We start from the raw sequence: 112,830 nt of genomic DNA, 5'->3' as shown, positions 1-112,830 counted from the left end.
CCTCCTCCTCGGTCATCTTGAGGTAGGAGGCCAGCTCGGCGACCGTCGGGGCGCGGCCCTCGCGCTGCGACAGATCGCTTATGGCCTTCGTCAGCGAGAGCTTCAGCTCCTGCAGGCGGCGCGGCACGCGGACCGCCCAGCCCTTGTCGCGGAAGTGCCGCTTGATCTCGCCGACGATGGTGGGCGTGGCGTAGGTGGAGAACTCCACGCCGCGGTTGAGATCGAAACGGTCGATGGACTTGATCAGACCGATGGTGGCGACCTGGGTCAGGTCGTCCAGCCACTCGCCCCTGTTGCGGAAACGGCGAGCCAGGTATTCGACCAGGGGAAGGTGAAGCTCGACCAGCTCGTCCCTGATGCGCTGACGGCGCGGCTCCTCGGGGCCCAGCTCGGCCAGCTCGGCGAAGAGCTGGCGGGCGCGCACCCTGTCGGGCACGGCGTGTTCGCTGGTGGCCATGGCTCCAGTCCTTTCCGTCACGCCGGCCCCGCCGTGCTCTGGGCCGCCCCTCGGCGCTTACGGAGGACGATGGCCATGTGGTCGGCGGTGTCGGTCACGGCGTCGACGTCGTCGGCCAGTGCGGTGAGCACCATCCAGGCGAAGTCGTCACGCTTGGGCGCGGAGCTGCCGACCGTCGCGACCTCGACCCTGACCTGCATCTCCTGCCCGGTCAGCTCGAACTCGGCGGTCAGGTCGGTGCCGGGCACCGCCTCGCTCAGCAGCATGGCGCACGCCTCGTCGACCGCGATCCGCAGGTCCTCGATCTCGTCCAGCGTGAAGTCGAGCCGCGCCGCCAGCCCAGCGGTGGCCGTACGCAGCACGGACAGGTAGGCGCTCGCGGCGGGGAGCCGGATGCTCACCACGTCGCGGATGCCGGCCACGCCCTGCGCGCGGGTCTCGGTTTCCTCGGTCACGTTCCTCCTCGCATATCCGACGCCAACTGCAACTTACCGCTCCGGAGAGGTGCTTGGACGAATCAGACTCGCCATCTACGGAAAAGGCTCTGCGCGGCCGTGGACCGCGCAGAGCCTTTGTGCCGGTTTAGGCGGCCTTGGTCTCCCAGAAGATCTTGGAGATCTCGTCGATCTTGCCCAGCAGCTCCTCCGCCTTGGCGACGTCGACCGTGCCCTTGGCGCCCGCGGCGCCGGCGAGCTTGGTCGCGTCCCAGAAGAGCTGGTGGAGCTGGGGGTACTGCTCGAGGTGCGGCGGCTTGAAGTAGTCGGTCCAGAGCACCCAAAGGTGGTGCTTGACCAGCTCGGCGCGCTCCTCCTTGATGTGCAGCGCGCGACCGCGGAACACCGGGTCCTCGTTGGCCGCGTACTTCTCCATGATTGCCTTGACCGACTCGGCCTCGATGCGGGCCTGGGCGGGGTCGTAGACCCCGCAGGGCAGGTCGCAGTGCGCAGAGGCGACATGCTTGGGTCGTAGCAGTCGTGCGAGCATCGGAAAGTCCTTCCTGGATGCTGAATCAGCTTGGTCCACAACCGACCTTACTCGGGTCCAGAAGCCCGCGGAGTGGGGGGTAGAGCCCATGAGAGTGCGTGTCGAGGGCGATTCCATGCGGCCCGGCCTGGCCCCCGGCGACTGGCTCCTCGTCCGCAGGAACGCCCCCGTGCGCCCAGGGGACCTCGTCGTCGCCCGGCTGCCCGGCGACCCCGAACGGCTCATCGTGAAACGGGCGCAGTGGCACGGAGCCGACGGATGGTGGCTGGAGAGCGACAACCAGCGGGCGAGCGGGCGGCGCGACAGCTGGGACTTCGGGCCGGTCCGCGACATCGTGGGCCGCGTCGTGCTGCGCTACTGGCCCCCGGTCCGCCGCCGGCGGCGGGCGGGTCAGGGCGCCTCCTGGCGGCGGCGGGCCCGGTAGGCGGCCACGTTGGCGCGGCTGGCGCAGCGAGCCGAGCAGTAGCGGCGTGAGCGGTTGGACGAGGTGTCGAGGAAGGCCCGGCCGCAGCGCGGCTCGTGGCAGCGGCCCAGCCGGTCCGCGCCCAGCTCCGCCACGACCGCGGCGAGGCCCATCACCGCGGTGGCCGCCGGGTCCTCGGCCAGGTGCAGGTGCCAGGGAGCGCCGTCATGGGCCGAGAGCTGGGGCCGTACGGGATAGCGGACGAGCAGGGCGTTGAGCCGTCCGGCCACGGCCTCCTCGTCGCCGGCCACGTCGAAGACCTCGGCCAGCTCCTGGCGCAGCCGGATCAGCTCGGGCGGCGGCACGAGATCGTTGACGAGCCGGACCGCCCACGCGGCGTAAGAGGTCAGGTCCATGTCGGAGTATTACACACGCCGGGCGGAGGGCTCCGGCGCGCGCCGGAGCCCTCCGCGATCAGCCCTCGGGGTGCAGCACGCGCCGCAGGAACGTCTTCGTCCGCTCCTGGGCGGGGTCGCCGATCACCTGGGACGCCGGGCCGTCCTCGACGACGACGCCGCCGTCCATGAACACCACCCGGTCGGCCACCTCGCGGGCAAAGCCCATCTCGTGGGTGACCACGAGCATGGTCATGCCCTCCTCGGCCAGCTTGCGCATGACGGCGAGCACGTCGCCGACCAGCTCGGGGTCGAGCGCCGAGGTGGGCTCGTCGAAGAGCATGAGGTCGGGGTTCATGGCGAGGGCGCGGGCGATCGCGACCCGCTGCTGCTGCCCGCCCGACAGCTGCCCTGGATGGGTGTCGCACTTGTCGCCGACGCCCACCTTCTCCAGGTTCTCCCTGGCGACGATCTCGGCTTCCTTCTTGCTCCGCTTCAGCACCCGCTGCTGGGCGATCATCACGTTCTGCAGCGCGGTCATGTGCGGGAACAGGTTGAACTGCTGGAAGACCATGCCGATGCGGCGGCGCACCGCATCGAGGTCCACGTCGGGGTCGGTGACCTCGACGCCCTCCACGAAGACCTTGCCCCTGGTGGGCGTCTCCAGCAGGTTCACGCAGCGGAGCAGCGTGGACTTGCCCGACCCCGACGGGCCGATGACGCACACCACCTGGCCGGGCTCGACGGTCAGGTCGATGCCCTGGAGCACCTGGTTGTCGCCGAAGGACTTGTGCAGGTCCGCGATCTCGATGGCGTGCGTCATCGCTTCCTCCCCTTGCGCCCCTCGAGCCGGGAGGCGAGGTATCCCAGCGGGATGGTGACGATCAGGTACGTCACGCCCGCCACCATGATCGGCGTGGCGTTGGCGTACTGGGAGGCCAGGTCGTTGCCGAACTTGGCCAGCTCGACGTACTCGCCGGACACGCCCAGGAACAGCACCAGGGAGGAGTCCTTGAGCAGCGCCACGAACTGGTTGGTGGTCGGCGGGATGACCATCCTGATGGCCTGCGGGATGATCACCGTGACCTGGGCCCGGGTGGCGGACATGCCGAGCGACCTGGCCGCCTCCGTCTGGCCCTTGGGCACGGCCTGCAGGCCCGCGCGGAAGACCTCCGCCTGGTAGGCGGCGCCCACCAGGCCGAGGCCGAGGATGCCCTGCCCGTACGTGCCGAAGGGCACCTGGAAGCCGGGCAGCGCCAGCGGCAGGAAAGTGATCATCAGGAAGATCAGCAGGGCCGGCAGGCCCCGGAAGATCTCGATGTAGACGACCGCGATCCACCGGTAGGGCCGCACCTGCGACAGCCGCATCAGGGCCAGCAGCAGCCCCAGCACGAACGCGAAGACGAACCCGCCGACCGCGTAGATGATCGTGTTGCGCAGCGCGACGGTGAACAGCTCGGGCAGCGCGTGCTCGGCCACGTCGGGCTTGGCGAAGTTCTGCGCCAGGCTGCCCCAGTCGGCGTACAGGACGACGGCGACCAGCGCGACGACCAGCAGGGCGTACTGGACGCCGCGGCTGATCTGCTGCTTCTTCCGCGGGCTGAGCCTGGCGCGGGCAGGCTCAGCCGTCTTGGGCAGGTCGGCCATGGATCAGCTCAGCTCGCCGGGCTTCTTGTCGAACCACTTCACGTAGATCTTCTCGTAGGTGCCGTCCTGCTTCGCCTTGGCGAGCTCCTCGTTGATGGTCTTGACGAGGACCGGGTCGGCGTCCTTCTTCATGCCGATGCCGTACTGCTCGCCGGTGTCGAGGCTGGCGATCAGCTCGAACTTCTCGGCGACCTCCGGCTTCTTCAGCCAGGTGAGCACGACCGGCAGGTCCTGGATGATGACGTCGGCCTGGCCGGCCTGGAGCGCCAGCAGCTCCTTGGGGGAGTCGGCGTACTCGGTGGGGTCGAAGCCCTGCTTCTTGGCGTAGTCGAGGCCGGTGGTGCTGGCCTGGGCGCCGAGCTTGAGGCCCTTCGCCTTGACGTCCTCCAGGGACTTCGCGCCCGTGCCCTTCTTGGCCAGCAGGGCCTGCGTGGCGTCGAAGTACGGGTCGGAGAAGGTGATGTTCTGGGCCCGCTCGGGGGTGATGGTCATGCCCGCGGCGGCGACGTCGCACTTGCCGGCGGCCATCGCGGCGCCGCTCTTGATCACCGCGAAGTCGATGTCGACGATGTTCTGGGTGACGCCGAGCTTCTTGGCGGCGAGGTCGACGATGTCGACGTCGAAGCCGACGACGTTGCCGCTCGCGTCCTTGAACTGGAACGGCTCGTAGGGGATGTTGGTGCAGACCGTGAGCTTGCCGGGCTGCACCAGCTTCACCGCGGCGGCCGAGCCGGAGCCGGCGTCGGCGCTGGTGTCGGCGCCGCCCGAGCCGGAGTCACTGCCGCAGGCGGACAGGGCGAGAGCGGCGGTCAGGGCGAGCGCGCCGGCGGCGTAGCCACGGCGGCCCTTGGGGCTGAGGGCCATGTACGGCCTCCTAGGAAGTCAAAAGCCATAGAACTTGCGTTTTGTGCAGTTTAGATGCGGTTTTGCGCCGTTCCGTCATCGGTGGTTTAACGATGCGTCAACGGAACGGCCTCAGACCGCCCATCCATGGGCTCCAGGGGGGATGCCGGCTCAGCCACCGTCTCACGATGTGGCACTATGGGGTGACGGGTGACCCCCGAACCCCCATCACGAGATGACGCCGAGGGGACCCTGGCAGCTACAGAAGCCATCCCACTCGCGATCATCCGCCGAAGATTCTTCCGCTTCCGATGACTCCAGGGGTCGCTGTGGCTGTCACGCCCGCTTCTACGCCAGGTTCCTCATCCGTCGAGAACCTCGATCTCGATCCCGCCTTCGCGCTGCACCGCGGCGGCAAGATCGAGATCCGCTCCACCATTCCGGTCCGCGACGCCGACGACCTGTCGCTCGCCTACACGCCCGGCGTGGCCCGGGTCTGCACCGCCATCGCCGAGACGCCGTCGCTCGTCCACGACTACACCTGGGCCTCCAGGGTCGTCGCCGTGGTCTCCGACGGCACCGCCGTGCTCGGACTCGGGGACATCGGCCCGGCCGCCGCCATGCCCGTCATGGAGGGCAAGGCGCTGCTGTTCAAGGAGTTCGGCGGGGTCGACGCGGTGCCCATCTGCCTCGACTGCACCGACGTCGACGCGCTCGTCGAGACCGTGGCGCGGCTCGCGCCGTCGTTCGGCGGCATCAACCTCGAGGACATCAGCGCGCCGCGCTGCTTCGAGGTCGAGGCCCGCCTGCGCGACCTGCTCGACATCCCCGTCTTCCACGACGACCAGCACGGCACCGCCATCGTGGTGCTCGCCGCGCTCCAGAACGCCGCCAGGCTGACCGGCCGGACCCTCGGCGACCTGCGGGCGGTCGTCGCGGGCGCCGGAGCCTCGGGCGTCGCGGTGACCCGGATCCTGCTGGAGGCCGGCATCGGCGACATCGCCGTCTCCGACTCCAAGGGCCTGATCTACCAGGGCAGGGAAGGGCTCAACCCGGTCAAGGAGTCGCTGGCCCGCGACACCAACAAGGCCAGGCTCACCGGCTCCACCGAGGAGGCGCTGGCCGGCGCCGACGTGTTCGTCGGACTGTCCGGCTCGACGGTCACCGAGCAGGCCATCGCCTCCATGGCCGAAGGCTCGATCGTCTTCGCCCTGTCCAACCCCACTCCCGAGGTCCACCCCGAGGCCGCCGCCCGGCACGCCGCGGTCGTCGCCACCGGCCGGTCCGACTTCCCCAACCAGATCAACAACGTGCTGGCCTTCCCCGGCGTGTTCCGGGGCGCGCTCGACGTGCGGGCCTCCACGATCACCGAGAACATGAAGGTGGCCGCGGCCGACGCGCTCGCCGCCGTCGTGGGCGACGACCTCACCGCGACGTACGTCATCCCGAGCCCCTTCGACGAGCGCGTCGCGCCCGCCGTCACCGCCGCGGTGGCCGCCCAGGCGCGGGCCGACGGGGTCGCCCGTCTCTGATCGGCGGACTTCCTGGCGGGCGGGGCTCTTCGGGGCCCCGCCCGCCGGCGCGTGGAGCGGGAGGGCGGCGAGACTGCAGAAAGCTGCCGGGGGAAGTTGTTGCAGAGACTTGGGGCAGGCTTTGAGAATCGCCCTCATCCTTTACCCAAGGTGCTATAACTGTAGCTCTCTGTAATGACCGTGGGCGCCGACTCCTGTGCCGAGGAGAGCGATGGAACGCGAGCCGAACCGACTGCTGCAGCAGCTCATCGCGGAGGCGGGCTTTTCCCACAAGGGACTGGCCAGGCGCCTCAACGACCTGGGTGCCGCCCGTGGCACTCCGGGCCTCAAGTACGACCATAGTTCGGTGCTGCGCTGGATCGGTGGCCAGCGCCCGAGGGACCCGGTCCCCGGACTGCTCACGGAGATCTTCGCGATGCGCCTGGGCAGGTCGGTCACCACGGAAGACCTGGGCATGCCCGCCGTCATCACACCCCTCGATCTCGGACAGGAGTTCACCCACACCTGGCAGGAGGGGGTCGCTACTGTGACCGCGCTGTGGCGGGCCGACGTGGAGAGAAGGAGGTTCCTCGTCGACTCGACGTTCGCAATCGGAGCTGGCTCGGTCGGAGCCATCCGCTGGCTGACGTCCCCATCCGAGGGACGTCCGAGCGGCGGCGGGGCGCGGCGCGTGGGACGCGCCGACATCGCCGCCATTCACGAGGTGACCCGGTCCTTCGGGGAGCTCGACAATCGATTCGGCAGCGGCCGGGTCCGCTCGTCCGTCATCAAATATCTCGACACCGCCGTCTCGCCGCTGCTCAAGGACGGCTCCTACGGCGACTCCACCGGCCGGCAGCTCGCGGCGGCAGCCGCCGAGCTGACCCGCCTGGCCGGCTGGATGGCCTACGACATGGAGCAGCACGGGCTCGCGCAGCGCTACCTCATCCAGGCGCTCCGCCTGGCGAGGGGCGCCGGCGACCAGACCCTCGGCGGTGAGATCCTGGCCGGCATGGCCCACCAGGCCATCTACCTGGGCCAGCCGGACCACGCGCTCGACCTCGCGCGGGCGGCCCAGCTCGCGGCGCGCGGGGCGGGCGTCTCCACGCTGCTGGCCTCCGCGCACGTCCTGGAGGCGCACGCGCACGCGGTGCGGGGCGACGCCCGCTCCTGCGGCGCCTCGCTCAACCAGGCCGAGCATTCCTTCGAGATCCGCAAGCCCGCCGAGGAGCCGTCATGGCTCGGCTACTTCGACGAGGCCTATCTGTCCGCCAAGTTCGCCCACTGCTTCCGTGACCTCGGCGACGGCTACCGGGCCGTCCACCACGCGCGGCGCTCGCTCGACATGGACTCCCGCTACGTGCGGGGGCGCATGTTCAACCTCTCCCTGCTGTCGGCCGGGCTGCTGCAGTGCGGGGAGCTGGAGCAGTCCTGCGTGGTCGCCTCCAGGGCACTGTCGCTGGCCGGCGAGCTCCAGTCCGCCCGGTCCCGGTCCTACGCCGCGGACCTGCGGCGGCGGCTGGAGCCGTACAAACACGAGGGGGCCGTGGTGGAGCTGCACGAGGCCACCCGGCAGCTCGCCGCGGTGGTCTGACAACGGCGACGGCCTGGAGCGTCCACGTGGACGCTCCAGGCCGCTCTCGCCGGCTTACTGCAGCAGTTCGCCCTTCGGGCTCACGCTACTGAAGCAGTTCGCCCTTCGGGCTCACGCTACTGAAGCAGTTCGCCCTTCGGGCTCACGCTACTGAAGCAGTTCGCCCTTCGGGCTCACGATGGCCTTCGTCTCGGCCAGGCTCGCCTGCTTGTAGACGTCGGCGACCTCGCCGTCGAAGTACGCCGAGCTGATGAAGTCGATCCGGTCGTTGCCGTCCTGGTCGGCGAAGGTGCTCGTCACGCCGTTGACGTAACCGGTGCGCTTGTTGTTGTTGTACTTGATCAGCCAGGGGCCGCCGTCGGCGCCCGGCGTCATCGAGCACTTGAGCACCTGGTGGGTCTCCGCCTTGAAGGTGTTGATCTGGTACATCTTCGTGGCGGTCTTGCCCATGCAGTACTTCGGCGTCAGGCCGGTGTAGGGCTTGTCGCCGTCGGGGTGCGGGGCGCTCGGGTAGCCGAAGACGGTGACGTGCTGGCCCATGGGCTGGTTCCAGGCGAAGCCCTGGCCGCCGACGACGTCACCGAGCCGGCCGAGATCCTTGGCGATGCCGACCGTGAAGACCGTCTTGTAGTACAGGGTCTTCGTGGTCTCCTTCACCCAGTAACCCAGGTAGTAGTGGGTGATGGTGTAGTTGCCGAGCGCGTCGATCTTGCGGTAGCCCAGGCCCTTGTACGCCTCGTACTCCGACTTGGTCACCTGGTCGACGACGGTCTTGGCCGGCTCCTTGGCGCCGTTGCCCGTCCCGGTGGGAGCCTTGTCGTACTCCTCCTTGGCGACTTCCTTGAAGGCGCGCTTCTTGGTCGGGTAGTCCGGGCCCACGACGTCACTGGTGGTGGCGAGCTTGGCCCAGCAGTCGGCCGACTCCCCGCCGTTCAGGTCGACGCACTTGGTGTACTCGGCCTGGGTGATCTCGACGTCGTTGGCCCACTTGTCGCCGTACCACTTGTCGTACTCCTCCTTGCTCACCTGCTTGGAGCCGGCCAGGGAGTAGCCGTTGTGGACGGCGACGAAGGCGTAGTCGCCGTCGTAGTCGTCATAGACGTCGAGGTCGTAGGCGGTGAAGGCGTAGGCGCCCGCGTAGACGCCCCACGGAGCCTTGCCCTGGTAGTAGCCGGGGATGAAGACCCACTTGCGGAAGACGTCCTTGCCGCGCTCGTAGACGCAGTGGCCGGCGGTGACGACCAGGTTGCGGTGGCGCGACTGGATGGAGGTGGCCGAGCACCAGCGGTACTTGCCGGAGCGGTCGATGAAGAAGACCTTGCCGATGGTCTTCGGCAGGTTGACGTTCTTCACCTTGGTGGCGGCGGCGACGGACCCGGTGGGTGCGGTCAGGCCGGGCTTGCCGTCGTCGGGGGTCTTGCTCTGCGTGCCCACGAGCTTGGGCACGTTCTTGAAGTCCCAGTAGTACTGGGTGGCCTTGCGCAGGGCGGCTCCGTTGGCGTCGAGCCAGAAGTTCGCGCTGCTGTAGGCGTCAGCGGGCTTCGGCGCGAGCGGGTCGGTGGCCCAATGGGGCTCGGCGCTGGCGGGAAAGGCGAAGGTGGCGGCGGTCAGGCCGGCGGCGGCGAGGGGGATGAGCAGGCGCTTCAACGGGAGGCTCCACGGCGGTTGTCAAGAAACAGCGTAAAGACCCTATCGACACATTTGTCACTCTGGTAAGGGTCTTTCTCGGTTTTCTCGCTAAAAGGCCGAAGGGCCCGGCAGAAGCCGAGCCCTTCGGGTAAAGCGATTGGTCTGAGGTTTGGACCCCCAGCTCCAGTGACGGACAGACTAAGGTCAGCCGACCTTGCCGGACCACAGGGCCGCAGCGGCCTTGTAGACGGCAGCGGTCTCGCCGTCGAAGTACGACGAGTAGATCGTGTCGTACCGGTTGTTGCTGTCCAGGTCGCCGAACACGGCGCTGGTGACGCCGTTGACGTAGCCGAGACGCTTGGCGTTGCTGTACTTGAGCAGCCACGGGGAGCCGTTGTAGCCCGGGGTGACGGCGCACTTCAGCGACACGAGCTCCTCAGCCTTGATGGCGGAGACGACCGTACGCTTGGTGTTGGTCTTGCCGTAGCACCACTTCGGCGTGACACCCGTGTAGGGCTTGTTGCCGTCGGGGTGCTCGCCACCCGGGTACCCGAAGGTACGGACGTACTTACCAGTCGGCTGGTTCCACGCGAAGCCCTGGCCACCGACGTTGTCGCCGAGGCGACCGACGTCCTTGCTGAAGCCGGAGAAGACGTAGAACACCGTCTTGTAGTACTTGATCGACGACGTCCGCTTCACGAAGTACGTGAGGGAGTAGTGGGTAATGGTGAAGTTACCCTTGGCGTCGATCTTGCGGTAGCCCGGACCGGTGTAGTTCTTGTACTCGGTCTCGGTGACGTTCTCCACACGCGGGAAGCCCAGAGTCTTGTGACCCTGAACGTTCAGCGCGGAGGGAGCCGCGTCGAACTGCTCCTTGGTGACTTCCTTGAACGCCCGCACCGCATCGGGGTGGTCCGGGCCGACGAGGTCCTCGAAGGAGCTGGGCTTGGCCCAGGCGTCCGTGGTCTCCTTGCCGTTGAGGTCAACGGTCTTCTGGTACTCGGCCTGGGAGATCTCGACGTCGTAGGCGTCCTTGATCCCCTCGTACTTGTCCCAGTCAGCCTTGGACACGACCTTCTTGTCGCCGTTGCCCAGCGTGATGCCGTTGTAAACGGTGACGAACGCGTAGTCGCGGTCGTAGTCCTCGTAGTTGGCGAAGTCGTAGTGGGTGAAGGCCTGCTTACCCACGTAGATGCCCCAAGGAGCCTTGCCCTGGTAGTAACCCGGGACGAAGACCCACTTGTCGAGGACGTGCCCGTTCGCACCGGTCTGGTACACGCAGTGACCAGCGGTGGCGACCAGGTTGTGGTAGGTCGACTGGATCGAGGTGGCGGAGCACCAGTACAGCTTGCCGTCACGGCCCTCGAAGAAGACCTTGCCGATGGTCTTGGGCAGGTTCACGTTCTGAACCTTGACCGTGGCCTTCTTCTCCTCGCCGATCGGGGCGGTGGAGCCCGGCTTGGTGTCCGGGGTGTAGCCGCCCTTCATGACGACCTTGTTGACTTCCTTGTAGTCATAGCGGTAGACCGACGCCGCCCGCAGGGCAGCGCCGTTCGCCTTGAGCCAGAAGTCGACAGTCTCGGCGACCTTGTTGTTCGGGGTCAGCGGCGCGTCGTCGACGACACCCGAGGCGGAAGCCGTGCCGGCCAGACCAGCAGCCAGCAGACCGGTGGCCAGAATGGCGCCACCGGCGGGGAGGAGGATGCGCTTCAAGGTAACTCCTTGCGCTGTCGTGGAACGCCTCTTGCGTCCCATGCGTCAGTAAAGGGATAGCCAGGAACATACAGTGTTGATCTTGAGCTCGGGTAGTCGCTTTGGAAGGAAAAGAGGCGACAAGTCGGGCGTGATCGTTCTGTGATGTTTAGGCGGCTGATGCGCAGGAGCGGGAGAAGGCTCGGCTTGGTAGCGTTTGCCCTGATCAACATAAGGGAGCCGTAAGCGAGGCTTCCGGGGTGATCGCGAGAGCTTGAGTGGATCGCTCTCGCCAATGTGACGCAGATCACATTGGATTCATGGCACCGGATCGGCGCCCCGTGCGTCAAAAGGTCTTCACTTTCCGGCCGGCAACGCAAAAGGGCCCGGCGGATGCCGGGCCCTTTGCTACGAACGGTTCAGAACCGAACGCGATGCGTCATCAGACGATCTTGCCGGACCAGTTGGAGGCCGCGGCCTTGTAGACCGTGTTGGTCTCGCCGTCGAAGTACGGCGACGAGATGTAGTCCACGCGGCCGTTGCCGTCCTGGTCGTTGAAGGTGCTGGTGACACCGTTGACGTAGCCGAGACGCTTGGCGTTGCTGTACTTGTACAGCCAGGGGCCGCCGTCGGCGCCCTCGGTCATGGCGCACTTGAGCGCCACGTGCTCCTCGATCTTCTTGGCGGCGGAACCGACCAGCTTCTTGGTGGTCTTGCCGTAGCACCACTTCGGCGTGACGCCGGTGTAGTTCTTGTTGCCGTCAGGGTGAGGAGCGGCCGGGTAGCCGAACACGCGGACGTACTTGCCGGTCGGCTGGTTCCAGGCGAAGCCCTGGCCGCCCACGTTGTCGCCGAGGCGACCGGCGTCCTTGACGTGGCCCTCCACGATGAAGAACGTGGTCCGGTAGTACTTCACCGAGGACGTCTTCTTCACCCAGTACTTGACGAAGTAGTGGGTGATGGTGAAGTTGCCCTTGGCGTCGATTTTCCGGTAGCCGGGACCGTTGTAGCTCTTGTACTGCGACTCGGTCACGTGCTCGGTGACCGTGGCCCGGTTGGCCTTGGCGCCGTTCTTCTGGCCGACGGGGGCGGCGTCGAACTGCTCCTTGGAGACTTCCTTGAGCACCTTGACGGCGCCCTTGTAGTCCGGACCGACCAGGTCCTCGGTCGTGTTGGCCTTGGCCCAGCAGTCAGGGGTCTCGCCGCCGTTGAGGTCCTTGCACTTCTGGTACTCGGCAGCGGTGATTTCCTCGTCCTTGGCGTCCTTGACGCCCTGGAACTTGTCCCACTCGGCCTTGGTGACCTTCTTGGTGGTCCCGTTGCCGATGCTCACGCCGTTGTACACGGTCACGAACGCGTAGTCGCGGTCGTAGTCCTCGTACACGTCGAAGTCGTAGTGGGTGTAGGCGGTCTTGCCCACGTAGATGCCCCAGGGCGCCTTGCCCTGGTAGTAACCCGGGACGAAGACCCACTTGGACATGACGTCCGCGTTCGAGCCGGTGTCGTACACACAGTGGCCGGCCGTGGCGACCAGGTTGCGGTACTTGGACTGGATGGAAGTGGCCGAGCACCACTTCTTCTCGCCCTTGCCGTTGACGAAGAAGACCTTGCCGATGGTCTTCGGCAGGTTCACGTTCTGAACCTTGGCCGTGGTCTTCTTCTCCTCGCCGATCGGCGCGGTCGAGCCCGGCTTGGTGTCCGAGCTGTAGCCGCCCTTGGTCTGGAGCTTCGCCACGTCGGACTTGTCCCAGACGTTGGACTCCTTGGCGGCCTTGAGGGCAGCACCGTTGTTCTCCGCCCAGAAGTCCGCGATGGCCTTCGCGTTGGCCGAGGTGGTGGCCATCGGGTCGGAGGCGGTGGTCGTGTCGGCCTGAGCCGAACCGGCCAGGCCGGCGGCCAGAAGGCCGGTAGCCAGGATGGCGCCACCGGCGGGAATGAGGATGCGCTTCAAGGGAACTGCTCCTTGGTCTGTCGTGGGTCGCAACACGCGGCCCATGCGTCAGTAAAGGGATTGCAAGGAACATAGCGCGGTGATCTCCGCAGGTGAAACCCGGTCCGGACGATTCGGAAGGCCCCGTTACCTCTGTTACCTCGTCGTTATCTGTCAGAGGCCGTTCCGTGTTGGGGCTGTTTTTGCAGGGTAAAAGCGGTTTGTGGCTTGCGGGAGGAAAGTTCCATTAGTGATCACTTCGCCGGAGGATGTGACATAGATCACAGGAACCAGATTTGGGCGTACTCCGTCTAATCTCGCCCGATCTTCACAGGTGATCTTCAGGAAACAGCGCGAGGGCCCCCGCCCTGACGGCGGAGGCCCTCGCGTTCCCCTGGCAGGGCTCTCGGTCATGCCTATCTGTAGAGCTCGCCCCTCGGGCCGACGATCTTGCCGGACCAGACGTTCTTGGCCGCGTTGTAGACCGCGGCCGTCTCACCGTCGAAGTACGGCGAGGTGATGTAGTCGATGCGGTCGTTGCCGTCCTGGTCGGCGAAGGTGCTGGTGACGCCGTTGACGTAGCCGACGCGCTTGGCGTTGCTGTAGTTCAGCAGCCAGGGGCCGCCGTCGTAGCCGGGGGTCACGGCGCACTTGAGCCCGATGTGCTCCTCGATCTTCAGCCAGGAGGCGCCCACGGCCTTCCCGGTCGTCCGCCCGTAGCAGTGCTTGGGCGTCACGCCGCTGTACGGCTTGTTGCCGTCCGGGTGCGGCGCGGCCGGGTAGCCGAAGGTGCGGACGTACTTGCCGCTCGCCTGGTTCCAGGCGAAGCCCTGGCCGCCGACGACGTCGCCGAGCCGGCCCGCGTCCTTCGACAGCAGGAGGTAGTAGTGGCCGCCCCAGCGGCGCTTGGGGCCGGTGAAGCTCTCGTAGTCGCGCCGGTCCACCTGCTTCACGCGGTCGAAGAGGATGCCGTTGTAGACGGTGACGAAGGCGTAGTCCTTGTCGTAGTCCTCGTAGACCTCGAAGTCGTAGTGGGTGAAGGCCTGCTTGCCGACGTAGATGCCCCACGGGGCCTTGCCCTGGTAGTAACCGGGCACGAAGACCCAGTTGTCCATGACGGCCCTGTTGGCGTCGGTGTCGTAGACGCAGTGGCCTGCGGTGGCGACCAGGTTGCGCTGGTTCGACTGGATGGAGGTGGCCGAGCACCAGCGGAACTTGCCGTGGCCGTCGACGAAGAAGACCTTGCCGACCGTACGGGGCAGGTTGATGTTCTGGGCGCTGCCGGCGGACTTCGCCGAGCCGGTCGGCGCCGTGGTGCCGGGGCTGCCGTCGGGGGTGTAGCCGCCCTTGGAGACGACCTTCCTCACCTCCTTGGCGTCCCAGGTGTACTGCCTGGCGGCGCGCAGGGCGGCGCCGTTGGAGGCGAGCCAGAAGGAGGCGACCGAGACGGCCTGGGCGTTGTTGCGGGCCATGGGGTCGTGGGAGACGCCCCCGTCGGCCTGTGCGGCGCCGGACAGGCCGGCCGCGAGCAGGCCGGTGGCGAGGAACGCGCCGCCGGCGGGCAGAAGGATTCGGGTCACGGTAACTCCAGGTTGCGCTGACTTGAGGCGCCTCGTGCACCTGACAGATTCAGCAAAAACGGACGACCCGGAACCTACAACGCTGAGCAGCGGTGGGGATGGGGTGAGGAGGGCGCGTTCAACGTTCCAATGGAGAGCGTGACCTTACCGAGATCCAGGGATCGGCTGATCGCGGGCAGTGACCGACCGGTTGCGTATGACTTAGGTCACATTTGTCGGAAAGGTGTGTCGTCAGGCGATTTTCGCGGGCGTGCGTTGCGCCGCCGCGCGCTGGTAGACCGTGCCCGCGACCGTGTCGAAGTAGGGCGAGGAGACCGCGTCGTAACGCTTGTCGCCGTCGCGGTCCCAGGTCAGGCTGTTGACGCCGGCGAGACTGCCGATCTTGCGCGTCCGGTCGAAGTCGATCACCCACGGCCCGCCGCTGGTGCCCGCGCTGAAGTCGCACGCCTGGAGCTGCACGCCCTTCTGCAGGTCGAGCGGCGGGGCGGCGTTCCAGATCGTCCGGCCCTCGCGGCACATCCGCAGCGTCTTGCCGTCGTACGGGCGGCTGCCGTCGGGCTGCGCGCCCGCCGGGTAGCCGAAGGTCGCGACCGTGTAGGTGCCCGGCTTCTTGTTGATCTCCAGGCCGAGGCCGCCCACGTTGTCCTGGAGGCGGCCGACGTCCTGCATGGTGTACTGGCCGTTCTTGTTCACCCAGGCGAAGCCGCGGTGGACGGTGACGAAGGCGTAGTCGTAGTCGTAGTCGCCCCTGCCGATCCAGTCCTCGTGCAGGCTGATGGACGAGGCCACGTAGATGCCCGTGGGCTGCTCGCCGTTGGGTCCCGGGTTGGGGACGAAGATCCAGTAGTCGGCGGCCTTGGCCTGCCGCGGGTCGTAGGCGCAGTGGCCGGCCGTGGCGACCACGCTGCGGTTCCTGGCCGCGACCGCGCTGGCCGAGCACCAGTACTCCTTGTCGCCGAAGCGGAAGAAGACCTTGCCCATCGTGCTGCCGACCTGGGCGCCCTTGGCCGGCAGCGCGGGCGCGGCGAGGCGGCCGGCGCTGAGCTTGGCGGTGCTCGCCTTGCTCGCCGTGTTCGCGGCGGCGCGGGTGGCCGGACCGGCGGCGGCGCCCGCGGAGGTCGATCGCGGCGCGGCGGCGGTGCCGGGCGTGGCCGGGCTGTAGCTGTCGGTGTGCTTGAACTTCTCGGGCTTCCAGTAGTCGGCGACCCGCTTGACGTCCGCGGCGGTCCTGGCGAGGGCGATGCTCTGCACCTTGCCGGCGGTGGTGGCGTGCGCGCTCTGCGCGGCGGCGATCCCCGTGTGGGCAGGCAGCATCAGCAGCGCGCCGCTCAGCGCGGCGGCCAGCAGCTGCCGGGCCCGGGAGATCATGAAAAAGCCTTTCTTGGGGTCGTAAGGGGCGATTTTTCCAGATGAGTGGAGGGTATTGCAGCCCGGATAGGGATTCGTTACCGGATCCAGGTTCCAACGTGAACTATAAGGACGCCGTCAGCCTGCCACTCCTGATACGCCGTAACGATCAAAAGTCTTTCGACGTTCGCGCAGGTCAGAGCCATGATCGCGATGACGGGCGACGGGGCGTAACTCACCGGCATTTCGCCGTGATCAGGTGATCGGAGTCACGCGGAAAGAGATCGAGGAGGCCCCTGAGCCGGGGCCTCCGAGACACAGGACGGTCACGGCATGACGCCGGTCCACCGGTTCGCCGCCGCCTTGTAGATCTTGTACGTCTCACCGTTGAAGTACGGCGACGAGATGCGCTCGTAACGGCCGTCGCCGTCGGTGTCCCACGCCACGCTGTTGACGCCGACGAGATGGCCGGTGCGCGAGGCGCTCCTGTAGTCGGCGAGCAGGGGCCCGCCGTCGGCGCCGGCGGTGAAGGCGCACGCGAGGCCGACGTGCTGCTGCGCGTTGTACCTCTTGGCCTCCGGCATCGGCCGGGTCGTCCCGGTGCAGCGCTTCATGGTGCGGCCGCCCGCCGGGTAGCCGAAGGAGAGCACGTTCAGCCTGGCGCTCCGGTTCCAGGTGATGCCCTGGCCGCCGACTTTGTCGCCGAGGCGGCCGGCGTTCTTCCAGGAGGCCGTGATGCCGTTGTGGACGTTGACGAACGCGTAGTCGTAGTCGTAGTCCTCGTTCACCACGAAGTCGGCGTGCGCGTTGAAGGTCTTCGCGGCGTAGATGCCGTACGGGGCCTTCCCGTCCCGGTACGAGGGGATGAACACCCAGTTGTCGTAGAAGGCGTTGCGCCGGGTGTCGTACACGCAGTGGGCGGCGGTCGCCACGAGGTTGCGGTGCTTGCTCCGCACCGAGGTGGCCGAGCAGGAACGCCAGTTGCGCGGGTCGCGCGGGTCGGTGCGGGGCAGCGTGAAGAACACCCTGCCGACCGTGTCGGGCAGGCCGGCCTGCTTGCTCTTCTTCGTGCCGGTGGCCGGCCCGGCGCGGTCCGGCGTCCAGAACCGGATCGCCTGCTCGGCGGAGGTGGTGACGTCGACGGCGACGACGTCCGAGGGTGCCGTGGCGCCGGCGGCGGCGCCGTCGAGGCTTCCCGCGGCCAGCCCGGCGGCCGTCAGGCCGGCGAGGGTGGTCGCGATGCGCCTTGCTCGGGGGTTCATGGGGCTCCTTCCGGTTCTCGGCGGCCCAGAGCGGGGTGCTGCGCCCCGGTGGGCCAGGAAAACGCTGGAAACGCTAATGAAGGGCCCGAGCGGGTCGCGAGAAAGCGACGGAAAAAGCATGATCCGGTTATCCGGGCAGCCGGGTCGGATGCCTGAAGAGAAAGCGTCTCCGCAGGTGGGGGCCCTGTTGAATTCCCACTGGTAACAGCGGCAACCTGATCAACAAAAGTCACCGCTTACCAACCGAATTTTGTTCTGGTTGGATGGAGGGCATGGATTCCCGCACCCCCTGCCTCATCGGCCTCGCGCAACGCACCGTGCGCGCGCAGCCCGGCCCCGAACCGCTCGATCTCTGGGAGGAGGTCGCGCGCGCCGCGGCAGACGACGCCCGGCTGCCGGTCGAGCGGCTGGAGTCGATCCAGATCGTCTACACCGACTCCTGGCAGTACGACTCGCCCGTGGGACGGCTGGCCGAGCGGCTGGGGGCGGCGCCGCGGCACCGGGCGTACTCGAAGGTGAGCGGCACGGCACCGCAGACGCTGATCGGCGCGGCGGCGGCCGGGATCGCGGCGGGGGAGTTCACCTGCGCGCTGGTGACCGGGGCCGAGGCGCTGGCCACGCGGCGGGCCTACCGGCGGGCGGGCGAGCGGGCGCCGTGGAGCCATCCGGCCGACCCCAAGCCCCCGTACGGCTGGGAGCGGCCCCCGCATCCGGCCGAGCTGGCGCACGGGCTGGTGCTGCCGGTGCACACGTACCCGATCATGGAGACGGCCAGGCGGGCGGCGCTCGGGATGTCCGTCGAGGAGGAGATGCGCGAGCGCGGGCGGCTGATGGCGCCGATGACCGAGGTGGCCGCCGCCAACCCGTACGCCTGGCGGCGCACCCCGCGCGGCGCCGGCGAGCTGGTGACCGGCAGCCGCTTCGTCGGCTGGCCGTACACCAGGGACACCGTGGCCGTGCTGGAGGTGGACCAGGCCGCGGCCGTCGTGCTGGCCAGCACCGGGCTGGCCGACCGGCTGGGCGTGCCGCAGGACCGGCGGGTGTACCTGCGCGGGTGGGCGTACGGCGAGGACACCTGGGAGGTGGCGGCGCGGCCCGCGCTCGGCGCCTCGGAGGCGATCCCGCGCGTGGCCGCCGCCGCCTTCGCGCGGGCCGGGCTCGGCCTCGCCGACATGGACGCGCTCGACGTCTACAGCTGCTTCGCGATCGCGCTGCGGCAGGCGTGCGACGCGATCGGGCTCGACCCGTACGACCGGCGTGGGCTGACCGTCACCGGCGGGCTGCCGTACGCGGGCGGCCCGGCCAGCGACTACGTCCTCCACTCGACCGCCACCATGGCGGGGCTGCTGCGCGCCCAGGCGGGGCACGGGCTGGTGACGGGGGTGGGGATGCATCTGACCAAGCACACGTACGCGGTGTGGTCCAGCGAGCCCGGCGGCCGGCTGGGCGGCGCCGCGCCGGTGTTCGCGGCCACGGGCGTGCCCCTCGTGGACGTCCACGAGGGCGAGGCGGTGGTCGCCGGCTACACCGTCGCGCACGGCAGGGACGGCGCGGCCGAACGCGGCATCCTCGTGGTGGACCTGCCCGGCGGCGGGCGGGCGCACGCCCTGGTGGAGGAGCCGGCGCTGCTGGCCGAGGCCGAGTCGCGGGAGCTGGTGGGGCAGCGGGTCCGGCTCGTCTCGCCGGACGGCAAGGTCAACCTCGCCTCCTGGTGATCGGTTGTGAATTCGTGACATGTCCGCCCGCTCCGAGGGCTTGCGCGGGCGGTCGCCGCTCCTTTGAACTGAGAACGAGGGCGCAAGCCGCACTACTGAACGAGGAACGCCGGTGGCTGACCGGTTCGACGTCATCGAAGCGGGCCGGAGCGGGCGCCGCCGCCGGCTCGGCCTGGTGGTGCTGCTCGTGGCCGTGCTGGTGCCGGTGATCGGCCTGGTCGTGAGCCGGCGGCCCCCGCCCGCCGCGCCGCCGCCGGCCCCCGATCCGATCAGGTCGCTCACCAGGATCGAGAGCCCGCCCAACGTGCTGCGGGTCACGCCGGTGACCAAGGGCGGCGACGCGGTCATCGACGTGGTGTTCCCCGACGGGCGGCGGGCGAGCGTGCGCTATCCCGCCGGGCTGGACCTGGCCGGCATGGGCGTGCGGCCGTTCCAGGGGATGTGGGTCGACGGCGTCTACCGGCAGGTGACGGCGCCGTACAACGGGGAGATCGAGATCACCCGGGGCGGCGAGCCCATCCGCTCGTACGCCCCCAACGTCACCCTGTGGCCCCAGCAGGCGGGCAGTTCGGGGCGGGGGCAGGTGCTGCTGTTCGCCTTCGGCAAGTGGCGCCTCGCCCTGTACGACGTGGGGGCCGGGCTGACGTTCGAGCAGCGGCTCGCCGTGGCCCGCCGGCTGCGGGGCGAGGAGACCGGGGACGGCTACCTGGTGCTGTCGGGCGGCGGCCCGGTGCGGCTGGCCAGGCCGGGCGAGAGCGTCCGGGGCAATCCCGTCGGGCCGCAGCTCTGGTTCGGCGGCGGGGGGCGGGCGATGGTCGCGCTCGTGCCCACGCCCCACTGCGGGAAGAAGGACCCGGTGCCGTACGTGATCAGCGGGCGCGGCCGGCCCGCGCGGACGGTGTGCCGCGGCGGCGTGCAGATCGCTGTGACCGGCCCGGCGGACTATCGTGAGCAGGCGCTGCGCGGCATCAGGGTGACCCTCAAGGACTAGCGGCGGCCGGTTCTGTAGGGTGCGGCCATGTTCGCCGTAACCGCCACACAGACCGACCCCGACAACCCGCTCGCCGGCCTGACACTGGGGGAGCACCCTGAGCCGAAGACGCCGGACGGCTGGACGACCGTCTCGGTACGGGCGGCCGCGCTCAACCACCACGACCTCTGGACGCTGAAGGGCGTCGGCATCCGCCAGGACCGGCTGCCGATCGTGCTCGGCTGCGACGCCGCCGGCGTGGACGAGGACGGCAACGACGTCATCGTGCACGCCGTGATCGGCTCCGGCCCGGACGAGACGCTGGACCCCAGGCGCTCGCTGCTGTCGGAGGTGCACGACGGCACGTTCGCCGAGCGGGTGGCCGTGCCGCGCCGCAACCTCGTGCCCAAGCCGGCCGCGCTCAGCTTCGAGGAGGCCGCGTGCCTGCCGACGGCCTGGCTGACCGCCTACCGGATGCTGTTCGACAAGGCCGGGCTGCAGCCGGGTTCGACGGTCCTGGTGCAGGGCGCGGGCGGCGGCGTGGCTACCGCGCTCATCGCGCTCGGCCGGGCGGGCGGCTTCCGGGTGTGGGCGACCAGCCGCTCGGCGGACAAGCGCGAGCGGGCCCTGCGGCTGGGCGCCGACCAGGTCTTCGAGAGCGGCGCGCGGTTGCCCGAGCGGGTGGACGCGGTCATGGAGACGGTCGGCCAGGCCACCTGGGACCATTCGCTCAAGTCGCTCAAGCCGGGCGGGCGCATCGTGGTCAGCGGCGCCACCAGCGGGGCCGTGCCGTCCGCGGACCTCAACCGGGTGTTCTTCCTGCAGCTCTCGGTGGTCGGCTCGACGATGGGGACGCGCGAGCAGCTCCAGCGGCTGGCGGTGTTCCTGGAGCAGACGGGCGTGCGGCCGGAGATCGACCGGACGCTGCCGCTGGCCGAGGCGCGTGACGGCTTCGCCGCCATGGCGGAGGGGGAGCTGTTCGGGAAGATCGTCTTCACCGCCTGATAAGTGGCAGGTTACTTCGGGGCCGCCCCGGTGATACAAAGAAAGTAGAGTTGTATCACCGGGAGGCCCGATCATGGATGTGGAGCCCTTCGGCCCGGGTTCGATGCACTGGGACACCGCGGGCGAATACCGCAACCTGCTGGTGGCCGGCAGCGCCCTGGTCCTGCAGACCATGCATCCGGCGGTGGGGGCGGCGGTCGCCGAGCACTCCACGTACAAGTCGGATCCGTGGGGGCGGCTCAACCGCACGCTCGCGTCCGTACAGACCTGGGTGTACGGCGGCGCGGCCGGCCCCGCCGAGGGACGGCGGCTCAGGGAGATCCACCGCACGATCAGCGGCGTGGACGAGCGCGGCCGGCCCTACCACGCGCTGAACGCCGAGGCGTGGGCCTGGGTGCACCTGACGCTGTTCGAGCGGTTCGTCGCGCTCAACCGCCACTTCGGCACCCCGCTCACCAGCGCGGAGCAGCGCCGGCTCTACGTGGAGTCGCGGCAGCTCGGCCGCATCCTGCGGGTGCCGGAACGGGAGCTGCCCGCGGACCTGGAGGACTTCTGGCGCTACTTCGACCGCATGGTGGCCGAGCGGCTGGAGCCGCATCCGACCGCGCTCGACGTGCTGGCGGCCATGCGGGGCGCGCCCGCGCCTCCGGGGCTGCCCGCCCCGCTGCGCCGGCTGTGGACGCCGGTGGGGGCGGGCGCGGGCGAGTTCACCCACTTCCTCACGGTCGGCACCCTGCCGCCCGCCGTGCGGGACAAGCTCGGCCTGCGCTGGACGGCCCGGGACGAACGGCGGCTGCGGCACGTCGGGCAGGCGGTCGCGGCGCTGACGCCGCGGTTGCCGGAACGGCTGAGGTACATGCCGATCGCCTACCGCGCCCGCAGGGCCGCCCGCGCCGCCGCGTGACGGGGCTCAGCGTTCGAGGATGTCGCGGATCCGGCGGGAGGCGTCGTCCAGCGCCGTACGCAGGTCCTGCAGCTTCTCCCCGGTCAGCCGGGCCCCGGACGCCTCCCTGCGCGCCTGCGCGACGAAGTCGGCCAGCAGCTCGCCCAGCTCGGCGTCGAGATCGGCGCGGGACGGCGGCGCGCCGCCGAGCGTGGCCCAGATCTCGGTCCACATCCGGCGCCACTCCCTGGTCAGCCGCTCGCTCTCGCCCTGCCACTGATGGGCGTGCTCCTGCCACTGCCGCCACTGCTCGTCCCGCAGCCGCTGGAACTCCTCCTTCTGCCGCCGGCCGAACCCGACCGGGTCCTCCCGGCCGCCGGTGCGCACGTCCTTGGCCATCCGGGTCAGCTCGTCGCGCAGCGACTTGACCGTCTCGCGCACGTCCTCCTTGACCTCGCGGGCGATGTCGCGGACGGAGGCGGAGATCTCCTCCTCCAGGTCGTCGAGCTCGTCGAGGCGGGCGTTGAGCTCCTCGCGGCCCTTGTCGGTGATCGAGAAGACCTTCTTGCCGTCGGCCACCTCGTGGGTGACCAGGCCCTCCTCCTCCAGCCGGGCGAGGCGCGGGTAGATCGTGCCGGGGGAGGGCGAGTAGACGCCGAGGAAGCGGTCCTGGAGCAGCCGGATCACCTCGTAGCCGTGACGCGGGCTCTCCTCCAGCAGCTTGAGCAGGTACAGCCGGAGCCGGCCGTGACCGAAGACAGGGCTCATTCCTTCTCCCCCTTGAGCAGCGCGACCTCGCCGGAGACCGTGGTCGCCGACACCGAGGCCATGCCGCCGCCGAGCCGCCCGGACATGGTCCTCATGCCGGGACTGCTCGAGTCGGACAGTTCGTCGAACGTGCTGATCAGCCGGCCGGAGGTGGAGCGGACGGTGACGTCCGCGTCCGCGTTGTCCGGCAGCCTGACCAGGATGTCACCGGAGACGCTGGTGAACGTCACATGCCCCGTGGGCCGCAGCGCCAGGTCGGCGGTGATGCGGCCGGAGACCGTGTTGGCCCTGAGCCGGCGCGGCGTGCCGTCGGCCACCGTGAGGTCGCCCGAGACGCTGTTGAACGACAGGTCGCCCTCCATCGCCCGGCTCTCCACGGCCCCGGAGACGGTGTTGGCGTGCACCTCGCCGCTCACCCCGTCGAGCACGATCTCCGCCGACACGCCCTTGACGCGGGTGGACCGCTCGAAGCCGGCCACGACGGCGGGCGCCGACACCACGCCCGCGCTCACCCGGCACGACTTGGGGACGGCGATGGACAGCACGGTCCTGCGCGGGTCGCGGCGCAGCCAGCCGAGCAGGCCGTCCCAGGTGAGGTCCTTGTAGGCCACGGTGAGCGAGCGGGCGTCCTCGTCGTAGGTCACGATGAGCGGGGAGGCCGAGTCGATCTCGGCCACCTCCAGCGTCGGCGGGCCCTCGCTGGCGAGCACCGCGAGCCGGCCCGCGACGATGCGCACGTCGAGCGATTCCACGGCGCCGAAGGTCAGCTGCTCCGGCGTTTCGACGGTCCACTGCTGCATGCTTCCGCCCTTCTGGCGACACGTCTTATGAGAACACGATATGTCGCGTTCGGCGGAAACTCAAGATGTATCGCGTTTTACGGCTATTCGTCGTCCTCGTCGTCCAGCCGGGCCAGCCACGTGGCCAGCCGCTCGACCGGGGTCTCGAACTCGGGGTTGAGGTCCACGAACTCCCGCAGCCGCTCACCCAGCCACAGCAGGCTGACCTCCTCCTCGCCCCGGCGCTCGACCAGCTCCTCGATCCCCCGATCGGTGAAGTACATCGCTCTTCCGTCCCGTCATCCTGTGGTCCGCTTGCGTCTTCGCCCGAACTCTAGCCCCTGACCGGCACGGATCCGGAAACGGCGGATGCCGGCGGCCCAGAAGGACCACCGGCATCCGGCGAAACAACCTGGATCAGGCGAAGACCTGGTGCAGGATCTCCTCCAGCTCCGTGTCGTGCGCGTTGTGCGAGCCCGAGGCCGGCGAGCTGTTGGGCGTGCGCGAGACCCGCCGCACCGACCGGCCGCCCAGCGCCTGCGGGTCCTCGGCCAGCTTGAGCGTCAGGTAGGGCCACGGACCCATGTTGACCGGCTCGTCCTGCGCCCAGATCAGCTCGACCTGGCCGCCGTAGCGGCCCAGCTCGGCCGCCAGCTCCTCACCCGGGAACGGGTAGAGGCGCTCCAGCCGGACCAGCGCCACGTCGTCACGGCCCAGCTTGCCGCGCTCGGCCAGCAGCTCGTAGTAGAGCTTGCCCGAGCACATCACCACGCGGGTGACCTTCGCCGGGTCCACCCCCGTGTCGGCGAGCACCGGCTGGAAGGTGCCCGAGGTGAAGTCGGCCGCCTTGGACGTCGCCGCCTTGTGGCGCAGCAGCCACTTCGGCGTGAAGACCACCAGCGGCTTGCGCCGCTGCGACTCCACCTGCCAGCGCAGCAGGTGGAAGTAGTTGGCCGGGGTGGTGGGCTGCGCGACGGTCATGTTGTCCAGCGCGCAGACCTGGAGGAACCGCTCGATGCGGGCCGAGGAGTGGTCGGGACCCTGGCCCTCGTAGCCGTGCGGCAGCAGCAGCGTGACCGAGGACTTCTGGCCCCACTTCTGCTCACCGGACGAGATGAACTCGTCGATGATCGTCTGGGCGCCGTTGACGAAGTCGCCGAACTGCGCCTCCCAGCACACCAGGGCGTCGGGCCGCACGACGCTGTAGCCGTACTCGAAGCCGAGCGCCGCGAACTCGCTGAGCAGCGAGTCGTAGACGTAGAACTTCGTGGTGCCCTGGTTGAAGGTCTTGAGCGGCGTGTGGTCGGCGCCGGTCATCCGGTCGACCAGCACCGCGTGCCGCTGGGTGAACGTGCCACGCCGGGAGTCCTGGCCGACCAGGCGGACCGGGTGGCCGTCGAGCAGCAGCGAGCCGAAGGCCAGCGTCTCGCCCATCGCCCAGTCGATCGCGTCCTGCTCGACCATCTGGCCGCGGCGCTGCAGCACCGGCGCCAGGCGCGGGTGCGGCGTGAAGCCGTCGGGGAGGTTGAGCTGGGTGTCGACGATGCGCTTGAGCGTCTCGTGGGTGATCGCCGTCGGGGTGTCGTCGTGCGACCACTTGACGACCTCGGTCGGCGGCACCCGCATCGCGGCCGCCTCCTGCGGCTTCTTCGCCGCCTCGCGGACCTCGGTGAACGCCTGCTCCAGCTTGGCCTGGTAGTCGCGCAGCGCCGACTCGGCCTCCTCGACCGTGATGTCGCCGCGGCCGATCAGGGCCTCGGTGTAGAGCTTGCGGGTCGAGCGCTTGGCGTCGATGAGGTCGTACATCAGCGGCTGGGTGAAGGCCGGGTTGTCGCCCTCGTTGTGACCGCGGCGGCGGTAGCAGATGAGGTCGATGACGACGTCCTTGCGGAACGCCCGCCGGTATTCGTAGGCGAGCTGGCCCACCCGGACCACGGCCTCGGGGTCGTCGCCGTTGACGTGGAAGATCGGGGCCTGGATCATCCGCGCCACGTCGGTCGCGTAGACCGACGAACGGGACGAGGCCGGCGAGGTCGTGAAGCCGACCTGGTTGTTGACCACCACGTGCACGGTGCCGCCGGTGCGGTAGCCGCGCAGCTGCGACAGGTTGAGCGTCTCGGCCACGACGCCCTGGCCGGCGAAGGCCGCGTCGCCGTGGACCAGCACCGGCAGGACGGTGAAGCCCTCCTCGCCGCGCTCGATGAGGTCCTGCTTGGCGCGTACGACGCCTTCCAGGACCGGGTCGACGGCCTCCAGGTGGGAGGGGTTGGCGACCACGGACGCGGTGATGGTCTTGCCGCTCGGCGCGGTGAACGTGCCGGTCGCGCCCAGGTGGTACTTCACGTCGCCCGACCCGTGCGCGGTGCGCGGGTCGATGTTGCCCTCGAACTCGCCGAAGATCTGCGCGTAGGACTTGCCCACGATGTTGGCCAGCACGTTGAGCCGGCCGCGGTGGGCCATGCCGATGACGACCTCGTCGAGGTCCTCGTCGGCGGCGTCGCTGATCACCGAGTCGAGCAGCGGGATCAGGGACTCGCCGCCCTCCAGCGAGAAGCGCTTCTGGCCGACGAACTTCGTCTGCAGGAACGTCTCGAACGCCTCGGCGGTGTTGAGCCGCGACAGGATGTTGAGCTGCTCGTCGCGCTCGGGCGACTTGTGCGGCTTCTCCACCCGCGCCTGGATCCAGGCCCGCTCCTCGGGGTTCTGGATGTGCATGTACTCGATGCCGACGGTGCGGCAGTAGGAGTCGCGCAGCACGCCGAGGATGTCGCGCAGCTTCATCAGCGGCTTGCCGCCGAAGCCGCCGGTGGCGAACTCCCGCTCCAGGTCCCACAGCGTCAGGCCGTGCGACTGGATGTCGAGGTCGGGGTGCTTGCGCTGCTTGTACTCGAGCGGATCGGTCTCGGCCATGAGGTGGCCGCGCACGCGGTAGGCGTGGATCAGCTCGATCACCCGGGCGGACTTGGCCACGTCGTCGTCGTGGGTGGCCGAGATGTCCTGGACCCAGCGCACCGGCTCGTACGGGATGCGCAGCGCCTCGAAGATCTCGTCGTAGAAGCCGTCCTCGCCGAGCAGCAGCCGGTGGATCTGGCGCAGGAAGTCGCCCGACTGGGCGCCCTGGATGATCCGGTGGTCGTAGGTGCTGGTCAGCGTCATGACCTTGGAGACGGCCAGGCGCGACAGGGTCTCGGGGGAGGCGCCCTGGTATTCGGCCGGGTATTCCATCGCGCCCACGCCGATGATGGTGCCCTGGCCGGGCATCAGGCGCGGGACCGAGTGGACGGTGCCGATCGTGCCGGGGTTGGTCAGCGAGATCGTGGTGCCGGCGAAGTCGTCGACCCCGAGCTTGCCGGCGCGCGCCTTGCGCACGACGTCCTCGTAGGCCATCCAGAACTGGCGGAAGTCCATCTCCTCGGCGCCCTTGATGGAGGGCACGAGGAGCTGACGGTCGCCGTTGCTCTTCTGGACGTCGATCGCCAGGCCGAAGCCGACGCGCTCCGGCTTGACCAGCGTCGGCTTGCCGTCGACCTCCGTGTAGGAGTAGTTCATCTCCGGCATGGCCCGCAGCGCCTTGACGATCGCGAAACCGATCAGGTGCGTGAAGGAGACCTTGCCGCCACGGCCCCGCTTGAGGTGATTGTTGATCACGATGCGGTTGTCGATGAGCAGCTTCGCCGGGATCGCGCGCACGCTGGTCGCCGTCGGGACCGACAGCGACAGGTCCATGTTGGCCGCGGTGCGGGCCGCGGCGCCGCGCAGCCTGACCTCCTCGGCGTCCTTGGGCACGGGGGTGGCGGGCTGCTTCGGCTTCTCGGCCGCGGCGGGAGCCTTGGCCGCTGCCGGAGCCGTCACCGCCGTCTTGGCAGGTGCGGAGGCGGGCGCGGTCGTGCTGCCGTTCGCCGCCTCCCTGACCGGGGTTCGGCCCGGCCCGTAATCAGGGTTGTAGTCAGCGAAAAAGTTCCACCAGGCCTTGTCGACCGACTCGGGGTCCTGGAGGTACTTCTGGTACAGCTCGTCGACAAGCCACTCGTTCTGACCGAAGCTTGCCAGCGGGTTTGTCCGCGACGACTCAGACGACACGGCGGAAATCGCCCTCTTCCGCAGATCGGCGTTGATGTTAGAGAACCTGTCCAAGGCTACTCGCCCGGACTGGCAGTACGTGCCGAAGAGCGCGCGCCGCCTCGCACGATCCTCTCAGGAGCGTGCGAAGAGGTCACGCCCCCCCTTGCCAATCCGGGTGGCACTGGGGATTGTTACTGTTTGATATCAACACCGGGGCGGCAGGTTTAGTTCCGCGGGGACAACAGTCTGGTGGCGATCCGGACACCCGGCGACAGCTCCGCCAGCAGGTCGGCCAGCTCCTCGCCGGCCTCCTTCAGCTCTTCCAGCGTCATCGGCTCCAGCCGCTCCAGCAGGAAGATCGCGTTGACCGTCTCCTCGGTGAGCCGGGTGCGGGCCACCTGGCGCCAGTTCCATCTGCGGCAGGTGACGCCGAGGTCGTCGCGCCAGATCACCTCGCCGGGCTCCGGCGTGCCGAGCGCCTCCTCCGAGGGCTCGTCGCCGGCCGCCCGCACGAGCCGCGCCGGGCCGGAGTAGCGGTCGAGGTCCTCGCCGCCGATCGGCAGCGCGTGCTTGACGCTGATCGCGTTGTAGGCGTCGACCGCCCGGTTGATCTCCGGCAGCGGCATGCGCCGGGTGAGGGCGTCGACCGAGGGCCGGGTGCGCTGCGGCTTGGCGCCGAACGCGCGGTAAGCGTCCTTCCAGGCGTCGATCTTGGCGGGCTGCGGCTCCGCCTCGGCCGCCGCCGCCAGCCAGGCGCGGGTGCGGTCGTCCGTCGGGCCGTTGCTCAGCCCGTGCGCGGTCATGACCAGCACGGCGAAGTCGGGCCGGAGCGCGTGGACGGATTCGTCCACCCAGATGTCGTCGAGCACGCTCCCAGTTTAGGAGAGGCGGCAACTCGCAAAATTCACTTTGCAAAATTGTCTTTGCGGTTTACCGTGGACGGTGTGGAGGAGCAGTACAAGATCAGTGACCCGCGGGTGCTCAAGGCCGTCACCCACCCGCTGCGCGTGCGCCTGCTCGGCCTGCTGCGCCGCGACGGCCCCGCCACCGCCAGCGAGCTGGCCCGCAAGGTGGGCGAGAGCTCCGGCTCGACCAGCTACCACCTGCGCGAGCTGTTCAAGTTCGGCTTCGTGGAGGAGGACGACGAGCGGCGCGACGGCCGCGAGCGGCGCTGGCGCTCCCGCCACCGCTACACCTCGTGGGACGCGGCCGAGATGACCGCGACGCCCGAGGGCCGCGAGGCGGTCCGGATCATGCACCTGCGCCAGGCCGAGATGGTCGGCCGGGCGCTGGGGGAGTTCGACCTCGCGGACTGGCCGCGCGCGTGGGTGGACGTCTCCGGCATGAGCGACCACATGCTCACGCTGCCCCCCGCCGCGCTCCGCGAGTTCGCGGGCCGCGCCGAGGCGCTGGTGCGCGAGCTCGCCGACCGCCACGCCGGCGACCCCGACGCCAGGCAGGTGCAGGTCTGGTACGGCGCCGTCCCCCGCTCTCCCGGACAGGAGGAGTCATGACCGCACGCTCGGCCTTACGCCGTTACCTGCTCGTCTGTTTCCTGACCTGGCTGCCGCTCGGTCTGATGATGTCCTCCCAGGTCCTGCTCATGACCGAGCGGGGGCTCGGGCTGCCCGAGATCGGCCTGACGGTGACCGTGTTCTCCGTCGTCACCGCGAGCCTGGAGCTGCCCACCGGAGGGCTGGCCGACGTGATCGGGCGGCGCATGGTGCTGGCCGCCTCGGCCGCGTTCCTCACGGCGGGTCTCGCGCTGATGAGCGTGGCCACGACGCTGTGGGCGTTCCTGGCCGTCGGCGTGCTCAAGGGCGTGGCGCGGGCGCTGTCCAGCGGCCCGTCCACCTCCTGGTACGTCGACACCCTGCACCGGATCGAGGGCCGCGACGCCGACCTCAAGCCCGGCCTGGCCAGGGGCGGCGCCATGGAGTCCGCGGCCCTCTGCGTCGGCGTGCTGGCCGGCGGCGTCCTGCCGACGGTGGTGCCGCCGGGGCTGATGTTCCCGCTGGCGGCGCCGAGCCTGGTGGCCGCCGTGGCGGCGGCGCTGCTGCTGGCCGTGGTGCTGGTGGCGCTGCCCGAGCCGCCCCGCGAGCGGCTGTCGCCGGCCGGGGTGCTGCGCGGGGTGCCCGCCACGATCGCCGGCGGGCTGCGGCTGGCGGCCGGGGGCGCGCTGCTGCGCCGGCTCATGCTGGCCGCGGTGTGCTCAGGCGTCATGCTGACCGCCGTCGAGCTGCTGACGCCGGGCCGGCTGGCCGAGCTGGCCGGCTCGGCGGAGGAGGGGAGCTTCGCCTACGCGGTCGTCGCCGCGCTCGGCTTCGCGGGCAGCGCGGCGGGCAGCGCGCTCGCGCCCCGCGCGGCCCGCCTGGCGGGCAGCTCCGCCAGAGGCGCGATCGCGGGCGCGGTGGTGTGCGGGCTCTCGGTCGCCACCTTGGCCGCCACGTCGGGCCTCGGCGGGGCCGCCGGCCTGGTGAGCGCCGCGGCGGCCTACGTCGTGCTGTTCGCCGGGCTCGCGGTGACCTCCGTGCTGTCGCTGGAGCTGACGCACAACGCGGTCACCGCGGCCGAGCGCACCACCCTGACGTCGATCTCCTCGCTGTCCCTGCAGTCCGGCGGCGTCGCGGCCAACCTCACGCTCGGCGCGCTGGCCGCCCAGGCGGGCCTCGCCGCCGCCTGGACCGTGGCCGCCGCGGTCACGCTGGTCTCGGCGCTGCTGTTCGTACGGCTGCCGGTGCTCACAGGCTCCAGTCCAGCTCCGGCCCCACAGGTACGATCCGGCTCGGATTGATCCCGGTCTGCGTCATGTAGTAGTGGCGCTTGATGTGGTCGAAGTCCGTGGTCTCACCGAAGGCCGGGATGGCGTGGAGGCGGCGGGCGTAGGCCCACAGCGCCGGATAGTCGGTCAGCCGCCGCACCATGCACTTGAAGTGCGGGTAGTAGACGGTGTCGAACCTTGCCAGCGTCGTGTAGAGGCGCACGTCGCTCTCGGTGAGCGTGTCGAAGAGGTAGGCGGACTCGGCCAGGCGCACCTCCAGGTGGTCGAGGGTGGTGAAGACCCGCGCCACGGCCTCCTCGTACGCCTGCTGGTCCCGCGCGAAGCCCGCCTCGTAGACCGCGTTGTTGAGCCCGTGGTAGAGGCGGTCGTTCATGATCTCGATGTCGGGGCGCAGGCGCTCGGGATAGAGGTCGGGCGAGGTGCCCCACGACATCTCCAGGTCGAGGGTGATCTGCGGAAAGTCGTTGGTGACCAGGCGCTTCTCGTGGGTGTCCCAGACGCAGGGGACGGTGTAGCGGCCGGTGTAGCCGGGGTCGGTGGCGTGGTAGAGCTCCGACAGGTATTCGGGGTCCCCGCCGGGGACGCGCCAGCCCTTCTCGTCCCTGATCGGATCGACGATCGTGACGTCCAGCAGGTCCTCCAGGCCCAGCAGCCGCCTGACGATCAGCACCCGGTGCGCCCACGGGCAGGCGTAGGAGGCGTAGAGGCGGTAACGGCCCGGCTCCGGGGGACCGAGGCGGTCGGTGAAGCGGTTGGGCTGCCGGACGAAGCGGCCATCGCCCGAGATCTCGCGGCTCGGCTTCATGGTCCCAGTAGAACATGATTCGGATCCAGAACCCGGCTCGGGCACAATCGTGGCCATGGCGAAATTCGTGGTGACCCCTGCCAGCCGGGCGCAGCGGGAGGCGTGGACGGGCGGGACGATCCCCGACGTGGAGCGGGTGCGGCCGGGGCTGTGGTCCATCCCCGTGCCGATCCCCGTCAACCCCCTGCGGTACGTGCTGGTCTACGCCCTGGAGCTGCCGGACGGTGTCGCGATCGTGGACGCCGGCTGGAACACCGACGAGGCGTACGAGGCCCTATGCTCCGGCCTGCGCGTGGCCGGGTACGCGATCACCGACGTCAAGGGCGTGCTCGTCACCCACATCCACCCCGACCACTACGGCCTGGCCGGGCGGGTCCGCGAGGCGTCCGGGGCCTGGATCGCCCTGCACCCCGCCGACGCCGCCCTGCTGCGCGAGCGCTACGACGACGAGGCCATCGACGGGCTCGTACGCCGCGAGCGGACGCTGCTCGACCGCTGCGGCGTGCCCGCGGCGACGCTCGACGAGCTGGCCGGCGCGTCGATGATGATCCGCCACATGGTCTCCATGGCCCGCCCCGACCGGCTCGTCGAGGACGGCGACGACCTGGGCCTGCCCGGCTGGGACCTGCGCGCGATCTGGACGCCCGGCCACTCGCCGGGCCACCTGTGCTTCGTCTCGCCCGAGCGGCGGGTGCTGTTCTCCGGCGACCACGTGCTGGCGAAGATCACTCCGATGGTGGCCGTGCATCCGCAGTCGCCGCCCAACCCGCTCGCCGACTACCTCGACTCCCTGGCCGCCGTGGGCGGGCTGGAGGTGGACGAGGTGCTGCCCGCCCACGAGTACCGGTTCCTGGAGCTGGGGGCGCGGGTGGACAGCGTGCTCGCCCACCACGAGGAGCGACTGGCCGAGATCGAGCGGGTGGTGGCCGGGCACGACGGCGTCACCTGCTGGGACACCGCGACGCGGCTCACCTGGTCGCGGCCCTGGGAGACGATCCCGCCGTTCATGCGGCGCTCGGCCAACAACGAGACGCTGGCGCACCTGGTGTGGCTGGAGGCCAAGGGACGGGTACGGCGCTCGCCGGGCGAGCCCGACCTCTGGCATCCGCAGTGACCGGTGGCGCCGGGCTTCTGGCGGGTTATGGTACTCGTACTAGAACGTTGTTCTCCTGCCATGGAGGTTCCATGCTTCGGTTCGATGACAGGGTCGCGATCGTCACAGGGGCCGGGCACGGCCTCGGCAGGTCGCACGCGCTCCTGCTGGCCGAGCGGGGCGCCAAGGTCGTCGTCAACGACCTCGGGGGCGCGCTCGACGGCACGGGGGCCTCCGCGGGCCCCGCCGCGGAGGTGGCCGAGCTCATCAACAAGAACGGCGGCCAGGCCATCGCCAACACCGGCAACGTCGCCACCCCGGAGGGCGCGCGGGACATCGTGAACGCGGCCGTGGACGCGTTCGGCAAGGTCGACATCGTCATCAACAACGCGGGCATCCTGCGGGACAAGTCGTTCGGCAAGATGACGGTCGAGGAGTTCGACGCGGTCATGGCCGTGCACGTACGCGGCTCGTTCCTGGTCAGCCTCGCCGCCTACCCGATCATGAAGGCCGCCGGCTACGGCCGCGTGGTCAACACCTCCAGCCCGGCCGGCCTGTTCGGCAACTTCGGCCAGGCCAACTACTCGACGGCCAAGATGGGCCTGGTCGGGCTCACCAAGACGCTCGGCATCGAGGGCGCGCGCAGCGGCATCAGGGCCAACGCCATCGCCCCGGTCGCCTGGACCCGGATGACCGAGTCGCTGCTGCCGGCCGAGTTCGAGGCCAAGTTCACGCCGGAGCGGGTGAGCGCGCTGGTGGCGTACCTGACGCACGACTCGTGCGAGGTCAGCGGCGAGGTGTTCACGGTCGGCGCGGGGCGGGTGGCGCGGGTGTTCGTGGCCGAGGGGCCCGGCTGGAAGACCGACGACATCACGCCGGAGGCCATCGCGGACAACTGGGAGTCGATCATGGCGGAGCAGCCGTACGTGCTGTCGGCCGGCGACTCGATGAAGGCCATGCTGTAGTCCCTGATCGGATGAAGACGGCCACCACGTGATCATTCGGGGTTCGTGAGCATCTCTGGAGGTCGCGTGATGGCCGTGGCCGCCTCTGTGGACCCTTACCGCCGGCTGGCTGCCGTCGGCGAATTGATGGACCGAACCACCGGCTGCTCCGGCCACTCAAGGATGCAAAGCGCATGGTGGCTCGTAACCATGGCTTCTTGGGCCCCCTCCCCGCATGCGCGGGGAGCACCGTGGTCTAGCCAATGCCGAAACGCCGGGCGAGGGAGCATCCCCGCATGCGCGGGGACCACACGAAGCCGCTGAGGTCGATCTGCAACCCCACGGGATCATCCCCGCAACGCGGGGAGCACCAGGTGGAGACACCTCGGGGAGCAGCGATGCTGGGATCATCCCCGCATGCACGGGGAGCACGCCGACGTGGTCTTGCCGGTGCCCGGTTTGAGGGGATCATCCCCGCATGCGCGGGGAGCACCTTGGCAAGGGCCGCATCGTGGTCCCCGAGGTGGGATCATCCCCGCGTGCGCGGGGAGCACGGTATGCGTCCGGTTCCACCGCAAGGGCGGCAGGGACCATCCCCGCGTGCGTGGGGAGCACAAGAACACCAAGGTCGATAAGTGGGCCGAATGGGGACCATCCCCGCGTGCGCGGGGAGCACGGCGAGGAAGGGCCGGAGCTCGTCACGTTGCCGGGACCATCCCCGCGTGCGCGGGGAGCACAGAACGATCGACGTCGCGTGGATGACTGAACCAGGACCATCCCCGCGTGCGCGGGGAGCACTCGCGTGTCTGCGTCTTGAGGTGCGGGTGGTAGGGACCATCCCCGCGTGCGCGGGGAGCACGAGTTCGCGGTCGCTCATGTCGTCCATCATCATCGGGGACCATCCCCGCATGCGCGGGGAGCACAACGACACCGCGGGCCGCCTGAACCGGTGGCTGGGACCATCCCCGCGTGCGCGGGGAGCACATCGTCAAGGTCATGCTCGGCGGCGGGCTGGTGGGACCATCCCCGCGTGCGCGGGGAGCACCCGCCCTGGCCGCCCGCCCCCGAGTTGTTGCCGGGACCATTCCCGCGTGCGCGGGGAGCACACGGTGACTCCCTTCAGGGTCGTACGCGGGTGTGGACCATCCCCGCGTGCGCGGGGAGCACGCAGCCTTGCCCTCGCTCGTCCACGTCCGATAGGGACCATCCCCGCGTGCGCGGGAAGCACTGAGGCGCTGGTGTGCGGTGGCCACGCCGCCCAGGGACCATCCCCGCGTGCGCGGGGAGCACAGCGTGCCCTGCTCGATCTTGTAGAGGCCCACGGGACCATCCCCGCGTACGCGGGGAGCACTCCCACTGGTCCCATGCCCGGACGTCCACGACGGGACCATCCCCGCGTACGCGGGGAGCACCACCCGTGGGAGCCGATCGACTCCGCGCCCCCGGGACCATCCTCGCGTGCGCGGGGAGCACGTCAACGGCCGCGTCACCACCGTCATCACGTCGGGACCATCCCCGCGTGCGCGGGGAGCACCCGGCCCCGTTCAAGATGCCCGCCAAGATGCAGGGACCATCCCCGCGTGCGCGGGGAGCACCTGACCGTTACGCAGTGCTCCACGCCGGCGATGGGACCATCCCCGCGTGCGCGGGGAGCACGGGACCGTGACAGACAATGTGCTCGCGCGGCAGGGACCATCCCCGCGTGCGCGGGGAGCACTCTGCGCTATTTCCGATGCTAGCGACGTGAGCAGGACCATCCCCGCGTGCGCGGGGAGCACGTGGATCCGACCGTCCTGGGAGACTTCGAGAAGGGACCATCCCCGCGTGCGCGGGGAGCACGGGTGGGATATAGCCGTCCAGGTGGGTGGCTTTGGACCATCCCCGCGTGCGCGGGGAGCACTTCCGGGACATCCATTTCACGCTGGTCAGGGTGGGACCATCCCCGCGTGCGCGGGGAGCACTCGCTGACCTGCAACGATGTCAGCCGACGGGCGCGGTTTGGAGCACTTTCATAAGAAGCGACATAAAGGGCATAAGGGGTATTTAGGTAGTCAAGCTGCAATCCAGTCGCTCTAGGCTGCATCATCGCTGCCTGTCGTGCAACTTCTTCCGCATCATCCGCTGGCCTGGTCGTATGCGTTTTACGGCTCTTTTCTGTGGGAGTGTCTTTCGCTTGGCGGTCCTATGCACTTTAATGACCCCTGTGCTCAGCGAGGAGGCATCGAAAATATCCCATTTTAGTGATTTGTCCGAAGGGGCAAGGTCTGTCTGGGCGAAGCATGATCGGGACACCGATGGGTGGTTGCCGTTGTGGAGGCACTTCGCTGACAGCGGCGCAGTGGCCGGTCTTCTATGGGATCAGTGGTTGCCAATACAAGTGAAGAAGGTAATCGCTGAAGGGCTCCCCGGAGGCTTGGCGGACGGCCGGCGGCTCGCGGTATGGCTGGCGACCACTCACGATATCGGCAAGGCGAGCCCCGCTTTTGCTTGTCAGGTGGAATCGCTCGCGGATGCGATGCGGGCAGCGGGGCTGCGCATGCCGTCCCACAGCGAATTCTTGGATCGGAAGCTGGGACCGCATGGTCTGGTGGGACAGTTCCTGATTCAGGAGTGGCTCATCGAGGAACACGGCTGGTCGCGGCCCGAAACGCTCCAACTCGGCATCGTCATCGGCGGACATCACGGCGTTCCGCCCACGCCATCGAACATCAAGGAGCTCTCGGACCACCTGGACCTCGTACGGACTCCGAACTGCGAGTCTCTGTGGCGGCGGGTACAGCGGGAGCTGCTGGACCGCTGCGCCGAGATGTGCGGGATCGCCCAGTCGCTGCCCGGCTGGCGAGGTCTACGTCTCTCGCAGCCCGCACAGGCCCTGTTGACCGGCCTGGTCATTGTGGCTGATTGGATCGCCAGCAATCCCGACCTCTTTCCATACTTCCCTGATGCCGAGCACATCAGCGATCAGGACAGGGTGGAGTCGGCATGGCGCGGGCTGAATATTCCGGAGCTGTGGGAGCCGGTCGAGCCGACCCGCTCTCCTGCGGAAGTCTTCGCCTCGCGGTTCGCGTTACCGCCCGGCAGCCGCATACGACCGGTCCAAGAGCAAGCGGTGCAACTCGCTCGGAATATGTCGGTGCCCGGACTGCTCGTCATTGAGGCCCCTATGGGGGAGGGCAAGACAGAAGCGGCGCTGGCCGTAGCGGAGATCTTCGCGGCAAGGTCGGGCGCCGGAGGGTGCTTCATCGCGCTGCCTACGATGGCAACAGGCAACGCCATGTTCCCGCGGATGCTGGAATGGCTCCGCCGTGTTCCCGACGCACGACTGAACAACGGCCAGCGGTCGGTGCTGCTGGCTCATTCCAAGGCTGCGCTCAATGACGACTACGTTGCCCTGATGAGGGCGGGCAGCCGTACGGCGTCAGGCATCGACATGGACGGCGGAGGCGGCGAATGGCGCCCTGGCGCTGATCGTTCGGCGGCTTCCGCCGAACTCGTCGCCCACCAGTGGCTGCGGGGGCGTAAGAAGGGGATACTGTCGTCGTTCGTCGTTGGAACGATCGATCAACTGCTGTTCATGGGGCTGAAGAGCCGGCATCTCGCGCTGCGGCACCTGGCGCTGGCCGGCAAGGTGGTCGTCATCGACGAGGCGCACGCCTATGACACCTACATGAACTCCTATCTCGATCGAGTGCTGTCGTGGCTGGGCGCGTACCGGGTGCCTGTGGTGGTTCTGTCTGCGACGCTGCCTGCGGGGCGTCGTCGCGAATTGTCCAAGGCGTACGCGGGCAACACGGCAACCGACTCAGATCTGACCGAGGTCGAAAAGGCTCTCGGATATCCCCTTCTCACAGCCGTCGAGCCGGGCGGGCGAATTTCCGTGACGCAAGCTCCGGCCTCTGGGCGTGCCACTTATGTTCGCATCGAGCGGTTGCAGGACGATCTCACTACTTTGGGGGAGCGGCTCGCTCAGGAACTTTCGGACGGCGGATGCGTACTCGTGGTTCGGAATACCGTTGATCGCGTACTGGAGACGGCGAAGTATTTGCGCGGCCTGTTCGGCGAGGGAAATGTCAGCGTTGCACACGCGCGGTTCGTCGATATCGACCGGGCGGACAAAGACGACGATCTCGTGAGGCGTTTCGGCCCGCCGGAGAAGAGCCGGGGTCACCGACCTGTCGGCCCGCATATTGTCGTGGCGAGTTCTGTGGCGGAGCAGTCGCTGGACATCGATTTCGACCTTTTGGTCTCCGACCTCTGTCCCGTGGACCTACTCCTGCAACGAATAGGACGGCTTCACCGGCATGCACGGGGCGCCGACCAAGGCGATCGTCCAGAGAAGCTCCGCACCGCGAGATGCCTCCTCACCGGTGCGGATTGGGGCTCCACGCCTCCTGAGCCGGTACGCGGCTCCAGCCTGATCTACCGGGACCATGCACTGCTGCGCGCGGCGGCGGTGCTCGAACCGTACCTGTCGGCGATCGATGAGACCGGGCACGTCGTACGCCTGCCGGAGGACATCAGTCCGCTCGTCCAGGCGGCGTACGGCAGTGACCCGGTGGGCCCGCCCGAATGGCAGGAAGTGATGGAGAAGGCGGCGACCGCCGAAGCGCTCCATCATGCGAAGCAGGAGGAGATCGCGCAGGACTTCCAAATCCGCGATGTAGGGAAAGCAGGGCGAGCGCTGGTCGGCTGGGTGGACGCAGGCGTGGGGGATGCGGACGACACCCGGCGCGGACGGGCCCAGGTGCGCGACAGCCGCGAGACGCTGGAAGTGCTCGTGGTGCAGCGCCGAGCTGATGGCACCTTGGCGACCCTGCCGGGGTTGTCGAGGCGGCGTGGCGGGCTGGAACTGCCGACAGACGCCCTGCCGGAGCCCAAGCTGGGCAGGATCGTCGCGGGCAGCGGGTTACGCCTGCCCTATCACTTCTCCTTCCCCGCGGTCTTGGACAGGGCCATCGACGAGCTGGAACGCAACTACGTTCCCGCCTGGCAGGCCAAGGACAGCTACTGGCTGGCCGGCGAACTGGTCCTCGTCCTCGACGAAAACTGTCGTAGCTCGCTGGCAGGCTTCGATCTGCGCTACACGTCCACCGATGGTTTGGAGGTGACTCGTGCCGAGTGAGGAGCCTGCAGCGGTGTCCTTCGACTTGACCCAACAGCCGTGGCTACCAGTTCAGCGTCTCGACGGCAGCGAGGACGAGCTGTCGCTTCGCGAACTGTTCGCGCAGGCCGGCGACCTGCGGCGACTTGTGGGAGACGTGCCGACCCAGGAGTTCGCGCTCTTTCGGCTGCTCCTCGCGATACTGCACGACGCCGTTGACGGGCCGGCGGAGATCGCCGACTGGCAGGAGCTCTGGGACGACGGCCTGCCCGTCGAGCGGATCACGAGCTACTTGGACCGACATCGTGACCGGTTCGACCTCCTCCATCCTCGCCAGCCCTTCTACCAGACAGCGGAGCTGCGAACGGCGAAGGGCGAGATCAACGCCCTGGACCGGATCGTCGCCGACGTGCCCAACGGTCTGCCGTTCTTCACCATGCGCGGCCGCGGAGTGGACCGCCTCACCTTTGCGGAGGCGGCTCGCTGGCTGGTCCACGCGCATGCTTTCGACACCTCCGGTATCAAGACCGGCGTCCTGGACGACCCTCGTGTCAAAGGCGGGCGGGCCTACCCGCAGGGCGTGGCGTGGGCCGGCAACCTGGGCGGCGTCTTCGCTGAGGGGGAGACGCTGCGGCAGACGCTGCTGCTCAACATGGTCGCGTTCGACACCGAGAACCTCCGTATCAAGCCGGACCTGGACCGGCCCGCCTGGCGGCGCCCGCCTGACGAGCCGGGGCAGACCGACCCGTTGGAGCTGACCCGACGTCCCGCCGGCGTCCGTGATCTCTACACCTGGCAGTCGCGCCGGGTCAGGCTCTTCCACGACGGCCAAGCGGTCACCGGAGTGATCCTCACCTACGGTAATCCGCTCGATCCCTGCAACAGGCATCAGCATGAGCCGATGACCGCGTGGCGACGCAGCCCCGCCCAGGAGAAGAAGCGTGGGCTCGCCCAGGTCTACCTCCCGCGCGAGCACGACGTCAGCCGCAGCGCCTGGCGAGGGCTCGGAGCCCTGGTGGCGGGACGGGCGGCCGGAGCTGAGCAGCGTGGTGAGGCCGCTGGGATGGTCCGTCCCAGGATTCTCGACTGGGTGGCGCGACTGACCGTAGAAAGCGACCTCCCGGCCAACTACCTCATCCGGGCTCGGCTCATCGGCGCTCGCTACGGAACCCAGCAGTCCGTCATCGACGAGATCGTGGATGACGCCGTCACCATGCCGGTGGTCTTGCTGCACGCCGGCCACCGCCCACTCGGGCAAGCGGCGATCGACGCGGTTTCCGATGCCGAAGCCGCCGTAGGCGTCCTAGGGGACCTCGCAAGCGACCTGGCTCGAGCGGGCGGCCAGGAACCAGAGCCTCGTAGGGGAGCTGCGCGGCACCAAGGGTTCGCCATGTTGGATGGAGCGTTCCGCACTTGGCTGGCCGCCATACGTCCGGCTGACGATGCCGCTGAGGGCAGAGCCCAGTGGCAGCGGCAGGCGTACGAGATCGTCAGTCGGCTGGGCAACGAGCTGCTCCGTGCTGCGGGCGACCCCGCGTGGGAGGGGCGGGTCGTCGAGACGAAGAAGGGTCAGAGCCTGTGGCTGACCGCCTCCCACGCTGATCTGATCTTCCGCGGCCGGTTGCGCTCCGCCCTGCCCGCCGCTGCGACTGCCGCGCGCAAGATCCACCCGTCCGGCACGGACGAGCCATCCGAGATCGTGGAGGCCGCACCATGACCGCATCCCCGCCCCAGACGGCTACTGCTCGGCGTCCGGCCTCCGATCTTGTCGGCGAGGTCGCCGCTGCCTACGTCAAGGAGCTGCAGGAGGGCTATCTGGCCGACCGCAGCAGCGCCGTCGGCGCTCTGGCCCAGTTGCGTCGTGGTGCAGGCAAGCTGCCCGAAGATGTCCCGGAGCTGTGGGGGGTGGGCGGGACCGAGCGGCTGTACGGCGCTCAGGGGCTGTCAGAGAGGGAAGCGCTCAAGGCCGAGTTCGCGCTGTTCGCGGCCATCACCCTGTACGCCCTGCACCAGCAGTCCAAGTCCAGCCAGCGGATGCACAGGGCCGGAGCGGAGCTGGGCGCCGCGGTTCGTCAGCTCATGCCTGGCGGCGCGCTCGACGAGCCCATCCGCAGGCGCTTCGTCCGCCTCGGCACCGCGACCACGCCGAAGGTGCTCACTGAGCGGCTTCGCGAGGTCGTCATCCTGCTGCGCAACGCCTCGATCCCACTGGACTACGGGATCCTGGCCACGCAGCTCTACCAGGCGCAGGATCCTGACGGCCTACGTCACGTGCGGCAACGCTGGGGCCGCACCTTCCACTCCTACCGTCCCGCCGGCCAGCGCACCGAGGCGGACACGGCTGCTTCCTCCGACAAGGACATCTGATGACACGGACCATCCTCGAAGTCCACGCCCTGCAGACCGTCCCGCCGAGCTGCCTCAATCGCGACGACACCGGAACACCCAAGACGGCGGTGTACGGCGGCGTGCGGCGCGCTCGTGTGTCCAGCCAGTCGTGGAAGCGAGCCACGCGGCAGGGGTTCCACGATCTGCTGGACCCGAGCGAGCTCGGTGTCCGCACCAGGCGAGTCGCGGAGTTGCTCGCCGAGCGCATCCGCAAGTTGGACGGCTCGATCGAGCAGGGCGACGCGTGGACGCTGGCGGCGGAGACCATCCAGACCGCGACCGGTTCCAAGATTGAGGTTCCGAAAAGGCAGTCGGGCCGCAACGGCGAGGGTGGAGGTTCGGCGGCACCGGAGTCGAAGTACCTCATGTTCCTGAGCGCCCACCAGCTTGACGGGCTGGCGGAGATGGCGGTCAAGGCCCACGGCTCGGGGAACAAGGACTATTTCAAGGACAAGGCCGTCAAGGATCAGGCCAAGCGGATCGCGAACGCGCGGCACTCCGTCGACATCGCCCTGTTCGGCCGGATGATCGCCGATGCTACGGACATCAATGTGGACGCGGCTGCTCAGGTGGCGCACGCCATCAGCGTTCATCGTGTGGACAACGAGTCCGACTACTACACAGCCGTCGACGACTACAAGGAGCGAGAGGACGACGACCAGGGCGCGGGCATGATCGGGACGGTCGAGTTCAACTCGGCCACCCTCTACCGCTACGCAGCCGTGGACGTGGACCTGCTGCGCCGCAACCTGGGGAAGGGGCTTCGTGAGGACGAACCGCTGACCGAACCCGTTCGCAGAGCGGTGGAGGCGTTCATCCAGTCCTTCCTGACGTCCCTGCCGACCGGCAAGATCAACACCTTCGGCAACCACACTCTCCCTGATGCAGTCGTGGTGAAGTTGCGCGACTCACGGCCAATCAGTCTCGTGGCGGCTTTCGAGGAGCCCTGCCAGGCTGATCCGGAGACCGGCGGACACACGCGGCAGGCGGCCGAGGCGCTCGTCTCCTACCTCACCGAGGTGGAGGCCGGTTACGGCGTGGGACACGGTGACCCCGCGTGGGTGCTGCGCGTCGGTAGGAACACCGAAGCTCTTACCAGGGTCGGCGCGGGTCTGCCGCTGCCCGACCTGATCGCTGCTGTGGGTGCGGAGGTCGCCAGGAGGCAGGACGAGGCATGAGTGTCCTGCTGCTGCAGTTGGCAGGGCCGCTTCAGTCCTGGGGGGCCACCTCGCGTTTCGCTCGCCGGTCCACTGAGGCGGCACCGACCAAGAGCGGTGTGATCGGGCTGCTCGCGGCAGCCCTGGGACGCGAGCGTACAGAGGACATCAGCGATCTGGCGGCCCTGCGCTTCGGTGTGCGCGTGGACCAGCCGGGAACTCTGCTCCGTGACTTTCACACGGCACATCATTTCGTGACCGGTGAGGCTGCACCGGTTTCGGAGCGCTTCTACGTGGCGGACGCGGTGTTCGTGGCCGGCGTCGAGGGCGAAGACGCGCTTGTCGAAACGCTCCGGCAAGCGCTGGCGGCGCCGGTCTTCCTGCCGTACCTCGGACGGCGCTCGTGTCCACCGTCGCGGCCGATCTTCCTCAACATCGAGAAGAACGCCGGCCTGATCGAGGCGCTCCAGCGCGAACCGTGGCACGCCGCGCGTTGGCACCAGCGAAGGCGCCGCGACGAGCGCAGCGTCGAGCTGGAACTTCTCATCGAGGCCGAAGCCGAGGATGGTCCGGTCGACAGCTTGCGGGATCAACCAGTGAGCTTCGACCCGCTGAACCGCCGATACCGGCTGCGCGGCGTGCACCGGCCGCCACGGGCGAGCGTCATCAATCCCGCTGCCCGTCCCGTTCATGATCCATTTACCGCACTCGGGAGCGCGTGATGTTCCTGACCCGGTTCCGCTTCAACACCGCTCGACTCGGTGCCCGGCGGCTGCTGTCGTCACCTCAGCGGCTTCATGCTGCGATCATGTTCGCCTTCGCCGAACCTCCATCTCTGGACGGCGGAAGCGCTCGGATCCTCTGGCGCATCGATCGCAACAGTCGCGCCGAGACCTACCTCTACATCTCCAGCCCGGATAAGCCCGATCTCACCCATCTGGTAGAGGAAGCCGGCTGGCCTGAGACAGGGCGCTGGCAAACCCTTGATTACGAGCCTCTGCTGTCCCGCCTGACCAAGGGTGACACCTGGGCTTTCCGCCTCACCGCCAACCCGGTCCACAGCATCCGCAGGACCGCTGAGGAGCCGACCAAGGTCACCGCACATGTCGGGCGTCAGCATCAAATGAACTGGCTGCTCCAACGCCAGGAGAAGGCCGGCTTCGTCGTCCTGGAAAAGCCGGCGGAGCGGCACCTGCACCACGAACTCGACCAGTACGAACTCGTGGTTCACGACCGTCGGCAGCTCGACTTCACGAAGGCCGGGCAGCGGAAGCCCGTCACGCTCGTCACGGTCACCTACGACGGACGGTTGCAGGTGACCGACCCCGACGCGCTACGCCAAGCCCTCACCAGAGGGCTGGGCCGAGCGAAGGCTTATGGCTGCGGTCTCATGACGCTCGCTGAGACGTGACCGATGGCCACCGTCGGCCAGCGCGGCCAGTCCTCACCGCGCGAACTCACCCGGATGGGAGATCGAATCTCTTTCATCTACCTCGAACGCTGCGTCCTCCACCGTGAGGACAACGCGATCACGGCAGAGGACGCCCACGGAGTCACCCACATTCCCGCCGCGACCATCGGGACTCTGCTGCTCGGCCCCGGGGTCCGGGTCACTCACCAGGCCATGAGCTTGTTGGGCGACAGCGGGGCAGGGGTGGTGTGGGTGGGCGAGCAGGGCGTGCGCTTCTACTCCGGTGGCAGGTCACTGAACCGCTCGTCATCGCTGGTCGAGGCCCAGGCCACCAAGTGGGCGAATAGGCGTACGCGCCTTGAAGTGGCTCGCGAGATGTACCGGATGCGCTTTCCTGGGGAAGACCCGTCAGCCTTGAGCCGGCATGAACTGCTCGGCAGGGAAGGGCGCCGGGTCAAGGAGCGCTACCGGCGCGAGGCTGAACGCGTCGGCCTTGAATGGCATGGGCGGGTGTATGTTCCCGGCGACTTCAGCTCGGGCGATCCGCTGAACCAGGCGGTCACGGCCGCGGCCCAATGCATGTACGGCGTTGCGCAAACGACCGTGGCGGCACTCGGCTGCTCTCCAGGCTTGGGGTTCATCCACTCCGGACACGAACTCGCGTTCGTTCTCGACATCGCGGACCTCTACAAGACGGAGATCGCCCTCCCCGTCGCTTTCGAGGTCGCTGCGCACAGTCCGGACGATGTGGGTTCACGTACGCGGCGTGCTGTTCGCGACAGCATCAACAAGGTCGGTCTTCTGAAGCGATGCGTAGAAGACATCAAGCATTTGCTCTTGTCCGATGGCGCTGTCGGCTCGCCCGAGAGCGACGGTGACATCGATCGAGTGCTTCTGCAGAGCGATCGCGGCATTGAACTCGAGTCGGGCCGCAACTACGCCGACGAGGTGCCCTGGTGACCGTCATCGTGCTCACGCGGTGCCCTGCCGGCCTGCGGGGGTTTCTGACGCGCTGGCTCATGGAGATCGCTCCCGGCGTCTTCATCGGTGGCCCATCGGCTCGCGTGCGAGAGCACCTTTGGCTGCAGGTCCAGCAGTATGCGGATACAGGGCGAGCGCTCCTCGCGTACACCACGGACAACGAGCAAGGTTTCGCCTTCGAGACCCATGACCACAAGTGGCACCCCATCGACCATGAAGGCCTGATCCTGCTACGCCGCCCGAAGGAACTGCAGGAACGCGTCCCGGAAGCGCCTCGAAACTGGAGCAAGGCGGCCAAGCGTCGTCGCTATGGGCAGCGTTGATCAGAGTCCCGCTTCGGTGGTGTCTGGGAGCGGTGCGAACGTAGTCATAGGGGCGTGTGGGCAATATGTCCGAGTCGATGAAAGTGCTCGAAAAGAGGCGCAACGCGAAACATCGCTGCAGGTCAGAGAGTGCTCCCCGCGCACGCGGGGATGGTCCCCCGATCAGGCCCCGCATAGAAATGCCGGCGGTGTGCTCCCCGCGCACGCGGGGATGGTCCCCAGGTCACCTCGGCCAAGCTGGAGGCCGTCCTGTGCTCCCCGCGCACGCGGGGATGGTCCCGACTCCTACCAGGCGGAGCCGAACACGTTCGTGTGCTCCCTGCGCACGCGGGGATGGTCCCTCCTCATGCCCCGGCAACGGGCTTTCGACGAAGTGCCCCCCGCGCACGTGGGGATGGTCCCCCGAGCTTGGACCCGGTGTATGCCGCCAACCTGTGCTCCTGGCGCACGCGGGGATGTTCCCTCGTCCATCTCAGCGCTCAGGGTTTCTTGCTTGCTGAGAGTTGTCCCAGACGAGAGTTGTGCGGTCGGCTGCCAGGACGCGCTCGCGCTTACGCGGTTGCTTGATTACGAAAACCGGAACGCCCTCGGGGATGTTCAGTTCCTTTCGCTCCTCCGGGGACGGCATGCGGGCGCTGACCTCTGCCTCGCCCTCGATGACGACCCGCTCGACGGGTAGCTGGGGCCGGACGTGCGAGCCCTCACGCTTCACGGTGACAATCAGTCCTTCGCTCCGCAGCACCCCGAGCGCCTGTCGTACGGCCACCCGGCCAAGCTCGTACTGCTGCATCAGTCGCGTTTCGGAGGGGAGCGCCTGACCAGGCTTCAGCCGGCCTGATGCGATGTCCGCGCGAATGATGTCGGCGAGCTGCCGGTGCACTGGTCGATCGGAACCGAAGTCGATCACAGCAGATCATCATTACAACGCCACTACCTCATGTGCCCTTGTAGGCATATGCTCATAAGAAGCTACGTGCCTAAACGCTGCCACATCGCAAGGTAGGAGGCTGTCTTAATGGCCAAGCTGCCAGACCGTGACGACGATGACTGGCCCTGTCCGCAAGTGTCCTCACATCCTTCCCGCCGTGTGGTGGCCCCGTCTGTCCTGATCTCGTGGGCGCCGGCCGAGCGGCTCAAGAATCAGCAGGGTCGTCAGCGAGTTCTCGGCCATACGTGCTCGTGCTGTGTGGTCGTCTACGAGCTCATCAGTGGCGGCGGTGCATACATGGTCCGCCGGACGCACCAGACGACTCCTTGCAGGGTCGTGTACGCCGGTCCTTGGACGCGGGGCAAGGCGGAACGCCTCTGGCAGATGCTCCTTACTGGTGAGGCCCGGTGACGCTGGCGCCGTTCAGAACGGAGGGAAGATCTGCGGTGAACGAGTAGGTAAGGCCCTCGGAACCTCGAACCTGCGGAATCGTCTAGCGCGTCATCATTGACGACGCACTGGTGAGGTCATCCCCGCGTGCAAGGGGAGCACAAGGCTGCGGCTCGCGTCCGCGCCGCCGCACGGGGACCATCCCTGCGTGCGCGGGGAGCATCAAGTCGAAGTCGGTCCGGAAGGCGGGCCGGCAGGGACCATCCCGGCGTGCGCGGGGAGCACGGTCCTCCCCATCCTCTTGCCGAGCCGAGGACGGGACCATCCCCGCGTGCGCGGGGAGCACGCCGTCACCTCGAACTCGCGGTGGCCACGCTCGGGACCATCCCCGCGTGCGCGGGGAGCACGCGTGGCGGTCAGGTGACATCGGCGGCGCGTGGGGACCATCCCCGCGTGCGCGGGGAGCACGTCACGGCGCCGCCGTCGGACCAGCGCGCCCAGGGACCATCCCGGCGTGCGCGGGGAGCACCCGCTGTGGGACTGGGAGGACTTCGACTGCCTGGGACCATCCCCGCGTGCGCGGGGAGCACTGGCGTTCGATCTGGGAGGAGCCCGCCTGGATGGGACCATCCCCGCGTGCGCGGGGAGCACCGGCGGACTGGGGTCCGCCTGGTCTCAATACGGGGACCATCCCCGCGTGCGCGGGGAGCACTGCGCGGTGTGAGCACCACGCTAGAGGGGCCGAGGGACCATCCCCGCGTGCGCGGGGAGCACTCGACCAGCCAACGGTTCGCCGTCGAAGGCACGGACCATCCCCGCGTGCGCGGGGAGCACGGCGAGACCGACTCGATGGTGGCCACCACTAAGGGACCATCCCCGCGTGCGCGGGGAGCACCTGGCATAGGGCCGCCACCTTGAGCACATCCGAGGACCATCCCCGCGTGCGCGGGGAGCACAATTCATCATGGCTACTGCTTCCGCTAGCACCGGGACCATCCCCGCGTGCGCGGGGAGCACAGGGCCGCCATTCCCTAAACGCACTCTCCCTGCGGGACCATCCCCGCGTGCGCGGGGAGCACCTGCGTCATGGGGCGATGAGGACATCATGATCGGGACCATCCCCGCGTGCGCGGGGAGCACACGTTCCTGATGTACACCGAGGAGTACGCCCGGGGACCATCCCCGCGTGCGCGGGGAGCACGAGGTCTTCCATCTGTCACGCAGGCCGGACATGGGACCATCCCCGCGTGCGCGGGGAGCACATCGACTTCACCGGCGGCCAGGCGGCCGACCAGGGACCATCCCCGCGTGCGCGGGGAGCACCCCTTGCCCATGACCCCGGCGCAGTTGACCGGGGGACCATCCCCGCGTGCGCGGGGAGCACGGCTTCTACGCCTACACCAAAGAGGTCAGCTTGGGACCATCCCCGCGTGCGCGGGGAGCACACGAGCTGCGGTTGCGTCTGTCGGAGCTGACGGGGACCATCCCCGCGTGCGCGGGGAGCGCAGCACCCGGCAGCCGACCACGGTCCCGTCGCTGGGACCATCCCCGCGTGCGCGGGGAGCACGTTGAGGATGTGGGCCTCGATCAGCTGGTCGAGGGACCATCCCCGCGTGCGCGGGGAGCACGGCACCCACGACCTGCCGCCGGCCCGGCGCATGGGACCATCCCCGCGTGCGCGGGGAGCACAGCTCGCGCATCGCCGTACTCGTATGGCGGCGGGGACCATCCCCGCGTGCGCGGGGAGCACGCCTTCTGGAGCGCCATCCATGCCGAGTGCCGGGGACCATCCCCGCGTGCGCGGGGAGCACGACTGCTCTAGAGCGGCTCTGGGCTCTATACTGGGACCATCCCCGCGTGCGCGGGGAGCACGGAGTGGACCGAGCCGGGCAAGGGGCCGGGCCGGGGACCATCCCCGCGTGCGCGGGGAGCACTTGCTCTGTGCTGTTGTTCCTGGTAAACCGTCGGGACCATCCCCGCGTGCGCGGGGAGCACCAGTCCACGCCCGCGAAGCTGTCAGCCGCCTCGGGACCATCCCCGCGTGCGCGGGGAGCACTCTTGATGACCTGCGCGTTTGTCCGCGACAGAGGCCGTTTCTGAGCACTTTCTTGGGTTCGGACATTCTGGACGTGTCAAGCAGCCCGTACGTGATGGCGATGCCACCCACCTTGCCGCAGTAGCGGCTGCACAGAGTGTCGCACGGTATCCGCCGTACGCACGTATCTGGCATAGCCGACCGCAGGCGATCAGTCGCAGCCATGCATCGCCGGAGACGTGAAAACCCTCGACGCCCGACGTTTTCGCTGGTCGATGGCGCTTGGACGATGTTCCCGGCAAGGCTTGAACCTGTAGCCCCGACCCCGGTGTGTCCGGCTTCTGCGCGTACGGCAACAACACCCACTTTGTTCGGTCATCGACAGAAGTCAGCGGGGTTCGGTCGATTTGCCCTCTTGATTTGCCAGATGGGTGACCTTATTGTCGGCGGCATGACCCCCCAGCCGGGCTCCGCCGGCGACGTGCTGACGCTCATCAGCGCTGGCTCGGCGACGACCCGTTCCGACCTCGCGAGGCTCACCGGCCTCGCCCGGTCCACGATCTCCCAGCGTGTGGACGCTCTGATCGAGCGCGGCCTCGTCGAGGAGAGCGAGAGCGGCGAGTCCACGGGGGGCCGGCCGCCGCGCCAGCTTCGCCTGCACGCCGAGGACCACGCCTTCGCCGGCGTCGACCTCGGGGCCACGCACTGCCGGGTCGCGCTCATGGACATCTCCGGGCGGGTGCTCGCCGAGTGCGAGGACCCGCTGCTCATCGGCGAAGGCCCCGAGAAGGTGCTCGCCCACGTCGACCAGCGGCTCGACCGGCTGCTCGGCGAGGCGGGGCGGGCCAGGGACATGCTGCGCGCGGTCGGGATCGGCGTGCCGGGGCCGGTCGAGTTCGCCACCGGGCGGCCGAACAACCCGCCGATCATGCCGGGCTGGAACGACTACCCCGTCCCCGAGTACTTCGGCGGCGTCAGCGTCCTCGTCGACAACGACGTCAACGTGATGGCGCTCGGCGAGCACCGCCACTCCTTCCCGGACACCAGGCACCTGCTGTTCGTCAAGGTCGGCACCGGCATCGGCTGCGGCATCGTGGCCGACGGCAAGCTGCACCGGGGCGCCCAGGGGTCGGCGGGCGACATCGGCCACATCCGGGTGAGCGGGCACGAGGACGCCGGCTGCCGCTGCGGCAACAGCGCCTGCCTGGAGGCCGTCGCCGGCGGCGCCGCCATCGCCCGCAGGCTCGCCGAGCTGGGCCTGCCGGCCGAGCGCGGCGCCGACGTGGTGGCGCTCGTGCAGGCCGGCGACACGCAGGCGCTGCGCCTGGTCAGGGAGGCGGGCCGGCACATCGGCGAGGTGCTGGCCGGCCTGGTCAACTTCTTCAACCCCGAGGTCATCGTCATCGGCGGCGCGCTGTCGCGGGTGCACGAGCACTTGCTGGCCGGCATCAGGGAGACGGTCTACCGCCGCTCCCTGCCGCTGGCCACGCACCACCTGTCCATCACGCCGAGCCGTACGGGGATCAACGCGGCCGCGCTCGGGGCGGGCCTGCTCGCCATCGAGCACTACCTCTCACCCGAGAACATCAACCGCATCGTCAGCGCCTGACCACCGGGCCGACAGACAAGGACCATCGATGCTGGTCATCAAGGGCATCGTCAAACAGTTCCCCGGCGTGCGCGCGCTGGACGGCGTCGACCTCGACGTACGGGCGGGCGAGGTGCACTGCCTGCTCGGCCAGAACGGCGCCGGGAAGTCCACCCTGATCAAGGTCCTGGCCGGCGCGCACCAGCCGGACGAGGGCACCATCGTCCTCAACGGCGAACAGGTGCGCCCCGCCAGTCCCATCGACGCCATCAAGCTCGGCATCGCCACCATCTACCAGGAGCTCGACCTGGTCGACGGGCTCAGCGTGGCCGAGAACATCTTCCTCGGCCACGAGCACGCCCGGCTCGGCTTCGTCAACCGCGCCGCGGACCACAAGGCCGCCCGCGCGGTCCTGGAACGCCTCGGCCACCCCGAGATCCGCCCGTCGGCCGAGGTGGGCCGGCTGTCCCCGGCGGCCAAGCAGGTCGTGTCGATGGCGCGGGCCCTCTCCCACGACGCCCGGCTCATCATCATGGACGAGCCGTCGGCCGCCCTCGCCCACGACGAGGTCGCCAACCTCTTCCGCATCATCCGCGAGCTGACCGCCCAGGGCGTCGCCGTCGTCTACATCTCCCACCGCCTGGAGGAGATCCGCGAGATCGGCGACCGGGTGACGGTGCTGAAGGACGGCCGTACGGTCGCCGTCGGCCTGCCCGCCCGCGACACGCCCACCGCGCGGATCGTCTCCCTCATGACCGGCCGCAACGTCGAGTACGTCTTCCCGCCGCGCGGCGGGCGCACGTTCGGCGAGGAGGTGCTGCGGGTGGAGAACCTGAGCGCGCCGGGCGTCTTCTCCGGCGTGTCGTTCTCGGTCCGGGCGGGGGAGATCGTGGGGCTGGCCGGGCTCGTCGGCTCGGGACGCTCGGAGATCCTGGAGGCCGTCTACGGAGCCCGCCCCGCCGCCGGCAGGGTGCTGCTCGGCGGGCGACCGGCCGGGCGCGGGGTGGTCGGCGCCGTACGCCACGGCATGGGGCTCGCACCCGAGGAGCGCAAGGCCCAGGCCCTGCTCCTCGACCAGAGCGTCACCGCCAACATCACGCTCGGCAGCCTGCCCGGCTTCGCCAGGTTCGGCTGGCTCGACCGCAAGCGGGAACGGGCCGAGGCCCAGCGCCTGTCCGACCTGCTGGACATCCGGCCGCCCGACCCCGAACGCCCGATCCGCACCCTGTCGGGCGGCAACCAGCAGAAGGCCGTGCTGGCCCGCTGGCTGCTCGGCGGGCGCAGGCTCCTGCTGCTCGACGAGCCCACCCGCGGGGTGGACGTCGGCGCGCGGGCCGAGCTCTACGCCGTCATCCACGACCTGGCCGAACGCGGCATCGGCGTGCTGCTGGTCTCCAGCGAGGTGCCCGAGGTGCTGGGCCTCGCCGACCGGGTGCTGGTGCTGCGCGAGGGGTCGGTCATCCACGAGGGCGACGCCGCGGAACTCGACGAGCACCGGATCCTCGACATGATCATGAATGGGAGGGCGGCCTGATGAGCGAGCCCACGACGGACCACCGCGCGGCGGGGGTGGCGGCGCTCGCGCCCACGCGCCGCCTGGGCGAGATGCGCCACCTCGGCCTGCTGGTGGCGCTGGCGATCCTGGTGGTGGTCGGCCTGGTGACCAGGCCGGAGAACTTCGCCACCACCTCCAACCTGGTCAGCATCCTGTCGCTGGCCGCCACGATCGGCGTCATCACGGTCGGCGCGACGTTCGTCATCATCGGCGGCGGCATCGACCTGTCGGTGGGCGCGGTCATGGCGCTGGCCTCGGTGTGGGCGACGACGCTGGCCACGCAGTCGTACGGGCCGTGGGTCATGGCCATCTGCGCGATCCTCGTCGGCACCGGGGCGGGGCTGGTCAGCGGATGGCTGATCGCCTACGGGCGGCTGGTGCCGTTCATCGCCACGCTGGCCATGCTCGTGGCCGCGCGCGGCCTGGCCCAGCGGATGTCGGACCGCAGGACCCAGCTCGTCCAGCCCGACAACGCCGCCCTCGTCGAGCTGTCGACCACGCGGGTGCTCGGCGTCCCGCTGCTGGTCTACATCTTCGCCCTGGTCGTGGCGCTCGGATGGGTGGTGCTCAACCGCACCACGTTCGGGCGGCGGACGTACGCGGTGGGCGGCAACCCCGAGGCCGCCCGCCTGGCCGGCATCGACGTGCGCCGGCACACCATGCTGCTCTACGCGCTGTCCGGGCTGTGCTGCGGGATCGCCGCCATCCTCATCATGGCCAGGACCACCACGGGCTCGTCCACGCACGGCGATCTGTACGAGCTGGACGCCATCGCCGCCGTGATCATCGGCGGCACGCTGCTCACCGGAGGCCGGGGGACGATCATCGGTTCCATCCTGGGCCTGCTGATCTTCACCCTCATCACCAACCTGTTCATCCTCAACGGCCTCGACACCAGCGACCAGCTGATCGCGAAGGGCCTGATCATCGTCGTCGCCGTCCTTCTCCAGCGACGGAACCTGAAGGAGAGAGCACCATGAGTGAGAACGTCGCGCGCAGGGGATTCCTCGTCGGCGGGCTCGGCGGAGCCGCACTGCTCGCCGCCGGCTGCACCAGCAACGAGCCCGCAGCGGCGCCCAGCAGCGCCGCGGCGGCCCCCGCCCCCGCCGCGAGCGGCAACGACCAGCCCGGCACCAAGGTCACCATCGGCTTCTCCGCGCCCGCGGCCGACCACGGCTGGATCGCCGCGATCGCCAAGAACGCCGAGGCCACCGCCAAGCAGTACAGCGACATCGACTTCAAGCCGGTCGAGCCGACCAACGACATCAACCAGCAGATCTCCGCGGTCGAGTCGCTGATCGCGCAGAAGGTGAACGCCCTGGTCATCCTGCCGAACGACGGCCAGCAGCTCAACCAGGTCGCCCTGCAGGCGACCGAGGCCGGCATCCCGGTGATCAACCTGGACCGCGTCTTCCCCGACAAGCTGGCCTACCGTACGTGGATCGGCGGCGACAACTACGGCATGGGCGTGGCGGCCGGCCACTTCATCGGCAAGCAGCTCAAGGACAAGGGCGTGTCGAACCCGGTGATCGTCGAGATCCAGGGCATCGCCACGCTGCCGCTCACCCAGGACCGCAGCAAGGGCTTCGCCGACGCGCTGAAGACGTACGGGTTCAGCGTGACGGCCAAGCAGGACGCCAAGTTCACGGTCGAGACCGGCAACCAGGTGGCGACGTCGCTGCTGCAGGCGCACAAGAAGATCGACGCCATGTGGAACCACGACGACGACCAGGGCGTGGGCGTGCTCGCCGCGATCAAGGAGGCGGGCCGCGACGAGTTCGTCATGGTCGGCGGCGCCGGCTCGCTGAACGCGATGAAGGAGATCCAGTCGGGCACCTCGGTGCTCAAGGCCACCGTCACCTACAGCCCTACCATGGCCTCCTCGGCGATCAGGCTGGCTCGCTTGGTCGCGCAGGGGAAGGGGATGAGTGATCTCGTGGAGAACTCGGTTCCGCAGTCCATCACGCTCGCTTCCGAGACCATCACCAAGGACAACGTCGAGAAATACCTGGAACTCGGCTTCGAATCCTGATCGGGGGTTGCATGTCAGACAAGACCACCATCGGCGTGGGCATGATCGGCTACGCGTTCATGGGCCGCGTCCACTCCCAAGCCTGGCGGAGCGTAGGGGCCTTCTTCGACCTGCCGCTGGCGCCGCGCATGGCGGCGATCTGCGGCCGGTCGAAGGAGCGCACCGAGGCGGCGGCCGCGCAGCTCGGCTGGGCCGCCGCCGAGACCGACTGGCGCGCGCTCATCGAGCGGGACGACGTGCAGATCGTGGACATCTGCACGCCCGGTGACTCGCACGCCGAGATCGCCGTGGCCGCGCTCGCCGCCGGCAAGCACGTGCTCTGCGAGAAGCCGCTGGCCAACACCGTCGCCGAGGCGGAGGCGATGGTGCGGGCCGCCGCCGCCGCGCCGTCCTCGGTCAAGAGCATGGTGGCCTTCAACTACCGGCGGGTTCCCGCGATCGCGCTGGCCCGCCGGTACGTCGAGGAGGGCCGGCTCGGCGAGATCCGGCACGTGCGCGCCCAATACCTCCAGGACTGGATCGTCGATCCCGAGTTCCCGCTGGTGTGGCGGCTGCAGAAGGACAAGGCGGGCGCGGGCGCGCTCGGCGACATCGGCTCGCACATCGTGGACGCCGCCGAGTACGTCACCGGCCAGCAGGTCGTCGGCGTCTCGGGGCTGACCGAGACCTTCGTCAAGCGCCGGCCGCTCGCGGGCGAGTCGGCCGGGCTCGGCGCGTCGCGGGCCGAGTCCACGGGCGAGGTCACGGTCGACGACGCCGCGCTGTTCATCGGCCGGCTGTCGGGCGGGGCGCTCGCCTCCTTCGAGGCCACCAGGTTCGCCACCGGGCGCAAGAACGCCATGCGCCTGGAGATCAACGGCGGGCTCGGCAGCCTCGCCTTCGACTTCGAGTCGATGAACGAGCTGTGGGTCTCCGAGGGCGGCGGCGGGTTCGAGCGCATCCTGGTCACCGAGCCCGACCACCCGTACGCCGGCGCCTGGTGGCCGCCCGGCCACGGCCTCGGCTACGAGCACACCTTCACCCACGAGATCAAGGACTTCCTGGAGGCCGTCGCCACCGGCGCCGACCCGTCGCCCTCCTTCGCCGACGGGCTGCGGGTGCAGCGGGTGCTGGAGGCGGTCGAGCGCAGCGCGGCCGACGGCGGCCGTTACACGAACGTGGAGGATTGACGATGACCCGACCAGTCACGCTGTTCACCGGGCAGTGGGCGGACCTGCCGTTCGAGGAGGTGTGCCGGCTCGCGGCCGAGTGGGGCTACGACGGGCTGGAGATCGCCTGCTCGGGCGACCACTTCGAGGTGGACAAGGCGATCGCCGACCCGTCGTACGTCGAGCAGAAGCGCGCCCAGCTCGACAAGCACGGCCTGAAGATGTGGACGATCTCCAACCACCTGGTGGGCCAGGCCGTCTGCGACAACCCGATCGACGAGCGGCACAAGGGCATCCTGCCGGCCCGCATCTGGGGCGAGGGCGACCCCGAGTCGGTGCGTCAGGCGGCGGCCGAGGAGATGAAGGACACGGCGCGGGCCGCCGCGCTGCTCGGCGTGGACACGGTGGTGGGTTTCACCGGCTCGTCCATCTGGCACACGGTCGCGATGTTCCCGCCGGTGCCGGCCTCGGTGATCGACGCCGGCTACCAGGACTTCGCCGACCGCTGGAACCCGATCCTCGACGTCTTCGACGAGGTCGGCGTGCGCTTCGCCCACGAGGTGCACCCGAGCGAGATCGCCTACGACTACTACACGACGGTCCGGGCGCTGGAGGCGGTCGGCAACCGGCCGGCGTTCGGGCTCAACTGGGACCCGTCGCACATGGTGTGGCAGGACATCGACCCGGTGAACTTCATCCTCGACTTCAAGGACCGCATCTACCACGTCGACTGCAAGGACACCCGGATGCGCGTCGGCGACGGCCGCCGCGGCCGGCTGTCGTCGCACCTGGCCTGGGCCGACATGCGGCGCGGCTGGGACTTCGTCTCGACCGGGCGCGGCGACGTGCCCTGGGAGGACTGTTTCCGGGCGCTCAACGCGATCGGCTACGACGGGCCGATCTCCGTCGAGTGGGAGGACGCCGGCATGGACCGGCTGGACGGCGCGCGTGAGGCGGTGGGCTACATCCGTACGCTCAACTCCATCACGCCGCCGGCCACCGCCTTCGACGCGGCCTTCTCGACCGAGTGACGTCGCTGGTCCCGCCGGTGCGCCGGCGGGACCAAGCGCTCGTCCGTCAGTCGACCAGGACGATCTGGCGCAGCACCTCGCCGCCGCGCAGCGCCGCCACGGCGTCGTTGAGGTCGGTGAGCCGGATCCTGGCGCTGATCATCGAGTCGAGGTCCAGCTTGCCGGCCTGGTAGAGCTTGGCGAAGTACGGGAAGTCGTGCCGCACGTCGGACTCGCCGTACAGGCTGGAGTGCAGGTGCTTGCCCTCGAAGAGCAGGCTGAAGGCCGAGACCGACCACATGTCGTCCATCGCGCCCGCGCCGACCACGATCACGTCGCCGCCGCGCCGGGTGATCTGCCAGGCCGTCTGGACGGTGGCGGCCTTGCCGACGACCTCGAAGCCGTAGTCGAAGCCGGCGCCCCCGGTCAGCTCGTTGATCGCGTCGGGGACCTGGTCGGGCGTCACGGCGTGGGTGGCGCCGACCTTCTTGGCCAGCTCGTGCTTGGACTCCAGCGGGTCCACGGCGAGGATCGTCCTGGCGCCGGAGACACGGGCGCCCTGGATGACCGACAGGCCGACGCCGCCGCAGCCGATCACCGCGACCGTGGAGCCGGGGCGCACCTTGGCGGTGTTGATCGCCGCGCCCACGCCGGTCGTGATGCCGCAGCCGATGAGGGCCGCCGCCTCCCACGACACCTCCGGGTCGATCTTGATCGCGCCCTGCCAGGGCACGATGATCTCCTCGGCCCAGGTGCCGCAGCCCGCCATCCCGAACGCCGTCGTGTCGCCGCCCAGCCGGAACCGGCCGTTGCTGAACGACTCGATCATGAACTTGGTGCACAGGTAGGGCTGCCCGCCCAGGCACAGGTCGCAGGCGTGGCAGGCGGGCGACCAGTTGATGACGACGTGGTCGCCGGGCTGGAGGTTGTCGACGTGCTCGCCCACTTCGACCACCTCGCCCGCCCCTTCGTGGCCGGGGACGAGCGGCACGGGCTGCGGCAGCACCCCGGACATGGCGGACAGGTCCGAATGGCAGACGCCGGTGGCCTTGATCCGTACGCGCACGTCCGCCGGGCCCACGGGCGCCAGCGTGACATCGTCGCGGATCTCCAGCTTGTCGTTGCCTACGGCGGTCAGGATTGCGGCACGCATGGGGCGTTCCTCCTCGGCGGTGGACCTATTCCTCGATGGAGAGGGCGGCTTTGGGGCAGGAGCGGACCGCGTGTCGGACGCGGTCGTGCAGCTCGGGGGGTGGCTCAGGGAGCAGGATGTGGAGCTGGTCGTCGTCGTCGACGTCGAAGACCTCCGGCGCGAGGCCCATGCAGACGGCGTTGGCCTCGCAGACCAGCTCGTCCACCTTCACCTTCATGACAGCCTCCTGTGGTCCCATGAGACCACTTTGGTGCGTTCGACGACGTACGCGATCCGCTTGCGGCCGGTCTGCTCGACGTACGGGCGGAGCAGGTCGTCGGCGACCCCGGGGGTCATGCGGCGGGCGACCAGCATGCCGATGTCCATGATCCGGTCGGGGTCGTCGATCCGCTCGGCCTTGCCGTACAGCAGGACGCCGCGGAGCTCGGCGTAGTCGTCACCGGCCTCGATGAGGCAGCTCACACGGGGGTCGCGGGACAGGTTGCGGGCCTTCTGGGCCTTGCCGTACGTCCAGAAGGCGATGCGGCCGTCGTCGAGGCCGTAGAACATCGTCACCAGGTGGGGCGTGCCGTCGGGGTTGATCGTCGCGAGCTGCAGCTTGCGCGAGCCCTCCAGGAGGGCGGCCACTTCCTCGTCCGACATCGCGATGCGAGCGCGCTGATTCACCTGGCCAGTAGAACAGGTTCCAGAAGTGGGCTGCAAGAGGCTCCTGGAATGTTGTTCGGTTCGGCTAGGGTGGCCTTCCATGTCGATGCCGCCGGAGCTGCTCCACGCAGCCAAGCACGCCAAGGGGTTCATGCCGCTCGCCGAAGGGCTGGCCCTGTACGAAGCGGCCCGTCAGTACGGCGCGCTCGGCCCGATCTGCGAGATCGGCACCTACTGCGGCAAGTCCGCCGTCTACCTCGGCGCCGCCGCCCGCGAGACCGGCTCCGTCGTCGTCACGGTCGACCATCACCGCGGCTCGGAGGAGATCCAGCCCGGCTGGGCCCACCACGACCCCACCCTCGTGGACCCCCGCTTCGGCAAGATGGACTCCCTGCCGACCTTCCGCGCCACGATCGCCTCGGCGGGCCTGGAGGAGGAGGTCATCGCGATCGTCGGCCGCTCCGAGCGCGTGGCCGCCCTGTGGAACACGACGCTCGGCATGCTGTTCATCGACGGCGGACACTCCGAGGAGCCGGTCACCCGCGACTACGAGGGCTGGGCGCCGCACGTACGTGAGGGCGGCGCGCTGGTCTTCCACGACATCTATCCCGATCCCGCAGACGGCGGCCAGGCGCCCTACCGGGTCTACCTGCGGGCGCTGGAGTCCGGAGCGTTCCAGGAGAAGTCCGTGGAGGGCTCGCTGCGCGTGCTGGAGCGCGTCGCGCCCGGCATCTGACCTCTCCGCATGGCGCCGGCCCGTCCGGGCCCGCTCAGGCGCTCTGGCGGCGCCGGGTGCGGGTCCACGAGTGGCGGATCCGCGCCTGCCAGCCGCGGAAGTCGTCGTGCGTGCGGGCCTCGTGGCCGAGCTCGATGAGCGCCTGGTCGGTCCACGACGCCGCCTCCTCGGCCTCGGCGCCCACCAGGACGGCCGCCGCCTGCCCCGTGTGCTCGGGCAGCGCGCCCGAGCACAGCCGGGCGGCCACCGCGAGGGCGCACCCCTGCGCCAGGTGGGCGCGGAAGCCGTCGGCCGAGGCGTGCTCGGCCAGCCAGCGCAGCTCCTCGGGCTCGGCCCCGCCCGTGTACGCCGCCGCGAACCCCGCCCCGCTCCACAGGTCCGCCCGCCGCACGGCGGGGAACCCGGCGATCCTGGCCGCCACGTCGTCGGGCGCGGCGCAGTCGTGGTACCACAGCAGCCGGCCCAGCCCCTGGTCGAAGGCCGCGCAGTGGGCCCGGGTCAGCAGGTCGGGCATGACCCGCTCGCCCACCAGCTGGTCGGTCCTGGCGAGGGAGCGCTGGAAGCCGAAGCCGTCCACCGCCAGCCAGCGCAGCAGCGGGTGGGCCAGGCGCGCGCCGCGTACCGGCCGCAGCCGCAGCAGCGCGTAACCGCGCCCGGCCCCCAGGTAGGCGGCGTGGCGGTGGTGCCGGGCGGGGCCGGCGAGCAGCTCGTGAAGGCGCCGGCCCCGCGAGAGCGTGAGCAGGTCGAGAACGGTGCAGGCGGCGGCCGCCCCCTCGTAGCCGAAGGGCCGCCGGTCCGCGGGAACCTCCTCGACCTTCTCCACTTCTTTCGACATCACCGCATTGAAGCCGAAAATGTATGACTTCTCGGCTTCCGAGAAGACCGTCCGAGCCGGTCCGGGCCTGAGCCGGAACCTCCGCCGGCTCAGATCGGACTCCAGCGGATCCTTGGTCAGGAACCTGCGCAGTCTCTTCGCCGACGTCAGTGTCGGCTCGATCCCGGCCTGGTCCAAGAACGAAGTTGTGCCCGTGTCGCCCACGCTTCCCCCGAAGACGCCTCGTACGGCCACTCACGAAGCTAGTGAGCCGATGCGGCCTTCACCGGCGGCGCACCGGAGACCGGAGGCAAAGAAGCGGCAAAAGCGCTTGCCTAGGGAGGCTCCCGCTCGGCCCCCTGCGGGGGGACGCGGATGCCGGCCGCGCAGCCGCACACGTCAGGATCGAACGTCGCCGTACGCTCCACGTCGCGGAACAACCCCGAGCCGGGGGAGAGCCCCATGAGCGCGTCGGCCGCCAGGACCACCGCCGCCGCCGTGTAACCGGAGCGCTCGTGCGGGAAGTGCTTGCGGTTGACGAACTGCCAGCCCGTCCAGTACGAGCCGTCCTCGTGCCGCAGGTGCTGCATGTCCGAGAAGAGCCGCGCGGCCCGCTCGCGGTCGCCGAGCGCGTCCAGCGCCAGCACCAGCTCGCACGTCTCCGCCCCGGTCACCCACGGCTGGTCGGAGACGCACCGGATGCCGAGCCCCGGCACCACGAACGTCGCCCACTCCCGCTCCAGCAGCTCGGCCGCCTCCCGCCCGCGCACCGCCCCGCCCAGCACCGGGTAGTACCAGTCCATCGAGAACCGGCTCTTGTCGGCGAACGCCTCAGGATGGGCGCCCAGCACGTGCGCCAGCCGGTCGGCGGCCAGCTCCCAGTGCGGCTGCGGATCGTCCAGAAGGTCGCCAAGCAGCACCCCGCAGCGCAGCCCCTGGTGGATGGAGGAGCAGCCGGTGAGCAGCGCGTACGACGAGGGCCTGCCCCGCGCGTCACGTTCCCAGACGATCTCGCCGCGCTCGGTCTGCAGCCCCGACACGTAGTCGAGCGCCGCCTTGACCATGGGCCAGGACTCCTCGGTGAAGCCCCGGTCGCCGGTCACGAGATGGTGGTGCCAGACGCCGACCGCGACGTAGGCGGCGTGGTTGGTCTCCCCGCCGAGCTCCACGCCCGCGCCGTCCACCAGCTTCATCGGCCACGAGCCGTCGGCGCGCTGGTGCCGGGCCAGGTAGGCGTAACCGCGCCGCACCGGCTCACCGAGGCCCGCGACGGACATCGCCATCAGGCACTCGACGTGGTTCCACGCGTCCACGTGCCCCTCCGGCCACGGGACGCCGCCGTCCTCCTGCTGCAGCGCGGCGATGCTCTCGGCCGTCCGCACGACCTCCGCTCGGGAGATCATGGCTTTTTGACGTAGAGGACCACGCTCTTGCCGATGATCGGGTTGAGCACGGCCTCGGCGATCCGGGTGGCGGCGGGGCGCTTCATGATGTCCCAGACCAGCAGCTCGTGGTACGCCTTCGCGAGCGGGTGGTCGTCGTTGTTCACGCCGACCGCGCACTTGATCCACCAGTAGGGGGAGTGCAGCCCGTGCGCGTGGTGGTGCGGGCCGATCTCGAAGCCCGTGGCCTTGAGCTTGGCCGACAGCTCGGCGAGCGTGTAGATGCGGACGTGGCCGCCCGGCGCGGTGTGGTACGCCTCGTCCAGCGCCCAGCAGATGCGCTCGGGCAGGAAGCTCGGCACGGTGATCGCGGCGGTGCCGCCCGGCCTGAGCACGCGGAAGATCTCGGCCATGGCCGCCATGTCGTCGGGGATGTGCTCCAGCACCTCGGCCGCGATCACCCGGTCGAAGCTGCCGTCCTCGAACGGCATGTCCAGCGCCGTGCCCTGGACGGTGCGGCCGCTCGCGTCCGGGGGCACCTCGCCCGCCTTGTCCATCGCCGCGAACATGTTGGCGACGTTGTCCAGCTCCGCCTGGTCCATGTCGAAGGCGATCACGTCCGCCCCGCGACGTAGCACCTCGAAGGCGTGCCGGCCGCCGCCGCAGCCCAGGTCGAGCACGCGCACGCCGGGGCCGACGGGCAGCCGGGCGAAGTCGACGGTCAGCACTGGTGGTCTCTCCTCGCGATCTGATCGGGTGGGGGTGGAAGTCAGGGCCGGTGCGCGGCGATGGCCTCGTGGTACGCCTCGACCGTGCGCTTGGCCACGACGTGCCAGGTGTAGCGCTCCATAACGCGGTCGTAGCCCGCCCTGCCCACCCGCTCGCGTTCCTCGGGTGAGTCGTGCAGGCGGCGCAGCGCGGCGGCCAGCTCCTCGGCGTCGCCGGGCGGCACCTGGACGGCCGCGTCGCCGACGACCTCGGGCAGCGCCCCGGTGCGGCTGGCGATCAGCGGGGTGCCGCAGGCCATGTGCTCGACGGCGGGCAGCGAGAATCCCTCGTACAGGGACGGCACGACGGAGATCTCCGAGGTGGCGATCAGCTCGCCCAGCTCGTCGTCGGAGATGCCGTGCACGAAGCGGACCCGCTCCTGCAGCGACAGCTCCTGGACGAGCTGCTCGGTGGGGCCGCCCGGCGTGGGCTTGCTGACGACGGTGAGGTTGACGTCGCGCTCGGTGGACAGCTTGGCGACCGCCCGCAGCAGCGTGGCCACGCCCTTCATGGGGGAGTCTGCGCTCGCCACGGCCACGATCGAGCCCTTGCGCTTCGGCTTGTCCGGGCGCGGATGGAAGTAGCGGGTGTCCACGCCGAGCGGGATCAGCCGCAGGTTGGCCTGGGGGACGTTGAAGTCGCGGTGGATGTCGGCGAGCGAGGACTCGCTGACGGTCAGGATCGGGCTGAGCCGGGGCGCGACGCGCGACTGCATCTTCACGAAGCCGTACCAGCGGCGCATCGTGAGTTTCTTCACACCCTTGGCGGCCTCCAGCTCGATGCGGCGGTCCACGCTGATGGGGTGGTGGATGGTGCCGACCACCGGGAACAGCTTCTGGATGCCGAGCAGTCCGTAGCCGAGGGTCTGGTTGTCCTGGACCACGTCGAAGTCGCCGACCCGCTTCCGCAGCTCGCGCAGGGCGCGCAGGGTGAACGTGAGCGGCTCGGGGAATCCGGCGGTCCACATCGTGCCGACTTCCAGCAGGTCGATCCAGTCGCGGTACTCGTGCAGCTTCGGGGTGCGGAACGGGTCCTCGTCGCGGTAGAGGTCGAGGCTGGGCACCTCGCGCAGGATGACGCCCTCGTCCAGCTCGGGGTAGGGCGGGCCGGAGAACACCTCGACGTGATGTCCGAGCGCGACCAGCTCGCGGCTCAGGTGGCGGAGGTAGACACCCTGGCCGCCACAGGTGGGCTTGCTGCGGTAGGACAGCAGCGCGATCCGCAGCGTTCGCTCCCGCACGGACACCCCTTTCTCCGCCGGTAGGCGCCTGAGATCATTGAATGTGACCTTAGCCCGAGAAGGCTACCATTCGGTAGGTCACCGAGAATTGCTCACATTCGTCCCCGCAGGCCGTGCGACATGCGACGTTGCGGTAACCGAACGTGGTTCTGTGGAACACGTTCTAGGTCGGCTGCTGCTCTTTCCCGGTGCATAGCTGTACATTCCGTCCCAACGGGATTGCGTAACGCGAAGTTGGAGGACCCTTGGCCAGGCGCGCTCTGATCACCGGCATCACCGGCCAGGACGGTTCCTATCTGGCGGAGCACCTGCTGGAGCAGGGGTACGAGGTCTGGGGCCTCGCCCGCGGGCAGGCCAACCCCCGGGTCTCCCGGATCCGCAGGCTGCTGTCGGACGTCCAGGTCGTCCGCGGCGACCTCCTCGACCAGGGGTCGCTCATCTCCGCCGTGGAGCGGGTGCAGCCCGACGAGGTCTACAACCTGGGCGCGATCTCGTTCGTGCCGATGTCCTGGGAGCAGGCCGAGCTCACCGCCGAGGTCACCGGGATGGGCGTGCTGCGCGTGCTGGAGGCGATCCGGGTGTGCTCGGGCGTCTCGCGCGGCGGCGCCTCGGCGGCCTCCGGGCAGATCCGCTTCTACCAGGCGTCGTCGTCCGAGATGTTCGGCCAGGTCAGCGAGACCCCGCAGAACGAGCGCACCGCCTTCCACCCGCGTTCGCCCTACGGCGTGGCCAAGGCGTACGGGCACTTCCTCACCCAGAACTACCGCGAGTCGTACGGCATGTTCGCCGTCTCCGGGATCCTCTTCAACCACGAGTCGCCGCGGCGCGGCGTCGAGTTCGTCACCAGGAAGGTCTCGCTCGGCGTCGCCAGGATCAAGCTCGGGCTCGCCTCCGAGCTGCGGCTCGGCAACCTGGAGGCCAGGCGCGACTGGGGGTACGCCGGCGACTACGTCAAGGCCATGCACCTCATGCTGCGGGCCGACCGGCCCGAGGACTACGTGATCGGCACCGGGCGGATGAAGTCGGTGCGCGAGCTGGCCGAGGCCGCCTTCACCGCCGCCGGGCTCGACTGGGAGCGGTACGTCGTCACCGACCAGACCCTGCACCGGCCGGCCGAGGTGGACCTGCTCTGCGCCGACCCGAAGAAGGCGCGCAACCAGCTCGGCTGGGAGCCGACGGTGTCGTTCGACGAGCTGGTGGCCACGATGGTCGAGGCCGATCTGAAGCTGCTCACCGACGGCGGCGACCCCGAGCAGGACGGCTCCTGGCCCTAGGACTCCCCGGCCTCCCGGTAGGCGCCGGGGGTCAGCCCGAAACAGCGGACGAACCAGCGGGTCAGGTGGCTCTGGTCGGCGAAGCCCGTGGCCGCCGCGGCCTCGCCGATCGGGACGCCGTCCGCGATCAGCGTACGGGCCCGGCGCAGCCGGAGCAGGCGCTGGTAGTCGCTGGGCGGCATGCCGTAGCGCGCCACGAAGGCCCGGTACACCGCGAACCTGCTGCCGCCCGTCGCCCGCGCCAGCTCCTCGGCGGTCGGGTCGTCGAGCAGGTGGTCCTCCAGGAATCCGCGCGCCCGCGCGGCCACCGCCGCTGACGTCCCGCGGGCCTTCGGCGGGTCCGGCGGGGCTTGCGTCGCCGCGGCCCTCACCAGGCGGGTGACCGTGACCGCGAGAAGCTCGTCGCGGCGCAGGGCCGTCGCGGCCGGGTCCAGGAGCGCCCGGTGGAAGGCGCGCAGCGCGCCCGCCGCCGCCGCGTCCGCCACCAGCGGGGCGGCGAACAGGGGGAGCGGCGACCTGCGGCCCGTCGCGTCCGCCAGCGCCTCCGACACCAGGGCGGGGCCGATGTGCACGATCCGGTAGGTGAAGCCGAGCGCGTCGGCGGCGTGCCCGTCGTGCGGGTCGTCCGGGTTGAACGCCATCACCATGCCGGCCGCGCTCGTGTGCGCCGCGCCGCGGCAGGTGAACGACTGGGCGCCGGTCTCCGTCACGCCGAAGGAGTAGGTGTCGTGGCTGTGGCGGTGGTAGACGTGCCGTTCGAAGTGGGCGTACATGGCCTCCAGCGGCCGCCGCCGCCCGGCCCGCCAGTAACGCGCCCAGTCCCCTCCCACGCCCTCCATTCTCCCCCGCGTCCCCTATTGACAAGGAACATTTTTACGTAAAGGATGTTTTTTGCGATGAGAGACGTCCTGTACCTGGAAGCCATCGAGCAGGCCGAGGCACTGCTCAAACCGCAGCGCGTCGAGGTGCTGCGGCAACTCGCCGAGCCTCGCACCTGCTCGGAGGTCGCCGTAGCCCTGGGCCAGACGCCGCAGCGCGTCTACTACCACGTGAAACGCCTGGTCGAGGCGGGCCTCGTCGACCAGGTCGCCGAGCGCAAGGTCCGGGGGATCTCCGAGGGGATCTACCAGGCCGGCGCGCGGTCGTACTGGCTGTCGCCACGGCTGGTCGGCCGCATCGGCGGCCTGCGGCGGGCCCGCGACGAGCTCAGCCTCGGCTACCTGCTGGACCTCATGGAGGAGGTGCAGGAGGACATCGCGGCGCTCGACCGCACCGCGCCCGAACTGCCCTCCGTCGGCCTGTCCGGCGAGATCCACGTACGGGCCGAGCAGCGCGGGCAGTTCCTCGCCGAGCTGCAGACGATGCTGCAGGACCTGTTCACCCGGTACGGCGGCGCCGAGGGCGACGCCTTCAAGCTCGCCGTGGCCTGCTACCCGAAGACCCAAGAACCCAAGACCGACGACCGTCGAGGAGACGATGACGATGACCGACGACCTGCGGACGCCTGAGCCCACCGACCCCGCCCCCATGACGCTGGTCGCCCGCATCCCGGCCCCGATCGCGCGGGTCCGCGAGGCGCTGACCGACCCCGCCGACATGCGCGTCTGGCTGGCCGAGCAGGCCGAGGCGGACCTGCCCGCCGGCCGCTACGCCTTCTGGGGCCCCACCACGCCCGAGGGCGACGCGCCCCACCAGCGGTTACTGCACGCCGACGAGCGCACCGTGCGCTTCGCCTGGCTCCTGGACGGCGAGGAGACCACCACCGAGTTCGCCCTTGAGCCCGACGGTCCCGACGCCACGCTCGTCACGCTGTCCCAGACCCACTTCGACTTCCAGGACGTCATCACCGGCAAGAGCATCAGGGGCGTGCTGCAAACGTACTGGTGCCTGATCCTCGCCAACCTGGCCGAGCACCTGGAGGGGCGCGCGCTGACGCCGCGCGTCGACTTCACCTCGCCCGAGCTGCGCGCCGAGGCCGTCGTCGACGCCTCGCCGGCGGAGGTGTTCGCCTCGCTGATCGACAGCGAGGCGGTGACGAAGTGGTTCGGGTTCCCGATCGAGATCGAGCCGTACGTGGGCGGGCGCTTCGCCATGGGCGGCCTGGCCAACGACCCGAGCCCGGCCAAGGTGCTGGAGCTGGTGCCCGGGCGTACGTTCTCGCTCGACTGGGGCGACGGTGGCGTCGGGACGTGGGAGCTGGAGGGCAGCGGCGGGCGTACCCGGCTGACGCTGGTGCAGAGCGGGTTCGACGCCGCGCGGCCGCCGTACGCGGCGTGGGGCGGGATCGTGGCGGGGCTGGCGGAGCTGCGCCGCTACCACGAGGTGCCGGACTGGCGCCCGATCCTGGAGTCGGCGTAGCTCCTGGGCTCGGGTCGCACGAGCGTACAAGACGGCAGGCCCCTGGCCGGGGATGCTCAGGGGCCATGCGTTTCGATACGAAGATCGCCATCGTGGTACGCGACGACCTGGCCGTCTGGCAGCGACTCAACGTGACCGCCTTCCTGGCGAGCGCGGTGGCGGGCGGGGTGCCGGAGACCATGGGGGAGCCGTACGGGGACGGGTCGGGCGTCGCGTACCTGCCGATGTTCCGCCAGCCGGTGCTGGTGTACGAGGGCGGGCTCGCGCAACTGCGCGGGATCCGCGAGAAGGCGATCGGGCGGGGGATGGACGTGGCCGTCTACATCGAGGAGATGTTCAAGACGGGCCACGACGCGGACAACCGGGCGGCGGTGCGGGCCGTGGCGAGCGACGAGCTGCTGCTGGTCGGCCTGGCCGTCCACGGCCCCCGCAACGCCGTGGACAAAACCTTGAAGGGCCTCACCCTGCACCCCTGACCGCGGGGTTGTCCCCAGAACCCCGCTCGGCCGCTCGCCCGTACGCCGCCTTCACCATCCTGACCACTTGACATCCTCCCCCTCGTAAACGAGGGGGATTCCCACGGTCACCCGTGAGGGTTCCTGCTTCACTGCCGGTCGCCCGCCAGGAAGGGCTTCCCTTGAGGTCTTACACCAGCTCCACAGGCGTTTCAGCTCTCCGCCAGCCCGGCGGCGAGGATGTTTCTGATCATTCGGCAGGTGGCTTGGTTGTCGCCACCGTCGAACACAATACCGAACCGTGCGGTGTCGTGCGGCGTTTCGACGGCGGTCCGCCTGGCGGCGGATCGCCTGCCCCTGCCCTGCTCCGCAGGGGTCTGATTCCTCCCCCGCCTGACGGCGGTTTCCTCGGAGGTATCCGATGACCCACCCCCACCCACGCTCTCGCCCCCCGAAATCCCTCTGACCAACCGGATCCGCCGAATAACCCAAGCCATCCTCAGCCTCGCCGACCGCGGAGCCGCCTCCCCGAGGGAGAGCTGGCTCCGCGTGATCCTCGTCGAGGGCGGCCTCCCCAGACCCTCCACCCAGCTCAGGGTCGACCTGGGCGACGACCACCACGCCTACCTCGACCTGGGCTGGGAGGCGTTCAAGGTCGCCGTCGAGTACGACGGCCAGGAACACCACACCACACCTCACCCACCGACCGCCAACGCGACACGGACCGCCGCGAAGAGCTCCGCCGGCGCGGCTGGCGCATGATCGCCGTACGCCGTGACGTCATCCCCGGCCAGATCGCCGACCTCCTTGACCACGTCGCGAACGCCCTGATCGAACGCGGCTGGCGCCCCGGCCCCGAAACCACGACCCGCATCCTCCACAACATCCGCGCCGCCTGCCGCCGCCCCCACTACCGCACCTCCCAAGGCCGCAGACGCCGCCGCCGAAACCCCGACACCTGGTAACGACAGGGATCACCCGGCGTACGCGGGGGGCATTCCTCGCGGGGCTCTCTGCTGTCCCTGCCTGCCATCGATGAACCCCGACGCCTGGTACGGCAGAAGCCCGGCACCGTAGCCTGAGAGTGCCGACCATCAGGAGGTGCGGGGCTTATGTACGACGAGGCCACCATCGGCACCCGACTACGAGCCCTACGCAAATGGCGACGCATGACCCTCGTGGAACTCGCCGGCCAAGCAGGCATGAGCAAAAGCCACCTGTCCAGCATCGAGCGTGGCCTCGCCGCACTGGACCGCCGCTCCTACATAGCCGGCCTCGCGCAAGCGCTCAAAGTGTCGGAGACCGACATCGTGGGCGGCCCCCATCTGACCCGCGACCCGCTGCAGTCGACCCCGCACGCGTACATCTCGCCCTTGAGGGACGCTCTGGAGTCGAACGGCGTGTACCGGAGTCCCGTCGTCGACCGGGCCCGCCCTCTGCCTGACCTGACGCAGCTCATGGCAGGCGCGATCGAGCGGAGCCGGCGCAGGTACGACTACATTGAGGTCGGCCAACTGCTGCCCGGCCTGATCGACGACCTCCACTTCCACGTGGCCACGGGCGACGAGCAGGCGCAACGCCTCGCCCTGGAAACCCTTGTCGAGGCGTACATGTGCGCGGCCGGTATGGCGCGCACGCTCGCGCATCCCGATCTCGGCCACATCGCGGCGATGCGCGCGGACGAGGTGGCCATACGGCTCGGAGACCCCGTCACCCGGGGCAAGGTCGCGTTCTCCCTGATCCGGCCGAGCGCCAGCAACTGGAGTCGCGTCAAGACGCTGGCCGAACGGGCCGTAGACGAGCTCGAACCTCATGCGCGCGACAGCGAGGCGCTGCAGGTGCTAGGGATGCTGACGCTGAACGCGGCGCCGGCGTGCGCCGCGACTTACAACGGCCGCGCGGCCGAGGACTGGCTGTGTGCAGCCGAGGAGTTGGCCGCCCGTCTGCCTGACGACATGGCGGCCAACTGGCAGGCGTTCTGCGCCACGAACGTAGCGGCCTGGCGGGTCGCCGTCGCTGTTGAGTATGGGGAGTCCGGCCAGGCGGTGGCGCGCAAGGCCGCGGCCGTCGAGGACGCCAAGCTTGTCGTGCATCCGGCACGCCGCGCCGGCTTCTATGCCGAGGTCGGGCGTGGTCTGGCGCGGGATCACAAGATGCGGGACGAGGCGATCGTGTGGCTGCGCCAGGCCGAGACGATCGCGCCTCAGCGGTTCCGCAACGATGCCAAGGTCCGTGAGACGGTGGCGGTGATGGCGGAGCAGGCCAGAGTCAACGCTGTTGGGCGTGAGATCCGAGGGCTGGCCGCGCGGTTGGGCATCCCCCACTAGGTCTATCCAATTCCACTCCAGTGGAATTGTCGTGGCAGCGCACGCTTACTGTCCGTGACTATGACTACTGAGATTCGCACGGCTCCGGCCCTCACCAGCCGGGACCAACTCGACATCCTCAGGGCGGAGCTGGAGCGGCGGGGATGGATCGCCCGCCTACGCGGCTCCACGGCCTTCCCGACGCTCCAGGTCTGCAACCCGCACGACCGCGGCTTCCACGACACGATCGTTTACCAGCCCCTCGGCCCCACCCGCGCCGCCTACTGCTGGCAGTGGGGGACCGAGATCGCCCCCGCCGCCCACATCAGCCAGGCCGCCGACACGATCATGCACGTCCTGCAGGGGGTTCCCGCACGATGACCAGCACCCCAGATGCCGGCTGCATCGCCACCGACTGCACCACAGGCTCCCTCGCCGACGCCCTCACCAAGCGCATCGCCACCCAGGCAGCCAACTACAGCCGCGCCATCCGCGCCGGCTGCGCCCACGACCCCACCGAGGTCGCCTCCCTTCTGGCCGAGGTCAGAGCCCTGCATGACGAGCTAACCGGCGGCCAGACGACGGGCACGACCCCGTGAAGCAGGGGTGGGCGCTGCGCGGAGCGCCCGAGAGCGTACGCCTGCGGTGGCCGTCCGCGATCAACTGGACATGGCTGTCCCCCTACCGCCTGCGCGGCGAGGGCCACAGCGGCAAGACCATCTACCTGGTCGTCGTCGATCCCTACAACGAGCAGCGCGTGGCAGGCCAAGACATCCCTCACTATCGGGCGGCCGACCGGGCGTACGTGAGCGAGACCTACGGCCTGCTACGTCTGCAACTCGCCGTGGACATCGCCGCCCGCCTCGCCTGCGCTGACGGCGCGCCGATCCGGGCCGAGCACAGCGCGCTGACGTGCCGCGCCTGCGGCAGGCTCTGGGACACCCACGACGGCCTCGGCTTGGAGGCCGTCGGGTGACCGCTGATCAAGCGCCGGCCGATGCGACGGCGGAGCTGGCTCAGCAGGTGTCGGACGGCCTGCTCGACCTCGGCGAGTACTACGCGGACGTGTCCCGTCACGCGGCCCAACTCGTCGCGGACGAGCGCGCGAGGTCCACGTAATTAAGCCCCCTGTGCATGACCGTGCATAAGACACGTTGCTGACGGGACGGTCCCCGCGTGCGCAGGGAGCACAAGGAGTACCCCAGCAAGATCGAGACGTTCCGGGGACCATCCCCGCGTGCGCGGGGAGCACTCTCGCTGACCTGCGCGTTTATCGGACGCGGAGGCTGTTTTTGAGCACTTTCATGGGGTCGGGCATTTTGGACATGTCAAGCGGCCGTGGAAGTGGCACGCCACCCACCTGTTGCAGTAGCGACTGCACATGAGTGTCGCACGGCATCTGGCCTGCGTACGTGTTCGGTACGACCAGTCGCAGCAGATCAGACGCCGCCGTTGGACACATGAGTAGGCCCTCGACCGGCGTTTCCACCGGTCACGCCCGCTACTCGATGATGCGGTCGAAGTGGAACGGGCAGTGGGTGCCGCCCATGCCGATCGTGGTGCGGCGCTCGAAGCGGAAGCCGTGTCTGCGCGGCTCGATGGCCTCGATCCAGTTGGCGTCGAACGCGCACATGGCCGGGGTCAGCTCCGGCGCCCCGTTCGCGACCAGGACGTCGTGGTAGAAGCACCGGCGCACGTCGAGGTGATAGCGCTCGCCGTCGTCCACGGGCCGCTCGAAGACGAACCCCTTTCCGAACGCGTGCTCCTCCCGCGACTTGCTCGTCTCCACCATGGCACGGAAGGCGTCCGGCGCCTGGTCCAGCATCGCCCGGGTGCCTTCTTTCATGGCGTCCCTGAGCGGTTCGACGAACGCCGCCTGGACGGCGGCGATGGCCTGTTGCCTGCCCAGCCTGGGCCGGAGGAGCTCATAGGCGGCGACCAGTGCCAGGGTCAGGCGCAGGTTGTGCCGCGCGGGCTCGTCAACGATCCGGGACCGGTTGGACGCTTCGAGCTCGTCCTGACGAGCCCGCATGGCGGCCGTGAGGTCGGCGTCCGTCGTGGCCAGACGGTCGTAGAACGTGTCCAGGAGCAGCGTGGTGTCGTGATCGGGGTCGGGGACGTAGTCGCCGCCGGCGAGCCCGAACTGGTCGGTGGACATGATGGTCGGTCCTTTCGGTGTACGGGCTCGGCGCGTACACGACCAGGACCCCGCGCGGAGGCGTGACCGGCCGTGCTCGCGACCGAGCGAGCACGCCAGCGCACTCCACCGACCGACCGGGCGCTGACTAGCTGTGTGTGATGTTTCGGACGAAGTCTGGCATGGCCGCGACGATCACGTCCACCTGCCTGCCTAGCTGACGGTGACCGGGAGTTCCTTGATGCCGTTGATGAAGTTGGAGCGGACGCCGCGGCGGGCCAGTTGTCCGAAGAGGACCCGGAGTTCGAGTTTGACCAGGTGGTTGTCCAGGCAGAAGTGAGCGCCCCGTTGCCTAAGCCGATGTGCAGGTTCGGGTCGCCACACGTCCGGGACCTAACCTCGCTTACCACCCCAGGCGATCTCACTGATTTGAGCTCTGTACAGGCTCTAGGAGGCTGGTGGCCCGGAGGGAGAGTCGTCGCCAGGATGAGTTTTCCGAGGTTTGGTGGGCCTATGCCTGGACGCTCGGTACGCATCGACCCACTTGCGGGAAGATCTCCACACGCCATCGGGGCCCTGAACCGAGTTGAGGCGCCCTCGCTGGGCGGCCTGGCGTAGAGCGTGGATGCTGAACTCCTCGTCGACCAGTGCGGCGAGGGGCACAAGCCTGGCGGGGCCGGCGACGTTGGGGACGATGAAGCGGTTGAGGTTGTCTTCCATAGCGCGAGCGATGAGTTCCCCCAACGCTCCGTAGTCGCCGGCATCAGCTCGGCGGAGGGCGGTGAGGTAGCTCTCGCGCTGCTTCTTCAAGACGATGATCGGTGGGTAGCCGAGACGTACCAGGATGAGGTTGAGCACAAGGCGACCGGTACGTCCATTGCCGTCGATGAACGGATGGATGCGCTCAAAGGAGTTGTGGATCTTAGCGAGTTCCTCCGGCAGCGGGTGGCCGATGTCCTCCTTGGCCTCCAGCTTCCTGCCCAGCTCGCAGACATCGTCTGCCCATCCCTGGATCTCGCCAGGGACGAGCGTCCAGGAAGGCGGCGTCATCCCCTCTGTGAATGGGTGGATGTCGTGTTCGCGGAAGTTCCCGGGTCCCTCGCGGTCAGAGGCCTCGGGGTGCGGTTCGATGTCCCAGACAGGGGTCATGGCCGTGTGGTGGATGTGGCGTAGCTCGTTGAGGCTGAGCAAATGCCCGTCATTCCACACCTCGGGTTCCAGCGCTTGACCGTAGACCCATTTGGCGGCGTCCGCGTAGCCCTTGACCTCGTTGTACTCGCGGAGGGGCTTGGCACCCACTGCTCGTCCTTGGTCGAGCAGTGCCTGCACCTCCTTGAGCACCAGGGTGTTGCCTTCCAGCGCGGTGGAGTGATGGGCCTCGAGGTGCCAGATGTCGGACCAGATCTCTTGGGCTTCAGTAGGGCTGGGCAGACCGCCGAGGCGCTGGTTGAGCTCCTGGATGGCACGGTCGAGTCGTTCGTAGACTGTGGCCCGGCTCGGACGACCTCTCCCTGCCACTGAATCCCCTGTGTAGACGCTGATTCCGAAGTTTGATAAGCCAATCCTAGACCCAATTGAACTAATCAAACTCGGCGCTCGATGACGCACAACACGGCCGGCGCTCTTCTCCGGAGAGGCCCCGAGAGTCGCCGGGGCTTGCTTACCACCTGCTCCCTGATGTGTGTGGAGGATGGGCTGCGGGGAGCCATCGGCAAGCAGCACGAGCGGGCCCTTGACCGTCGCTTTCTCTGGCCAAGGGCGCCGGCTGCAGCTCGGAGCGGGTCAGCTGATGGTGACCGGGAGTTCCTTGATGCCGTTGATGAAGTTGGAGCGGAGGCGGCTGGCCGGGCCGGACTGGGCGAGGCGGGGGCGGCGGCGGGCCAGTTGTTCGAACAGGACCCGGAGTTCGAGCTTGGCCAGGTGGTTGCCGAGGCAGAAGTGGGCGCCCCCGCCGCCGAAGCCGATGTGCGGGTTCGGGGTGCGGCCGATGTCGAAGACCTCGGGGTCCGGGAAGACGGAGGCGTCGCGGTTGGCGGAGCCGTAGAAGACGACGACCTTGTCCTCGGCCTTGATGGGCTGACCGCCGAGCACCTGGTCGCGGGTGGAGGTGCGGCGGAAGAGGTTGACGGGGGAGACCCAGCGGACGATCTCGTCGGCGGCGGTCCTGGCCAGGGTGGGGTCGGCGACGAGGCGGTCCCACTGGTCCGAGTGGTCGAAGAGGGCGAGCATGCCGCCGGAGGCCGCGTTACGGGTGGTCTCGTTGCCGGCGACGATCAGCAGGAGGACGAACAGGTCGAACTCGTTCTCGTCGAGGGTCTCGCCGTTCTCGTCGGGCTGCAGGAGCTTGGTGACGATGTCGTTCCTGGGGTTGGCCTTGCGCCGCGCCGCGAGTTCGTTGGCGTAGGCGTAGACCTCCATGGCGGCGTTGGAGCCCTGGGCCGGGTCGTCGGCGTAGTCGGGGTCCTGGGCGCCGATCATGCGGTTGGACCAGGCGAAGAGCTTGTCGCGGTCGGAGACGGGCGCACCGAGCAGCTCGCAGATGACGTAGAGGGGCAGGGGGGCGGCGACCTCGGTGACGAAGTCGATCTCGCCGGTGCACTTGTCGAGGAGGTCGTCGCAGATGTCGCGGATGTGTTCTTCGAGGGCGTTGATGGTGCGCGGGGTGAAGCCGCGGTTGACCAGGGAACGGCGCCGGGTGTGCTCCGGCGGGTCCTGGTTGAGCATCATGAGCCGCTGGAGGGCGATCTGCTCCTCCTCCAGCTCCTCGAAGAGCGCCAGCCTGCGGTGGGAGGAGAAGAGGTCGGAGTGGCGCGAGACGTGGACAACGTCGTCATAGCGCGTGACGGCCCAGAATCCCGGCTCGCCGTCGTGCCAGTGGACGGGGGAGTTGGCGCGCAGCCAGGCGAACTGCTCGTGCGGTGGTCCAGCGGTCGCGTAGCGGTCCCTGTCGACGAGGTCGATGTGCACCCGGCTCACCCTCTTGATCAAGCGCTTGGTTAAGTTCGGTACTGGAACGTGTTCTATTACGTGACTGTACGACCGTCAAGGAGCGAGGGCGAGCGGACGGCAGCGACGTCCGATGTCTTTGGGGCGGACACGTATCCTGGGGGTGAACCAGGTCATCGGGGCGATATGGCCGGTTGGTGCCGCGAGTGATGATGTTCGCGAAGGATATCCAGGTCACGGATCGGATGTTTCCCGGGCCTCACCCTTGACACATGGAGGGTGTGCGCCCCAGCATCGTGGGACGAGACATCCGATGTATAGATGAAGGATGCGGTGTGAAGCTGCTGCGAGTAGGACCTGCCGGACAGGAACGGCCGGTGGTGCTGGACGACGCCGGCAACCTGCGCGACATCGGGGAGCCCGACATCGACGGTGCTTTCCTCGCCTCCGGAGGAGTGGCGCGCGTCCGTGCCGCGCTCGACCGCGGTGACCTGCCGATCGTGGCCGAGAAGGGCCTGCGGGTGGGCGCCCCCGTCGCGCGGCCCGGCAAGATCGTCTGCATCGGCCTGAACTACCGCGACCACGCCGCCGAGTCGGGCGCGGAGCCGCCGGCCGAGCCTGTCGTGTTCATGAAGGCCGCCGACACCATGGTCGGCCCGTACGACGAGGTGCTCGTCCCCCGCAACAGCGTCAAGACCGACTACGAGGTCGAGCTGGCCATCGTCATCGGACGACGGGCCCGCTACCTGGAGAGCAGGGAGGAGGCGCTGGAGGCCGTCGCCGGCTACGCCGTGGCGAACGACGTCTCCGAGCGCGAGTTCCAGCTCGAACGCGGCGGCCAGTGGGACAAGGGCAAGTCGTGCGAGACGTTCAACCCGCTCGGGCCGTGGCTGGTGACCGCCGACGAGGTGGGCGACCCGCAGGACCTGTCGCTGCGCCTCTGGGTCAACGGCGAGCTGCGCCAGGACGGCGACACCAAGAACATGATCTTCGACGTCGCCGAGATCGTGCGCTACCTCAGCCAGTTCATGGTGCTGGAGCCGGGTGACGTGATCAACACCGGCACCCCCGCCGGCGTGGCGATGGGCATGCCGGGGCAGCCCTACCTCAGGGCTGGGGACGTCGTGGAGCTGGAGATCGAGGGGCTCGGGCGGCAGCGGCAGACGGTGGGCCAGGCATGACGAACAACGACACCCGGCCGGCGTACCGGATCGTCGGCATGGAGACGCACGACGTGCGGTTCCCGACCTCGCGCGAGCTCGACGGCTCCGACGCGATGAACCCCGACCCCGACTATTCCGCCGCCTACGTGGTGCTGAGGACCGACGACGGTCACGAGGGCCACGGGTTCGCGTTCACGATCGGGCGCGGCAACGACGTCCAGACCACCGCGATCAGCGCGCTGGAGCATTACGTGCTCGGCAAGGACGTCGAGGACCTCGGCGCCCTCTACAAGGAGATGGTCAACGACTCGCAGCTGCGCTGGCTGGGGCCGGAGAAGGGCGTCATGCACATGGCGATCTCCGCCGTGGTCAACGCCCTGTGGGACCTGAAGGCCCGGCGGGCCGGCAAGCCGGTATGGCGGCTGCTGTCCGAGATGTCCCCCGAGGAGATCGTCGACCTGGTCGACTTCCGCTACCTCAGCGACGCGCTGACCCCCGACGAGGCCCTGCAGATCCTGCGCAAGGCCGAGGGCGGCAAGGAGGAGCGGATCGCCCGGCTGATGGAGACCGGCTACCCGGCCTACACGACCTCCCCCGGCTGGCTCGGCTACGATGACGAGAAGCTGCGGCGGCTCTGCGAGGAGGCCATCGAGCAGGGGTTCAGGCAGATCAAGCTCAAGGTCGGCGCCGACCTGGAGGACGACCTGCGGCGCTTCAGGGTCGCCCGCGAGGTCTGCGGCCCCGACTTCCCGATCGCCATCGACGCCAACCAGCGCTGGGACGTCGCCTCGGGCATCGAGTGGATCAACACGCTGAGCGAGTTCCGCCCGCACTGGGTGGAGGAGCCGACCAGCCCGGACGACGTGCTGGGCCACGCCGCCATCGCCCGCGGCATCGCGCCGATCCCGGTGGCGACCGGCGAGCACGTCCAGAACCGCATCGTCTTCAAGCAGCTCCTCCAGGCCGGGGCCATCTCCTACCTGCAGATCGACGCCGCCCGCGTCGGCGGCGTCAACGAGAACATCGCGATCCTGCTGCTCGCGGCCAAGTTCGGTGTCCCGGTCTGCCCGCACGCCGGCGGCGTCGGCCTGTGCGAGCTGGTGCAGCACCTGTCGATGTTCGACTACGTGGCGGTCACCGGCACGATGGACGGCCGGGTCATCGAGTACGTCGACCACCTGCACGAGCACTTCGTCGACCCGGTGGTGATCCGTGACGGCCGCTACCTCGCGCCGTCGCGCCCCGGATTCAGCGCGCAGATGCACGCGGAGTCGATCGCCGCCCACACCTTCCCCAACGGTTCGGTCTGGAGGGACGCGTGAGCCGGACAAGCGCAGCAGGTCTGAGGGCCGTCGTGACCGGCGGCGGATCCGGCATCGGCCTGGCGGCCGCCACCCTGCTCGCCGAGCGCGGCATGACGGTGGCCTGCCTCGACCTCAACCCGCCGGGCGAGCCGTTCGCCGGCGTCAAGGCGGACGTGACGGACGACGCGAGCGTGCGCGCCGCGGTGGCCGAGGCCGCCGAGCGGCTGGGCGGCATCGACGTGCTCGTCAACAACGCCGGCATCGGCGCCCAGGGGACGATCGAGGACAACCCCGACTCCGAGTGGCAGCGGGTCTTCGACGTCAACGTCTTCGGCATGGTACGGGTCGCGCGCGCCGCCCTGCCCTACCTCCGCAGGTCGGAGCACGCCTCGATCGTCAACACCTGCTCGATCGCGGCCACGGCCGGGCTGCCCCAGCGCGCGCTCTACAGCGCGACGAAGGGCGCGGTCCTGTCGCTGACGCTGGCGATGGCCGCGGACCACCTCAGCGAGGGCATCCGCGTCAACTGCGTCAACCCGGGCACCGCCGACACGCCGTGGGTCGGCCGGCTGCTCGACGCCGCCCCCGATCCCGAGGCGGAGCGGAAGGCGCTCAACGCCAGGCAGCCCATGGGCCGCCTGGTCACGGCGGAGGAGGTCGCCGCGGCGATCGCCTACCTCGCCGGCCCCGAGTCGGGCGCGACCACCGGCACCTCGATCGCGGTGGACGGCGGCATGCAGGGACTCCGGCTGCGGCCGACCAACTAGCGACCAGTCAAACAAAGGAAGGTACCCCCCTATGAAGTTCGGACGGGTGATCGCGGGCACCGCCCTCTTGGCGGTCGTCACGGCGTGCGGCTCAGGCTCCACGACAGAAGGCGCGAGCGGCGGCGGCGGGAAGGTCGGCATCGACCACCCCAGGGCCGACTCCGACTTCTGGAACTCCTACATCAAGTACGCCCCGCAGATGGCGAGCGAGCTCAAGGTGGACCTCATGCCCGCCACGAACTCGCAGAACGACGTGTCCAAGCTGGTCAACAACGTGCAGGCGCTGGTCGGCCAGGGCGCCAAGGCCATCGTCATGGCGCCCCAGGACACCGGCGCGGTGGCCAACACGCTGCAGCAGCTGGAGAACAAGAAGATCCCCGTCGTCTCCGTCGACACCCGGCCGGACAAGGGCAAGGTCTACATGGTCGTCCGCGCCGACAACCGCGCGTACGGCACCAAGGCGTGCGAGTTCCTCGGCGAGAAGCTCGGCGGCAAGGGCAAGGTCGTCCAGCTCCAGGGCGCGCTCAGCTCGATCAACGGCCGTGACCGGTCGGAGGCGTTCCTGGAGTGCATGAAGACGAAGTTCCCCGACATCACGGTCTTCAGCGAGCCGACCGAGTGGGAGGGCAGCAAGGCGGCGTCCATGCTGCAGACCCGCCTGGAGCAGAACCCTGACATCAAGGGCATCTACCTGCACGCGGGCGGCGTCCACCTGGCGCCCACGCTGCAGGTGCTCAAGCAGAAGGGCCTGCTCGTGCAGCCGGACGACCCCAAGCACATCTTCGTGGTCTCCAACGACGGCATCCCGCAGGAGTTCGACGCCATCCGCAAGGGCGAGATCGACGCCACGATGTCGCAGCCGGCCGACCTCTACGCGAAGTACGCGCTCTTCTACGCGAAGGCCGCGCTGGAGGGCAAGACGTTCCAGCCGGGCCCGACCGACCACGACAGCACCATCATCCAGCTCCCCAACGGCCTTGAGGACCAGCTTCCCGCGCCTTTGGTCACCAAGGACAACGTGGACGACAAGAACCTCTGGGGCAACCAGGTCGGCTGATGAGCATTCACGTCGAAGCCCGCAACGTCGTCAAGCGGTTCGGTCCGACCGTCGCGCTGAACGGCGCGAAGATCGCGATCGCCGAAGGCGAGACGCACGCGCTCCTCGGCAGGAACGGCGCGGGGAAGTCCACCCTCGTGTCGATCCTCACCGGGCTGCAGCGGCCGGACGAGGGCGAGGTGCTGTTCTCGGGAGAGCCGGCACCCGCCCCCGGCGACCGGGACGCCTGGCGGCAGCGCGTGGCCTGCGTCTACCAGAAGTCCACGATCATCCCGGCGCTCACCGTCGCCGAGAACCTCTTCCTCAACCGGCAGAGCGACGGGCACGGACCCATCAACTGGCGGACGCTGCGGGGCCGCGCCCGCGAACTGCTCGACACCTACGAGGTGGACGTCGACGTGCAGACGCTGGCCGGCGATCTCAGCGTCGAGCAGCGCCAGCTCGTGGAGATCGCGCGGGCGCTGTCGTTCGGCGCGCGCTTCATCATCCTCGACGAGCCCACGGCACGGCTCGACGGGCCGGCCATCGAGCGATTGTTCGCCCGCATGCGCTCGCTGCGCGAGCAGGGCGTCACGATGATGTACATCTCCCATCACCTGGACGAGGTGTACGAGATCTGCCAGAGCGTCACGGTCTTCCGCGACGCCCGGCACATCATGACCCGGCCGGTGGCCGGGCTGCCGCAGGACGAGCTGGTGCACGCCATGACCGGTGAGGCCACGTCCGCGTACCACGCGCGGGAGCGCACGCCCGGCGAGCGGGTCGTGCTCTCCGGCGAGGGGCTGTCACTGGCCGGCCGCTACCGGAACGTGGACGTCAGCGTCCGCGCCGGCGAGGTGGTCGGCCTGGCCGGCTCGGCGAGCAGCGGCAAGGTCGGCCTGGCGGAGACCCTGGTCGGGCTGCGCGGCGCGGACACGGGCACGGTCGTCGTCAACGGCACCAAGGTGAAGCCTGGCGACGTGCCCGCCGCGATGGCGGCGGGGCTCGGGTTCGTGCCCGAGGACCGCCACCACGAGGGGTTCGTCCCGTTGCTGTCGGTGGGGGAGAACGCCACGTTCCCCATCGCCCGCAAGCTCGGCCGGTTCGGCGTCGTGTCCCCGTCGCGCCGCCGCGAGAAGGCCAAGGAGATGATCACCGCCCTGGACATCAAGACCGAGGGGCCCGACCAGCCCGTCGGCGACCTGTCCGGGGGCAACGCGCAGAAGGTCGTGTTCGCGCGGGCGCTCGTGGACGATCCCACGGTGCTGGTCGTCATCAACCCGACCGCCGGCGTCGACGTCAAGGCCAAGCAGGCCCTGCTCGGCGCCGTCGAGGACGCCGCCGAGCGGGGCGCGGGGGCCGTCGTGGTCTCCGACGAGCTCGACGACCTGCGCATCTGCGACCGGGTGCTGGTGATGTTCCACGGGGAGATCGTCAAGGACGTACCACGTGGCTGGACGGACCACGAGCTCGTGGCCGTGATGGAAGGCATACAAGAGTGACCACTTTGACCGCACCGGCCTCGCGGCTACGGCTGGCCAGGTTCCGCGACCTGACGCTCGTGCCGGTGATCGTGCTCCTGCTCGTCGTGGGCGCGTTCCTGGACCCGACCTTCCTGACGGCGGGCAACCTCACGAACGTCCTCCAGCAGCAGGCGGCGATCTCGCTCCTCGTGCTGGCCGAGGCCATGATCCTGATCGCCGGGAAGTTCGACCTGTCGCTGGAGTCGACGGTCGGCACCGCGCCCGCCATCGCCGTGATGCTGGTGGTTCCCGCCGCGGCGGGCGGGTTCGGCCTCGGGCTGCCCGGCGCGCTCGTGATCCCGCTCGCGCTGCTCGTCGGGGCCGCGATCGGCGCCTTCAACGGGTTCCTGATCATCAGGTTCCAGCTTTCGGCGTTCATCGTGACGCTGGCCATGCTGATCATCGTGCACGGTCTCCTCCAGGGGCCGACCGAGGGCAAGACGCTGTTCCAGCTTCCCGACTCGATCCTCTACCTCGGCAGCGCCATGTGGCTCGGCCTGCCCGCGGCCATCTGGATCGCCGGGCTGCTGTTCGCGGCGGGCATCTTCGGCCTCGGCTACCTGCGCGTCGGCCGCTCGCTGTACGCGATCGGCGGCAACCTCGACGCCGCCCGCGCCGCCGGCATCCGGGTGGACCGCGTGCTCTACGGCGTGTTCATCCTCGGCGGCGTCCTCGCGGCGCTCGCCGGCATCCTGGAGACCGGCCGCCTCGGCGCGATCGGCAACAACATGGGCGTCGGCTGGATCTTCATGGTGTTCGCCGCGGCCGTCATCGGCGGCGTCAGCATGGACGGCGGCAAGGGCACCATCCTCGGCGCGCTCACCGGTGTGCTGGTGATCGGCCTGGTGCAGAACATCCTCACGCTGATCGGCGTCTCCGGCTTCTGGCAGCCCGTCATCTACGGCAGCATCATCCTCATCGCCCTGATGATCAGCCGGATAGCGGGCGGGAAGGCACAGGATTGATGGGAGGCACGGCGTTGACGGGAGAGACCGCGTGATCGAGCTGCCGCGTCACGGCTTCGGCGGCGCGCCCATCGGCAACCTCTTCCAGGCGGTCACCGACGCCGAGGCGCGCGCCACGGTGGACGCCGCCTGGGAGAGCGGGGTGCGGCTGTACGACACCGCGCCGCACTACGGCCTCGGCCTGTCCGAGCGCCGGCTCGGCGCGGCGCTCGCCGGGCGCTCGGGCTACGTCCTGTCGACCAAGGTCGGGCGGCTGCTGGTGCCCGCGCCGTCGCCGTCCGGGCGCGACGACGACATCTTCGACGTCCCGGGCGAGGTGACGCGGACGTGGGACTTCTCGCGCGACGGCGTGCGCCGCTCGCTGGAGGACTCCCTCGAACGGCTGGGGCTGCCGGCCGTGCACATCGCCCTCATGCACGACCCCGACGACCACGTGGAGCAGGCGCTCGCGGAGGCGTACCCGGCGCTGGCCGAGCTGCGGGCCGAGGGCGTGGTGCGGGCGATCGGGCTCGGCATGAACCAGTGGCAGGCGCCGCTGCGGTTCGTGCGGGAGACCGACATCGACGTCGTCATGCTGGCCGGGCGCTACACCCTGCTCGACCAGTCGGGCCTGCCCCTGCTGGAGGCGTGCGCCGAGCGCGGGGTGAAGGTGCTGGCGGCCGGCGTCTTCAACAGCGGCATCCTGGCCACGTCCAGGCCGGGAAGCACCTTCGACTACCAGCCGGCGCCCGCGCCGCTCGTGGAGCGGGCCGCCAGGATCGCCGCGGTGTGCGAGCGGCACGACGTCACGCTGCCGCAGGCGGCCATGGCGTTCCCGCTGCGGCATCCGGCGGTCGCCAGCGTCGTGCTCGGGGCGCGCACCCCGGAGGAGGTCACGGCGAACGCGGCCCTGTGGTCACGGCCGGTGCCTGACGCGCTGTGGGAGGACCTGGAGTCCGCGGGGCTGCTCTAGCCGAGCAGGGCGTAGTTCGCGATCCACAGCTTGGGGATGGCCTCGGTCTCGCCGAGCAGGGTGAAGCCGAGCCCTTCGTAGAGGCGGCGCGCGGGCACGTTGCCGCGCGCCGTGGACACGACGACGCGGCGTCCGCCGGCGCGGGCCAGCACCGCCTCGACCAGCGCCCGGCCGATGCCGCGCCGGGCCATCGACGGGGCCACCACGAGCCGGTCGATGTCGAGCTCCTCCGGGCTCTCCGTCCAGGCCACCGCCCCCGTCGGCCCGCCGTCGCCAGAGCCGTCGCCGTCGCCGTCGAAGGCGGCCAGCCACAGCAGGTCGCGCGCCCGCAGCTCGGCCAGGCTCTCGCGCAGCGGCGGGATCCGGTCGTCGCCGATGAGCTCCGCCTCGACCGCGTACGCCGCCTTCTGCACCGCCAGCAACGCGCCCCCGATCGGGTCGTCGTGCGGCGACACCGCCTTGATGATCACCCCCTGAGTATCCCGCACCCTCCGCTCAGGACGGAATGAAGAGCCAGGACGTCGAAGGACCCGGCTCGTACGGAGAGTCCAGCCGCTTCGCGACCACCCCCGGCAGCCCCTGCTCCCTGGCCGCCTGCCGCACCGGCCCCGCCTCCCCGGGCCACGACGGGGCGACCTGCCAGCGGGTCCCCGGCAGCTCCAGCGCCTCCAGCGCGGCCCTGCGCTCGGCGTACGGGCGGTCGAGCAGGGCGTGGCCGTCGTCGTACAGCAGGTCGTAGACGACCAGGATCCCGGCCCCGCCGAGCGTGACGACCTCGCCGTCCAGGAGGGCGCTCCGGCTGCCGAACGACGTGGCGAGGGGCCGCAGCCAGGGATGCTCGCGGGCGGCGTCCGTCCGGCCGCCGTCGATCGGCACCAGGAGGCGGCGGCCGCCCCAGGCGAACTCGAAGGCGTACGCGGCGGCGTCCCTGGGCGGGCGGGCGCGTTCGGCAGGGAGCATCGGGCCGGGCGCGGGGAACGGGTCGCGTACCGCCTCGTCCATGCGGTGGATCATCCAGTTCTTGCCGCGCGTGCGGAACAGCACGAACCGGCCGGAGGCGCGGGTGCCGCGCAGCACCACCTTGACCTCGCGGTCGGACCACTTCTCCGTCTCGTACGTGCCGGTGTCCCAGACGGTCATGGTGCCGCCGCCGTACTCGCCCTGGGGGATCTCGCCGTGGAAGGTGAGGTACTCCATGGGGTGGTCCTCGGTGTGGACGGCCAGATGGTCCGTCCCGGGGTCGGCGGGCAGGCCCTTGGGCACGGCCCAGGAGACGAGGACGCCGTCGCGTTCCAGGCGCAGGTCCCAGTGCAGCGACCGGGCGTGGTGCTCCTGGACGACGAAAGCGTTGCCGTCGCCGGCGGCCGGAGGCTCGGGAGGGACGGGTTCGGGCGTGCGGGCGGCGTCGCGCTTGCTGCGATATCGCTCAAGTTTGTCCGGCACGCCCCGTTTCTACCCGCCTCCTCATCACCAGTCCTCCGACGTGTGTCCGGTTGCGGCTCAGTCGAGTTCGAGCGCCCGGCGCAGCCACGACTCCACGCCGGCCACGTGCACCGTGGCCCAGGAGCGGGCCACGTCGGCCTGGCGGGCGGCGATGGCCTCGTAGATCGCGGTGTGCTGCTCGCGGGTCTTCTGCATCGCGCCCTCCTGGGTGAGCCCGCGCCAGATCCGCGCCCGGTTCGTCGGACCCGACAGGCTCTCGATGAACGAGCACAGCACGCTGTTGCCCGACCCCTGGGCGATGCGCTGGTGGAAACGCAGGTCGTTGGCCACCAGCTCCTCGATCGTGGGCCGCTCGGGCAGCGACTCCAGGATGACCCGCAGCTCCTCGATCTCGTCGTCCTTCATCTGCTCGGCCGCCATCGCGGTGGCGGCCGGCTCCAGGATGCGCCGGACCTCGAAGAACTGCAGCACCGTGTCGTCGCGGTGCAGGTCGAGCACGAACGACATGGTGTCGAGGAGCAGGCCGGGCTCCAGGCTGGTGACGTAGGTGCCGTCGCCCTGGCGTACATCGAGGACGTTGATGAGGGACAGTGCGCGCACGGCCTCGCGCAGCGAGTTGCGCGAGAGGCCGAGCCGCTCGGCCAGGTCGGCCTCCTTCGGCAGCCGGTCGCCAGGGGCGAGCTCGCCCGAGACGATCATTTCCTTGATCTTGTCGATGGCCGCGTCGGTGACCGCCACGCTTCTCCCCCTAGACATCGGATGTCTAGGAGTCTAGAGCCTGGAAGCGGACGAGTTCGACGTCGGGCAGGCGGCGGATCCGGCCGCGGGCCTCAAGGGTCCGCAGGTGGGCCGCCGCCTCTCCGGCCGCCATGCCCCGCAGCATGGGGGGCAGGGTGTCCCATGGTTTGTTCCACGTCATCATCGCGGCGACCTCCCAGATGGTCTGCGGCTCGGGCTGTCCGGCCAGGAGGGCGAGCAGCGCGTCGAGCTTCTCCTCGTGATGGTGGCGGATCTCGGCGGCTCGTGCCGCCACATCCGGAAATATCCATTCATGGGCGGGGAGGGCGTCGAGCGTCCCCAGCTCGCCGACCCGCTCCAGCGACTCCAGGAAGTCGCCCAGCGGATCGACGTCCTCGCGGTCGTAGGGATAGATGCCGATGTGCGGGGTGATGTCGGGCAGCACGTGGTCGCCGGTGAACAGCCGGTCGGCGTCCTCCAGGTGCAGGCAGATGTGCCCCGGGGTGTGGCCGGGCGTGTGGACGGCCCGCAGCTTGCGCCCCGGCAGGTCCACGAGGTCGCCGTCGCGCAGCTCGCGGTCGGGCACCGCGGGCGGGGCCGGCCGCTCGCCCGAGGCCGCCCTCGCCTCGCTGGGATCGGCCCCGGCCCGGCGCAGCATGTCGGACTGGAAGGCCGTGTGCTCGTCGCCGGCGAAGTCGTGCATGAGCCGGACCATCGCCGCGTCGTTCTCGTGCATCGCGATCCAGGCTCCGGAAGCCTCCCTGACCTGGCCGGCCAGCCCGGCGTGGTCGGGGTGGAAGTGCGTGACGACCACCCCCCGCACCGTGCTCACGTCGATCCCGAGCGTCGCGAGGCCGCCGCTCAGCGCCTGCCACGCCTCCGGATGGTTCCAGCCGGCGTCGACCAGCACCGGGCCCTTCGGCGACTCGACGGCGTAGACGAGGGTGTAGCCGAGCGGGCTGCCGGGGATCGGCACCGGCACGCTCCACACCCCGCCGCCGAGATCCTGCGGGCGCTGCTCCGCGTACGGCCGGCGTCTGGTCTTCATCGGATACCTCCGAGGAAACCCCCGCCTTCAGGCGGGGGAGGAATCGGACCCCTGCGGAGCAGGGCAGGGGCAGGCGATCCGCCGCCAGGCGGACCGCCGTCGAAACGCCGCACGACACCGCACGGTTCGGTATTGTGTTCGACGGTGGCGACAACCAAGCCACCTGCCGAATGATCAGAAACACCCTCGCCGCCGGGCTGGCAGAGAGCTGAAACGCCTGTGGAGCTGGTGTAAGACCTCAAGGGAAGCCCTTCCTGGCGGGCGACCGGCAGTGAAGCAGGAACCCTCACGGGTGACCGTGGGAATCCCCCTCGTTTACGAGGGGGAGAACTGTTCCCCGATTCCTTACCGAGTGCTATGGGTGTTGCGTGACACAAGCTCAACCGATCCGTTCGAGGATCGTCGCGGTGGCGAGCGCGCCGCCCGCGCACATGGTGACGAGGGCGGTCGTCGCGTCGGCGCGTTCCAGCTCGTGCAGCGCCGTGGTGATGAGCCGCGCGCCGGTCGCGCCGACGGGATGACCGAGGGCGATCGCGCCGCCGTTGACGTTGACCCGGTCCAGGTCGGGCTCGTGCACGCTCGCCCACGACAGCACGACGGAGGCGAACGCCTCGTTCACCTCGAACCGGTCGATGTCGCCGATCGTCATCCCGGCGTCGGCCAGCGCCTTGGCGGTCGCGTCCACGGGCCCGTCGAGGTGGTAGTAGGGCTCCGCGCCGACCAGCGCCTGCGCCCGGATGCGGGCACGGGGGCGCAGGCCGTGCCGCCGCGCCGCCTCCTCGCTCATCACCAGCACCGCGGCCGCGCCGTCGGAGATCTGGGACGAGGTGCCCGCCGTGTGCAGCGCGCCCTCCACCACCGGCTTGAGCTTGGCCAGCCCGTCCACGGTGGTCTCGCGCAGGCCCTGGTCCCTGCGGACGCCGCCGACCGGCACGATCTCGCGCTCGAAGCGGCCGTCGGCCCACGCCTTGGCGGCCAGGTGCTGGGAGCGCGCCCCGAACCAGTCGAGCCGCTCGCGGGTGAGCCCGCGCCGCGCGGCGATGCGCTCGGCGGCGGTGAACTGGTCGGGCAGGTCGAGGTCCCAGTCGTCGGGACGCGGGTTGGCGGGCAGCACGTTGCTGCCGAGCGGCGCGCGGCTCATCACCTCGACGCCGCAGCCGATGCCCACCTCGATCACGCCCGCGCCGATCAGGGCGGCGGCGAGGTGCACGGCCTGCTGCGAGGAGCCGCACTGCGCGTCGACGGTGGTGACGCCCACCTGGTGCGGCAGCCCGGCGTAGAGCCAGGAGCCCCGGCCGACGTGCCCGCCCTGCTCGCCCGCCTGCGTCACGCAGCCGGCGAAGACCTGCTCGACGGCCGCGGGGTCGAGACCCGACCGCTCGATCAGCCCGTTGAGCGCGGTGGCGAGAACCTGTTGCGGCTTGAGCCCGGCGAGCCAGCCGGCCCGCTTGCCGATGGGGGTGCGGACGGCTTCGACGATCACGGGTGTGCTCACGGTCGCCTCCAGAACGATGCTCTGGAGAGACAGTAACGCGTTCTACTTTGTCGCGGAAGCCTGGGGTGCCAGAGCGGCGGGCAGCCCGAAGATCTCGAAGAGCCCCTCCTCGAAGAACATGCCCACGTGCCGGATCGCGCCGCCGGACAGGGTCAGCACCATGATCGCGAACTGCCGGTAGCCGCCGTCCTCGCGCAGGTAGACCGCGAACGCCGGCTGCCCGTTGGCCGCCGTCGGCACCAGCTTGAGATCGCCGGCGCGCTCGGCGGGACACTGCGTCCTGGTGAGCTCGGCGATGGACTCCGGGCCTTGGTACCAGCCGGTGAAGGGCGGCATCTCCCAGATCGCGTCCTTGGTGAACAGGTGCACCAGGTCGTCCACGTCGTAGTTCTCGAAGGCGGCGACGTAGCGGTCGAGCAGGACCTGCTGCTCGGCGGTGAGCGGCTCCACCGGGTCGTCGAGGCTCGGCGAGCGCTCGCTGAGCTGGGCCCGCGCCCGCTGCAGGATGCTGTTGACGGCGGCGGTGGACACACCGACGGCCTCGGCCACCTCCGCGGCCTTCCACCTGAGCACGTCGCGCAGGATGAGCACCGCGCGCTGCCGGGGCGGCAGGTGCTGCAACGCGGCCACCAGCGCCAGCCTGATGCTCTCGCGCGCCGTCACGATCGTGGCCGGATCGTCGCCCGCCACGCCCGCGAGCGCGTCGGGCACCGGCTCCAGCCACGGCACCTCGTGGTCCTGGGCCAGGGGAGCGCTCGCCTCGGCGCTGGGCGCGCCCAGCCCGCTCGGCAGCAGACGCCGGCCGCGGCTCTCCAGCGCCGTCAGGCAGGTGGTGGTGGCGATGCGGTACATCCACGTGCGCAGCGAGGAGCGGCCCTCGAAGCCGTCGTAGGCGCGCCACGCCTTGAGATAGGTCTCCTGCACGAGATCCTCGGCGTCGTGCACCGAACCCGTCATGCGGTAGCAGTGCGCCAGCAGCTCGCGTCGCATGGGATCCGCCTGCTGGAGGAAATCCTCATTCGTCGGCTTGTCGCTCATGCTCCCTGTATAGCCGCCGCCACCGACAATTCCCGGTCTCAGTCGCCGACGGTGAGAACAATCTTGCCCGTGGTGCGGCCGGTCTCGCCCATCTCGTGCGCCTTGGCGGCCTCCTCCAGCGGCAGGACCGCAGCGACCGACACCCGCAGCCGCCCGGCCGCCGCCAGCGCCGCGATCGCCCGCAGGGCGGCGTGGTCGGGCTCCACGAGCATGGCCTCGGAGCGGATGCCGAGCCCGGCCGCCCGCTCGTGCAGCCCCGGCTCCATCCGGCTCAGGGCGAGCGAGATCATCGTGCCGCCCGGCCGCAGGGTGCGCAGCGAGCGCGGGCCGTAGTCGCCGCCGACGGACTCCAGCACCACGTCCACGTCGCGGACGACCTCGGCGAAGTCGTGAGCGCGGTAGTCGACCAGCTCGTCGGCCCCGAGGTCGCGCAGGAAGGCGTGCTTGGCGGCGCTGGCCGTGCCGATCACGTGGGCGCCGCGGGCCTTGGCGATCTGCACGGCCAGATGGCCGACGCCGCCCGCCGCCGCGTGCACCAGCACGCGGTGGCCCTCGCGCACGCCGGCGACGTCCACGAGGGCCTGCCAGGCGGTCAGCGCGGCCAGCGGGATGCCGGCGGCCTGGACGTGGTCGAGGCCGGCGGGCTTGCGGACGAAGTGCCGGGAGGGCGCGGTGACGTATTCGGCGAAGGCGCCGTGCCCCTGCGGGTAGCGCAGCAGGCCGAACACCTCGTCGCCCGGCTTGTGGAGCACCTGGCCGACGCCCGAGGCCACCACCTCGCCGGACAGCTCCCAGCCGAGCACGAACGGCGGCGGCGTGCCCAGCAGCCCGCCGGTGGCCCGGGTCTTCCAGTCGGTGGGGTTGAGCCCGGCCGCCCGCACGCGTACGAGCACCTCGGTCGGGCCGGGCTCGGGCCGGTCGAGCTCCACCAGCTTCAGCACGTCGGGACCGCCCAGTGCGTCCTGACTGATCGCCTTCATCCTCATCCGATCCATGATGCGGGATCGATCAGATGTCGGCGAGCAGGCGCGAGGCGGCGGTCTCGATGCGGCGCTGGATCTCGTCGTAGGTGCGCCGGCCGCGCAGCATCTCCAGCAGCTCGTGCACCCAGATGCCGGCCAGCGACCCGGCGAGGTCGCGCTGCTCCTCGCTCGCCTGCTCGAAGCTCAGCCCCTCGCCGGAGACCCGCAGCAGCAGCCCGGCCATCCGGTCGCCGAACGGCGTCTGCACCTCGGCCAGGATCAGCGAGCGGATGAGCGCGTCGGCCAGCTCGGGCTCGCGCATGAGCCCGCGGGTGGCGCGCATGAGCACGTCGACGGCCCGGCCCTCGGGTGTGGCCGCGCCCGGCGGGCGGCGCTCGATGCTGCTCTCCAGCAGGTCGATCTCCTCGCCGACGACCGCCACCACGAGGTCCATCTTGGACGGGAAGTAGCGGTAGAGCGTGCCGAGGGCGACGCCGGCCCGCTCGGCGACCGTGCGCATCTGCATGGCCTCGACCCCGCCGCGCGAGGCGAGGGCGGCGGCGGCCTGGACGATGCGCTTGCGGCGCTGGGTCTGGCTGCGCGAGCGGACGCTTCCCTCGCCGTCGGAGGAGGTGGCGACCGTCGCGGACGGGGTGCGCATAAGAACACGTTATCTGATTTCTCGGTACCGTGGCTTGTTACTCGGCGGTCACAAAGAACCCTTATCGGCCCATGTCTGCAGCGTTACAGGGATATATCGCGACTTTTCGGCATGATTGGCTACTGGACAGCAATTAGAATCTGTTCTAGTTTGCGTTCTGCTGACCGAGCGCTTGGTGTGGAGGCGGCATGACCGCGAACACCCTCGCGGCCCTGCTGACCGCACGGGCCGAGGACGGACGACCTGGCCTGCTGTTCGAGGACACGACCTGGACGTGGCGCGAGCACGTCGCCGCCTGCCGCGCGGCGGGCTCCTGGCTGGCCCGCCGCGGCACCGGCTCGCATGCCGCGGTGCTCAGCGACAACGTGCCCGGCCTGCTCTTCCTGGTGGGCGGCGCGGCGCTGGCCGGACGTCCGGTCGTCGCGCTGAACCCGACCCGGCCGGCGGCCGAGCTGGCCCGCGACGCCCGCGCGACCGACGTCGGGCTCGTCCTGTACGACGACCCGTACGAGGACCTGGCCCGCTCCCTGGGCCTGCCCGCCCGCCCGCTGTCCGACGCGACCGGACCGGACGGGGGGCCGGGGGCGCTGCCCGGACGCGCGCCCGACCCCGGTGAGCTGGTGCTGCTGATCTTCACCTCCGGCACCTCCGGCCGCCCCCGCGCCGTCCGCGTCACCCAGCGCAAGCTCGCCGTCCCCGGCACCAGCCTGGGCGCCCTGCTCACCCCGGACGACGTCGTCTACTGCTCGATGCCGCTGTTCCACTCCGGGGCCCTCATGGCGGCCTACGCCCCCGCCGTCGCCTCCGGGGCCGCCCTGGCGCTGCGCCGCCGCTTCTCCGCCTCGGGCCTGCTGCCCGACGTCCGCCGGTACGGCTGCACGTACCTCCACTATGTCGGCAAGGCGCTCTCCTACGCCCTGGCCACCCCCGAACGCCCCGACGACGCCGACAACCCGCTGAGACTCGCCTTCGGCAACGAGGGCAGCGCCGTCGCGATCAGGCGCTTCGGCGAGCGGTACGGCTGCCACGTCATCGACGCCTTCGGCTCCACCGAGACCGCCGTCTCGATCAGCCCCGACCCGGCGGGCCCGCCCGGCAGCCTCGGCCGCCTGCCCGAGGGCGTGGCGATACTCGACCCGTCCACCGGCGAGCCCTGCCCGCCTGGCCGGGTCGAGGACGGCCGCCTGCTCAACCCGGACGAGGCCGTCGGCGAGCTGGTCAACACCACCGGGCTGGGCCTGTTCGAGGGCTACTACAACGACCCCGAGGCCGACGCCGAGCGGGTGCGCGACGGCGCGTTCTGGTCGGGCGACCTCGCCTGGCGGGACGCGGCCGGCCACGTGTTCTTCGCCGGGCGCGGCACCGAGCGGCTGCGCGTGGACGGCGAGAACCTGTCGGCGGCCCCCGTCGAGGCCGCCCTGCGCGAGTTCCCCGGCGTGGTGGAGGCGGCGGTCTACCCGGTGCCCGACGCGGCCGCCGGCGACCAGGTGATGGCGGCGCTGGTGCTGGAGGGCGGGTTCGACCCGGAGGCGTTCACGGCCTTCCTGGCCGCCCGTCCCGACCTCGGCGCCAAGTCCCTGCCCCGGTACGTCCGCGTGGCCGGCCGGCTGCCGCAGACGCCGTCGCACAAGGTCGTCAAGCGGGTCCTCGCCCGCGAGGGGTGGCGCACCGGCGACCCGGTGTGGTGGCGCACCCCGTCCGGGCTGCGCCCGCTGACCGGCGCGGACGTGAAGGCCATCGAGGAGGAGTTCGTACGGCACGGCAGGCAGCACCTCTTGGAGACGTAGGGGACGAGACGTGGACTTCAACCTGGACGAGACCCAGCAGGACGTGCGGAGACTGGCCGCCGACGTGCTGGCCAAGGACGCGGACGAGGAGCGGCTGCGGCAGGCCGGCCTGCTGAGCCTGTGCGTGCCGGAGGAGGCGGGCGGCGCGGGGCTCGGGCCGGTGGAGATGGCCGTGGTGCTGCGGGAGGTGGGCGCGAAGGCGGCGGCGGTCCCCGGGCTGCCCGCGCTGGCGGGCACCCTGGCCCTGGCCCGCCACGGCACGCAGGAGCGGCAGCGGCGGCACGCCGGCGGGATCGCGCTCGCGGTGCGGGAGCCCGGCCGCGCGCTGGCCGCACCACCGGAGACGGCCGCCCGCGAGGACGGCGGGGGCTGGACGCTCACCGGGCGCAAGGTCACCGTCATGTACCCGGGAGCGGCGGCGCTGGTGACCGCCGCCGAGGGCCTGTTCCTGGTCGAGGATCCCGCCACCGCCCCCGAGCGCACCTCGACCGGCGAGCCCGCCGCCACCGTCGTGCTCGACGGCGCCCCCGCCGAGCGGGTGGCGGGGCCGGAGGCCGCCGCCGACGTCCGCCGCCTCCACACCGCCGCCGTCGCCGCCCAGGCGAGCGGCGTGCTCGCCGGGGCGCTGGAGCTGACCACCGCCCACATCAGGACGAGACGGCAGTTCGGCCGCGCGCTGGCCGAGTTCCAGGCCGTGACCATGCAGATCGCCGACGTCTACATCGCCGGCCGGGCCCTCGACGTCGCCATGTGGTCGGCGCTCTGGCGGCTCGGCGAGGGCCTGCCGGCCGAGGAGGACCTCGCGCTCGCCGCCTACCACGCGGCCGAGGCGGTCAAGGCCCTGCACACCTGCCAGCACCTGCACGGCGGCCTCGGCCTCGACGTCACCTATCCGCTGCACCGCTACTTCGCCCAGGCCAAGCACTTGTCCTATCTGCTCGGCGGCGCCGGCGCCCAGCTCGACCTGATCGGAGCGCTCGTCTGATGCACATCGACCTCACCCCGGAGCAGCGCAGGCTCCGCGACGAGCTGCGCGCGTACTTCCAGGGCTGCCTGACCGAAGAGGACCGGCGGGCGATCGCCGAGGACCCGTTCGGCGGGGCGTACATGGAGCACTGCCGCCTCCTCGGCCGGGACGGCAAGCTCGGCCTCGGCTGGCCCAAGGAGTACGGCGGCGCCGGCTACGGCCCTCTGGAGCAGCAGATCTTCGCCAACGAGATCGCCCGCGCGGGCGTGCCGTACCCGATCATCACGGTGCAGACGGTGGGCCCGACGCTCATGCAGTACGGCACCCGCGAGCAGAAGGACTTCTTCCTGCCGCGCATCCTGGCCGGCGAGTGCCACTTCGCGATCGGCTACAGCGAGCCCGAGGCCGGCACGGACCTGGCGTCCCTGCGGACGACGGCGGTGCTCGACGGCGACCACTACGTCGTCAACGGCCAGAAGATCTTCACGAGCGGCGCGCACTACGCGCAGTACATCTGGCTGGCCGCCCGGACGAACCCCGAGGCGAAGAAGCACAAGGGCATCACCATGATGATCGTCTCCACGGACGATCCCGGCTACTCCTGGACCCCGATCGTCACCATGGACGGCCGCCACCACACCAACTCCACCTACTACTCCGACGTCCGCGTCCCGGTGGACATGGTGGTCGGCGAGGTGGACAAGGGCTGGGACCTGATCGTCAACCAGCTCAACCACGAGCGGGTGACGCTCGGCCCCGCGGGAAACCTCGGCCAGACCTACGACCGGTTCCGGGCCTGGGCCCGCCGTACCGGCCTGGACGGCGAGCCCGACGTGCGCCGCGCCCTGGCCCGCGTGTGGGCGGCCCTGCGGACGAACGAGCTGCTCAACTGGCAGGTCGCGGCCAACATGGACCTCGGCTGGCTGGGCGCGCCCGACGCCTCGGCCACGAAGATCTACGGCTCGGAGCGGATGCAGGAGGCCGGCCGGATCGTCGGCGACGTGCTGGCCCGCCACGGCGACCCCGCCGACCCGGAGACGGCCGAGCTCATCGAGCGGGTCGACGTCGGGGCGAAGGGCGCGGTGGTGCTGACGTTCGGCGGCGGCGTCAACGAGGTGCAGCGGGAGCTGATCGCCATGCTCGGCCTGAGCCTGCCGAGGCCGCCCCGATGAAGCTGACCGACGAGGAGCTGCACGAGCTCGCCGCCAAGCAGACGGCGCTGGGGGAGCTGCGCGGCACGCCCGCCGCCGACCCGGTGAACGTCCCGATGATCCGCCACTGGCTCGCCGCCATGGGCGACGAGAACCCCGCCTACCTGGAGCGCGGTCTCGCCCCGCCCGCGATGGCGCAGGTGTGGACCATGCCGGGCCTGCGCGACCGGCCCAAGGACCGCTCGCCGGTGGACGACCTCATGGCCGCGCTCGACGCCTCCGGCTACACGGGCGTCGTCGCCACGAACTGCGAGCAGGTCCACCACCGCTACGCCCGCGTGGGCGAGGTCCTGACCCCCGCCACCCGCTTCACCGGCCTGGCCGGCCCCAAACGGACCGCGCTCGGGGTCGGCTTCTTCGCCACCTGGACCGTCACCTGGTACGCCGGCGACGACGAGCCGGTGGCCGAGATGATGTTCCGCGTCCTGAAGTTCCGCCCACGGGAGAAGAAGCCGAAGCGGGAGCCCTATCCGCTGCGGCCCGCCGTCAACCAGGACACCGCCTTCTTCTGGGAGGGCGTGCGCCAGGGCGAGCTGCGCGTCCAGAGCTGCGCCGACTGCGGCCTGCCGCGCCATCCGCCGGGACCGCTGTGCCCGCAGTGCCGCTCGGCGAACCGCTCGTACGCCGTCGCGAGCGGCCACGGCTCCCTCTACAGCTACGTCGTCCACCACCGGCCGCCGGTGCCGGGGCGGGAGACGCCGTTCGTGGTGGGCGTGGTGGAGCTGCCGGAGGGCGTCAGGGTCGTGGGCAACATCGTGGACTGCCCGATCGAGGAGGTGGCGGTCGGGATGCCGCTGCGGGTGACGTACCGGACGATGGACGACGAGCTCGTCCTGCCGATGTGGACGCCGGGGGAGCCATGAGCGGGGAGCGGGACGTGCTGCCGGAACTGTCGATCGACCTGACGCCGACCCTGGTCGTCTCCACGGCCCTCGCCACGATGGACCCCACGCCGGTGCACCACGATCCGGCGCTGGCCCGCGCGCAGGGCTCCAAGGACATCTTCCTCAACATCCTGACCACGATGGGGCTGGTCGAACGGTACGTCACCGACTGGGCGGGCCCGGCGGCGGTCATCCGGCGCATCGACGTCAGGCTGGGCGTCCCGGCGTACGCGGGGGACCGGCTGAGCTTCACCGGGAAGGTCGTCTCGCGGGCGGACGGCGAGCTGACGGTCGAGGTGCGCGGCGCGGTCAGCCTCGGCGACCACGCGGTCGGCGCCGTCACCCTGACCCTGCCCGAGGGGGAGGACCCGTGTTGAGCGGACGCGCGGCGCTCGCCGGCATCGGCGCCACCGAGTTCAGCAAGGAGTCCGGGCGCTCGGAGCTGCGGCTGGCCGCCGAGGCCGTGCTCGCGGCGCTGGACGACGCCGGGCTGTCGCCGGCCGACGTGGACGGCCTGGTCACCTTCAGCCAGGACACGAACCAGGAGATCGCGGTCGCCCGCGAGGTCGGCGTCGGCGACCTGACGTACTTCTCCCGCGTCGAGTACGGCGGCGGCGCGGCCTGCGCGACGGTCGCGCACGCGGCCATGGCCGTGGCCACCGGCATGGCCCGCACGGTCGTCTGCTACCGGGCCTTCAACGAGCGCTCGGGCCGCCGCTTCGGCCAGCCGGACGCCCGTCTCGGCGGCCAGCCGACCTCGCAGGGGCTGGAGATGAGCTGGCACGTGCCGTTCGGGCTGATGACGCCGGCGGCCTGGGTCGCCATGTTCGCCCGCCGTTACATGCACACCTTCGGCGCCACGTCGGAGGACTTCGGCAGGGTCGCGGTGGCCATGCGCCGGCACGCCGCCACCAACCCCGCCGCCTGGTTCCACGGCCGGCCCATCACGCTGGAGGAGCACCAGTCCTCGCGCTGGATCGTGGAACCGCTGCGCCTGCTCGACTGCTGCCAGGAGAGCGACGGCGCGGTGGCCCTGGTGGTCACCTCGGCCGAGCGCGCCCGCGACCTCCGCAGGTCGCCCGCCGTCGTCACGGCGGCGGCCCAGGGCTCGGCCGCCGGGCAGCTGATGATGACGAGCTACTACCGGGACGACATGAGCGGCCTGCCGGAGATGGGGGTCGTCGGACGGCGGCTCTGGGAGATGTCCGGCCTGTCCCCTTCCGACATCCAGACCGCCATCCTGTACGACCACTTCACCCCGTTCGTCCTGGCCCAGCTTGAGGAGCTGGGCTTCTGCGGCCGGGGCGAGGCGCCCGCCTTCATCGCGGACGGCGGCATCGAGCTGGACGGCCGCCTCCCGGTCAACCCGCACGGCGGGCAGCTCGGGGAGGCGTACATCCACGGCATGAACGGCATCGCCGAGGCGGTCCGCCAGATCCGCGGCACCGCCGCCAACCAGCTCGGCGGCGTCGCGAACGTCCTGGTCACGGCGGGCACCGGCGTGCCGACCAGCGGCCTGGTCCTGTCGGCCGGTTAAGGGGTCCAGGCGCCGGCGACCTGCCGGGTGGAGGCGTTGAGCCGGTTCCACACGTTGATCGAGGCGATCGCCAGGACGAGGCCGCCGAGCTGACGCTCGTCGAAGTGGCGGGCGGCCTCGTCCCAGATCGCGTCGGACACCGCCTCAGGCCGGTCGGCCAGCCGGGTGACGGCCTCGGTGAGCGCCAGGGCGGCCCGCTCGGCGTCGCTGAACCACGGCGCGTCGCGCCAGCCGGCCAGCGCCCACACCCGCTCGTCGCTCTCGCCGTTCTTCTTCAGGTCGCGCCCGTGCAGCTCCAGGCAGACGCCGCAGCCGTTGATCTGGCTGGCGCGCATGTAGACGAGGTCGAGCAGTTCCTTCGGCAGCCCGGCGCCCGCCACGCTCTTGCCGAGTGCCTGGAGCGCCTGCATCGCGCCGGGGACGACGAAGGCGGGGTTGCCCATGCGTGCTTCCATTGGTGGTCTCCACGTTCTCCGGTTGACGGTCTCTCACTCGCTCTGAACCGGCGGCGAAGGAGAATGTGACCGATGAACGAAGAAAAAGAACTGACCGCCATATTCGAGGCGCACCGGGATCATCTGCGTGCGGTGGCGTACCGGATGCTGGGCTCGCTCAGCGAGGCGGACGACGCGGTGCAGGAGGCGTGGCTGCGGCTGGAGCGCGCCGACACCAGCGACGTGGCGAACTTGGGCGGCTGGCTCACCACGGTCGTGGGGCGCGTCTGCCTCAACCTGCTGCGCTCCCGCCGCACCCGCGGCGAGGAGCCGCTGGAGCCGGGCATGCCCGACCCCGTGGTGAGCCCGGCCGGCGGCGTGGACCCCGAGCACGAGGCGCTGCTGTCGGACTCGGTGGGGCTGGCGCTGCTCGTGGTGCTCCAGACGCTGGAGCCGGCCGAGCGGCTGGCGTTCGTGCTGCACGACATGTTCGCGGTGCCGTTCGACGAGATCGCGCCGGTCGTGGACCGCACCCCCGCCGCGACCCGGCAGCTCGCCAGCCGGGCCCGCCGCCGGGTGCGGGACGCCGCCGTGACCCCGGACCCCGACCTGGCCCGGCAGCGTGAGGTCGTGGACGCCTTCATGGCCGCCTCGCGGGCCGGCGACTTCGACGCCCTGGTCGCGGTGCTCGATCCTGACGTGGTGCTGCGGGCCGACGCGGGCGGCGCGCCGCGGACCTGGCTGGAGGTGCGCGGGGCGCTCGAGGTGGCCGGGCGGGCGTTCATGTTCCGGCGCTTCGCCGCGTACGTGCGGCCGGTGCTGGTCAACGGCGTGGCCGGGGTGCTCACGGAGCCCGAGGGCCGGCCGATGTCGGTCATGGCGTTCACCGTGGCCGGCGGCAGGGTGGTCGCGCTCGACATCCTCTCCGACGAGGACCGGCTCGCGGCGCTGCTGGGCGCGTAGCCGGCCCCCGGGAGGGGTCTACGGGTTGAACATGTTGGGCACGGAGAAGAAGACGATCATCGCGATCGCCACGCAGACCAGGAAGCCGACCAGCTCCCAGACCCAGTCGTAGTGGCGCTCCTTGCGGCGGCGTTTCTTCTCCGGGCGCGGCTTCAGCTCGGGCCGGCGCTTCGGGACGGGCCGGGCGCGGACCGGGCGCGGGTCCAGCGCGTCCCTGGCCGGGGCGTTCTTCCGCGCGCCCTCCGCGGGCTCGTCCTCCCACGGCAGGCGGTAGACCGGCTCGGCGGGCTTGGCGCGCGGCTGGAACAGCGGCGCGGTCTCCCCGCGCGGGCCCTCGTCCTCCCGCGGGCCGTCCTCCTCCTCCCGCGGGCCGCCGGGCTGGAGCGGGCGGGGCGGGCCCTTGTGCACCAGCACGTCGTCGGCGGGGGTCGGCTGGGGCCGGCGCACCGGCTCCGGCCTGCGCAACCCGCCCCGCCCGGCGGGCGGAGCCGGTGGGGGGAACGGCGAGGGCTCGCCCGGCAGCAGCACGTCGCCCGTCGCGTACGGCTCGGGGGAGTCCTTGGGCAGCAGCACGTCGCCGGTGGCGAACGGCTGCGGCCCGTCTCCGGACGGCGCGGCCATGAAGAACGGCCGCTCGCCGCCGGGCGGCGGCGGGACCGGCGTCCGCTTGGCGCGCTGGGCGTCGAAGGCCCCGAGCGGGTCCCTGAGCGGCCGGGTGAGGCCGGGAGGCGGGCCGAACGGGCCGCGGAGCTTGGGCATCGGGGCCGTGGTGGCCTCGTGCTCGGCCACCCGCGAGGCCGGCGGCGGCGACAGCAGCTCCGCCGGGAAGATCACGGTGCTGGTCGCGGGGTCGGCGTCGGCCAGCGGCTGCGGCCACACCGGCGGGCTCGGCCAGCGCGGTCTGACGAACAGCGGCGCGGGCTGGGCCGTACGCGAGCCGGCGAAGTGGATGCGCAGCGCGCCGGGCGGCTGCGGCCACGGGAGGCGGCCGAGCACGTCCTGGAGCGGCGCGACGCCGAGCGCGCCGTAGATGTCGGCGACGGGCTTGGGCACGCGGGCGCCGATCGAGGCCAGCGCGGTGCCGAGGGCCTGGCGGAAGCGGTGCCCGGCTCCCGCGGCGAGTTCCTCGGCGGTGTCGGGGGCGACGTCGAGCACCCAGGCCAGCTCGGCCTTGCTGAGTCCGCAGACCGCGCGCAGCACCAGCACCTCGCGCTGGTGGAGGCGCAGCTCGCGCAGGGTGCGTTCGACGAGGGCGGTCGCGGGGTCGATGAGGGGGTCCACGGCGGGCGGGGCGTAGACGACGTCGCGCCGGAGGATCTCGCGGCGGGCGAAGGCGTAGAGAGCGGCGCGGGGCGGCTCCGCGGCCGGGACGGCGTTGAGCACCGCCAGCAGGACGTCGGAGGCGGAGCCGAGGTCGCCAAGCTGGTCGGCGCAGTACGCGAACAGCCCGGCGGCATGGCGGTCGTAGAGCTCTGCGATCAGTTCGGCGCGTGGGCGCTGATCGGTGAGCGGCTGGGACACGGGGCCGGATCCTCTGGGTGCGGACGCTGAGGGTGTGAGGGGTGCGCGTCAGGAAGATTGTGGAGGTAATCATGCCAACACCGACAGGTTCGGCGCACTACCAGATCCGGATTTAAGTAAATAAGGCTGGTCAGTGAAGCGCTTAAGCGCAGCCCGGCACGACACGCCCGTAGTCCTCGCCGTAGTCTGTCGTGCACGAGAGATCATGCGGCGGTCGTGGCACGGGGGCCGCGGCCCTGCCACGAGCGAGAGGTCACGCGTGATCACATTCGACGCTGTCACCAAACGCTATCCGGACGGCACGGTGGCGGTCGACTCCCTCAGCCTGGAGGCGCCCACCGGGGAGATCACCGTGCTGGTCGGCCCTTCCGGGTGCGGGAAGACGACGTCCCTGCGGATGATCAATCGCATGATCGACGCCAGCGAGGGCCGCATCCTCCTCGACGGGACGCCGGTCCAGGGCATCGACCCGCCGACCCTGCGGCGCGGCATCGGCTACGTCATCCAGCAGGCCGGCCTGTTCCCCCACCGCAAGATCGTGGACAACATCGCCACCGTCCCCTACCTGCTCGGCTGGGACCGCAGGAAGGCCCGCTCCCGGGCCATGGAGCTGATGGAGCGCGTCGGGCTGGACCCGTCGCTGGCGGGGCGCTACCCGTTCCAGCTCTCCGGCGGGCAGCAGCAGCGCGTGGGCGTGGCGCGGGCGCTGGCCGCCGACCCGCCGGTGCTGCTCATGGACGAGCCGTTCAGCGCCGTGGACCCGATCGTGCGGACCAGCCTCCAGGAGGAGCTGCTGCGGCTGCAGTCGGAGCTGCGCAAGACCATCGTCTTCGTCACCCACGACATCGACGAGGCCGTCAAGCTCGGCGACCGGGTCGCCGTGCTGCGCGTGGGCGGGCGGCTGGCGCAGGTCGCCGACCCCAGGACGCTGCTGACGGAGCCGGCCGACGACTTCGTCCGCGAGTTCCTGGGGCACGACCGGGGCATCAGGCGGCTGCAGTTCGTCCCCACCGACGGGCTGCGGCTGCGTACGGACCTGACCGTGAAGGAGGGGGCCGGGCGCGGCGTCTCCGAGCCGTGGCTGCTGGTCGTGGACGGCGACGACCGGCCGCTCGGCTGGGCCTCCGGGGCGCGCCCCGGCGAGCTGGAGCGCTTCGGCACGTTCGTGCACGGCCGCGACTCGATGCGGGCGGCCCTCGACGCGGCGCTGCTGTCGCCGTCCGGCTGCGCGGTGGCCGTGGACGAGGGGGGCAGGGTCGTCGGGGTGGCCGCCAGGGAGTCCCTGGACCAGGCGCTCGCGGAGGCCGCCCATGTCTGACGGCCCTCCCTCCATCTGGGAGTGGATCGGCCGCAACTGGGACACCGGCCGGGCCGACAGCATTCTCAACCTGCTGACCGACCACCTCACGATGTCCGTGGTGCCGATCGTGCTCTCGCTGGTGCTGGCGCTGCCGCTGGGCCTCGCCTGCGCGCGCTGGCGCTGGCTCTACCAGCCCACGTCGGGCCTCATGAACGTGATCTACGCGCTCCCGTCGCTGCCGGTCTTCATGCTGCTGATCTCGGTGACCGGGCTGTCGCAGACCACGGTGATCATCCCGCTCACCTTCTACGGCATGGCCGTGCTCATCCCGGCCGTCGTGGACGGGCTCCGCTCGGTGCCCGACCACGTGCGGCAGTCGGCGGTCGCGATGGGCTTCACGCCGCTGCGCCGGCTGCTGCTGGTCGAGCTGCCGATCGCGGTGCCCGTGGTGCTGGCCGGGCTGCGGGTGGTCGCGGTCTCCAGCATCAGCCTGGTCAGCGTGGGGGCGCTGATCGGGCAGGGCGGGCTCGGCGGGCTGTTCACGCGGGCGTACCAGAACCCGTTCATGCCGCCGGTGATCGTGGGCATCGTGCTGATCGTGGCGCTGGCGCTGGTCGCCGACGCGCTGATCGTGCTGGCGCAGCGGCTGCTGACCCCCTGGGTACGCGCGCGGAAGGGGCAGGCGACGTGAGCTGGCTGACGAGCTTCTTCTCCTGGCTGGGCGAGTTCTTCGGCACGGCCGCCAACTGGTCGGGTCCTGGCGGCATCCCCGTGCGGCTGCTGGAGCACCTGGAGTTCTCGGCGCTGGCGCTGGCGCTGGCCGTGGTGATCGCGGTGCCGGCCGGGCTGCTCATCGGGCACACCGGGCGCGGCGAGGTGATCGTGGTCGTCTCGGCGAACCTGGCCAGGGCGCTGCCGACGCTGGGCCTGCTGGTGATGTTCGTGCTGCTGCTGGGCACGGCCTCGATCTGGCCGGTGATCATCCCGCTGGTGCTGCTGTCGGTGCCGCCGATCCTGGTCAACACGTACGAGGGCATCAGGGGGGCCGATCCCGAGCTGCGCGACGCGGCGTACGGGATGGGGCTGCGCGGCGGCCAGGTGCTGACGCGGGCCCTGGTGCCGGTGGCACTGCCGCTGATCCTGCTCGGCTGCCGGCTCTCGGCGATCCAGGTCGTGGCGACGACCACGGTGGCGGCCTACACGGGGCTGGGCGGGCTCGGGCGTTACGTGATCGACGGGTTCGCGACCAAGGATTACGCGAGCGTCGTCGGGGGTTCCGTATTGATTGTGCTGTTCGCACTTGTTGTGCAGATCTTGTTCGCGCTCGCGCAGAGGGTGGCGGTCTCTCCGGGGGTGAGCCGGCGACAGAGAATCCGATAGTCTCCTGTATTACCGCCCGCTTTAGAAGGGAATAGCAAGATGAGACGCACGTACGGCATCGCGGGGGTGCTGCTCTCGGCGGTGCTCGCGCTGTCCGCCTGTGGCGGCGGGTCCGGCAACGCGGGCAACCCGCTCGAACCCAGCGCGGCGCCCAGCGGCTCGGCCTCGGGCGGGGCCGCCGACGCGGGCAAGGCCGTCATCGGCTCCTTCGACTTCGACGAGAGCGTGCTGCTCGCCTCGATCTACGCCCAGGCGCTGGAGTCCAAGGGCGTGCAGGTAGAGGAGAAGCCGCGTATCGGCAGCCGCGAGGCGGTCTACGACCAGGTCAAGAGCGGCGGCCTGACCATCGTCCCCGAGTACAACGGCAACCTGCTCGCCTTCATCGACCTCAAGGCCACGGCCGCCTCGACCGACGAGGTCAACGCGGCGCTGAAGGAGAAGCTGCCCACCGAACTGGAGGTCCTCGACTCCTCCCCGGCCGAGGACAAGGACAGCCTGTCGGTCACCAAGGACACCCAGGCCAAGCAGTCCCTGACCACGATGGAGGACCTCGCCAAGGTCTCCAAGACCTTCACCGTGGGAGGGCCGCCGGAGTTCAAGAAGCGCTGGGAGGCCCGGTTCAAGGAGGTCTACGGCATCGAGTTCAAGGAGTGGAAGCCGACCGGCCCCACCACCGCCGACGCACTCAAGGACGGCACGATCCAGGTCGGCAACGTCTTCACCACCGACCCCAAGATGACGGCCAACAACCTGGTGCCCCTTCAGGACACCAAGAACGTCTTCCCCGCCCAGAACGTGACGCCGCTGCTGTTCAAGGCGGGCGCGAGCGACACGATCCGGACCACGCTCAACTCCGTCTCGGCCAAGCTGACGACCGACTCGCTGCTCCAGATGATGCAGCAGATCTCCGTCAACAAGGACGAGCCCGCCACGGTCGCCAAGGAATGGCTGACCACCAACGGCCTGGCCTGATCGGCGTGCGCGCGCGGTGAGCGAGTTCACGGAGGCGATGGCGCAGCTCGCCGGCGGGGTCGCCGTCGTGACCGTGCGCGACGGGCGCGACGACCTCGGCACCACCGTGTCGGGGCTGCTGTCGGTGTCCCTGGAGCCTCCGCTCGTGCTGGTCAGCCTGGCCGGCGGCGGCTACCTGCACGAGGTCATGCTCCGGCGGGACCGCTGGGCCGCCTCCCTGCTGTCGGCGGGGCAGGCGGCCGTCGCCAGCCGCTTCGCCACCCCGGGCAGGCCCAGCGCCCGCCTGCTGGTGGCGGGGCTGCCGCACCATCGGGGGGCGCACACGGAGGCGCTGGTGGTGGAGGGCGGGGTGGCCGCGCTGGAGGCCGAGACCACGCAGGTGGTCCCGGCCGGCGACCACACGCTCTTCATCGCCGCCGTGCTGGGCGTGACCTACGTCGACGCGACGCTTCAGCCGCTGGTCCGCCTGCGGGGCCGCTACCGCCCGGTGTAGCGGCCCGCGCCGGTCAGCGGATCGTGTACCACTCGGGCAGGATCAGCGGGCCGGCGGCGGGCAGGCCCAGCTCGGCCGACAGACGGGCCAGCGGCCCCCAGGCGTCGAGGCGGATCCTGGCCAGGGCGGCGGACTTGTCCTCGCTGGAGTCCGGGCCGCGCAGCCGCTCCAGCGGGTTGAGCCGCGGATACGTCCGCACCGGCGCGTCCTCGCCCAGCCCGGCCCGCTTCCTGGCCATCGCCAGGGCGTCCTCCAGGCCGCCGAGCTCGTCCACCAGGCCGTTGGCCCGCGCGTCCGCGCCGGTCCAGACCCGGCCGCGGGCCAGCTCGTGCGTACGCTCGCGGCTGAGGTCCCGGCTCCTCGCCACCTTGCTCACGAAGTCGTCGTAGATGCGGTCGAGCCAGGCGTTGATCCGGTCCCACTGCTCGGGGGAGAAGGCGCGCGAGGTGGAGAACATGCCGGCGTTGGCCCCCTCGGCCACCATCTCCGTGCTGATCCCCATCCGCTGGAGGAGGTCGGCGAAGACCGGCTTGCCGCCGTACACGCCGATCGACCCCGTCAGCGTCCCAGGCTGGGCCACGATCACGTCGGCGGCCATCGCCACGAAGTAGCCGCCGGAGGCCGCCAGGTCGCCCATAGAGACGATGACCGGCTTGACCTTCCGCGTCAGCGACACCTCGCGCCAGACCGTGTCGGAGGCCACGTACGAGCCGCCGGGGCTGTCCACCCGGAACACCACGGCCTTGACGTGCTCGTCGCGGCGGGCCGCGCGCAGCGCGGCGCTGATCGTGTCGGAGCCCATGGCCCCGCCGCCGCCGAGCGGGCTGCGGCCGCTGCGGCCCGTCTTGATCATGCCGATGCCGTGGACGAGCGCGATCCCGTCGGCCCCGGGGTGCGGCAGCTTCCTGACGGTGGCCGCCCGCGCGTAGCGGGAGACGTACAGCAGGTTGGCCTCCGCGCCCGCCGCCCGCTTGAGCTCGTCGTACACCTCGTCCCGGTACGCCAGCCCGTCCACCAGCCCGGCCTCGTGCGCCTCGGAGGCCGTGAACGGGCCCCGGTCGATCAGCTCGCGCACCTTGCCCGGGTCCAGCCGCCGCCCCTCCGCGATCCCGCCGATCACGGTCTCGGTGATCGACTCCACGATCCGGCCGATCGACTCGCGGTGCGGCTCGGTCATGTGGTCCTGGGTGAAGGTGTTGGCGGCGGTCTTGTACTCGTGCCGCTGGCCGAGCTCGTAGCCGACGCCCAGCTTGGTCAGCGCGCCCTTGAGGAAGCGCTGCTCCACCGCGACGCCGGTGAGCCCGACGTCCCCGCTCGGCTGCAGGTAGACCCGCTCGAAGGCGCTCGCCAGGTAGTAGGGCACGGTGCCGCCCGCGAACTCGCCGAACGTCTCGGCGAACGCGACGGTCAGCTTCCCGCTGGCCCGGAAGTGGAGAACCGCCTGGCGCAGCTCCTGCACCATGGCGAGCCCCAGCGGCTGCCCGCCGATCCTGACGACCAGCCCCTTCACCCGGGAGTCCCGCCGCGCCCGCCGCAGCCCGCCGATGACGTCCGCGAGGCGCGTCTTGCGCATGGACAACACGGCGGCCAGCGGATCCGTCGGCGGCCCTTCCGTGACGCCCTCGGTGAGATCGAGCTCCAGGATCAGCGGGCCGGTGCGCCGCTGGCGAAGCTTGTCGACGGTTTCGAAGATCGCCTTGCCTGCGTCCATACAACTCACCCTAAGCGACACATTTCCGTTCGTGTCCGGGCACTTCGTACGCCTTCTCGGATGAATGTAGAACTGTGCAGAACCGCGACGAGCCCCCGCCTCCATGGCCGACTTCGGCGGGTGGGTGCTGCGGACCGTGCTCAACAGGCAGATGCCGCTGTTCCGCGAGGCCCGGTACCTCCTGGCCGAGGAGACCGGCATCCGCTCCCGGTCGCGCTTCCTGTCGCAGGTGGTGGGGCCGCACTTCGAGAGTCTGTGCCGCGAGTGGGCGACGCTGGCCGGACCCGAGGTCTTCGGCGACCTGCCGGGAGCGGTGGCCGCCGGCACCGTGGCAGACCCGCACAACCGCACCCGGGTCGAGGTGGACGTCGCGGTCCTCGCTCCTGAGGAGCACGGCCGGCCGCGCCGGGTGCTGTCGCTCGGGGAGGTCAAGTGGGACAAGGTGCTGACCCTGGGACACGCGGACCGGCTGAGGAGGGCGCGCGACCTGCTGGCGGTCAAGGGGGTACGACACCCGGGACACCGTGCTGGCCTGCTACGGCGGCGCCGGTTTCCAGCGGGACATGCCCGGCGACGTACGGCTGATCGGCCTGTCGGAGCTCTACGGATGAGGGACGGGGCGAACCCTGCCCCCAGTGTCAGGCGGCGGAGCGGGTGGCGGTGGCGGTGGCCTGTTCGGCGTCGACGCGGGCCGTGGTGACCGTGGTGCGGCCCGCCGGGTACCGCAGGCCGCGGCCCGTGGTCTTCAGGCGTTCCAGGGTCTGCGCGACCGAGAAGCCGGGATATGCCTGCCTCATCAGCGCGAACACGCCGGCGACGTGCGGCGCGGCCATGGAGGTGCCGCTCTTCTCCTCGTACGTCCCCCCGGGCACCGACGAGCGGATCGCCACCCCCGGCGCGAACAGGTCCACGAGCGGGCCCCGGTTCGTGAACGGGGTCAGCTCGTCCCGGGCGTCGCTGGCCCCCACCGCGACGGCCGTGGAGATGCAGGCCGGGGCGGCGACGCCGGCCGAGCCGTCGTTGCCGGCGGCCACCACCGCGGCCACCCCGAGCCCCGCCAGCACGTCGAACTCGGGCTTGAGCGCCGACGCGGCCGGGTCGGCGTCGCAGGCGCGCGTGAACGGCCCGCCGCCGCCGAGGCTCATGTTGACGGCGGCGACGTTGTGGCTCTTCGCCACCCGTGCCACGTACTCCAGGGCCAGCTTCTGGTCGGAGGCGTAGCTGAGGAAGCAGGGCGCCCGGCCGCCGAGGGCGGTGCAGACCAGCGGATTGTCCAGCCGGCTGAAGACCTGGACGGCGAGGATGCCCGCCCCTGGGGCCACCCCGTCGGAGGGGGCGCCGGCGGCCAGGCGGCCGGCCGCGATCCCGGCCACGTGGGAGCCGTGGGAGCAGGCGTTGACGCTGTTCACGACGCACTGGGCCGTCTTCGCGTCGGCCGCCCCCGCGCCGGTCTGGCTCGGCCGGCGGTTCGGGCAGAGCGAGACCGTGCCGTTGCCGGGGTCGGCGGAGGAGAAGCAGGCCTCGCCGACGACACGGCCGGCGAGGAAGGGGTGGTCGCGGTCGATCCCCGTGTCGAGGACGGCGACGGTCGCGCCGCGGCCGGTCCAGCCGGCGGCGTTGGCCCGGTTCGAGCCGATCACGTCGGTGCTGACGTCGAGGCCGGGCGGCAGCGCGGACGCGTTGAGCGGGGTCGCGGCGCTCAGCTCGTCCTTGTAGACGGCCTGGACGCGGTGGTCCTTCCGCAGCTCGGCGAGCGTGCGCTGGTCGACCTCGGCCACGAAGAAGTTGGGGGAGCCGTTCGCCTTGAGCACCCGGCCGCCCTCGGACGCCTCCTCGATGTCGTTGGCGACGGCCCGCACGTTCTCGCCCGGCTTGAGCTGGATGATGGAGCGGACCCGGGTCTTCGCCTGGATCTCCTTCACCAGCGCGTCGCTGATGACGGGGCCGAGGGCCTCCTTGGAACGGGTTCTCACCGCTCCGGAGCCGTCCGGCGGGACGGGCGGCCCCGAGGGGCCGCGGGCGTCGGCGCGCAGGGCGGGCGCCGGGCAGAGCGCCGCCGACGTGGTGACCAGCACGGCGGCGCAGGCGAGCAGGGACCGTAGCCTCACGGGTTCCTCCGGGGATCGGCGTTCAGCCGGGTCCCTCCCCGCCTGCGTCTGCTGTGATGTGAGTGGCGGCTGCTATTTGACGGTCTTCAGGACGTTCTTTGTCGCCTTCTTCAGCGCGGACGCCGATGGTTCGCTGACCATCCGCACCTTCTCGGCGGCGGTGAGGGCCGTGGTGCCGTTCGTGCCGTGTGCCCAGTTCAGCCAGGCGGTCAGCAGGGCGCTGTCCAGCTTGGCCTTGCTGGTCGTGCCGTTCTTCAGCACCCGGTACGCCTTGCCCAGCGACGAGGCCTTCGTCAGCTCGGGGAACACCTTGCTCGACTTCGCGATCAGCTTCAGGTAGCAGGTGAGCGTGGCGTCGGGCAGCTTGCCGCTGCTGCGGTGGATCTCGACGGCCCACTTCTTGGCCGACAGCTTCGCGGCCGCCGTGCCGCGCGTGCAGACCGCGGCCGTGGCGGCCGGGGAGGGCGTCACGGTCACGGTGACCGTCACGGTGGGCAGCGGCACCGGGGAGGTCGTCGGCTGCGGGTCCGGCGACTCCGTCGGGTCGGTGGGCGTGTCCGTGGGCTCGTCGCCGGGGTCGTCGGGGACCGGGCCGGTCCCGCCGGACGGGTCGGGATCGGGCGCGACGGGCGACTGCGTGATCGTCGGCTGCGGCGTCGCCCCGGCCAGGGCCGCCGCGAGGTCCAGGCGCGGCGTGGTGACCTGCGTGCCGTTCGAGTCGTACGTGTACGGCCGCCCGGTCCTCTTCAGCGTGTCCACCAGCTCGCCGATCGGCGTCTGCGGCGCGGCCTGCTTCATCAGTGCGAGCGCGCCCGCCACGTGCGGCGTCGCCATCGAGGTGCCGCTGTAGACGATGGTCTGGTTGTCCGGCACCGCCGACTCGACGTCCACGCCCGGCGCGAACAGGTCCAGCAGCGCCCCCCGGTTGGAGAAGTCGGCGATGGCGTCGGCGTTGTCGCTCGCGCCGACCGCGACCGCCGAGGAGACGCACGCCGGGTACGACGCCCCGTCGAAGAACTCGTTGCCCGCGGCCACCACGGTCGCGACGCCCTTGGCCAGCAGCGCGTCGATCTTCGGCTTGAAGATCGCGCCCTCCTCGCTGGCGTCGCAGTCGGTCTCCGACAGCGCGCCGCCGAGGCTCAGGTTGACCGCGGCCACCGGCTGGTCCAGCCCGGCCACGTAGTCCATCGCGAGGCGCAGCGACGACTCGAACGCGAGCACGCACGACGCCTCGCCGCACACCCCTTCGTCGTTGACCCGGCTGAACACCTGCACGGCGACGATGTTCGCGCCCGGCGCGACGCCGCCGGTGCCGGCCGCGATGCCCGCGACGTGGCTGCCGTGGTCGCACAGGTTCGTGCCGCCGGCGAGGCACTTGGCGGTCATGGCGTCGGCCGCGCCCTCGCCGATCTGCTCGCTCTGCCCGTTGGGGCATAACGACTCGACGCCGGCCTCCACGGCGGAGAAGCACGCCTCGGCCACGATCCGGCCGCTGAACCACGGGTGGTCGCGGTCGATGCCGGTGTCCAGCACGGCCACCGCCTGGCCGGTCCCCGTGAGGCCCTTGGCGTGCGCCTGGTCGGCGCCGATGAGCTTGAGGTTGGGGCCCACGTCGGCCGGCGTGTACGTACGGTCCCGGTGGATCGAGGCGACCCGCGGGTCGGCGGCCAGCGCGGCCAGTTCCTCGGCGGTGCCCTGCACGACCATGAACGGCTGGTTCTGGGGCCGCAGCACCACGTCCACGCTCTGGGCCGCCGCCTGGCTCGCCACGGGCTCGTTCTGCGCCGGGTCGGTCAGCTCGACGATGGCCCGTTCGGCGCCGCCGTCGGCGCCGAGGCCGTCCTCGACCTTCTCCTCGGGGGTGGAAGGGGCAGTGGCGGCGGGGGAGGGGCCGGGCGTCGGGGTGGGGTCGTCCGCGTAGGCCGGGCCCGATAACGGGATCAGCGCCAGAACGGCCGAACAGACCATCAGGTGGCGAAGTCGCACGCGTCTTCCTCCGAAGGGGATGATCTCGGAGTTTAGGGCGATTCCGCGGACAGGCCCAGCCCCTCGGTCCGGTTCTCACCGAACTTTCAGCCGCTCGCGGACGGCCCTTCGTGCGTGAACCACACCGCGCCGAGCGGCGGCACCCGCAGCGTCGTCGAGTACGGCAGCCCGTGACTCGGCTCCTCGGCCGCCTCGATCCCGCCCATGTTGCCGACGCCGCTGCCCCAGTAGTCGTAGGCGTCGGTGTTGAGCACCTCGCGCCACTGCCCCGGGTACGGCAGCCCCAGCCGGTAGCCGTCGTGCGGGGCGCCGCTGAAGTTGACCACGCACGCCACCGCCGCGCCGTTCCTGGCGAAGCGGACGAAGGAGAAGGTGTTGCCCGGCGCGTCGTCGGCGTCGAGCCAGCGGAAACCGTCGGGGGTGGCGTCCTGCTCCCACAGCGCCGGGGTCTCCCTGTAGACCCGGTTGAGCTCGCGGACCAGCCGCTGCACGCCCTGGTGCCCGTCGAACTCCAGCACCCACCAGTCGAGCCCGCGCTCCTCCGACCACTCCGAGCCCTGGCCGAACTCGCCGCCCATGAACAGCAGCTGCTTGCCCGGGTGCGCCCACATGAACGCCAGCAGCGCCCGCAGCTGCGCGAAGCGCTGCCATTCGTCGCCGGGCATCTTGCCGAGCAGCGAGCCCTTGCCGTGCACCACCTCGTCGTGCGAGAGCGGCAGCACGTAGTTCTCCGAGTAGGCGTAGAGCAGCGAGAACGTCATCTGGTGATGGTGGTACTGGCGGAAGATCGGCTCGTGGCGCAGGTATTCGAGCGTGTCGTGCATCCAGCCCATGTTCCACTTGAAGCCGAAGCCGAGCCCGCCCAGGTGCACCGGCCGCGACACTCCCGGCCAGGCCGTGGACTCCTCTGCCACGGTCGAGATGCCGGGCGCCTCCCGGTAGCTGACCGCGTTCATCTCCTTGAGGAACTCGACCGCGTCGAGGTTCTCCCTGCCGCCGTAGACGTTCGGCGTCCACTCGCCCTCGCGCCGCGAGTAGTCGAGGTAGAGCATCGAGGCCACGGCGTCCACGCGCAGGCCGTCGATGTGGAACTCCTTCAGCCAGAACAGCGCGTTCGCGACCAGGAAGTTGCGCACCTCGCGGCGGCCGTAGTCGAAGACGTAGGTGCCCCAGTCGGGGTGCTCGCCGCGCGCCGGGTCGGCGTGCTCGTAGAGCGGGGTGCCGTCGAAGCGGGCCAGCGCCCACTCGTCCATGGGGAAGTGCGCGGGCACCCAGTCGAGGATCACGCCGATGCCGCGCTGGTGCATGCGGTCCACGAAGTGGCGGAACTCGTCGGGGGTGCCGAAGCGCGCCGTCGGCGCGTAGTAGGAGGTCACCTGGTAGCCCCACGACCCGCCGAACGGGTGCTCGGCCACCGGCAGCAGCTCCACGTGGGTGAAGCCCATGTCGGCCGCGTACGCCGACAGCTCCTCGGCCAGCTCCACGTACGAGAGGCCGGGTCGCCACGACCCCAGGTGCACCTCGTAGATGCTCATCGGCCGGGCCAGCGCGTACGTGTCGCGCCGTTCGACGAGCCAGGCGTCGTCCTGCCAGCTGTAGTCGGACTTGTCCACCACGGAGGCCGTCATCGGCGGCACCTCGGTGCGCCGCGCCATGGGGTCGGCCTTCTCCCGCCAGGTGCCGTCCGCGCCCAGGACCTGGTACTTGTACCGCTCGCCGGCCCCGAGGCCGGGGACGAACAGCTCCCACACGCCCGAGCGGCCGAGGGAGCGCATGGGGTAGGCGGTGCCGTCCCAGTGGTTGAAGTCGCCGATGACGCGGATGCCGCGCGCGTTGGGGGCCCAGACGGAGAACGCCACGCCTTCGACGTCCTCGTGCTCGATCACGCGCGCGCCCAGCGCCTCCCACAGCCGCTCGTGCCGTCCCTCGCCGATCAGGTGCAGGTCCACCTCGCCGAGGGTGGGCCAGTGCCGGTAGGGGTCGCGCACGGTGAACGGCTCGCCGCCCGCGTACTTCACCCGCAGGGCGTAGCCGGGCACCTTGTCCAGCCCGGGCACCAGCACCTCGAACACCCCGTGGGCCTGGTGTTTCATGTCATGGGATGTACCGTCGTCGTCCAGCACCACCGTGACCCGCTCGGCCAGCGGGCGCAGCGCGCGGAAGACCACCCCGCCGGTCGTGGGGTGCGCTCCGAGCACGGAGTGCGGATCGTGGTGCGCCCCACCCGCGAGGCGGTCGAGCTCGTTCCTCATCGGCATGCTCCCAACACTGCCTTATGACGACCGTCCATCCCAGGCTCTGCCCGCTCCCCCGACACAATCACAGAAAGTGCAAAATCCCGGGTACATCACAAGAGGGTGCCGGGATGGGATAACCCATCCTTTACCGCTATCTGGCTCGACATACTGGTGCGCTGCTCGTCAACCCAGCCAGAAAGGTTGCAGCAATGTACCCGCCCCCCGCTTCCCCCACACATCCGTCATATCCTCCGCCTCCTCCCGTCTTACGCCCGGTCCGCGGACCGGCCGTCCTCGCGGTCGTGGCACTGGTCGCGGACTCGCTGGTCGGCGTCGTCGCGGCGGGCATCGACCTCTGGTACGCCGCCTTCGTGGACCGGATCATCGCCGACGTGACCTCCGTGACCGACGAGGAGATCGACACCGCGGACCTCGTCTACGGCCTCTCCGGCATCGTGGAGACCGTCGCCTACCTCGCCGCGGTCGTCGGGTTCCTGGTCTGGCTGTTCCGGGTGCGGGCCAACGCCGAGATCCTCGCCCCGGACGGGCACCGGCGCTCCCGGCCCTGGCTGATCCTCGGCTGGATCGTCCCGATCGTCTCGCTCTGGTTCCCCAAGCAGATCGTGGACGACATCTGGGACGCCTCCGTCCGCTCGTGGACCCCGCGCAAGGGCCTCCTCCACGCCTGGTGGGCGGCCTGGCTCATCGGCGCCTGGGTGTCGAACGTCGCCGCGCGCGTGCTGTTCAACGCCGAGGAGGCCGAGGCCCTCGCCGCGGCGGCCCGCTTCGACGTGGTGAGCATCGCGCTGATGCTGGTGGCCGCCGTGCTCGCGATCCTCGTGGTGCTGCGGATCAGCGGCGAGCAGGAGAAGCGGCGGACGGAGACGACCCCCGTCCTCCACCCGGGCGCGCCCGCGCCCACCGGCTGGGCGTGACCGCTCAGCGGGGCCGGAAGGCGGCCAGGGGGATGGGGAGCCAGGTCGGGCGGTTCCTGGCCTCGTAGCCGACCTCGTACACCGCCTTGGACAGCTCGAACGCCCGCAGCAGCGCCGCGTCCGCCCGGCCGATCACGCCGCCTCCCTCGGCGTAGCCCTCCAGGAAGGCGGCCCGGTTGCGGTCGGCCCACGCCTGCGCCCGCTCCTCCAGGTCGGCCGCCTCGGCGCGGCCGGCCAGCAGGTGGCGGGCCGCGTAGTCGAACGAGCGCAACATCCCCGCCACGTCCCGCAGCGGCGACGACAGCGCCCGCCGCTCGGCCAGCGGCTGCCCCGGCTCGCCCTCGAAGTCGAGGACGACCCAGTCCAGCGGCGTGCGCATGACCTGGCCCAGGTGGTAGTCGCCGTGAACCCGCTGCACGGGCACCGCGTCGGTGAGCAGCTCCACCTCGTGGTAGGCGTCCTCAAGCGCGCTCACGTGCGGGCGCAGCTCGGGCACCTCGGCCACGGCCCGGCCGAGCCGGCGGCGGAAGGACTCGGCCATGCGCTTGATCTCGTGCGTCTCGATCACGGCGGTCGGGAAGGCCGCCGCCAGCTCCTCGTGCACGCGGGCGGTGGCGACGCCGAGCCGCCGCGCCTCGCCCGCGAAGTCGCCGCCCGCCTCGGCGGCGGTGATCTCCGGCGCGCTGGCGTAGAGGTCGCGGACGCTGGTCAGCGCGAGGTCCCAGCCGTCGTTGGCGTTCGACAGGAACTCCTGCATGAACGCCAGCGTGGTCCCGGTGCCGTCGAGGTCGGCCTCGATCCACCCGTACGGCCGCGCGATGTGCGGCGCCTTCCTGGCCGCGAGGGCCGTGACGATCTCCAGCTCCGGGTTCACACCGGGGATGAGGCGGCGGAAGATCTTGCAGATGTAGGCGTCGCCGTAGACGAGCGAGGTGTTGGACTGCTCGGCCCCGAGCACCATGCTGCGCGGCGAGGTGTCGATCTCGGCCCCCTCGACGTGCCGCATGCGCAGGCCGCTGCGGCCCTCGTCGCGCGCCATGCCGTCGAGCAGCCACGAGGTGCGTTCGGGGTCGTGTGCGGCGTCGTAGAGGCAGACGCCGTCGATCGTGCCGATGAGGGCGTGGGCGAGCCGGTCGGGCAGGTCGTCGCGCTCGCCGAGCAGGAGCTGGTAGCGGTCGCGGGAGCCGTCCTGCCACACGGCGACGATCAGGTGCCGGAGTCCGGGCGCCAGCACGACGTCCGCGTCGATCGACAGCTCGTCGATCGGGCGCCCCTTGCCGCCGAACCAACGTTGGCGGCTGATCCATGCGGCAAGGAGCTCATTCAGCACGTCCTACTCCTCCTGGATGACGGCCGGCGGGAGTGTGAACCAGTAGAACCCATGCCCAGGAAGCGTCAAAAGATACGGTAGTTCGCCAATTGCCGGAAATGGCACGCCTCCCATGGTTTCCACGGGGGAGACGCCGACGAACCTGCGCAGGTCGAGCTCGACCGGCTGCGGGAAGCGTGACAGGTTGTTCACGCAGAGCATCCGGTCGTCGCCCAGCTCCCTGACGAAGGCCAGGACGCTGGGGTTGGAGGAGTTGAGCTCGGCGTACTCGCCCAGGCCGAAGACCGGGTGCCGCTTGCGGATCTCGATCATGCGTCTGGTCCAGTGCAGCAGCGAGCCGGCGTTCTTCTGCTGGGCCTCGACGTTGATGGCCTGGTAGCCGTAGATCGGGTCCATGATCACGGGCAGGTAGAGCCGCCCGGGATCGCAGTCGGAGAAGCCGGCGTTGCGGTCGGGGTCCCACTGCATCGGGGTGCGCACGCCGTCGCGGTCGCCGAGCCAGATGTTGTCGCCCATGCCGATCTCGTCGCCGTAGTAGAGCACGGGGGAGCCGGGCAGTGACAGCAGCAGTGCGGTGAACAGCTCGATCTGGTTGCGGTCGTTCTCCAGCAGCGGCGCGAGGCGGCGGCGGATGCCGA

Annotated in this window: 105 protein-coding genes and 2 CRISPR repeat arrays (2 of these 107 only partly in view); of the genes, 58 read left to right on the top strand and 47 right to left on the bottom strand. The window is 70.3% G+C overall.

Annotation, left to right across the window (positions count from 1 at the left end; all coding sequences use genetic code 11):
* From Nocox_RS36030 to sodN, 3 genes are all read right to left on the bottom strand, one after another.
* Nucleotides 1-457, bottom strand: the 5' portion of a protein-coding gene (locus Nocox_RS36030; protein ID WP_020544159.1) for an RNA polymerase sigma factor SigF. Its footprint begins 323 nt before the window's first position; the window shows 457 of its 780 coding nt (coding positions 1-457); the start codon lies at nucleotides 455-457; its stop codon lies beyond the left edge, outside the window.
* Nucleotides 458-474: 17 nt separating this feature from the next.
* Entirely contained in the window at nucleotides 475-912 is a 438-nt protein-coding gene (locus Nocox_RS36025; protein ID WP_020544158.1) for an ATP-binding protein, read from the bottom strand.
* A gap of 127 nt (nucleotides 913-1,039) precedes the next feature.
* Complete coding sequence (gene sodN, locus Nocox_RS36020) at nucleotides 1,040-1,441, bottom strand: superoxide dismutase, Ni (protein ID WP_020544157.1); 402 nt, start codon at nucleotides 1,439-1,441, stop codon at nucleotides 1,040-1,042.
* 88 nt (nucleotides 1,442-1,529) lie between these two features.
* Here sodN and Nocox_RS36015 point away from each other — a divergent pair, with 88 nt between their 5' ends.
* The gene (locus Nocox_RS36015) at nucleotides 1,530-1,865 is read left to right on the top strand and encodes a S24 family peptidase (protein WP_033409442.1); all 336 of its coding nucleotides are present in this window, start codon (nucleotides 1,530-1,532) and stop codon (nucleotides 1,863-1,865) included.
* On the opposite strand, the gene Nocox_RS36010 is transcribed toward Nocox_RS36015, so the two are convergent.
* The 4 genes from Nocox_RS36010 to Nocox_RS35995 are packed head-to-tail and all read right to left on the bottom strand — an operon-like array spanning nucleotide 1,832 to nucleotide 4,750.
* Nucleotides 1,832-2,260, bottom strand: a complete 429-nt coding sequence (locus Nocox_RS36010) for a CGNR zinc finger domain-containing protein (RefSeq protein ID WP_020544155.1) — start codon at nucleotides 2,258-2,260, stop codon at nucleotides 1,832-1,834. The two genes, Nocox_RS36015 and Nocox_RS36010, sit on opposite strands and share 34 nt — an antisense overlap.
* Before the next feature lie 58 nt (nucleotides 2,261-2,318).
* Nucleotides 2,319-3,062, bottom strand: coding sequence for an amino acid ABC transporter ATP-binding protein (locus Nocox_RS36005; RefSeq protein ID WP_020544154.1), 744 nt, complete (start codon nucleotides 3,060-3,062; stop codon nucleotides 2,319-2,321).
* Nucleotides 3,059-3,886 (bottom strand): amino acid ABC transporter permease, encoded by an 828-nt coding sequence (locus Nocox_RS36000; protein ID WP_020544153.1) that lies wholly within the window; start codon nucleotides 3,884-3,886, stop codon nucleotides 3,059-3,061. Before Nocox_RS36000 ends, Nocox_RS36005 begins: the two co-directional genes overlap by 4 nt.
* 3 nt (nucleotides 3,887-3,889) lie before the next feature.
* A complete protein-coding gene (locus Nocox_RS35995; RefSeq protein ID WP_020544152.1) occupies nucleotides 3,890-4,750 on the bottom strand; it encodes an ABC transporter substrate-binding protein in 861 nt (286 codons plus the stop codon).
* A 308-nt stretch (nucleotides 4,751-5,058) separates the two neighbouring features.
* On the opposite strand from Nocox_RS35995, the gene Nocox_RS35990 reads away from it, so the two are divergent.
* Complete coding sequence (locus Nocox_RS35990; protein WP_020544151.1) at nucleotides 5,059-6,261, top strand: NAD(P)-dependent malic enzyme; 1,203 nt, start codon at nucleotides 5,059-5,061, stop codon at nucleotides 6,259-6,261.
* 211 nt (nucleotides 6,262-6,472) lie between these two features.
* Nucleotides 6,473-7,834 (top strand): NsdA family TPR-like regulatory protein, encoded by a 1,362-nt coding sequence (locus Nocox_RS35985; protein ID WP_020544150.1) that lies wholly within the window; start codon nucleotides 6,473-6,475, stop codon nucleotides 7,832-7,834.
* A gap of 147 nt (nucleotides 7,835-7,981) precedes the next feature.
* Here Nocox_RS35985 and Nocox_RS35980 read toward each other — a convergent pair whose 3' ends face one another.
* The 6 genes from Nocox_RS35980 to Nocox_RS35955 all read right to left on the bottom strand — a co-directional run bounded on the left by Nocox_RS35980 (nucleotide 7,982) and on the right by Nocox_RS35955 (nucleotide 17,274).
* Nucleotides 7,982-9,481 carry a trypsin-like serine peptidase gene (locus Nocox_RS35980; protein WP_020544149.1) on the bottom strand — a complete coding sequence of 500 codons (1,500 nt, stop codon included), beginning with the start codon at nucleotides 9,479-9,481 and terminating at the stop codon, nucleotides 7,982-7,984.
* 186 nt (nucleotides 9,482-9,667) lie between these two features.
* A complete protein-coding gene (locus Nocox_RS35975; protein ID WP_020544148.1) occupies nucleotides 9,668-11,176 on the bottom strand; it encodes a trypsin-like serine peptidase in 1,509 nt (502 codons plus the stop codon).
* Nucleotides 11,177-11,597: 421 nt separating this feature from the next.
* Complete coding sequence (locus Nocox_RS35970; protein WP_020544147.1) at nucleotides 11,598-13,106, bottom strand: trypsin-like serine peptidase; 1,509 nt, start codon at nucleotides 13,104-13,106, stop codon at nucleotides 11,598-11,600.
* A gap of 395 nt (nucleotides 13,107-13,501) precedes the next feature.
* Nucleotides 13,502-14,665 (bottom strand): trypsin-like serine peptidase, encoded by a 1,164-nt coding sequence (locus Nocox_RS35965; protein ID WP_020544146.1) that lies wholly within the window; start codon nucleotides 14,663-14,665, stop codon nucleotides 13,502-13,504.
* A 231-nt stretch (nucleotides 14,666-14,896) separates the two neighbouring features.
* Complete coding sequence (locus Nocox_RS35960) at nucleotides 14,897-16,033, bottom strand: trypsin-like serine peptidase (protein ID WP_020544145.1); 1,137 nt, start codon at nucleotides 16,031-16,033, stop codon at nucleotides 14,897-14,899.
* Nucleotides 16,034-16,338: 305 nt separating this feature from the next.
* Nucleotides 16,339-17,274, bottom strand: coding sequence for a trypsin-like serine peptidase (locus Nocox_RS35955; RefSeq protein WP_020544143.1), 936 nt, complete (start codon nucleotides 17,272-17,274; stop codon nucleotides 16,339-16,341).
* Between the two features lie 272 nt (nucleotides 17,275-17,546).
* Here Nocox_RS35955 and Nocox_RS35950 point away from each other — a divergent pair, with 272 nt between their 5' ends.
* From Nocox_RS35950 to Nocox_RS35935, 4 genes are all read left to right on the top strand, one after another.
* The gene (locus tag Nocox_RS35950) at nucleotides 17,547-18,989 is read left to right on the top strand and encodes a hypothetical protein (RefSeq protein WP_020544142.1); all 1,443 of its coding nucleotides are present in this window, start codon (nucleotides 17,547-17,549) and stop codon (nucleotides 18,987-18,989) included.
* Between the two features lie 112 nt (nucleotides 18,990-19,101).
* The gene (locus Nocox_RS35945; RefSeq protein WP_020544141.1) at nucleotides 19,102-19,980 is read left to right on the top strand and encodes a hypothetical protein; all 879 of its coding nucleotides are present in this window, start codon (nucleotides 19,102-19,104) and stop codon (nucleotides 19,978-19,980) included.
* Between the two features lie 27 nt (nucleotides 19,981-20,007).
* The gene (locus tag Nocox_RS35940; RefSeq protein ID WP_020544140.1) at nucleotides 20,008-20,964 is read left to right on the top strand and encodes a zinc-binding dehydrogenase; all 957 of its coding nucleotides are present in this window, start codon (nucleotides 20,008-20,010) and stop codon (nucleotides 20,962-20,964) included.
* A gap of 73 nt (nucleotides 20,965-21,037) precedes the next feature.
* Nucleotides 21,038-21,868, top strand: a complete 831-nt coding sequence (locus Nocox_RS35935) for an oxygenase MpaB family protein (RefSeq protein WP_020544139.1) — start codon at nucleotides 21,038-21,040, stop codon at nucleotides 21,866-21,868.
* 6 nt (nucleotides 21,869-21,874) lie between these two features.
* Here the strand turns inward: Nocox_RS35935 and Nocox_RS35930 are convergent, their stop codons facing one another.
* The 5 genes from Nocox_RS35930 to Nocox_RS35910 all read right to left on the bottom strand — a co-directional run bounded on the left by Nocox_RS35930 (nucleotide 21,875) and on the right by Nocox_RS35910 (nucleotide 28,325).
* A complete protein-coding gene (locus tag Nocox_RS35930) occupies nucleotides 21,875-22,615 on the bottom strand; it encodes a PadR family transcriptional regulator (protein ID WP_020544138.1) in 741 nt (246 codons plus the stop codon).
* Nucleotides 22,612-23,415 carry a DUF4097 family beta strand repeat-containing protein gene (locus tag Nocox_RS35925; RefSeq protein ID WP_020544137.1) on the bottom strand — a complete coding sequence of 268 codons (804 nt, stop codon included), beginning with the start codon at nucleotides 23,413-23,415 and terminating at the stop codon, nucleotides 22,612-22,614. The genes Nocox_RS35930 and Nocox_RS35925 overlap by 4 nt, the downstream gene beginning before the upstream one ends.
* An 83-nt stretch (nucleotides 23,416-23,498) precedes the next feature.
* Nucleotides 23,499-23,678, bottom strand: coding sequence for a DUF6104 family protein (locus Nocox_RS35920; protein WP_020544136.1), 180 nt, complete (start codon nucleotides 23,676-23,678; stop codon nucleotides 23,499-23,501).
* Between the two features lie 133 nt (nucleotides 23,679-23,811).
* A complete protein-coding gene (locus Nocox_RS35915; protein ID WP_020544135.1) occupies nucleotides 23,812-27,474 on the bottom strand; it encodes a multifunctional oxoglutarate decarboxylase/oxoglutarate dehydrogenase thiamine pyrophosphate-binding subunit/dihydrolipoyllysine-residue succinyltransferase subunit in 3,663 nt (1,220 codons plus the stop codon).
* 206 nt (nucleotides 27,475-27,680) lie between these two features.
* Nucleotides 27,681-28,325 (bottom strand): B3/B4 domain-containing protein, encoded by a 645-nt coding sequence (locus tag Nocox_RS35910; protein WP_020544134.1) that lies wholly within the window; start codon nucleotides 28,323-28,325, stop codon nucleotides 27,681-27,683.
* Between the two features lie 75 nt (nucleotides 28,326-28,400).
* Between Nocox_RS35910 and Nocox_RS35905 the strand changes: the two genes are divergently transcribed.
* Together Nocox_RS35905 and Nocox_RS35900 are read left to right on the top strand one after the other, a co-directional pair.
* Nucleotides 28,401-28,970 carry a winged helix-turn-helix domain-containing protein gene (locus Nocox_RS35905; protein WP_020544133.1) on the top strand — a complete coding sequence of 190 codons (570 nt, stop codon included), beginning with the start codon at nucleotides 28,401-28,403 and terminating at the stop codon, nucleotides 28,968-28,970.
* On the top strand, nucleotides 28,967-30,250 hold the full coding sequence (locus Nocox_RS35900) for an MFS transporter (protein ID WP_020544132.1): 1,284 nt from the start codon (nucleotides 28,967-28,969) through the stop codon (nucleotides 30,248-30,250). Before Nocox_RS35905 ends, Nocox_RS35900 begins: the two co-directional genes overlap by 4 nt.
* Here Nocox_RS35900 and Nocox_RS35895 read toward each other — a convergent pair.
* A complete protein-coding gene (locus Nocox_RS35895; RefSeq protein ID WP_020544131.1) occupies nucleotides 30,198-31,043 on the bottom strand; it encodes a glutathione S-transferase family protein in 846 nt (281 codons plus the stop codon). The genes Nocox_RS35900 and Nocox_RS35895 overlap by 53 nt on opposite strands.
* A 55-nt stretch (nucleotides 31,044-31,098) precedes the next feature.
* Here Nocox_RS35895 and Nocox_RS35890 point away from each other — a divergent pair, with 55 nt between their 5' ends.
* The 10 genes from Nocox_RS35890 to cas2e all read left to right on the top strand — a co-directional run bounded on the left by Nocox_RS35890 (nucleotide 31,099) and on the right by cas2e (nucleotide 44,441).
* Nucleotides 31,099-32,157, top strand: a complete 1,059-nt coding sequence (locus Nocox_RS35890; protein WP_063711643.1) for an MBL fold metallo-hydrolase — start codon at nucleotides 31,099-31,101, stop codon at nucleotides 32,155-32,157.
* A gap of 71 nt (nucleotides 32,158-32,228) precedes the next feature.
* Complete coding sequence (locus tag Nocox_RS35885) at nucleotides 32,229-33,101, top strand: SDR family NAD(P)-dependent oxidoreductase (protein ID WP_020544129.1); 873 nt, start codon at nucleotides 32,229-32,231, stop codon at nucleotides 33,099-33,101.
* A gap of 382 nt (nucleotides 33,102-33,483) precedes the next feature.
* A CRISPR array of direct repeats spans nucleotides 33,484-35,041; the repeat unit is 29 nt; unit sequence GGGACCATCCCCGCGTGCGCGGGGAGCAC.
* Between the two features lie 233 nt (nucleotides 35,042-35,274).
* Complete coding sequence (locus Nocox_RS35880) at nucleotides 35,275-38,202, top strand: CRISPR-associated helicase/endonuclease Cas3 (protein WP_051112597.1); 2,928 nt, start codon at nucleotides 35,275-35,277, stop codon at nucleotides 38,200-38,202.
* A 13-nt stretch (nucleotides 38,203-38,215) separates the two neighbouring features.
* Nucleotides 38,216-39,898, top strand: a complete 1,683-nt coding sequence (gene casA, locus Nocox_RS35875) for a type I-E CRISPR-associated protein Cse1/CasA (RefSeq protein WP_020544127.1) — start codon at nucleotides 38,216-38,218, stop codon at nucleotides 39,896-39,898.
* Nucleotides 39,895-40,548, top strand: a complete 654-nt coding sequence (casB, locus tag Nocox_RS35870; protein WP_020544126.1) for a type I-E CRISPR-associated protein Cse2/CasB — start codon at nucleotides 39,895-39,897, stop codon at nucleotides 40,546-40,548. Before casA ends, casB begins: the two co-directional genes overlap by 4 nt.
* Nucleotides 40,548-41,747: a type I-E CRISPR-associated protein Cas7/Cse4/CasC gene (gene cas7e / locus Nocox_RS35865; RefSeq protein ID WP_020544125.1), complete on the top strand. Its 1,200-nt coding sequence runs from the start codon at nucleotides 40,548-40,550 to the stop codon at nucleotides 41,745-41,747. The genes casB and cas7e overlap by 1 nt, the downstream gene beginning before the upstream one ends.
* Nucleotides 41,744-42,448, top strand: a complete 705-nt coding sequence (gene cas5e / locus Nocox_RS35860; RefSeq protein ID WP_020544124.1) for a type I-E CRISPR-associated protein Cas5/CasD — start codon at nucleotides 41,744-41,746, stop codon at nucleotides 42,446-42,448. The genes cas7e and cas5e overlap by 4 nt, the downstream gene beginning before the upstream one ends.
* Nucleotides 42,448-43,137, top strand: coding sequence for a type I-E CRISPR-associated protein Cas6/Cse3/CasE (gene cas6e, locus Nocox_RS35855; RefSeq protein ID WP_026214525.1), 690 nt, complete (start codon nucleotides 42,448-42,450; stop codon nucleotides 43,135-43,137). Before cas5e ends, cas6e begins: the two co-directional genes overlap by 1 nt.
* Before the next feature lie 3 nt (nucleotides 43,138-43,140).
* A complete protein-coding gene (gene cas1e, locus Nocox_RS35850; RefSeq protein WP_020544122.1) occupies nucleotides 43,141-44,097 on the top strand; it encodes a type I-E CRISPR-associated endonuclease Cas1e in 957 nt (318 codons plus the stop codon).
* Nucleotides 44,094-44,441, top strand: coding sequence for a type I-E CRISPR-associated endoribonuclease Cas2e (cas2e, locus tag Nocox_RS35845; RefSeq protein ID WP_020544121.1), 348 nt, complete (start codon nucleotides 44,094-44,096; stop codon nucleotides 44,439-44,441). Before cas1e ends, cas2e begins: the two co-directional genes overlap by 4 nt.
* 472 nt (nucleotides 44,442-44,913) lie before the next feature.
* On the opposite strand, the gene Nocox_RS35840 is transcribed toward cas2e, so the two are convergent.
* On the bottom strand, nucleotides 44,914-45,348 hold the full coding sequence (locus Nocox_RS35840) for a GntR family transcriptional regulator (RefSeq protein WP_051112596.1): 435 nt from the start codon (nucleotides 45,346-45,348) through the stop codon (nucleotides 44,914-44,916).
* A gap of 544 nt (nucleotides 45,349-45,892) precedes the next feature.
* A CRISPR array of direct repeats spans nucleotides 45,893-47,815; the repeat unit is 29 nt; unit sequence GGGACCATCCCCGCGTGCGCGGGGAGCAC.
* A 430-nt stretch (nucleotides 47,816-48,245) separates the two neighbouring features.
* On the opposite strand from Nocox_RS35840, the gene Nocox_RS35835 reads away from it, so the two are divergent.
* The 6 genes from Nocox_RS35835 to Nocox_RS35810 are packed head-to-tail and all read left to right on the top strand — an operon-like array spanning nucleotide 48,246 to nucleotide 55,148.
* On the top strand, nucleotides 48,246-49,403 hold the full coding sequence (locus Nocox_RS35835; protein ID WP_020544119.1) for an ROK family transcriptional regulator: 1,158 nt from the start codon (nucleotides 48,246-48,248) through the stop codon (nucleotides 49,401-49,403).
* Between the two features lie 28 nt (nucleotides 49,404-49,431).
* Nucleotides 49,432-50,916 carry a sugar ABC transporter ATP-binding protein gene (locus Nocox_RS35830; RefSeq protein WP_020544118.1) on the top strand — a complete coding sequence of 495 codons (1,485 nt, stop codon included), beginning with the start codon at nucleotides 49,432-49,434 and terminating at the stop codon, nucleotides 50,914-50,916.
* The gene (locus Nocox_RS35825; RefSeq protein ID WP_020544117.1) at nucleotides 50,916-51,917 is read left to right on the top strand and encodes an ABC transporter permease; all 1,002 of its coding nucleotides are present in this window, start codon (nucleotides 50,916-50,918) and stop codon (nucleotides 51,915-51,917) included. The genes Nocox_RS35830 and Nocox_RS35825 overlap by 1 nt, the downstream gene beginning before the upstream one ends.
* Nucleotides 51,914-52,969 (top strand): ABC transporter substrate-binding protein, encoded by a 1,056-nt coding sequence (locus Nocox_RS35820; RefSeq protein WP_020544116.1) that lies wholly within the window; start codon nucleotides 51,914-51,916, stop codon nucleotides 52,967-52,969. Before Nocox_RS35825 ends, Nocox_RS35820 begins: the two co-directional genes overlap by 4 nt.
* A gap of 11 nt (nucleotides 52,970-52,980) precedes the next feature.
* Nucleotides 52,981-54,138, top strand: a complete 1,158-nt coding sequence (locus Nocox_RS35815; RefSeq protein WP_020544115.1) for a Gfo/Idh/MocA family protein — start codon at nucleotides 52,981-52,983, stop codon at nucleotides 54,136-54,138.
* A gap of 2 nt (nucleotides 54,139-54,140) precedes the next feature.
* On the top strand, nucleotides 54,141-55,148 hold the full coding sequence (locus Nocox_RS35810; protein ID WP_020544114.1) for a sugar phosphate isomerase/epimerase family protein: 1,008 nt from the start codon (nucleotides 54,141-54,143) through the stop codon (nucleotides 55,146-55,148).
* 46 nt (nucleotides 55,149-55,194) lie between these two features.
* Here the strand turns inward: Nocox_RS35810 and Nocox_RS35805 are convergent, their stop codons facing one another.
* The 3 genes from Nocox_RS35805 to Nocox_RS35795 are packed head-to-tail and all read right to left on the bottom strand — an operon-like array spanning nucleotide 55,195 to nucleotide 56,946.
* Nucleotides 55,195-56,280, bottom strand: coding sequence for a Zn-dependent alcohol dehydrogenase (locus Nocox_RS35805; protein ID WP_020544113.1), 1,086 nt, complete (start codon nucleotides 56,278-56,280; stop codon nucleotides 55,195-55,197).
* Between the two features lie 25 nt (nucleotides 56,281-56,305).
* On the bottom strand, nucleotides 56,306-56,497 hold the full coding sequence (locus Nocox_RS35800; RefSeq protein WP_020544112.1) for a ferredoxin: 192 nt from the start codon (nucleotides 56,495-56,497) through the stop codon (nucleotides 56,306-56,308).
* A complete protein-coding gene (locus Nocox_RS35795) occupies nucleotides 56,494-56,946 on the bottom strand; it encodes a pyridoxamine 5'-phosphate oxidase family protein (RefSeq protein WP_026214524.1) in 453 nt (150 codons plus the stop codon). Before Nocox_RS35795 ends, Nocox_RS35800 begins: the two co-directional genes overlap by 4 nt.
* Nucleotides 56,947-57,031: 85 nt before the next feature.
* On the opposite strand from Nocox_RS35795, the gene Nocox_RS35790 reads away from it, so the two are divergent.
* Entirely contained in the window at nucleotides 57,032-57,661 is a 630-nt protein-coding gene (locus Nocox_RS35790) for a class I SAM-dependent methyltransferase (RefSeq protein WP_026214523.1), read from the top strand.
* A gap of 34 nt (nucleotides 57,662-57,695) precedes the next feature.
* Here the strand turns inward: Nocox_RS35790 and Nocox_RS35785 are convergent, their stop codons facing one another.
* From Nocox_RS35785 to Nocox_RS35770, 4 genes are all read right to left on the bottom strand, one after another.
* Nucleotides 57,696-58,700, bottom strand: a complete 1,005-nt coding sequence (locus Nocox_RS35785; RefSeq protein ID WP_246649660.1) for a DUF1702 family protein — start codon at nucleotides 58,698-58,700, stop codon at nucleotides 57,696-57,698.
* 110 nt (nucleotides 58,701-58,810) lie between these two features.
* The gene (locus Nocox_RS35780) at nucleotides 58,811-59,878 is read right to left on the bottom strand and encodes a glycoside hydrolase family 15 protein (RefSeq protein ID WP_033409435.1); all 1,068 of its coding nucleotides are present in this window, start codon (nucleotides 59,876-59,878) and stop codon (nucleotides 58,811-58,813) included.
* Entirely contained in the window at nucleotides 59,875-60,585 is a 711-nt protein-coding gene (locus Nocox_RS35775; protein WP_020544107.1) for a class I SAM-dependent methyltransferase, read from the bottom strand. Before Nocox_RS35775 ends, Nocox_RS35780 begins: the two co-directional genes overlap by 4 nt.
* A 41-nt stretch (nucleotides 60,586-60,626) precedes the next feature.
* On the bottom strand, nucleotides 60,627-61,871 hold the full coding sequence (locus Nocox_RS35770) for a glycosyltransferase family 4 protein (RefSeq protein WP_020544106.1): 1,245 nt from the start codon (nucleotides 61,869-61,871) through the stop codon (nucleotides 60,627-60,629).
* Nucleotides 61,872-62,110: 239 nt separating this feature from the next.
* Between Nocox_RS35770 and Nocox_RS35765 the strand changes: the two genes are divergently transcribed.
* Nucleotides 62,111-63,139: a GDP-mannose 4,6-dehydratase gene (locus Nocox_RS35765; protein WP_020544105.1), complete on the top strand. Its 1,029-nt coding sequence runs from the start codon at nucleotides 62,111-62,113 to the stop codon at nucleotides 63,137-63,139.
* Here Nocox_RS35765 and Nocox_RS35760 read toward each other — a convergent pair.
* The gene (locus tag Nocox_RS35760; RefSeq protein WP_020544104.1) at nucleotides 63,136-63,978 is read right to left on the bottom strand and encodes an AraC family transcriptional regulator; all 843 of its coding nucleotides are present in this window, start codon (nucleotides 63,976-63,978) and stop codon (nucleotides 63,136-63,138) included. The two genes, Nocox_RS35765 and Nocox_RS35760, sit on opposite strands and share 4 nt — an antisense overlap.
* A 57-nt stretch (nucleotides 63,979-64,035) precedes the next feature.
* Here Nocox_RS35760 and Nocox_RS35755 point away from each other — a divergent pair, with 57 nt between their 5' ends.
* The 10 genes from Nocox_RS35755 to Nocox_RS35710 all read left to right on the top strand — a co-directional run bounded on the left by Nocox_RS35755 (nucleotide 64,036) and on the right by Nocox_RS35710 (nucleotide 69,377).
* Nucleotides 64,036-64,647: a winged helix-turn-helix domain-containing protein gene (locus tag Nocox_RS35755; RefSeq protein ID WP_020544103.1), complete on the top strand. Its 612-nt coding sequence runs from the start codon at nucleotides 64,036-64,038 to the stop codon at nucleotides 64,645-64,647.
* Entirely contained in the window at nucleotides 64,622-65,497 is an 876-nt protein-coding gene (locus Nocox_RS35750) for an SRPBCC family protein (protein ID WP_020544102.1), read from the top strand. Before Nocox_RS35755 ends, Nocox_RS35750 begins: the two co-directional genes overlap by 26 nt.
* A 65-nt stretch (nucleotides 65,498-65,562) precedes the next feature.
* Nucleotides 65,563-65,973: a DUF2000 domain-containing protein gene (locus tag Nocox_RS35745; protein ID WP_020544101.1), complete on the top strand. Its 411-nt coding sequence runs from the start codon at nucleotides 65,563-65,565 to the stop codon at nucleotides 65,971-65,973.
* 528 nt (nucleotides 65,974-66,501) lie between these two features.
* Nucleotides 66,502-66,714, top strand: a complete 213-nt coding sequence (locus tag Nocox_RS35740) for a hypothetical protein (protein WP_026214521.1) — start codon at nucleotides 66,502-66,504, stop codon at nucleotides 66,712-66,714.
* Nucleotides 66,711-66,917: a hypothetical protein gene (locus Nocox_RS35735; protein WP_020544099.1), complete on the top strand. Its 207-nt coding sequence runs from the start codon at nucleotides 66,711-66,713 to the stop codon at nucleotides 66,915-66,917. The genes Nocox_RS35740 and Nocox_RS35735 overlap by 4 nt, the downstream gene beginning before the upstream one ends.
* 147 nt (nucleotides 66,918-67,064) lie before the next feature.
* The gene (locus tag Nocox_RS35730) at nucleotides 67,065-68,279 is read left to right on the top strand and encodes a helix-turn-helix domain-containing protein (RefSeq protein WP_020544098.1); all 1,215 of its coding nucleotides are present in this window, start codon (nucleotides 67,065-67,067) and stop codon (nucleotides 68,277-68,279) included.
* 60 nt (nucleotides 68,280-68,339) lie between these two features.
* Nucleotides 68,340-68,639 carry a hypothetical protein gene (locus Nocox_RS35725; protein ID WP_020544097.1) on the top strand — a complete coding sequence of 100 codons (300 nt, stop codon included), beginning with the start codon at nucleotides 68,340-68,342 and terminating at the stop codon, nucleotides 68,637-68,639.
* The gene (locus tag Nocox_RS35720) at nucleotides 68,636-68,857 is read left to right on the top strand and encodes a hypothetical protein (protein WP_020544096.1); all 222 of its coding nucleotides are present in this window, start codon (nucleotides 68,636-68,638) and stop codon (nucleotides 68,855-68,857) included. The genes Nocox_RS35725 and Nocox_RS35720 overlap by 4 nt, the downstream gene beginning before the upstream one ends.
* Entirely contained in the window at nucleotides 68,854-69,234 is a 381-nt protein-coding gene (locus tag Nocox_RS35715; protein ID WP_020544095.1) for a hypothetical protein, read from the top strand. The genes Nocox_RS35720 and Nocox_RS35715 overlap by 4 nt, the downstream gene beginning before the upstream one ends.
* Nucleotides 69,231-69,377, top strand: a complete 147-nt coding sequence (locus Nocox_RS35710; RefSeq protein WP_020544094.1) for a hypothetical protein — start codon at nucleotides 69,231-69,233, stop codon at nucleotides 69,375-69,377. The genes Nocox_RS35715 and Nocox_RS35710 overlap by 4 nt, the downstream gene beginning before the upstream one ends.
* A 382-nt stretch (nucleotides 69,378-69,759) precedes the next feature.
* Here the strand turns inward: Nocox_RS35710 and Nocox_RS35705 are convergent, their stop codons facing one another.
* The 3 genes from Nocox_RS35705 to Nocox_RS35695 form a co-directional block, all read right to left on the bottom strand.
* Complete coding sequence (locus Nocox_RS35705; protein ID WP_020544093.1) at nucleotides 69,760-70,416, bottom strand: L-2-amino-thiazoline-4-carboxylic acid hydrolase; 657 nt, start codon at nucleotides 70,414-70,416, stop codon at nucleotides 69,760-69,762.
* A 426-nt stretch (nucleotides 70,417-70,842) separates the two neighbouring features.
* The gene (locus Nocox_RS35700; RefSeq protein WP_051112594.1) at nucleotides 70,843-71,913 is read right to left on the bottom strand and encodes a Fic family protein; all 1,071 of its coding nucleotides are present in this window, start codon (nucleotides 71,911-71,913) and stop codon (nucleotides 70,843-70,845) included.
* A 264-nt stretch (nucleotides 71,914-72,177) separates the two neighbouring features.
* Nucleotides 72,178-73,362 carry a cytochrome P450 gene (locus tag Nocox_RS35695; RefSeq protein ID WP_020544090.1) on the bottom strand — a complete coding sequence of 395 codons (1,185 nt, stop codon included), beginning with the start codon at nucleotides 73,360-73,362 and terminating at the stop codon, nucleotides 72,178-72,180.
* A 314-nt stretch (nucleotides 73,363-73,676) separates the two neighbouring features.
* Here Nocox_RS35695 and Nocox_RS35690 point away from each other — a divergent pair, with 314 nt between their 5' ends.
* From Nocox_RS35690 to Nocox_RS35660, 7 genes are read left to right on the top strand one after another with little or no spacing between them, the layout of a single operon-like run.
* Nucleotides 73,677-74,522 carry a fumarylacetoacetate hydrolase family protein gene (locus tag Nocox_RS35690; RefSeq protein WP_026214519.1) on the top strand — a complete coding sequence of 282 codons (846 nt, stop codon included), beginning with the start codon at nucleotides 73,677-73,679 and terminating at the stop codon, nucleotides 74,520-74,522.
* Nucleotides 74,519-75,826: an L-fuconate dehydratase gene (locus Nocox_RS35685; protein ID WP_020544088.1), complete on the top strand. Its 1,308-nt coding sequence runs from the start codon at nucleotides 74,519-74,521 to the stop codon at nucleotides 75,824-75,826. Before Nocox_RS35690 ends, Nocox_RS35685 begins: the two co-directional genes overlap by 4 nt.
* Entirely contained in the window at nucleotides 75,823-76,575 is a 753-nt protein-coding gene (locus Nocox_RS35680) for an SDR family NAD(P)-dependent oxidoreductase (RefSeq protein ID WP_211212700.1), read from the top strand. Before Nocox_RS35685 ends, Nocox_RS35680 begins: the two co-directional genes overlap by 4 nt.
* Before the next feature lie 31 nt (nucleotides 76,576-76,606).
* A complete protein-coding gene (locus tag Nocox_RS35675) occupies nucleotides 76,607-77,632 on the top strand; it encodes a sugar ABC transporter substrate-binding protein (RefSeq protein ID WP_020544086.1) in 1,026 nt (341 codons plus the stop codon).
* Nucleotides 77,632-79,113 (top strand): sugar ABC transporter ATP-binding protein, encoded by a 1,482-nt coding sequence (locus tag Nocox_RS35670; protein WP_020544085.1) that lies wholly within the window; start codon nucleotides 77,632-77,634, stop codon nucleotides 79,111-79,113. The genes Nocox_RS35675 and Nocox_RS35670 overlap by 1 nt, the downstream gene beginning before the upstream one ends.
* Complete coding sequence (locus tag Nocox_RS35665; protein ID WP_157383140.1) at nucleotides 79,110-80,099, top strand: ABC transporter permease; 990 nt, start codon at nucleotides 79,110-79,112, stop codon at nucleotides 80,097-80,099. The genes Nocox_RS35670 and Nocox_RS35665 overlap by 4 nt, the downstream gene beginning before the upstream one ends.
* Before the next feature lie 31 nt (nucleotides 80,100-80,130).
* Nucleotides 80,131-81,051 (top strand): aldo/keto reductase, encoded by a 921-nt coding sequence (locus tag Nocox_RS35660; protein ID WP_020544083.1) that lies wholly within the window; start codon nucleotides 80,131-80,133, stop codon nucleotides 81,049-81,051.
* On the opposite strand, the gene Nocox_RS35655 is transcribed toward Nocox_RS35660, so the two are convergent.
* The 8 genes from Nocox_RS35655 to Nocox_RS35620 form a co-directional block, all read right to left on the bottom strand.
* A complete protein-coding gene (locus Nocox_RS35655; RefSeq protein WP_020544082.1) occupies nucleotides 81,048-81,521 on the bottom strand; it encodes a GNAT family N-acetyltransferase in 474 nt (157 codons plus the stop codon). The genes Nocox_RS35660 and Nocox_RS35655 overlap by 4 nt on opposite strands.
* Before the next feature lie 25 nt (nucleotides 81,522-81,546).
* Nucleotides 81,547-82,494, bottom strand: coding sequence for a DNA polymerase ligase N-terminal domain-containing protein (locus tag Nocox_RS35650; protein ID WP_020544081.1), 948 nt, complete (start codon nucleotides 82,492-82,494; stop codon nucleotides 81,547-81,549).
* A 57-nt stretch (nucleotides 82,495-82,551) separates the two neighbouring features.
* Nucleotides 82,552-83,232: a FadR/GntR family transcriptional regulator gene (locus tag Nocox_RS35645; RefSeq protein ID WP_020544080.1), complete on the bottom strand. Its 681-nt coding sequence runs from the start codon at nucleotides 83,230-83,232 to the stop codon at nucleotides 82,552-82,554.
* 25 nt (nucleotides 83,233-83,257) lie between these two features.
* On the bottom strand, nucleotides 83,258-84,280 hold the full coding sequence (locus tag Nocox_RS35640; RefSeq protein ID WP_020544079.1) for an MBL fold metallo-hydrolase: 1,023 nt from the start codon (nucleotides 84,278-84,280) through the stop codon (nucleotides 83,258-83,260).
* 379 nt (nucleotides 84,281-84,659) lie between these two features.
* A complete protein-coding gene (locus Nocox_RS35635) occupies nucleotides 84,660-85,775 on the bottom strand; it encodes a steroid 3-ketoacyl-CoA thiolase (RefSeq protein WP_026214515.1) in 1,116 nt (371 codons plus the stop codon).
* 42 nt (nucleotides 85,776-85,817) lie between these two features.
* The gene (locus tag Nocox_RS35630; protein WP_026214514.1) at nucleotides 85,818-86,813 is read right to left on the bottom strand and encodes a sigma-70 family RNA polymerase sigma factor; all 996 of its coding nucleotides are present in this window, start codon (nucleotides 86,811-86,813) and stop codon (nucleotides 85,818-85,820) included.
* Between the two features lie 38 nt (nucleotides 86,814-86,851).
* Entirely contained in the window at nucleotides 86,852-87,793 is a 942-nt protein-coding gene (locus Nocox_RS35625; RefSeq protein WP_020544076.1) for an NADP-dependent oxidoreductase, read from the bottom strand.
* Between the two features lie 28 nt (nucleotides 87,794-87,821).
* The gene (locus Nocox_RS35620) at nucleotides 87,822-88,436 is read right to left on the bottom strand and encodes a TetR family transcriptional regulator (protein WP_020544075.1); all 615 of its coding nucleotides are present in this window, start codon (nucleotides 88,434-88,436) and stop codon (nucleotides 87,822-87,824) included.
* A 188-nt stretch (nucleotides 88,437-88,624) separates the two neighbouring features.
* Here Nocox_RS35620 and Nocox_RS35615 point away from each other — a divergent pair, with 188 nt between their 5' ends.
* Genes Nocox_RS35615 through Nocox_RS35590 form a run of 6 tightly spaced genes read left to right on the top strand, consistent with a single transcriptional unit; the run spans nucleotide 88,625 to nucleotide 94,822 of the window.
* Complete coding sequence (locus Nocox_RS35615) at nucleotides 88,625-90,223, top strand: AMP-binding protein (RefSeq protein WP_020544074.1); 1,599 nt, start codon at nucleotides 88,625-88,627, stop codon at nucleotides 90,221-90,223.
* Between the two features lie 10 nt (nucleotides 90,224-90,233).
* The gene (locus Nocox_RS35610; RefSeq protein WP_020544073.1) at nucleotides 90,234-91,208 is read left to right on the top strand and encodes an acyl-CoA dehydrogenase family protein; all 975 of its coding nucleotides are present in this window, start codon (nucleotides 90,234-90,236) and stop codon (nucleotides 91,206-91,208) included.
* Nucleotides 91,208-92,362, top strand: coding sequence for an acyl-CoA dehydrogenase family protein (locus Nocox_RS35605; protein WP_020544072.1), 1,155 nt, complete (start codon nucleotides 91,208-91,210; stop codon nucleotides 92,360-92,362). The genes Nocox_RS35610 and Nocox_RS35605 overlap by 1 nt, the downstream gene beginning before the upstream one ends.
* Nucleotides 92,359-93,264: a bifunctional MaoC family dehydratase N-terminal/OB-fold nucleic acid binding domain-containing protein gene (locus Nocox_RS35600; RefSeq protein WP_020544071.1), complete on the top strand. Its 906-nt coding sequence runs from the start codon at nucleotides 92,359-92,361 to the stop codon at nucleotides 93,262-93,264. Before Nocox_RS35605 ends, Nocox_RS35600 begins: the two co-directional genes overlap by 4 nt.
* Nucleotides 93,261-93,662 carry a MaoC family dehydratase gene (locus tag Nocox_RS35595; RefSeq protein ID WP_051112601.1) on the top strand — a complete coding sequence of 134 codons (402 nt, stop codon included), beginning with the start codon at nucleotides 93,261-93,263 and terminating at the stop codon, nucleotides 93,660-93,662. The genes Nocox_RS35600 and Nocox_RS35595 overlap by 4 nt, the downstream gene beginning before the upstream one ends.
* On the top strand, nucleotides 93,659-94,822 hold the full coding sequence (locus Nocox_RS35590) for a lipid-transfer protein (RefSeq protein ID WP_020544069.1): 1,164 nt from the start codon (nucleotides 93,659-93,661) through the stop codon (nucleotides 94,820-94,822). Before Nocox_RS35595 ends, Nocox_RS35590 begins: the two co-directional genes overlap by 4 nt.
* On the opposite strand, the gene Nocox_RS35585 is transcribed toward Nocox_RS35590, so the two are convergent.
* Nucleotides 94,819-95,277: a carboxymuconolactone decarboxylase family protein gene (locus Nocox_RS35585; RefSeq protein WP_026214513.1), complete on the bottom strand. Its 459-nt coding sequence runs from the start codon at nucleotides 95,275-95,277 to the stop codon at nucleotides 94,819-94,821. The two genes, Nocox_RS35590 and Nocox_RS35585, sit on opposite strands and share 4 nt — an antisense overlap.
* Before the next feature lie 72 nt (nucleotides 95,278-95,349).
* On the opposite strand from Nocox_RS35585, the gene Nocox_RS35580 reads away from it, so the two are divergent.
* Nucleotides 95,350-96,219, top strand: coding sequence for a sigma-70 family RNA polymerase sigma factor (locus Nocox_RS35580; protein ID WP_026214512.1), 870 nt, complete (start codon nucleotides 95,350-95,352; stop codon nucleotides 96,217-96,219).
* An 18-nt stretch (nucleotides 96,220-96,237) separates the two neighbouring features.
* Here Nocox_RS35580 and Nocox_RS35575 read toward each other — a convergent pair whose 3' ends face one another.
* Nucleotides 96,238-97,740 carry a sigma-70 family RNA polymerase sigma factor gene (locus Nocox_RS35575; RefSeq protein ID WP_026214511.1) on the bottom strand — a complete coding sequence of 501 codons (1,503 nt, stop codon included), beginning with the start codon at nucleotides 97,738-97,740 and terminating at the stop codon, nucleotides 96,238-96,240.
* Nucleotides 97,741-97,999: 259 nt separating this feature from the next.
* Here Nocox_RS35575 and Nocox_RS35570 point away from each other — a divergent pair, with 259 nt between their 5' ends.
* From Nocox_RS35570 to Nocox_RS35550, 5 genes are read left to right on the top strand one after another with little or no spacing between them, the layout of a single operon-like run.
* A complete protein-coding gene (locus Nocox_RS35570) occupies nucleotides 98,000-99,058 on the top strand; it encodes an ABC transporter ATP-binding protein (protein WP_020544066.1) in 1,059 nt (352 codons plus the stop codon).
* Nucleotides 99,051-99,731 (top strand): ABC transporter permease, encoded by a 681-nt coding sequence (locus Nocox_RS35565; RefSeq protein ID WP_020544065.1) that lies wholly within the window; start codon nucleotides 99,051-99,053, stop codon nucleotides 99,729-99,731. Before Nocox_RS35570 ends, Nocox_RS35565 begins: the two co-directional genes overlap by 8 nt.
* Entirely contained in the window at nucleotides 99,728-100,420 is a 693-nt protein-coding gene (locus tag Nocox_RS35560; RefSeq protein WP_020544064.1) for an ABC transporter permease, read from the top strand. The genes Nocox_RS35565 and Nocox_RS35560 overlap by 4 nt, the downstream gene beginning before the upstream one ends.
* A gap of 39 nt (nucleotides 100,421-100,459) precedes the next feature.
* Nucleotides 100,460-101,392: an ABC transporter substrate-binding protein gene (locus tag Nocox_RS35555; protein WP_020544063.1), complete on the top strand. Its 933-nt coding sequence runs from the start codon at nucleotides 100,460-100,462 to the stop codon at nucleotides 101,390-101,392.
* 16 nt (nucleotides 101,393-101,408) lie between these two features.
* Complete coding sequence (locus Nocox_RS35550; RefSeq protein WP_020544062.1) at nucleotides 101,409-101,885, top strand: flavin reductase family protein; 477 nt, start codon at nucleotides 101,409-101,411, stop codon at nucleotides 101,883-101,885.
* 13 nt (nucleotides 101,886-101,898) lie between these two features.
* Here the strand turns inward: Nocox_RS35550 and sppA are convergent, their stop codons facing one another.
* Complete coding sequence (gene sppA, locus Nocox_RS35545; protein ID WP_020544061.1) at nucleotides 101,899-103,596, bottom strand: signal peptide peptidase SppA; 1,698 nt, start codon at nucleotides 103,594-103,596, stop codon at nucleotides 101,899-101,901.
* Between the two features lie 103 nt (nucleotides 103,597-103,699).
* On the opposite strand from sppA, the gene Nocox_RS35540 reads away from it, so the two are divergent.
* Nucleotides 103,700-104,296: a hypothetical protein gene (locus Nocox_RS35540; protein ID WP_157383139.1), complete on the top strand. Its 597-nt coding sequence runs from the start codon at nucleotides 103,700-103,702 to the stop codon at nucleotides 104,294-104,296.
* Here Nocox_RS35540 and Nocox_RS35535 read toward each other — a convergent pair.
* The 3 genes from Nocox_RS35535 to glgB all read right to left on the bottom strand — a co-directional run bounded on the left by Nocox_RS35535 (nucleotide 104,235) and on the right by glgB (nucleotide 109,942).
* Complete coding sequence (locus Nocox_RS35535; protein WP_020544060.1) at nucleotides 104,235-105,704, bottom strand: S8 family peptidase; 1,470 nt, start codon at nucleotides 105,702-105,704, stop codon at nucleotides 104,235-104,237. The genes Nocox_RS35540 and Nocox_RS35535 overlap by 62 nt on opposite strands.
* 72 nt (nucleotides 105,705-105,776) lie before the next feature.
* A complete protein-coding gene (locus Nocox_RS35530) occupies nucleotides 105,777-107,690 on the bottom strand; it encodes a S8 family peptidase (protein ID WP_157383138.1) in 1,914 nt (637 codons plus the stop codon).
* A gap of 86 nt (nucleotides 107,691-107,776) precedes the next feature.
* On the bottom strand, nucleotides 107,777-109,942 hold the full coding sequence (gene glgB, locus Nocox_RS35525; RefSeq protein ID WP_020544058.1) for a 1,4-alpha-glucan branching protein GlgB: 2,166 nt from the start codon (nucleotides 109,940-109,942) through the stop codon (nucleotides 107,777-107,779).
* A 287-nt stretch (nucleotides 109,943-110,229) separates the two neighbouring features.
* Between glgB and Nocox_RS35520 the strand changes: the two genes are divergently transcribed.
* Nucleotides 110,230-110,862, top strand: a complete 633-nt coding sequence (locus Nocox_RS35520) for a DUF4328 domain-containing protein (protein WP_020544057.1) — start codon at nucleotides 110,230-110,232, stop codon at nucleotides 110,860-110,862.
* Between the two features lie 4 nt (nucleotides 110,863-110,866).
* Here Nocox_RS35520 and Nocox_RS35515 read toward each other — a convergent pair whose 3' ends face one another.
* On the bottom strand, nucleotides 110,867-112,192 hold the full coding sequence (locus tag Nocox_RS35515) for a maltokinase N-terminal cap-like domain-containing protein (protein WP_020544056.1): 1,326 nt from the start codon (nucleotides 112,190-112,192) through the stop codon (nucleotides 110,867-110,869).
* Nucleotides 112,193-112,195: 3 nt separating this feature from the next.
* Nucleotides 112,196-112,830, bottom strand: the 3' end of a protein-coding gene (gene treS, locus Nocox_RS35510; RefSeq protein WP_020544055.1) for a maltose alpha-D-glucosyltransferase. The gene runs 1,066 nt beyond the window's last position; only the last 635 of its 1,701 coding nucleotides appear in the window; its start codon lies beyond the right edge, outside the window; it ends in the stop codon at nucleotides 112,196-112,198.

The organism is Nonomuraea coxensis DSM 45129 (assembly GCF_019397265.1).
Classification (GTDB): domain Bacteria; phylum Actinomycetota; class Actinomycetes; order Streptosporangiales; family Streptosporangiaceae; genus Nonomuraea; species Nonomuraea coxensis.
Note: the sequence above shows the minus strand (reverse complement) of the source record. Positions and strands in the feature narration are given on the sequence as shown.

Excerpts from the sequence above, each read along its gene's own strand:
- sodN (WP_020544157.1), bottom strand. The coding sequence starts at position 1,441 with ATGCTCGCACGACTGCTACGACCCAAGCATGTCGCCTCTGCGCACTGC.
- Nocox_RS36015 (WP_033409442.1), top strand. The coding sequence starts at position 1,530 with ATGAGAGTGCGTGTCGAGGGCGATTCCATGCGGCCCGGCCTGGCCCCC.
- Nocox_RS36010 (WP_020544155.1), bottom strand. The coding sequence starts at position 2,260 with ATGGACCTGACCTCTTACGCCGCGTGGGCGGTCCGGCTCGTCAACGAT.
- Nocox_RS36005 (WP_020544154.1), bottom strand. The coding sequence starts at position 3,062 with ATGACGCACGCCATCGAGATCGCGGACCTGCACAAGTCCTTCGGCGAC.
- Nocox_RS36000 (WP_020544153.1), bottom strand. The coding sequence starts at position 3,886 with ATGGCCGACCTGCCCAAGACGGCTGAGCCTGCCCGCGCCAGGCTCAGC.
- Nocox_RS35995 (WP_020544152.1), bottom strand. The coding sequence starts at position 4,750 with ATGGCCCTCAGCCCCAAGGGCCGCCGTGGCTACGCCGCCGGCGCGCTC.
- Nocox_RS35985 (WP_020544150.1), top strand. The coding sequence starts at position 6,473 with ATGGAACGCGAGCCGAACCGACTGCTGCAGCAGCTCATCGCGGAGGCG.
- Nocox_RS35960 (WP_020544145.1), bottom strand. The coding sequence starts at position 16,033 with ATGATCTCCCGGGCCCGGCAGCTGCTGGCCGCCGCGCTGAGCGGCGCG.
- Nocox_RS35955 (WP_020544143.1), bottom strand. The coding sequence starts at position 17,274 with ATGAACCCCCGAGCAAGGCGCATCGCGACCACCCTCGCCGGCCTGACG.
- Nocox_RS35950 (WP_020544142.1), top strand. The coding sequence starts at position 17,547 with ATGGATTCCCGCACCCCCTGCCTCATCGGCCTCGCGCAACGCACCGTG.
- Nocox_RS35940 (WP_020544140.1), top strand. The coding sequence starts at position 20,008 with ATGTTCGCCGTAACCGCCACACAGACCGACCCCGACAACCCGCTCGCC.
- Nocox_RS35935 (WP_020544139.1), top strand. The coding sequence starts at position 21,038 with ATGGATGTGGAGCCCTTCGGCCCGGGTTCGATGCACTGGGACACCGCG.
- Nocox_RS35930 (WP_020544138.1), bottom strand. The coding sequence starts at position 22,615 with ATGAGCCCTGTCTTCGGTCACGGCCGGCTCCGGCTGTACCTGCTCAAG.
- Nocox_RS35925 (WP_020544137.1), bottom strand. The coding sequence starts at position 23,415 with ATGCAGCAGTGGACCGTCGAAACGCCGGAGCAGCTGACCTTCGGCGCC.
- Nocox_RS35920 (WP_020544136.1), bottom strand. The coding sequence starts at position 23,678 with ATGTACTTCACCGATCGGGGGATCGAGGAGCTGGTCGAGCGCCGGGGC.
- Nocox_RS35900 (WP_020544132.1), top strand. The coding sequence starts at position 28,967 with ATGACCGCACGCTCGGCCTTACGCCGTTACCTGCTCGTCTGTTTCCTG.
- Nocox_RS35895 (WP_020544131.1), bottom strand. The coding sequence starts at position 31,043 with ATGAAGCCGAGCCGCGAGATCTCGGGCGATGGCCGCTTCGTCCGGCAG.
- Nocox_RS35890 (WP_063711643.1), top strand. The coding sequence starts at position 31,099 with ATGGCGAAATTCGTGGTGACCCCTGCCAGCCGGGCGCAGCGGGAGGCG.
- Nocox_RS35885 (WP_020544129.1), top strand. The coding sequence starts at position 32,229 with ATGCTTCGGTTCGATGACAGGGTCGCGATCGTCACAGGGGCCGGGCAC.
- Nocox_RS35880 (WP_051112597.1), top strand. The coding sequence starts at position 35,275 with ATGACCCCTGTGCTCAGCGAGGAGGCATCGAAAATATCCCATTTTAGT.
- casB (WP_020544126.1), top strand. The coding sequence starts at position 39,895 with ATGACCGCATCCCCGCCCCAGACGGCTACTGCTCGGCGTCCGGCCTCC.
- cas7e (WP_020544125.1), top strand. The coding sequence starts at position 40,548 with ATGACACGGACCATCCTCGAAGTCCACGCCCTGCAGACCGTCCCGCCG.
- cas5e (WP_020544124.1), top strand. The coding sequence starts at position 41,744 with ATGAGTGTCCTGCTGCTGCAGTTGGCAGGGCCGCTTCAGTCCTGGGGG.
- cas6e (WP_026214525.1), top strand. The coding sequence starts at position 42,448 with ATGTTCCTGACCCGGTTCCGCTTCAACACCGCTCGACTCGGTGCCCGG.
- cas1e (WP_020544122.1), top strand. The coding sequence starts at position 43,141 with ATGGCCACCGTCGGCCAGCGCGGCCAGTCCTCACCGCGCGAACTCACC.
- Nocox_RS35835 (WP_020544119.1), top strand. The coding sequence starts at position 48,246 with ATGACCCCCCAGCCGGGCTCCGCCGGCGACGTGCTGACGCTCATCAGC.
- Nocox_RS35830 (WP_020544118.1), top strand. The coding sequence starts at position 49,432 with ATGCTGGTCATCAAGGGCATCGTCAAACAGTTCCCCGGCGTGCGCGCG.
- Nocox_RS35825 (WP_020544117.1), top strand. The coding sequence starts at position 50,916 with ATGAGCGAGCCCACGACGGACCACCGCGCGGCGGGGGTGGCGGCGCTC.
- Nocox_RS35820 (WP_020544116.1), top strand. The coding sequence starts at position 51,914 with ATGAGTGAGAACGTCGCGCGCAGGGGATTCCTCGTCGGCGGGCTCGGC.
- Nocox_RS35815 (WP_020544115.1), top strand. The coding sequence starts at position 52,981 with ATGTCAGACAAGACCACCATCGGCGTGGGCATGATCGGCTACGCGTTC.
- Nocox_RS35810 (WP_020544114.1), top strand. The coding sequence starts at position 54,141 with ATGACCCGACCAGTCACGCTGTTCACCGGGCAGTGGGCGGACCTGCCG.
- Nocox_RS35805 (WP_020544113.1), bottom strand. The coding sequence starts at position 56,280 with ATGCGTGCCGCAATCCTGACCGCCGTAGGCAACGACAAGCTGGAGATC.
- Nocox_RS35800 (WP_020544112.1), bottom strand. The coding sequence starts at position 56,497 with ATGAAGGTGAAGGTGGACGAGCTGGTCTGCGAGGCCAACGCCGTCTGC.
- Nocox_RS35790 (WP_026214523.1), top strand. The coding sequence starts at position 57,032 with ATGCCGCCGGAGCTGCTCCACGCAGCCAAGCACGCCAAGGGGTTCATG.
- Nocox_RS35780 (WP_033409435.1), bottom strand. The coding sequence starts at position 59,878 with ATGATCTCCCGAGCGGAGGTCGTGCGGACGGCCGAGAGCATCGCCGCG.
- Nocox_RS35760 (WP_020544104.1), bottom strand. The coding sequence starts at position 63,978 with ATGGAGGGCGTGGGAGGGGACTGGGCGCGTTACTGGCGGGCCGGGCGG.
- Nocox_RS35755 (WP_020544103.1), top strand. The coding sequence starts at position 64,036 with ATGAGAGACGTCCTGTACCTGGAAGCCATCGAGCAGGCCGAGGCACTG.
- Nocox_RS35750 (WP_020544102.1), top strand. The coding sequence starts at position 64,622 with ATGACCGACGACCTGCGGACGCCTGAGCCCACCGACCCCGCCCCCATG.
- Nocox_RS35745 (WP_020544101.1), top strand. The coding sequence starts at position 65,563 with ATGCGTTTCGATACGAAGATCGCCATCGTGGTACGCGACGACCTGGCC.
- Nocox_RS35735 (WP_020544099.1), top strand. The coding sequence starts at position 66,711 with ATGATCGCCGTACGCCGTGACGTCATCCCCGGCCAGATCGCCGACCTC.
- Nocox_RS35730 (WP_020544098.1), top strand. The coding sequence starts at position 67,065 with ATGTACGACGAGGCCACCATCGGCACCCGACTACGAGCCCTACGCAAA.
- Nocox_RS35725 (WP_020544097.1), top strand. The coding sequence starts at position 68,340 with ATGACTACTGAGATTCGCACGGCTCCGGCCCTCACCAGCCGGGACCAA.
- Nocox_RS35720 (WP_020544096.1), top strand. The coding sequence starts at position 68,636 with ATGACCAGCACCCCAGATGCCGGCTGCATCGCCACCGACTGCACCACA.
- Nocox_RS35705 (WP_020544093.1), bottom strand. The coding sequence starts at position 70,416 with ATGTCCACCGACCAGTTCGGGCTCGCCGGCGGCGACTACGTCCCCGAC.
- Nocox_RS35685 (WP_020544088.1), top strand. The coding sequence starts at position 74,519 with ATGACGAACAACGACACCCGGCCGGCGTACCGGATCGTCGGCATGGAG.
- Nocox_RS35675 (WP_020544086.1), top strand. The coding sequence starts at position 76,607 with ATGAAGTTCGGACGGGTGATCGCGGGCACCGCCCTCTTGGCGGTCGTC.
- Nocox_RS35670 (WP_020544085.1), top strand. The coding sequence starts at position 77,632 with ATGAGCATTCACGTCGAAGCCCGCAACGTCGTCAAGCGGTTCGGTCCG.
- Nocox_RS35640 (WP_020544079.1), bottom strand. The coding sequence starts at position 84,280 with ATGAAGACCAGACGCCGGCCGTACGCGGAGCAGCGCCCGCAGGATCTC.
- Nocox_RS35630 (WP_026214514.1), bottom strand. The coding sequence starts at position 86,813 with ATGAGCGACAAGCCGACGAATGAGGATTTCCTCCAGCAGGCGGATCCC.
- Nocox_RS35625 (WP_020544076.1), bottom strand. The coding sequence starts at position 87,793 with ATGAAGGCGATCAGTCAGGACGCACTGGGCGGTCCCGACGTGCTGAAG.
- Nocox_RS35620 (WP_020544075.1), bottom strand. The coding sequence starts at position 88,436 with ATGCGCACCCCGTCCGCGACGGTCGCCACCTCCTCCGACGGCGAGGGA.
- Nocox_RS35615 (WP_020544074.1), top strand. The coding sequence starts at position 88,625 with ATGACCGCGAACACCCTCGCGGCCCTGCTGACCGCACGGGCCGAGGAC.
- Nocox_RS35605 (WP_020544072.1), top strand. The coding sequence starts at position 91,208 with ATGCACATCGACCTCACCCCGGAGCAGCGCAGGCTCCGCGACGAGCTG.
- Nocox_RS35600 (WP_020544071.1), top strand. The coding sequence starts at position 92,359 with ATGAAGCTGACCGACGAGGAGCTGCACGAGCTCGCCGCCAAGCAGACG.
- Nocox_RS35595 (WP_051112601.1), top strand. The coding sequence starts at position 93,261 with ATGAGCGGGGAGCGGGACGTGCTGCCGGAACTGTCGATCGACCTGACG.
- Nocox_RS35585 (WP_026214513.1), bottom strand. The coding sequence starts at position 95,277 with ATGGAAGCACGCATGGGCAACCCCGCCTTCGTCGTCCCCGGCGCGATG.
- Nocox_RS35580 (WP_026214512.1), top strand. The coding sequence starts at position 95,350 with ATGAACGAAGAAAAAGAACTGACCGCCATATTCGAGGCGCACCGGGAT.
- Nocox_RS35565 (WP_020544065.1), top strand. The coding sequence starts at position 99,051 with ATGTCTGACGGCCCTCCCTCCATCTGGGAGTGGATCGGCCGCAACTGG.
- Nocox_RS35555 (WP_020544063.1), top strand. The coding sequence starts at position 100,460 with ATGAGACGCACGTACGGCATCGCGGGGGTGCTGCTCTCGGCGGTGCTC.
- sppA (WP_020544061.1), bottom strand. The coding sequence starts at position 103,596 with ATGGACGCAGGCAAGGCGATCTTCGAAACCGTCGACAAGCTTCGCCAG.
- Nocox_RS35540 (WP_157383139.1), top strand. The coding sequence starts at position 103,700 with ATGGCCGACTTCGGCGGGTGGGTGCTGCGGACCGTGCTCAACAGGCAG.
- glgB (WP_020544058.1), bottom strand. The coding sequence starts at position 109,942 with ATGAGGAACGAGCTCGACCGCCTCGCGGGTGGGGCGCACCACGATCCG.